Source organism: Leminorella grimontii (genome assembly GCF_039789245.1).
GTDB classification, from domain to species: Bacteria; Pseudomonadota; Gammaproteobacteria; order Enterobacterales; family Enterobacteriaceae; genus Leminorella; species Leminorella grimontii.
Genome location: NZ_CP146357.1, coordinates 2,159,158 through 2,271,228 on the forward strand (window position 1 = coordinate 2,159,158; position 112,071 = coordinate 2,271,228).

A 112,071-nucleotide genomic window follows, 5' to 3' on the forward strand; every position below is an offset into this window, starting at 1 on the left:
ATTCGATATCCATTGGCCGACCGTAGTGCTTCTCGATAATCATCGCCTGACGGGCGAGCTGGTGGATCTCGTCCTCTTCCAGGCTGTAGCGATTGCACTTGGCCTCTTCGACGTCCTCGGTCCGCACCTGCTTGCCGTGCTCGCGGCTGTCGGCGTAAACCATGCGGATCTTTTTAGAACCCAGCGTGCGCCGAACGATGGCCGGACGGTCGTTCATCAGCGTTGGCTTGTGTACGTAAAACTCGTCCGGGTTTACCGCGCCCTGAACCACCATTTCACCCAGACCGTAGGCCGAGGTGATAAACACCACCTGATCGAAACCGGACTCCGTATCCAGCGTAAACATTACGCCCGCAGAGGCCAAATCAGAACGCACCATGCGCTGCACGCCGGCGGAAAGCGCCACGCCTCGATGATCGTACCCCTGATGTACGCGGTAAGAGATAGCGCGATCGTTAAACAGCGAAGCGAACACGTGCTTAATCGCCACCATCACGGCGTCAATGCCCTGTACGTTTAGGAACGTCTCCTGCTGCCCGGCAAAGGAGGCATCGGGCATATCTTCCGCCGTTGCGGAGGAGCGCACGGCAAAAGAGGCGCCCTCATTTCCCTCGGAAAGGGTCTGGTAGGCGCTGCGAATAGCCTGCTCAAGCTCGGGCTGAAAAGGCGTATCGACAATCCAGCTGCGGATCTTGGAACCTGCATCGGCCAGCGCTTTGACGTCGTCTACGTTAATGCTATCAAGCAGCTGATAAATACGCTGATTCACGCCGCTTTGCTCAAGAAAGTCGTTAAACGCCTGGGCCGTCGTGGCGAACCCGTTAGGAACAGAAACGCCCAGTTCACTCAGATTAGCGATCATTTCACCTAAAGAGGCGTTTTTACCTCCAACACGATCAACATCATGCATTCCCAATTGGTTATACCAAACAACATATTGTTGACAGCTATCGATAGCAGGCATTAGCAGTGTCCCATTAGTTTAATCAGGATGGATTAATAACAAGAAGATCCATAGAAGCAACAAATTTGCCCCTACCCTTAAAAGCTTACACAGCAATTCGTGACTTATGAAATGGTTAATCGTTTCGGCGCGTTAACTAAGTTTTCCTGTCCGAATCAACGCGTTAATTTGTTCGCAATCGCTCTTCATATGCTCGATTTCAACAATTAAATGGGGAAAAGTTAAAGCGTGTTGACGAAAGAAATAGAGAATGATTTGATTGCTACCTATTAACGACACGGCCAGTGGGAGCGATTTTTTTATGGAACGCACGGTTTTCTTTATTTCCGACGGTACCGCCATTACGGCCGAAGTCTTGGGGCACGCGGTGCTCTCTCAGTTTCCCGTCGACTTTAATCAATACACCATACCGTTCGTCGAAAATACGCTTAAAGCGCAGGAAGTCTGCCAGCAAATCGACGGCGTTTACGAAAAAACCGGACAAAGGCCCATCGTATTTTATTCCATCGTATCGCCTGACATTCGCGCGATCATAGAAAAAAGCCACGGCTACTGTCAGAACATCGTCCACACGCTGGTGACGCCCCTTGAACAGGAGCTGGGCGTCGCGCCAATACCCGCCGCGCATCGCATACACGGTCTAACGGCAAGCAACCTGACAAAATACGACGCCAGAATTGCCGCTATCGACTACGCGCTGGCCCACGATGACGGCATCTCTTTACGCAACCTTGAAGACGCTCAGGTCATTCTGCTCGGCGTATCCCGCTGCGGAAAAACGCCCACCAGCCTCTATCTGGCGATGCAGTTCGGCATCCGGGCGGCCAACTATCCGTTTACTTCCGACGACATGGACAACCTGCTGCTTCCCCCCGCGCTGAAGCCTTTCCACAGCAAGCTGTTTGGGCTGACCATTTCGCCGGAGCGCCTGTCCGCCATTCGTCAGGAGCGCCGTGAAAACAGCCGATATGCGTCGCTGCGCCAGTGCCGTATTGAGGTCACCGAAGTCGAAGCCCTCTATCGAAAGCACAACATCCGCTTTCTCAACAGCACCAACTATTCCGTAGAAGAGATCTCCACCAAGCTGTTGGACATTCTGGGTATGACCCGACGAATGTATTAAACCCGACGTTAAACACAGTGCTTTTTACCGCATGTTCCCTTTAGGCGTGCGGTTTCTCGCTTCATCACGCGTTTTTTACCGCTTGAAACGAATTCATTTCTTTCCCTATTTGCAAGGCGGTTGGTTTCCGTTATTGTGATGTCCATCACTTCCCGGCATATCGCCGAAGAGAAGAACCGCTTTTAGAGAAAAACCATGCACAAAACAGATGAACTCAGGACCTCGCTGGTTGACAGCCTGATGACGCCTGAGGAACTGGCGCTGCGCTATCCGATTAACGCGGACATCATCGCCAACGTAACCGCCTCCCGCCAACGGATTGAGCGCATTATTCACGGGGAGGATCCTCGCCTTTTAGTCATCGTCGGCCCCTGTTCCATACACGATACCGACGCCGCGCAGGAATACGCCCGGCGGCTGAGCGAGCTTAGAATTCGATATCAGGACCGGCTTGAAATCGTCATGCGCACCTATTTTGAAAAACCGCGCACCGTCGTTGGGTGGAAAGGCCTTATTTCCGACCCCAATCTGGACGGCTCATTTCAGGTCAATAAGGGACTCGCGCTGGCCCGTGCGCTGCTTATCCAGATAAATCAGCTTGGGCTGCCGACGGCGACCGAATTTTTAGATATGGTGATCGGGCAGTACATTGCCGACCTCATCAGTTGGGGAGCCATCGGCGCCCGAACGACGGAAAGCCAGGTGCACAGGGAGATGGCGTCAGCGCTCTCCTGCCCGGTCGGCTTTAAGAACGGTACCGACGGCAGCACGCGTATCGCTCTTGATGCTATCCGCGCCGCACGCTCAAGCCATATGTTCCTCTCACCGGACAAGCGTGGCCAAATGAGCATTTATCGCACCCGCGGCAACCCTTATGCCCACATTATTTTACGCGGCGGTAAAACCCCAAATTATCACGCGGCGGACATCGCCTCTGCCTGCGACAACCTGCGCCAGTTTGACCTTCCGGAGCATCTGGTGGTCGATTTCAGCCACGGCAACTGCCAAAAGCTGCACCGGCGTCAGTTGGACGTCTGTGATAACGTCTGTCAGCAAATTGACGCGGGTTCAAGAGCGATCGTGGGCGTAATGGCGGAAAGTTTCCTTGTAGAAGGAAGCCAGAAGCAGCAAAACGGACAGCCGTTGACCTACGGTCAGTCAATTACCGATCCGTGCCTGAGCTGGAGCGATACGGAAAAAATGCTGGGTACTCTGGCGCGCGCGGTAGAGAGCCGTTTCTAAATTAGCGAGCCTGTTCGCCCAACGCTGCGGCGCCTTCTTCAATCGGCGCCGCGCTTTTCTTAGCGAACAATATCTGACATCCAGCCGCTAAGTTCAGCTAATTCCTTCGCCTGTTCAGGGAAGTCCACTGCGACTTCATCGCAGCACTTCTTAAGCGCTTCGCTTTGATACTGGCAGCCCTGTAGCCTTTCGGCCAGTGCTTCCAAAGGCGCCGGATTTAAGCTGTCGGTAAACAGCTGTGTTCTGCTGATGCGTCCTTTTTCTACGTCGAAGTGCAGCTCAACGCCGCCCCAGACAAAGCGCTGGTCCAACAGGTGGGTAAACGCGGGGGCCTGTCCGAAATTCCACTGCCAGCTGCTTTGACGCTCGAAGGTTTCCACAAAACCCGGCAGATCGGGCAGCGCGTCAGGTGAAATGACTTCCGCTTCGGTCCGTTCGCCGTAGTGGCTGAAAAAAGACTCCGTGACAGCGTCACATACTTGCCGATGAGTGATCCCCGGCAGCAGCTCGCTCAAGTTAGTGACTCTTCCCCTTACGGACGCAATTCCCTTCGCCTGTAGCTTCTTTTTATCCGGATTGAGGTAGTTAGCCAAGCGGCTCAAATCAGCGCTTAACAGCAGCGTTCCGTGGTGAAAGCCCCGGTCCATTGTCTCCCTGTAGGCCGAACCGGACACCTTTCTTTCGCCTTCTTCCGTTTCCACCACCAGATCGTTACGCCCGGAGGCCGTCGCCTTTACGCCAAGCGAGTTGAGCGCATTGACCACAATCGCGGTAGAAACGCTTTTATCGTATTCGGGCTTGCCGGCCATGAAGGTGAAGCAGGTGTTGCCAAGATCGTGGAAGACCGCGCCGCCGCCGCTGCTGCGCCGCGCAAGCTTAACGTTATCCTCCTCCATCCGGCGCGTGTTGCACTCCTTCCACGGATTTTGCGCCCGCCCGATAACCACCGTATCGGCATTGCGCCACAGGAATAATACCCGCTGTGTCGCGGGCATCTGGCGAAAAATGCACTCTTCAACGGCAAGGTTAAACCAAGGGTCATAAGAGTCGGAAATCAACAGGCGCAGTGAGGACGACATACGGGTATCCTTTAACCAAAATAGATAGATATCCTGTTATTTTATCACAAATCTTTCGTCCTCAGGACCGGGGCATGAATTCCCGGCCATAAAGATACGCCTTTGCCCGGTAATCTATTCGGCAACAAACACGCGCAGGCGGTGCCCGTCGGGATCACAGGCGGTGAAGGTATAGCCGAAGTCCATAAGCACCGGAGCTTGTAGGATCTTGACGCCCTTTTCCTTCCACTGTCGGTAGTAGAGATCGACGTCCTGACGCGACTCAAGGCCAAAGGCCAGTTCGCCGCTGGCAGTAATTTCCCCGGCGCGGGGCTCTACCGTATGCTTTGACCAAAGCCCGAACAAAACGCCGGACTCAAAGCGAAACATGCCAAACGTGGGGGATGCCTCCAGCGGCTGACGCCCCAGCAGTTTCTCATAAAACGCGCAGCTTGCTTGCGGGCTATCCACGTACAAAATTAGCATATTGGCGTCTAACATATTTATCTCCTTGATGTACTGATTGCAGGCCGTATCAGTGGCCCGGTGAGTTCAAGGAGGAGAATACTGAGGTGAAGTGACAGTTTGTGTCAGTAGTCGGCTAATCTTGCGTGATGCCGTTATGGCGATACCACTCTTTTAACAGCGTCTGGCGGCGCCGCGGATACCGTTCATCCAGAATGCGCAGTTCTCTCAGACGATCGACCCGAAAGTTTCGCACCTCGTTACGCAGCTCGCACCACGCAAGCAGCAGGCGGACGTCGTCAAAAAAACCTATTGCAAACGGCCAAACGGTTCGTCGCGTTGCGCGACCTGACTTATCCGTATAGCTCATCTCTATTTTACGTTCATTCTCAACGGCAGCGCGCAGGCGGGTAATCATCTCCTGGCAGTGAAGCGTTCGGTCGGAAGGCCCAATGAGCAAAGGCGCGCTCTCAAGCCGATAGCGAAGCGGCGGCGAAACGACGGCGGCAATCTTGGCCAGCGCCTGCGTCGCAGCAGTGGCCAGCTCGTCATCAACGCGCTTTTTCACCCAGCGGGCGCCGAGAGTCAGCGCCTCAACTTCCTGTGGCGTAAACATCAGGGGAGGAAGCAGAAAACCGTCTTTCAAGACGTAGCCTACGCCCGCCTCGCCTTCTATCGCCGCCCCCTGAGCCTGCAGGCTTCGAATATCGCGATACAGCGTTCTCAGACTAACGTTGAGGCTAGCCGCCAGCGCTTTGCCGCTCATAGGATAACGGTGGCTACGAAGAAGCTGCAGCAGGGACAGCAGGCGTTCAGAGCGGGACATAAGCCCTTCCTACAGTCGTCGAGACTGCCAATAGGCGCTCTTCCAATAGGGGCTGTCCAGAGAGGACGTCATCACGCCCTTGCTGGTGGATGCGTGAAGGAAAGTGCCATCGGCATCGTAAATGCCGACGTGAAGACCGTTTTCACCCCGGCCGGTTTTAAAGAAAACGAGGTCGCCCGGCATCAGCTCATCGCGGGAAACGGGCGAACCAATGCTCGCCTGCTGCTTTGTCGTACGGGGAAGATTGATATTGAATCTGTCCTGAAAGGTCAAAAGAACGAAACCAGAGCAGTCCACGCCGCTGCGCGACAAGCCGCCGTAATGATAAGGCGCGCCACGCCATTCTCGATGCTGTTCTTTAAGCTGGGCCAAAACGTAGATGGGATCGGAGAGCTTACCGCTCGGCGGCGGCGCTTTGTGGCTGGAACAGCCCGCGAGCACCAGCAAAGCCAGCACGAATAAATGACGTAAACGCATCGGGTTCTCTTCTCCACTGATTATTTCTACTACAGATGTTTAATTAGCCTAATTATCGAAAGAAAACAAGATATCTGTCCATTTTATCGAGTTATTACGCATTTTTTGGCAACAGGGCGCATTTGATCGCCTTTTCTCCCTCAAGGATCGTAAAGATCCTCCTTTCTGGGTTGGCGAAAATGAATAAAAGGCGAACGATGCCTCATGCTAACGCGCCCTCACCTCGCTTAACGAAATAAAACGCTTTTGGGAAGCCAGCTTTTCGCTCTAGCGCTTATTTACTGCGATATTTCCGAGTGCATCTCCATAGTCAGTTTAGCGGTTGAGCATCTCCTCTTTCCTTTTCACTTTTTCTTCTCCCCTCTGTCGTGATACAACAGGCGTAAATAACGTCAATCGCCTTCCCCACAGACCGAGGTGTTCTTATGATCGATTTGCGCAGTGATACCGTAACCCGCCCCAGTAAGGCTATGCGACAGGCCATGGCGGACGCCGCCGTGGGTGATGACGTTTACGGTGACGACCCTAGCGTCAACCAGCTTGAACAGGAAGCCGCTGCGATGTCCGGCAAAGAAGCCTCGCTGTTTTTACCTACCGGTACGCAGGCCAACCTTGTGGCGCTGTTAACGCACTGTCAGCGCGGCGATGAGTATATCGTCGGGCAAAGAGCCCATAATTACATGTTTGAGGCCGGAGGCGCCGCCGTACTGGGCAGCATTCAGCCCCAGCCTATCGATATCGCCCCGGACGGTACGCTGCCGCTGGAAACGGTCGCCAGCGTCATAAAGCCGGACGACTTCCACTTCGCGCAGGCTCGCCTGCTCTGTCTGGAAAACACGCACAACGGCAAGGCGCTTCCGTTGGATTACCTGCATCAGGCGTGGGCGTTTACCCGCAAGAAAAAGCTGGCGCTTCACGTCGACGGCGCGCGTATTTTTAACGCCGCGGTGGCGATGAACGTGCCTTTAACCACCTTGACGCAGTACTGCGATACGCTGACGATTTGCCTGTCTAAAGGGCTTGGCGCGCCGGTGGGTTCGCTTCTCTGCGGCAGCACCGAGTACATCAAGCGCGCGCGCCGCTGGAGAAAAATGGTCGGCGGTGGGATGCGTCAGGCCGGCATCCTCGCTCAGGGCGCGCTTTATGCCCTGCACCATAACGTCGAACGCCTTAGGGAAGACCACGACAACGCCCGCTGGCTCGCGCAGCGCCTTGAGGAAATGGGCGTCGAGGTTATTGGCTCCGGCGCACAAACCAACATGCTGTTCGTCCGCATCCCCGCCAATGAGGCTAACCAGCTCGGCCCCTGGATGAAGCAGCGCGGCGTTCTGATTAACGCCGGCCCGGTCACGCGCATCGTGACTCACCTCGACGTATCGAAAGAGGACCTGCAGCGCGTCGCCGAACTGTGGGGCGAGTTTAAGCGGCTGATGGCCGTTCCCGGCTCTGGCTCAGGCCAGGCTTCCAGGGCGATTTACGAGGGGTAAGGTCAGAAAGCCCGCAGTTTGCCGCTGCGGGCGATTCCCTCAGCCTTTATGGTCACGAGTACAACAGCCGCGAAGAGCCACATTGAACTGAACTATAGCGTCTGTAGCCAACGGCCACTCTGATACTGTCTCTGAATTTTTAACGGCCATTCGCCAGAGGTAGGGAAAAAAGTCGTCTTCTAGCGCTTTCTTTCCTACCCAGCAGCGGTGCACAAGCAGCTCTCTGGCTTCATCAATCGTTATTTTCTGTTCCTTTAGGTCTTCTAATAGTTCGCGGGACGCTGTATCCGCCAAATCCATCCGGCCATCAACGTTATAGAAGGTAAAATCCCCACTTTGATAATTACGGGAGAATGCTGTCTTCCAGCGAGAGTTACTGCCCCAACCGTGAGAGCAATCGTGAGCAGGACGGTTTATGCGCTGATTAGTAAAATAAAGGACGCTTTTATCCGCTATTCCATTAAGAATGCCGTACTCCGGAGGGCAATAAACGTCTACGGCGCAACGGGAAAAAATAAGCTCGCCCAAACGTAATCCCGGCCAGTAACTTCTCCCTAGGGTAATTCCTTCACTAAAGCTATTAAAATTGCCGACGCTAATGATTTCACATAGAGCGGGAGTAAAGGCCTCCGGTCTGTCATAAGGTTCGAATCCCAGCTCTTGAAAGAAGTGCAGGTATTCCTCACGCGAGAGATTAAGCGGAAGCAACAGGTGGTCGTTAACGACTGAAAGCGCAAACAATCTCATAAGATCGTCGCTATTCACGATACCAGGTCGAGAGTCCTCCAAGCGGCGCAGGTACTCAAAAGATGCCATTATCGCTTTCAGTCTGGGTATTGCTGGTCGTAGCACGTCTTGAAATAAGGCGTTTCCCGAATACGCCATGATTTCATCATGAAGGGCGCGAAAACACATATCCGTTTTTATCATCGATGTACCTATCCCTGATTTCGTATCCCATCACATTGAATATTATTCTAAAAAATGCGGCGATTTTTTATGAAAGATTCGCGGTAGTTTTTAAGACAAAATTCCTTTTCCCGCCCTGGTCATCCTACTCAAAGCGCCTTGATGATGAAAGGGGGTTTATGTCAAAGCCGCTTGCAAAAACAAGCGGCCTTTTCCTCATAAACACGATAGTCGTCAGGCAGGCATAACCACACCGTGCATCATCGCCCTGACGGCCTCTTCCCCCTGCGTAGCGTAGGCATAATGGACGCGCATAGCGCTGTACGTCGAATAGAGGCGATTTCGTAGCGCATTAAAGGCCGCGGCGTCGTTCGGCGCTATTTGGTAATCCTGCTTCGCGATCTTTTCTATGACCGGCAGCGTCTGTTTAATCGCCGGTACTGACAGCACAAAGTCGTGATCCCCTAGGTGGCAAATATATCCCTCTTGGCGAGCGATATTCGCCAGCGTCACGCCGTCGCCCTTTCTCACCACCAGCCCGTAGGAAACGGGGTCTGTACCCGCAATAATCGCGGCGGCGTCCAGCCATGCGGCAATTTGCGCCTCGTCGTTTTCCGCCGTTGGCGCCTGATGGGCGCACGCCGTCGCAACGACCAGCTCGGCAGGCATTTTTCGATATATCAGCTCTGCGACGGATAAAATATGGTGCTCCCCGGTCCCGGCCAGCGTCTGCTCCTGGCGGCTGGAGTGGTCTTCCTGCCACTGAAAAACGTACGGCTTATGGAGATCGTGTAAAAGCTGTGCGGACAGCGCAATGTCCCGCTCTACCTGATAGTTATAGACGTCAACGTACGTATCAACGATGCCATTAGTTATAAACACGTTGGCCGCAACGTGCGTCGCCAGCCCGCCCGGATAGGCGTGGTGGCTTTGATAACCGCTCCCCGGCGCGCTGAAAAACGCCTCACCGTCCTTGCGCTTTGTGGGCATTGGGGGAAGAAAGCTTTTCTCGTCAGCCTTTGTGTATCCTTTGGCGCTAAGCGTCTGCCAAACCTCCCGGCGGCTATCGGCATCCAGCCGTATGACGGACAATGGCTGCGGTTGGCTATAGATAGTTGCAATCGTTCGGCGCAAATCACCGTTCTTTACCGTGCCGATCTGCTGTTCCAGATAGCTTCGCGCGTGCTGAACCAGAGAAGATCCGGTCGCCATCTCTTCTGGCGAAAGCGCCTTACAGGCGTTAAGTGAAATAGGGTTAATCGCCTGAGTTATGCGGCGAGACGTCCCCTGGGCCCATGCAGGAGCCTGAGAAAACAGCATTGCCGCCGTCGCTACGGTCGCGCTTTTAATAAATAGCCGCCGGTTATAGTCGCTTTTCATCGCTCATTCCTTATTGATTAAGTTTATTTTTTTAAAGGCAAAGAGAGATTAACTGCGGTTTATAACGGTAGCGTGAAAGCTCGGTGACGGTTTTATGACGAATAAAAAGCGGGACGCTCAAACCGGTTTTCGATTAAAATGCACACCCATTTATTTAGTGAACAGCACAACCAAGCAACAAGTTAAGGCAAAAACGGCCGTTAACGTGGAGATTTCCCTATGTCTAAATCGATAATCACGTCAGATGGCCTAAAGATCGTTATTATGCTGGCCATGCTGGTTATCATTTTAGCCGGCGTTAAGGTTGCGGCCGCTATCGTTGTCCCGCTCATTCTGTCGCTGTTTATCGCCGTCGTGCTTAATCCGGTCGTCCGCGGCCTGGAAAAGTTGCACATTCCGCGCGTGCTTGCGGTTTTTTTGCTGTTGACCATTCTCGTTGTTACGGTTTTTCTGCTGACGTCCTATCTTGGGGCCGCGCTCAATGAGCTGGCGAGAACGCTTCCGCTGTATCGCGCCTCGCTCTTTGCACCGCTGCAGAAGCTTGCGCTTTGGTTACAGGACGCAGGAATTGCCGTGTCGGCAGAGGACCTCACCAAGTACTTCGATCCCGGTGCGGCGATGTCTGTGCTGACCAAAACGGTGGCTCAGCTATCCAATGCGATGACGTCGGTCGTTTTATTACTGCTCACCGTCGTTTTCATGCTGCTGGAGGTGCCACAGCTTCCCGGCAAGCTACGGCAGGTGATGTCGCGCCCTGCGGAAGGCATGAACGCCATTGCCCAAGCCGTTAACGACGTGACGCACTATCTGGCGTTAAAAACCGCCATTAGCCTGCTTACCGGCCTGGTCGTATGGGGCATGCTGGTTTTGCTTGAGGTTCGCTTTGCGTTTATCTGGGGCCTGCTGGCCTTCTTGCTTAACTTTATTCCCACTATCGGTTCTATACTGGCCGCCATTCCTCCCGTCCTGCAAACGCTGGTATTTATCGGCCCTTATGAAGCGCTGCTCGTCACGGGCGGTTATCTCGCCGTAAATCTGGTATTGGGGAATATCCTTGAGCCAAGGGTGATGGGCCGGGGTTTAGGGCTTTCAACGCTGGTCGTATTCCTTTCCCTCATCTTTTGGGGCTGGCTGTTGGGGCCGGTCGGCATGCTGCTTTCGGTACCCTTAACTATCGTCTTGAAGATAACGTTGGAACAAACCAACGGTGGGCATAATATTGCCGTACTCTTAAGCGACTTGCCTGACAGCGCTCAAAATGAAGGTTCTGATTTCGGCATTAGTCAAAAGAAACGTTAACATTAGAATATATAAATAACACACATTAGGCGCTATACGCGTTCACGGACGTAGCATGAGTAACATTGCGGTAGGAAAACTCCTCATTAACGATGAAGAGACGATAGTAAAAATGCCGGACAGCGAAATTCGCATGCCGATAGGCGCCAAGCGGCTTTCTCATTTCCAGCTTCAGCATGAGCCTGCGCTGGCCGCTGAGCTGGAACTTGGCATTGAAATCGTTGAAGACGTTATTATGCCGGAAAGAAAAAAGCTGGCCGGTGAGATAGCGTTAACGACCGACAGCGCGGTTATCAGGCGCATCCCTACCCTGACCGCGATAAATTCCACACGGGAAAACTACGTCAGCGTTGAACAGGTTGAGGACGTTTTCAACCAGCTTGCGGATATCGTTAACGGCAGCCCGGCATTGAGAAAAGCAATTCCCTATGACGCTGAATTTACCGCTACTCTGTTGATTGTCAGAGAGCTGCTCCACCATTGGAACGTTGACCATATCCGCCTGACAGAAAAAGATAAATAAAAAAGCCCCGCACTAATGCGAGGCCGGGACGAGCATTGCGTATTCGCTTAGCGAAGCAGCTCTGCTTGTGCTTCTTTCAGCTCTTCAAGCGCTTCGTCCAGCTTTTTTTGCTTTTTAGCGACCTTATCGCTTCGACCATCGGCCTGGGCTTCCTGCAGCTCCTGTTTACGCTCGGCTACCTTCGCCTTTTTCTCGGCGATATCCTGCTCGCGCTGCGCTTTCAACGTGGCATCGTTACAGCCGTCTTTAATTTCCTGCAGGGCCTTTTCCAACCCAGCGACCCGATGAGCATTATTATACTTTTTAGCCTGTTCAATCTGCTGTTCAACCTCATGCTGCTTGGCGGCGCATCCGGTCAGCCCCTCAGCCGCCAGCGCGGAGGTGGAAACAGAAAAAGCGAATGCACAGGCTGCCAGCGCCATAACTTTGAAATTCATAATTCTCCCTTATTTATATCAATATCATCAGACTTCGATATGGAGTCTAACGCAAAGATCTTAACTAAAACTTAAAACAAAATACACACATTAAGCGTTGCACCTTCACGGGAAAAACAGAGAGCAATAATCAACAAATAAAATCATTAACGTGTTTCACCATTTTCCATTCGGCTCATGTATTGATAACAAAACGTCGTAAACAATAGCAAAATGATACTGCCGATAAGCGTAAGGTCAATTAATGAAGAAATCGATTCACAGCGATTTAGAACGGCGTTCAGACATATAGTCATAACGTACCGCTGAACAATACGGTCAAAACGACCGCGTTATTTACCTGTAAAGTAAAGAGTACGAGTGCAAACCCGCCTTTACTTAAAGCATTTTTTAAGCTTTAAACTTTATTTTATGAAGGCTTGATGAATCCGTTTATGTGATTAAAATCACACTTAGAGATTAGATACCGATAACCCACTTACATAAAAGGAGGAATCATCATGGCAAAGCTCATTAAGTCAACGTTCGCACGTATTTCCGATACCGTTGTGGAGCTGTCAACGCCTCACTTTTTTTAAGCTTTTTTCATAGGTAAAAGCGAATATAGACAATCTTAAGGGACGGGAAGCTATTCCTATCCCTTAATGCTTTTTGGAATAGCTCAAATACGTCCCTTTGTTTATTCTGAATATTGTGTAGACTTAGCCAATAAAAGAAGGCATCTGCATCAATTGGAAAGGACAACCGTGACGGACTCAAACGCTCAGACTAAACGTTTTCATAAACCTATTCTTTTTATTCTCGCGGCCGTTATTGTTGGGGGGATCGCATTTTATATTGCAACGCCCTCCTCTCCGCCCAGCTGTTCGAAACCATCACTAAATGAAACGCTGTCCAAGATGTATTTGCGGGCCAATATAGAAGACGCTATCTCAAACCCCGGCAGAGCGCTTTCGTCTGATAATAGGCCTATATTTTATAAGTTAAAAAATCAGGCAGAGGTCTCGTACGATAGCACCACAAGAACGCGCTATTGCACGGCAACGGCGATGTTTATCTTAAGGGACGAGAGCCAAAAGAGAGAAACCGTCGACTACGATATCGGATATATCATCAGCCCGAAAGGCGACGACTTTCAGATCCAGATGAAAGATAAGGACTATATTACTCACACATATGGTAAAAAGAGCGAAAAATCGGCCTCTCCCATTGGTGAACAAAAAATTAAAGACGCATTGATGGCCAGCGTCAAAAAACTGGACGGCGCGTCGCGCGCGATGCCTAAAAAGATAAAATCAATGTCGGAAAGCGTTGAATGGACAGCCCTGAACGGTGAATGCGTAAAGCAGGCCGACGGCTATACTTGCCCACTCATCGTTGGCTTTTACGATAACTTATTGAACGCACTGGGAAGGAACTCCAACCTTAAGCTGTATATCGATCTTCCCCTGATACAAGAAGACGGCGTCTGGAAAACGACCGACGCGTTTAACGATATTTTTCTAAAATCAATAGTCAGAGCCCGTATGATAAATATGTATGGTGAAGAGGCCGTAAAAAAGGCGGAGCAGCAGGAACAATCGCCGACAGCTAGTGGAGAAAAATAGCGCCGTTATTACGCTGGGGAGTGTTAGAAATTCTGTGTCATTCCAGTAATATACAATCAAAAAGGAATGACACATGTCCCAACCCTTCGATTTCGACAAAGCACTTAAAGCACTCCAGTCCGGTCAGGCACTAACCGGCAAGGATGGTGTTTTAACACCGTTAATCAAACAGTTAACCGAAGCAGCCCTGGCTGCTGAACTTGACTCCCATCTGGCTCAGGACGTCGAAGCTAACCGTAAAAACGGTTCCAGTAAAAAGACCATCAAAGCTCCGACCGGCAGCTTCGAATTGTCGACTCCGCGCGATCGCAATAGCACTTTTGAGCCTCAGTTAGTCAAAAAGCATCAGACCACGCTGTCCGACGAGATTGAGCGTAAGATCATTCGCCTTTTTGCGCTGGGGATGAGCTACCAGGATATCAGTCGGGAAATTGAAGATTTATATGCTTTCAGCGTGTCCACAGCCACTATCAGCGCCGTTACGGATAAAGTTGTCCCTGAATTAAAACAGTGGCAGCAGCGCCCGCTGGAGAAGGTTTATCCCTTCGTCTGGCTGGATGCCATTCACTATAAAATCCGCGAGGATGGCCGTTATCAGAGCAAAGCGGTTTATACCGTGCTGGCACTGAATCTGGAAGGCAAAAAAGATGTTCTGGGCCTGTATCTGTCGGAAAGCGAGGGCGCTAACTTCTGGCTGTCGGTATTAAGCGACCTGCAAAACCGCGGAGTGGAAGACATTCTGATTGCCTGTGTGGACGGGCTGACCGGGTTCCCGGACGCGATAAAAAGCATTTATCCGCAGACAGAGGTTCAGTTATGTATCATTCATCAGATACGTAATTCGATTAAATATGTTGCGTCAAAACACCATAAAGCGTTCATGGCTGACCTGAAGCCGGTTTACCGTGCTGTGTCGAAAGAGGCGGCGGAAACAGCGCTGGATGAGCTGGAGGCAAAATGGGGTCAGCAGTATCCGGTAGTGCTCCAGTCGTGGCGACGCAAGTGGGAAAATCTGTCAGCATACTTCCGCTATCCAACTGATATCCGTAAGGTTATTTACACCACAAATGCAATCGAATCAGTGCATCGTCAGTTCAGGAAACTGACCAAAACCAAAGGTGCTTTCCCGAATGAAAACAGCCTGCTGAAGCTGCTTTATCTGGGGCTGATGAATGCACAGGAAAAATGGACAATGCCCATCCGGAGCTGGAATTTGACATTGTCACAGTTAGCCATTTATTTTGACGGGCGGCTGAATAAAGTAATGACGTTGTAGTATTTTTAACGTGACACAGAATTCTGAACACTCTCTTACGCTGACGGATGCGGTATGCCGTTAAAAAGCATTCCGCTCTGTCAGCCCTCTTCCTCGTAATGATGCTTAAATAACCAAGAGATAATTCCGAGCCTTAGAATCGCTTGACGCTCTGTCAGAATTTCACTATGTTATGCACCTGTCGCAAGACACCGCAGATCCCTAAGCCGGTATAGCTCAGTTGGTAGAGCAGCGCATTCGTAATGCGAAGGTCGTAGGTTCGACTCCTATTACCGGCACCATTGACTTCCTCTTCAATCTCTCTAAATCAATTCAATGCATATCCAAATTCGTTTAGAGAACTAATCCGCTTTGTTTTTTACCGCCGTTGAAGCATACTTCATAATTACCTACGCTCGATAAAAGGTTAGCGCCATGATGGATATCGACGCGCTGTTTAAAAGGCGTAAGCTCAACGCAGCACGGTTGCCGCCCTTTGGATTCGTCAAGAATAAGAACGGCTATACCTATTCCACCCATCTGATTGACGGTCAGTTTGACATGACGGTTACCGTCACAAAAGAGGGGCTCGTATCGACGGAGCTGGTAGATACCTCGACGGGTGAAAGCTACGTTCTTCATCGTATTTCCAGCGCGACCGGAGCCTTCGTCGGTCGAGTTCGGGAGGAACATGACCAAGTCCTCGTGGCGATAGCCAATGCCTGTTTTGAGCCAGACGTATTTAAAAGCGAAGGCGCAAAACGGATTATCAAGTATATCCGTGAAAAATATCAGGATGAGTTAGAGTTTCTGTGGCCCCGTTTTCCCGACAACGCAATATTCAGGCGGCAGGACAGCGCAAAGTGGTATGCAGCCCTGCTGACGGTACAGAAAGGAAAGCTAGGATTAAGTGGAGACGGCGTCATTGAGATTATCGACTTACACATGAAGCCGGAAGACGTCGAAAAGCGCGTAGATAACAAACGCTACTTTCCCGGGTTTCATATGAACAAAAAGCACTGGGTCACTATTTGCCTTGATGATTCCGTTCCTCTGGAAGAAATCTTTTGCCGAATTGATGAAAGCTATGCGCTGGCAGTGAAGTAATATTCTTCGCGTTTAACGCCCGTGTAGATCTTCTTAAAGTAGCGGTTGCGTCTTTAACCACTTCTGTTTACCCGCTTCCAGCAGTTCAAACCCAATGCCAAACACTGACGACAGGCGCTCAGGCGTCATAACCTCGGAAGGTGCGCCTTCCGCGATGAGGCGGCCTTCGTTTAACAGCCAGACGTCATCAGCATGGCTTAGGGCGTGGTTTAGATGATGAACGCTGACGATGGCCGTTCCTCCGCTCTGGCAAAACTGGCGTAGAAGCCTGTCCAGCGCATCCTGCTGGGCAACGTCGAGGCTACTCATTGGCTCATCCAAAAGCAAAAGTCGACCATCGGGATTCAGGCCGGGCCAAACCTGTAAAAAAACGGCCGCCAGGCGCACGCGCTGCCACTCACCGCCTGAAAGGCGGGTCAGCAGCCTGTCGAGTTTATCGCTGAGCTCCAGACGCTCGGCAAGCCATGCCGTAACGCTTTCTATGCGCTCGGCCTCAGCGCCTTCCGGTAGATGCAGCTCAAGATACTGGAAGACCCGCATCATCGCTCTGCTGTCCTGCTGTTGCGCTAAATAGGCCCGCCTGTGCGCCAGTTCGCGGGCCGAAAGCTTAGCGACGTTTTCACCGCAGAGCAGGACATCGCCGCGATGGGGCAATAACCCCGCAGCGGCGGCCAACAGGGTGCTTTTCCCTGCGCCGTTAGGACCAATGATATGCACCAGCCTTCCGGGCGCAGCCGTTACGTTAACACCAGTAAGCCTGCGGTCAATTGAGAGATTAGTCAGCGTTAGCATGGCGTATCAACATCCAGATAAACAGCGGCGCGCCGATGGTTGAAGTAATCACGCCAATGGGCAGTTCCGCTGACGGTAAGGCGATGCGGGAAATTAAATCCGCCGCCAGCAGCAGTGCGGCGCCGGAAACGGCACAGCCCGGCAGCAGGAATCGATGATCGGTAATCCCAATCAGGCGAAGCATATGGGGAATAATCAGCCCGATAAAGCCAATGATGCCCGACAGCGCGACGCTTACGCCCACTGTCCAGGCGATCGCCAGCACAAAGCCGTTGCGCCAAAGCGCCAGCGGCGCGCCCAGCTGACGGGCCTGCGTTTCCCCTAATGAGAGCAGGTTAAGTCGGCTTCCCTGTGCCGCCAGAATCAACAGAATGGGCAACAGCGCCAATAACAGCCAACGCTGCTGCCAGCCGACGCCGCTAAAGCTGCCCATCAACCAATACAGCAGCTGGCGCAGGTCCATGCTGGTACTAAAATAGACTGCCCAGGTCATTACCGCACTACAGGCTATGCCCAACGCGAAGCCTATCAACAGTAATCTTGAGCCGGAAAGAAAGCGTTTTCGCGCAAGCAGCAGCAGGACCAGCGTTAGCGCTAGCGCGCCGACGATCGCATTAATGCTTAGCAGCCAGACGGGCAGCAGGCTACCGCCGATAAGGATCGTCAGCACCAGGGCCACGCCGGCGCCGTTAGCAACGCCCAAAAGCCCAGGCTCAGAAAGCGGATTGTCAAACAGGGACTGCATGACCGCGCCGGACATAGCAAGCCCGGCGCCGACCATCATCACCGCCAGCGTTCGCGGCAGCCGCAGTTGCCAAACGAACAGATCTGCCTGCGGGTCATTAAACCAGCGGCTTGGCGGCAACCAAACGTCCCCTACCGACAGGCTGACGATCGCAACAATAGACAGCAGCAACAGCAGCAGCAGGAACGTCTTCTTGTCCTGATAGCGCTGCCGCTGTCGTAGCGTGGAAAAGTGCGAATTCATCGTCCCTATCGATTCCAAATTTAGTTAACGAGAAGAGCAACTATATTAAAGAAAAAGGCCGCATAAAAGCGGCCTTTTTGGCTTGGTTATCTTTATTCTTTTGGTGTCGCGTTCTCAACCCGGCTCTTTAATTTCTGTCCCGGACGGAAAGTTACAACCCGGCGTGCGGTGATTGGAATATCCTCGCCCGTTTTGGGATTACGCCCAGGGCGTTGACTCTTATCACGCAGATCAAAATTACCGAACCCGGAAAGTTTGACTTGTTCACCATTTTCCAAAGCCCTTCGAACCTCTTCAAAGAAAAGTTCGACGAGATCTTTGGCATCGCGTTTGCTCAGATTAAGCTTTTCGCATAAGTGTTCAGACATTTCTGCTTTAGTAAGCGCCATAGGTTCAATCTCTCAAGGATGCTTGGAATCGCTGTTTTAATGCCTCTACGCATTGATTAACGGTAGCGGCGATTTCCTCTTCTTCTAGAGTACGTGCGGTATCTTGCAGCGTCAGGCTGATTGCGAGGCTCTTGTAGCCCTCCGCAACTCCCTTGCCGCGATATACGTCAAATAAGTTTACGCCAACCACCTGATTTACGCCAACTTTTTTACACAAATCTAATACATTGGCAGCAGGTACGTTTTCAGCGACAACAATGGCGATATCACGACGGTTCGCCGGGAAGCGTGAAACCTCGCGAGCCTGCGGCACACGGCGGTTTGCAAGCCGATCCCACAACACTTCAAACACCACGGTACGACCGTTCAAAGAGAGCTTTTTTTCCAGTTCAGGATGCACAACGCCGATGTATCCAATGTGTTTTCCATCGAGATAAATCGCTGCGCTTTGTCCTGGATGCAATGCCGGATTGCTTTCCGCTCTGAACTCAATCTCGGACAGTTTACCGGTAAGCGCCAGTACAGCCTCAAGATCGCCTTTTAAATCATAGAAGTCAACCGCGTCCCGCGCAAGGTTCCAGTGTTCATCATAGCGAGACCCCGTAATAACGCCGGCCAGCATCGGCTCCTGGCGAACGCCAAATTCCGCTGACTCATCAGGCACAAAGCGTAAACCGCTCTCAAACAGGCGAACGCGGCTCTGTTGACGGTTCTGGTTGTAAACCACAGCCCCCAGCAACCCACTCCAGAGAGAGAGACGCATAGCGGACATTTCAACCGAAATCGGGCTTGGTAGAATGAGGGCATCCTGTTCCGGGTGCAGCAAACGCTGAACCTTAGGGTCGACAAAGCTATAGGTAATGGCTTCCTGATAGCCGCGATCGACCAGCATTTCTTTTACGCGCCGTAAAGAAAGCTCCGCTTCACAGTGTTCCGCCATCACCAGATCGGCACGTAGCGGCACGTTAGGGATACTGTTATAGCCATAAACGCGAGCGACCTCTTCGATCAGGTCTTCTTCGATGGCCATATCAAAACGCCAGCTCGGCGCGACTGCAGTCCAGCTGTCGCCTTGATGAACGACATGGCAGCCCAGGCGAGTCAGAATATCCGTCACCTGCTCATCATCAACGTGATGTCCAATCAGTGAATCGAGCTTGTGGCGACGCAGGACGATAGTCGCAGGCTTAGGCAGCTTGTCTTGAGCTACGGCGCTGATAACCGGCCCCGGCTGACCGCCGCAGATCTCTACCAGCAGCTTGGTTGCTCGCTCCATTGCGCGCTCTTGCATTGCTGAATCAACGCCGCGCTCATAACGGTGAGACGCGTCCGTATGCAGGCCGAAACGGCGAGCGCGGCCCGCTATTGATAGCGGGTTAAAGAAGGCGCTTTCCAGCAGGACGTCCTGCGTTTCTTCATTTACGCCTGAGTGTTCACCACCGAAAATACCGCCCATCGCCAGCGGCTTCTGATGGTCGGCAATAACGAGAATGTCATCGCTCAGCGTTACCTTGTTGCCGTCCAGCAGCACCAATTCTTCGCCCGGCGTTGCCATGCGCACGTTGATTCCGCCCTCAATGCGGCTAAGGTCGAATGCATGCATTGGCTGCCCGAGCTCCAGCAGCACGTAGTTAGTTACGTCAACGACCGGGTCGATGGAGCGAATTCCGCAGCGGCGAAGCTTTTCTTTCATCCACAGCGGCGTAGCGGCCTTAACGTTGATGCCCTTCACTACGCGACCAAGATAGCGCGGACAGGCGTCCGTCGCCTCTATGTGAATCGGAAGCGTATCGGATACCGTCGCCGCAACGGCAGACGTATCGGGTTCATTTAGCGGCAGGCGGTTGATTACCGCCACGTCGCGAGCAACGCCAATAATCCCCAGGCAGTCGGCGCGGTTTGGCGTAACGCTGATTTCAATCGTCGCGTCGTCAAGCTTCAGGTATTCACGAACGTCCTGCCCCAGCGGCGCGTCTTCCGGCAGCTCGATAATGCCGCTGTGATCGTCGCTGATGCCAAGTTCGGAAAATGAACAAAGCATGCCTTCTGAAGGCTCTCCGCGCAGCTTGGCCGCCTTGATTTTAAAATCGCCGGGCAGTACCGCACCCACGGTGGCGCAGGCGACGGTCAGGCCTTTACGGCAATTTGGAGCGCCGCATACGATGTCCAACAGCTCACCGCGGCCCACGTCCACTTTCGTTACGCGCAGCTTGTCGGCATTAGGATGCTGAGCGCATTCAACCACCCGGCCCACGACGACGCCGGTGAACTCGCCGGCAACCGGCTCGATGCCGTCGACTTCCAGGCCGGCCATAGTAATTTGTTCTGACAGTTCTTCACGACTGAGCGCGGGGTTGACCCATTCACGCAACCAGGACTCACTGAATTTCATGTTTTGGCTCCCGCTGTTATTGGAATTGTTTTAAGAAACGAAGATCGTTTTCAAAAAAGGCGCGCAAATCTGTGACGCCGTAACGAAGCATGGTCAAGCGCTCCATACCCATGCCAAAGGCAAAGCCGGAATAAATTTCCGGATCGATACCTACGCCGCGCAGCACGTTCGGATGCACCATGCCGCAGCCCAGCACTTCCAGCCACTTGCCGTTTTTACCCATCACGTCCACTTCGGCGGAAGGCTCAGTGAACGGGAAGTAGGAAGGACGGAAGCGAACCTGAAGGTCTTCCTCAAAGAAGTTCTTCAGGAAGTCATGCAGCGTGCCTTTCAAATTGGTAAAGCTAATATCTTTATCAACGATCAGCCCTTCCATCTGATGGAACATCGGGGTATGGGTCTGGTCATAGTCGTTACGGTAAACGCGGCCCGGCGCAATAATGCGGATCGGCGGCTGCTTTTCATTCATTGTGCGGATCTGTACGCCTGAGGTTTGCGTGCGCAGCAGGCGCTTGGCGTCAAACCAGAAGGTATCGTGATCGGCGCGCGCCGGATGATGGCCGGGAATATTCAGGGCATCGAAGTTATGGTAATCATCTTCCACCTCCGGTCCGTTGGCGACGGAGAACCCTAGCTCGCCAAAGAAGTCGGTAATGCGGTCAATCGTGCGGGTAACAGGATGCAGCCCACCGTTTTCCATACGGCGGCCCGGTAGAGATACGTCGATAGTCTCTTCGGACAGGCGTGCATTCAGCGCAGCGGCTTCAAGCGTCTCTTTACGGGCGTTCAGCGCTTCCTGAACATCCTGCTTGGCCTGGTTGATAACCTGACCAGCCGCCGGGCGTTCCTCGGCGGGAACGTCGCGCAGCGACATCATTTGCAGCGTCAGGTGCCCTTTTTTGCCTAAATACTCCACGCGCACCAAATCCAACGCGGCAACGTCATTGGCTTGCGCTATAGCGGCCTTGGCATTGGCTACCAGTTCAGCGAGATGTGGCATTCTATTCCTCTTCTTCCTGCTCTGAAGTTCTGATAATAGGGTCATAAAACCCGGCGATATACTTAAATGAATTGATCTTTTTTAACTATGCATAACAAAAAAGCCTCCAGACGGAGGCTTTCGGCGCTAGTTTTCGTTTCTTCTCTTACGCGCAAAGCCTCCTGATGTCAGGCGCTAAAGTAAAAGAAGAAACGGAAAATAGCAGGATTCATACTTGCGTTACCTTATAATTTTTTGACGCTTAAACGTTGGTGGAAAACTGTACAATACTATGAATCAATATGGATTTCACGTATTTAAATGAAATAAAAAGTAAAAGAGGGAGCTATGCCCCCTCTTTCATCCGGCTTACGCCAGAACTGATTTTGCTTTTTCAACCAAAGCAGCGAAAGCCACTTTATCGAATACGGCGATATCAGCCAGAATCTTACGGTCGATTTCAACAGAAGCCTTTTTCAGGCCATTGATGAAACGGCTGTAAGACAAGCCATTTTGACGAGCAGCGGCGTTGATACGTGCAATCCACAGCTGACGGAACTGACGCTTGCGCTGACGACGGTCGCGGTAAGCGTACTGGCCTGCTTTGATTACTGCCTGGAAGGCAACACGGTAAACGCGCGAACGGGCACCGTAGTAACCTTTCGCCTGCTTCATGATTTTCTTGTGACGTGCACGTGCAATTACACCACGTTTTACGCGAGCCATATGCTCTCTCCTATCGTCTTAAATTCTGAATTAAAAAGTTATGCGTATGGCAGACACGCCACGACCAGACCCAGATCTCCTTTAGAGACCATGCCTTTTGGACGCAGATGACGTTTACGCTTGGTAGCTTTCTTAGTCAGAATGTGACGTAGGTTGGCATGCTTACGCTTAAAACCGCCAGAAGCAGTCTTTTTAAAGCGCTTAGCTGCGCCACGCACTGTTTTGATCTTTGGCATTTTTTATATCCACTTCGCATTGTTAATAAAACGAACCAGTTGGGCGAATAAAATCCGGGCGTTCGGAACGCCCGGACGTTATTACTTGCAAGCCTTACTGTTTCTTCTTCGGGGCGAGCACCATGATCATCTGGCGTCCTTCAATCCTACTTGGATAGGATTCAACAACGGCCAGTTCTGCAAGATCGTCACGAACGCGGTTAAGCACTTCCATGCCGATCTGCTGGTGAGCCATTTCACGACCGCGGAAGCGGAGCGTAATCTTGGCTTTATCACCCTCTTCCAGAAAGCGAACCAGGCTGCGGAGTTTTACCTGATAGTCGCCATCATCGGTACCAGGTCGGAATTTGATTTCCTTGACCTGAACAACTTTTTGTTTCTTCTTCTGCTCTTTCGTAGCCTTGCTCTTTTCATAGAGGAACTTGCCGTAGTCCATAATCCGGCAAACGGGCGGCTCAGCATTCGGGCTGATCTCAACCAGATCGACACCCGCTTCCTCTGCTTTTTGCAGCGCTTCATTCAGACTAACAATCCCTATCTGCTCGCCGTCTATACCTGTCAGTCGAACTTCACGGGCGCGAATCTCTGTGTTTATGCGATTAGGACGCGCTGTTTGAACTCTTTTTCCGCCTTTAATACTTTATTCCTCCAGTTGGTTAAGACTACGACTGCGAATTTCTTGTTGCAGTTTTTCAATAACGTAATCAACGTCAAGGCTACCCAAATCCTTGCCGCGGCGGGTGCGAACGGCAACTTTGCCGGCCTCCACCTCTTTATCGCCGCAAACTAACATGTAAGGGACGCGCCTTAGAGTGTGCTCGCGGATTTTAAAGCCTATTTTCTCATTTCTCAAGTCCGCTTTCGCACGAATACCCGCTGCCTGCAATTTTTTTGCTAAATCGCTGACATAATCGGCCTGATCGTCGGTGATATTCATCACCACGACCTGCTGCGGAGCCAGCCAGGTTGGGAAGAAACCGGCGCACTCTTCGGTCAGTATACCGATAAAGCGCTCCAGCGAGCCAAGAATCGCACGGTGAATCATCACCGGTACGTGACGCTCGTTGTCTTCGCCAACGAAAGAGGCGCTCAGGCGGCCCGGCAGCGAGAAGTCTAACTGCACGGTACCACACTGCCAAGCGCGATCGAGGCTATCGTGCAGCGTAAATTCAATTTTCGGACCGTAAAACGCTCCTTCGCCCGGCTGATATTCAAACTCAAGGCCGTTCGCCGTCAGCGCTTCTGCCAGATCGTGCTCCGCACGGTCCCACATTTCGTCGGAACCAATGCGCTTTTCAGGGCGAGTAGACAGCTTCACGCTAATATTGTCAAAGCCGAAGGTGCTGTAAAGATCGTACACCATCTTAATGCAGCTGGTGACTTCCTGACGCACCTGCTCTTCCGTACAGAAGATATGGGCATCGTCCTGCGTAAAGCCGCGAACGCGCATCAGGCCGTGCAGCGCGCCCGAAGGCTCGTTGCGGTGACAGCTGCCAAATTCCGCCATTCTCAGCGGCAGGTCGCGATAGGATTTTAGCCCCTGATTAAAAATTTGCACGTGACCAGGGCAGTTCATCGGCTTAATGCAGTATTCGCGATTTTCTGACGACGTGGTGAACATGGCTTCTTTATAGTTTTCCCAGTGCCCGGTTTTTTCCCACAGCACGCGGTCCATCATAAATGGCCCTTTCACTTCCTGATAGTCATATTCTTTAAGCTTCATACGCACGAAGGCTTCAAGCTCGCGGAAGATAGTCCATCCGTCGTTGTGCCAGAATACCATGCCCGGCGCTTCTTCCTGCATATGGTAAAGGTCAAGCTGTTTACCGATTTTGCGGTGATCGCGCTTGGCGGCCTCTTCCAGACGCTGTAAATAGGCGCTTAGCTGCTTTTTGTCAGCCCAAGCGGTGCCGTAAATGCGCTGCAGCATCTTGTTGTTGCTGTCGCCGCGCCAGTAGGCGCCGGAAACTTTCTGCAGCTTGAAATTATGGCAAAAGCGCATATTCGGCACGTGCGGCCCACGGCACATGTCGACATATTCTTCATGGTGGTAAAGCGCAGGAAACGCATCGCGGCTAATGTTTTCATCCAGAATGCGCTGCTTATAGATTTCCCCGCGGGCGGCGAAAGTGTCGTATGCCTCCTGCCAGCTCACCTTTTTCTTGATAACGTCGTAGTCTTTCTTGACCAGTTCCATCATGCGCAGCTCAAGCAGATCCAGATCTTCCTGATTTAGCGTTCTGTCGATATCAACGTCGTAATAAAAGCCGTTATCGATAGTCGGGCCAATCGCCATCTTGGTATCCGGCCACAGCTGCTTGATTGCATGGCCCAGCAGGTGCGCGCATGAATGGCGGATAATTTCCAGACCGTCATCATCTTTCGCCGTGATGATTTCAAGCCTAGCGTCGCTCTCAATCAAATCGCAGGCGTCGACTCGTTCACCGTTGATACGACCGGCGATGCAGGCCTTGGCTAAGCCTGGGCCGATATCGCGCGCAACATCCATTACGGATACGGCATGGTCGTACTGACGTTGACTTCCGTCAGGAAGAGTAATTACTGGCATGATAGTTCCTTATTACAGTGGTGACCCACACGACAGATCACGTGTAAAATAAATTAGTATTTAAATACAATAGATTATGCATCCATCTAACCAACATTTGTTAAATTGGTACACACTCTGGTACACAAATGAAAATCCTACTTTTCGGATACTCATTAATAGCCGAACATCTTAAACGAAAAGCTTATTTAATGCATTAATAGAGTTGGATCACATAGCTGAAAGCTGTAAAAATTTTTACCAAAATCCAGCTGTTGCACATTTTCCGGTAATATTTTTCTACGAAACGCCGGTACAAGACAGGCTGAAGAAACCCGAAACAATACGCAGAAATTGTATAACATGGAATTTTTACACCACATCGGCCAGAGAGAGAGAGAGAGAGAGAGAGAGAGAGAGAGAGAGAGAGAGAGAGGGGTTAACATAGAGATGACGAAACACCGCAAAGCATTTATCATCCGTTTATGGTTTTTGTAAGTGTAATTTTTTGATAAGAAATGGCCTAAAAATGAGCTACAATAAATTCAGGCTTGATATTAATGGGTTGAGAGCGTTTGCGATTCTCAGCGTTGTTTTTTATCATTTTAATGTACCCTATATTTCTGGTGGATTTACGGGCGTTGATGTTTTCTTTGTTATATCCGGTTTTTTAATGACTGGAATAATTTTAGAGCGGGTTGACCATAGGAGTATTTTAGATTTTTACATAGCTCGTTTTTTGAGAGTAGCCCCCGCTTTAATAACTGTGGTATTTATTGTGCTTATTTTTGGTTATTTTACCTTAAGTACAAATGAATTTGAGCTGTTAGCTAAAAATGCAATATCATCACTACTATTTTATTCAAATAACTACTATGCGGCACATTCTAGCTACTTCGACCCCTCATCAGAATTTAACTTTCTACTTCATACTTGGTCTCTATCCGTAGAGTGGCAGTTTTATATTACATATCCTATTATTATATTAGCGGCTAAAAAAACACGGATACCAGTTTGGACAATACTCTCAGTTCTTTTTACTATTTCCCTGTGTTTAGCTATTACGAAGGCAACCGGAACAAGAGAAGATATTTTCTATCTTCTTCCTACTCGCGCGTGGGAGATGCTCACCGGAGGTTTGGTTTACATATTATCCGTTCGGTGTAATACCCCCGATTGGATGAAGAATCGGGATGGTTATGGTATCGCCATAATTATGGTAGGCGTTATTACGCTAAACGGCAATGATTACTGGCCAAGTTACGCGACATTCATACCTGTATTAGGAACGGTAATCGTTTTGTTGGCGAACAAACAAAACTCGGTGTTCACATCAAACAAAGTTGCTCAATGGGTTGGAAAAGTATCTTATTCTGTTTATCTCTGGCATTGGCCTATCGTTGTTATAATGAAATATTATGATATTAAATTTAACGCCCTTAGTATCTCATTCGGCCTAATTGTATCTTTTCTGCTGGGGGGTATTTCTTTCAGGTTTATTGAAAATACATTAAGAAGTCGAGATAAAATAAAATTAAATATAATTATATTTTTATCAATATCAGTTTTAGCCGTATTAGTATCAACTACAAAAGGAATGAGCTTTAGATTTTCGGACACACTAAAGCTAGTTGTAGAATATCGAATGGACCATTCATCATGGAGGCCGGATACCTGTTTTCTCAATCCTGAGCAGAACTATTCTGTTTTCTCTCAATGTCCGGACAAAATGTCTGATAAATCTTTTGTTGTATGGGGGGATTCTCATGCAGCACATTTAATGCCGGGGTTGCGCAAAGTTTTTGGCGAAAAGCTAGATATTACACAACGAACAGCAAGTTTATGCGCCCCTCTTATTGGCAACCATCACCCTTTTAGACCTCACTGTAAAGATATAAATGATCGGATAAGCCAGGAAATTTACTCAAAAAAACCTCATACTGTGATGCTATCCGCGTTATGGGCGGATTCACCATCCTCAGTGCGAAAATATCTCCCTAACACTATTAAATTCTTAAAAAAATCTGGTGTCAAAAGGATCATTCTAGTTGGCCCTGTTCCCTTTTGGAAAAAAACACTCATTGATACACTTGAGGAAACAGGTATCAATAATAGCGGAACAATTTCATGGGAAATGACGGATAGTGAGCGTAACTTAAAAATTGATAATCAATACCTTAGCGATTTGGCAAAACAGGAAGAAATAGTGTTCATTTCTTCCCTTGATACCCTATGTGTTAACAACTATTGCAAAGCTATTGTCGGGCACGATACTTCCTATCCAGTTCAGTATGATAATTCACATATGACACCAGAGGGCTCAATCTGGTTTTTTAATGAATTGGCTAACAGCTTGATACTATCCCCGCCCTGAATGAGGGACGGGGCTCAGGATAATTTCTCGACATAACTAATGGATTATAACCTCTCTCTAAGGTTTTGTCGGCCACTCAATATCCGGCGCTTTTAAAATGTCCACCCGATTAAGTACGACACGATATTTACGCCATGCGGTATACAATGTGGCTTCTTCATCTGTTGCCATACCAAGCTCCACAGCATCTTTCAGCCGTTCAACCACGGCATCAGCCTCACGTAGTCGGAGTTGCTTTTCAAATCCAGCTGCATTCTGCATCTCATTGTGTGTTAACTCTGGTTCCGGCGCCGGCAGAAATTCTCCATCCTTATATAACCAACCAGGACCCGCAATATCGGTTTCTATAACCTGTACACCCGTGGTTTCAATCTGGCTTATGTCGTCAGCGACAATAATGTTTTCAACAATACCAGTGCTATTCACAATTGCGTATTTTAGCATTATGCGTATTCCCATATAATTACTTTACCATCGCCACCAGAAAACCCAGGTTGAGCTGGTGTATTTTGAGTTATATATACGCTATTTCCCCCTGCGCCATAATGCCTCCCTATATGTGTAAATGGCGGATAACATAGCAGAGCTGAACCGTACCCAAGCGAGACACAGCACGACACCGTAGGCGATGGGGTCATTGTTTTTATCATAATCCCGTTATTAACCGTAGGTTGCGGTGCTTCTGTTGCGTTCGTTGCGGAATTATAAATTAGAGAAGGGTCTATGTTAGATTGCCCCGCCGGAGCTCCGCCACCGCCAGGGCAGGTTAGATACGAACCGAATGATGTTGTTCCGCCATCATTTCCTCTTGAATTAATAACACCAGCACCGCCTGCTCCGATGGTGATATACGTAGCTGATACATTAGCGAATAGAGCTTTCGCATAAGCACCGTTAGTACCACATCCCGACATGGATACCTTGAGGGGATCGGTTCCCCCTACACCACCTGATGCCCCGCCACCGCCGATGGCTTCAACTATGATTTTTTTTGTACCGTTAGTTGGGATATATGTCCCCGATGTCTCAAAAAATTGAACGTTCAATAATCGGCCAACATAGCCTGTTTGGTCACCAAGCCCCAAGTTTGCAAGCGCCGTAGAGATTGCCGTTTCTCCGTCTGATTTAATATCACCAAACGGATTTGAACGACTCAGGTATTGAGCCGCAAACCCAGCTGTGAGCTTTGAAACGAATCCCGCCAGATCTCCATCATCATGAACATCAGAATCGGTCTTTTCCGTTACAAACTGGGCCAAAGCCGCCGCAATAAACGATGCCTGACGAATCGCTTTGTTTACTTGAGAGGATGAAGCCTTACCGGATGTGAATCCACTCAGCAGCGCCGGTAGTCCCTCCCAGTCCGATTGCGATGTCACATTCGCGCCAGCGCCCGTAGCAAACGGTTTAAAATCGTTAGTAGCCATTTATAATGTTTTCCCCCATGCGCCAGTGTCGAAACCAGCTATATACTCGTTTTCAATATCAAAACCGAAAAACTGACGCCCTTCGGACGGCGTCAAAATTTCCCCAGAAAATACGCCAGCAGCTTTCACAGTTAGATACCCTTGCCGTATTGCTGCCAGTAGTTCCAAATCTACGTCTTCGATTGTCGTATCAGGAAAAACCCAGATAGAAATCGTCATATCCTGATTGTCTACAATCTGCATTCGCAGGCCGGATCCAACCGTGGCGGTATCTAAAATGGCGGGCAGTGAGTCGTTTTGCCCGTTCCAGTTGTTGATCGCAATTTTAGCTTTCAGAATAATTCGGTAGGTTTCATCACTGAGTGAGGTATAACCAGCATCTGGGTCAAATGGTCCTTGCCATACGCCTTGGTCATAGCCAAGACCCTCCGTATCCCACGCAAAATAAATACCTGATATTGGTTCTTGAACATACCGCGTACGCCCAATCCACTGTCCAAGAATATCGAGCTGTACGCCAATGGCCGTATCTATATCGAAATCGGTGATGAACCCAGACATAGAGCCTGATACATCCGCCACTGGCCGAGTGCTGAGATCAATATGTTCAAAGAACAGCGGCTTCGTTGCGTGATAGTTAGTGATTAGGTCCGTGTACTTGCTCATGATGTGGCCACCACGGTGATGTTATCAGGTGAGCATTCGGCGGCTTCGTCATACGCAATAACGACATTAGCTGCGGCAACCTCACTCGCGCTTTTTCCTATTTTCAGTTCGAGAATGTCGTAAAACTTAGCGTTACCACCGCTCACAACGCCAAGGTTGGCGGGCGAGTAAACACGACTAAGCAGAACGTCATCACCTATCGTCAGTGAGTTGATATACGCAGACACCGCGACTTTGATCTGATCGCCGATTTCCGTTGTGTATCCTGTAAAGCCTTTCAGCAGGATATAAACATAAATCGGCACGACGCCAGGACGTGAAAAACTTATCGTATGAGGGTTACCATACAGATCTGCTACGACAACCGACGTAGAACCGTAAGTAGATACGCCCTGCCCTTTCTTCCCTCGGATAGTTTGCGCGATATCGTTAGCATCCCCGCCCTCCACGATTACGGATATAGAGTGAGGAGGCAGGCCATCGCTGTCAGTTACGCCAGAGTCGTTCTCATAGAGCTTATGGCGCGTAACGCCTGATACATTCGCTATCGCGCCGTCAATAGCATCAAACGGCGTCAGGGACGGCAGTGCTACGCTACGGCTTTGACGCAGCCGCAGCTCGGCATCCGTTTCCGCAGGCGAACCAATAGAGGCCGCAGACGGGTTAGTAACTGACACCCAACCCCGTGTTGGCGCATTAATGCCGGTGATAGAATTCGGCAGCGCGGCAACAGCTCCTGCTGTCGTACTGGTTGCCGTCACTATGGCGGTACCGTCAGGCCCTATAACTACCGAGCTGGGCAACGCCCAAATCACACCGTTATCATCTTTCGCTGACCCGTTGTTAATAACCGTTCCCGTAGTACCGGTTAGCAGCAAATCAACAGTTGAATTCGTCGCCCCCTTTCGAGAAATGCCGTTAATTTTGACATTACTTGTTAGTGCGCCAGATAGAGCCGTAGAAGGAGAAAAGGAGTTGTAAACGGCAATCGCAGTATTGTTCGCGTCATGTACAGCAAGCGCCACCAGCGCTACCATCTGGCCATCTTTGCTATCAGGTTCAAGATACGCATCCTGCCCGTAGATCTGTTTAAAGTAGCTGGTTATCGTACTTAAGATGGTTTGGTAACCCGGAGCGCTGATCCCAGTTGCCGTCACAGTGGCTGCCAAGCCAAGCGTATCGAGGTTTATGGTCATTATGCTGTTCCTGTTACTTTCGTCGTTCCGTATACCGTATCAATCTCAGCAGCAAATGTTACGCGGCGCCGACCGGTATCAACTGTTGTATCGAGTTTAATGATTGATTTAACACCGCGAGTTTCGAGAATGTATTTACGTATCAGCATGTCGTATACCTCTGGATTTTGTTTTCCGAGTACTGACTGTAACCACGGCATACCTTTTGTCGTATCGAGAAACCACTGTCCATACCACAGCTCAAAACGCGTCTTAATCGCTTGAACTACCGCTTCTGGCGAATTAATCAGCCATGTCTCATCGCCGGATCCGAACGTATAATCGCCGTTGGCGTCTTCCCGTCGGTATCGCATTAAATTGGCCCTCCTGACGTTCCGTCCCCCGGGTCTACGTCTGTATGACGGTGTTTCATCTGGCTAATACCACCTGCGGTTACGTCTTGAGTTACAGTTAACGGACCATTCATTTTCGCATCACCACCTGCGTCTCCTTGCCCCTGCACCAACGGTCCGTTAATAGTGACGGCCCCGTTTAGTACAATGGTTGGTGAGGTGATTTCCGTCCCACCGTCGGCAGTAGCTGTCAGCTTCCCTGGCGTTTTAACAGTGATGTCGTGACCCGCAGACACTTCAACAAAGGCCGCACCGTCGTCCGTTCTTAGCTGGGCAGCGGTAGTGCTGATACCGCCGATCTTTTTGACCTGAGACTGAGGTCCTACGATAGCGAACGCATCAGCGATATCATGCATCCGTTGGTCCACAGGGTCCTGAATCCCCCCACTCTGCCACCAGAAATCGATACAACGATCAGCAAAAACAACAAGGCATTCATCACCGGGTGCGATTGGAAATGTGAGCGTAACTCCACCACCGCGCTGGAACGATACCGGAACGTCCACCAGCAACGGCAGGTTCACAGGCTTTAAACCGTCACTACATCTAATCGCAGGTTGAACAACACAGGTAACTGCATCCGCATCAAACGATTGAACAATCCCCGGCATGGCCACCCGCAGTTGTGTCGATACCGCAGCCGTTAGTTGCTGCAGCATTTGTTGCTCTGTGCCGGTTTGGTTCTGTAGAGAAATAGGCATTACGTTTTCTCCGAGCAATAAAAAAGGCCTCCGAAGAGACCTTTCCTACAAACATATAATTCAAATAGCAGTTTTACTCATCGCAGCTGAGCTCATTAAGTCCGCAGACCCTTTAGCTATGCACATAAGGTCCATGTACCATGGCTGTCCCCGTGTGTCCCCGTGAAAATCTATGCTTCCAACGATGTAATCGCCATCCGTATTAATACTAGCTGGTTGGGATAACGTGCCGGTGGTGCTAATATTTCCATTATTCTCAGTCGTACCGATTGCGCCCGGTGCGCTGCCGATCTCTTCATTCGATAGTACAGTACGATAAACTGATTTTTGGTTGATGCGCACCAGACCGCCTAATCGAATATTGGGGTTGATGAGACATCGTACGTTCACACCGGCCCCGATAGTCTGCTGAGGCATACCGATAAGTCCGGTATTAGCACTCAGCTCCACGAGCTCATCCTCCAAATACTTATTCTCGGGCCGCATAACGATCTGGCCGTTTTCGTACCACCAATCCGCATTACATTGGCCTGCGATATGATTTATCACCGCTGGCGAGTTCTGAAATATCGGCCGACCACGAGGGAAAACCGTATCAGGCATATTCGGTGTTGCGCCTGCAGTAATTCCGTAAGGTTCATACGTTTTCATGGTAGTGGCAAAAAGGTCTTTATAAGTCCATCCGGCTGCCAGCGTCGTGATAGTGGCAGCGCTTAGATGTCCCTCCCAACCCTCTATGCATTGCAGCATGATCCAAGTATCGGTTGGGTTATCTTTACCTGTTACTGTAAAGCGAATATCACCGGAAAAGATAACGCCATAGCTCGCGTTATTAGCAATAACCTCGGCCTCTTCTTCTGTGGCATTTTCCTTTTGCGGCACACCGTCATACCCGGCGATCACCTCAACCCGGGTATATTCCTGCCCCATAATGCTGTTTACAGTATACGTAGACAGATTGTAGATTTTGAAATTGCCTACGGAGCTGGCAAACGATGTGTTAGGCATTTTCTGGATATCAAACACAACTTTAAAATCCGATAGGCTTATTCCGCCCCCTTCTTTATCAAAGAGCCTTAATTCAAAGTGTCGTAACCAGTTCTGAGACATAACTCACTCCGTGACCACATAAAGGTGACTGCGGCGGCCGAGATCTGTTTTTGTCGGATTTACCTGCCCATCTACGTCACACAGAACAATCAATCCAAAATTAAAATTCAAGTACGCATACTGCGCCAGTAAGTCCGCCCCCGTTATCAAGGGAATACCGTTGATGATTGGGACGGACCTACTATCCGAGATATCGAGGCACCAGAACGGATCCCGCCAAATAACCCGCATTTTGTACAACACGCCAACAAGTGTGATATTGAATTGCTGGTTGTTTGGCGTCAGCGGTATTTCTGAAATGTTCAAGTATGCCCCCTAGCTGAATATCCCGCCGATCGCGCTTCCTATTTTCGAGAAGATAGATTCATTCGCAGGTGTGGTAGATTTTGTTCCAGTGTCTTGCGTTGCTGAGGTGTCTGCGCCGTCCTTCATGTTATTTTGGCTGGCTACCTCGAAGTCGGCCGTTTGGGAAACGATGACCTCTCGAAGCGTTAGTGTTGCCATCAATACGTTTTCGCTTTTTTGGTCTGTCACCACTTCAACAGCCCGAATGAGCATATTCGTGTACTGTCGCTTCCCTGTCGTTACGTCCATTAGTTCCTTTGAACGCTGGAGTTCGATGATCTTTTCGTAGGTTTCCTTCGGCGACATGCCCAAACTAATGCCGATTGCCGACGTATCGATAAAATCAAGCAGGGAGCCACCCGCCGCGAAACCGACTTCCATGGTTACTTCCGACGGCCGGCGGTAGGCATGGTCCGCGACATAGGCGGTTCCCTCCGTTGTTAACTGCTCTACCGGATGCTCAGTGATTTCCAACACATCCGAATGGCGTTCGGAAATCACCACATCCGGCACCAGAACGCCTATTTTTCGGCTCTGCAAATTAAACAGTGTCGATAAGATATCCATCAGCCCACCTTTTTCTGCATCTGCTGCGCCGCGCGCGAATTGACGCCCTGCTGCCGCTGAGCAACCTCCATTCCCGCCTGTTTGGGGTCACTTACCCCCTGAATATAGATATTGGTTTCCTGATTAAAGGAACCGCCACCGCCAATGCTGGCTTGTGCAGCTCGGTTTATCAGTTCACCACTATAGGGATTTCGGCCATTCTCATGGTGTACGATGCCACTCATTAACGCCGACATGACCTTGGGGTCACGCAGGTTAAGCGCCGCATCGGGTGAGATCCCCAGTCTTTTTGACATGCCGGAGATGTACGCTTCGGTATTGTTCTCGCTGCCCGGCGCCCAAGTAGAAATAATATCCCGGAGAGTTTGCAGTCGTTTTCCCGTGGTTTTGCCGTCGAAGTACCGCAAGAGCTGGTTAGACATCGCTCGCAGGCCATCAAAGGCCGTTTCAAACTTGGCAAATCGCCCTCCGGGGCGTTCGAGCGAGGCACCGCGCTGGCCGATATAGTTAATGTTGCCCGGGTTGTTGTTACGTAGGCCGCGTTCTTTATACGTCGCCGCTACCGCGTTGTCTGCCGCCGGTGAATTTCCGTTGCTAATTTCCCCCGTAAACGCAGGCGCAGGCGAATCGTTAGCCGTGCTACCGACACCAAACCAGCCTTGGACCGTCTGCCCGATGCTACGCGGGTCAAACCCTAAAGTATTTTTCACCCAATCGGCGGCACTGTTAGCACTGTCTGTTACGCCGGGAGTGGCTGACGGCTGGCCACTGCCTTGATTCAGTAATCTCTTCCCAATCGCGGCCGCATCTGACCATCGTCCTTCATTTATGGCATTCAGCAGATCGGCGATCATGTTCAGCATTCTGCCAAACTCGCCCATTTGCGCGGTAAAGTTCTGAAAATCCCATTTCAGTGACCACGTTTTCGGGCCAATCCCCAGCAGTTCCATCAGCGACGTGGTTAGCGCTGTAATACCCTTTTGCAGGTCATCAATATTTTTCAGCGCTGAGTCAATTTCTGGTTTCCATTTTGACCAGTCAATGAAACTCTTACCGCCTTCTTTCCATGTCTGATAGTCGTCCCAAAGCAGACCAATCGCAGTAGCCAGCGCAATAATTATACCTATAGGAGATTTCAGAAACGCGCTGTTAAGCAGCCGCCACGCGACAACCAAAGCCCCGAACGCGATAATCAGCTTTTTGGTTCCCTTATCCAGTTTCCCCCACCAGTCCATCACGGCGCCGCCAGCCTGGATCATACGAAAAACCAACCGTCCGAGAATTTCCCCGAACCATAAGATCCCTTTCACGCCTTTAGTGATGGTCTGCTCTATCTTAGGGAAGTTTTCAAGGATCTGTCGACGGAGGCGATCCAGTGAGCCCGCTAACCCATCCGCCATATTGCTGCCGATCTTATCTCGCGCCATACCGGCCATCTGGCCAAAAGAGCGCAGAGAGGTCATGAACTTATTTGAGGATACAGCGGCGTGATCGGCGTTAAAGCCGATCGCTTTCGCCATCGCCGTATACTCGCCGGTAAACTTACCCATTCCGCGCCGCATGGCAATTAACGTATCCTCGTCAATACCAAGCATCTGGGCGTACTGATTAGCACGGTAATGCGGCATTGCACTTAAGCGTTGCCCAACACCGGTGAACATCGACGCCATGTCCTTCATGCGACCACGAGCATCACGGGTCTGAACGCCAAGCCGGTTTAAGAAGCCCTCCGCGCCGGGGTTGTTACGCATAAACCGAGACAGGTTTTCTAACGATCCGCGCGCAGAATCTGCACTCGCCCCCGCCTGCGATGCGGCATAGCCCAACGCCTTAATCCCATCCACCGACGCGCCAGTACGCTGAGACGCAAAATAGAGCTGGTCAAGCCCTTGCGCTATCTTGGCGGTGAACGCAACGACGGAGAGCGCGGCGCCCTCTACCGCAACTCCCATCTTCATGACCGTTTTAGTGGTCCCGACGATTGTGGCGTCAAACTTACGCGCACCGGCCTCATCGACTTGAAAACCGAGGGAAACGAGAAACGATTTAATAGTTTCAGCGTTCATTAGCCTGTCTCCATCTTTCTATTCTCGTCTCGTTATCGGCTTTCAAATCCAGCCAATCATTCATGCGCGCAACATCCGCCAGGTCGATAGACCCGTCCTTTAATGCAGAATATGGGATATACCCGGCGTCTACCGGGCGCATTAGAAAGTCCTCGCCGTCTGGCAGCGAGTCCAGCGTCAATCCGCTGACGGGGTGGCAATCTCGGGTTCGGGGAGTGCGCGCAAAAAATTTCCCAAGCTATCTCCCACGACGCGACCGACGATCTGCAGCATGCTGAGCAGGTCGATGTCGTCGAACATCAGTTCGCCCTGGGTAAACACAGGCACGAAACTCTTTTCATGCTTGCGCGATACAACTGCCAGACAAGGATGTAGGACCGCGTTGACGTTCTCGTCGGACATCTCCGCCAACGCCTCCGCGATTTTTGGCAGCACCACCGCAAGCGACGCGTACGGGTCACCGCCGGAACGAAACGTACTTATGGCGTTAAACTCCGACGCAAGCCCCGCAAGTACGGGCAAAAGTTTTCTGGAAACCTTTAATTGGTCAAAAACGCTCAGTTTAGCGGCGCGGTAGTCCACGCCGTTGATTTCAAATTCCATACTTAGAAGCTCCCTAAAATCTGGTCAATTTTTCCGCAGTCAAAAACCCATTGCATCGTCCCGCCATCTTTGGCGTTCTGGTTGTCTGCTTGCTTTTGAAAAGCAACGGTCCGCGCAGTAGTAATATCGCCTGAGGCTTTGTTACGGACGACGATGACGTTATTGCCCCACGTTGACGACGATAAACTCTGCGCGTTGTACATCAGCGACAGTTTTTTGTTCACCGGTGAGGTTTTCAAAAGCGTTATCGTGATGGTTCCGCTTTTACCGGCGTGTAGGCTATGCATCACTTCACCGTCGGCACCAACCGTCATCGTGTTTTTTGCCTCGGTCATCGCAATAGTGATGCCCTCTTCCGAGTTGGCAGACCCGTAACCCAGATCGACAACGCCGGTAGGGCCGACCAAAGACGCGGTAACGTCAATAAAGCTATAGGTAGACATGGTTTCTCCTTATTAACGCACTACGTTGACCAGCACATCGGCGAAATGAATCGCGCCGGCCAGTTTTGCAGCCACTTGGATAACTGGTGCTTTGCGGGCTTCACGGTCCGCCTGCGCTTGAGTGTCCAGCGGATTGGCGTACACGTAGTAACCTTTCGTCAGCGTATCCCCAGCTTCCAGCTCCCCGATATCGCCTCCGCTCCACACACCTGGGGCCACCAGACCGTTGCTAACGGCTTGGTCCATGGATTGTTCAACGTTGGTGACAAGGCGCGTAACGCCGGCTTCGGTTTGCGGGATTTTTGTGGTCGAGGTATACAGCAGATTCCACAGGTTGTTTTGCACGTAGTTCTGCAGCCAATCTAGGCCGTGGCGTTCATCGAAAAAATCACCGTTCGACATCATGCCCTCTTGAATAATTGCGGTGTCGTTGGCGTATCTAACGAACACATTGCAATTTTTCGCCTGTAGCGTATTGGCCTGCTGTGCCGTAATGATCTCCGCAGTAATTCCCGGCTCCTGTTTGAATTTCAGAGTGATCGTCGTGTTATTTCCGAGGAAATTAACGGTAAACGCGCGGCCAAAGGCGGATGCCGCTGCGTAATCTACCTGGCTATATTGAACGAACGTACGCCCGTATCCGGCAGCCTTTAAGCGGCTAGCGATATCGTCCGTGTTGGTTGCCTCCAGTACCGCAGCGGCTTTAGTACTAACGCCATATACGCGGGAATCGCTGGCGGAGCCAATTAGCGCCGACACGTCCATATGCTCCTGGTCTGTCATGGCAGGGTCAGCGATAACCAGCCCATACCAGTCTGCGGAGTAGTTCAACGCAACAACAACAGACGGTAACGGAGAACCTGTAGACGCATCCTCACCGGCAATAACCGTGGGGTTACGCGCGGAATCAATGCCCATCAGCGGGGCTAAATCTGTCCCCGTTCCCGCAGCGATAGGAATACCAATCGACGATGCAGCACCGGTAGTGCTCGATGCGATATTGAACTGACTGGAACCCGCGATCCACGTGACGACTGTCCCAGTCAATTTCGCCTGTACGGCTGCAGCCACACCGGCCAGATCAGTAGCCTCTGACAGGTCTATACCTGTTACCGTTTTAGTGGTTCCATTAATCGCGATTTTCAGCGCACCATCCTCCACGGAGGTGAATTTAGTCAGGGTTTGTTCAGATGACGACAGCACCGCGCCAAGCAGAGCGCCGGACGTTGCCGGTGTAGGTTCGCGTTTCATCCGGCCAATATACAGATCGCGAGGTTGTGGTGACTGCTGGAAATAAAGGTTGGCTGCCTTGTATTCTTCAGAAGAGATACCGAAATCTTCGGCCACGCTCTCTATATCGTTATAGAGGCGCATAATCTCCGGCGTGGTGATGACATCCGACGGCCCGAGAATAAGGAGCGCCCCAAAATTGCGCCCAGCTGCTGCTTTTACGGCGAGCGACACCTGCACGTTAACAACGCGCGAAACAGATAAGCCCTGCGGCATACTATTTTTCTCCAAAAAATTGAACAGAAGCATCGACAATAGTTTTGATGCCATATTCGCGAACAACCTTCCGGCGCAGCGTCACTAACAAGTCGTAACGGCGTACCCATTGGTTATTGATAAGCTCAGGAAATGGGGTGATCTCACCATGAGAGACAACAGATAAATTTAGGGTTTTCAGCTCGGCGTTATTTTGCTCGACCTCTATACCGTCTCGAAAACGTGCTGCGTACACCATGCCGCTAGGGCCATAAAACGACGCCATACAGACCAGATCTTCATGCCGCCACATTTGGGTGTTGTCGTCCTGTTGAACAAACGCCGGAGTGTCGTCACTCGACCATCCGACAACGCCAAACGCTCCCCAAGTGGTTTCCACAGGCAGCATTGGCGGTTGGTCTTTCTGCCAACGTGGGCGAGCCATACCCTCCGGAAGCCCCGAAACACTGCGCATCCATAGACTTAGCCGCCGGTCCAGCGCTTCATCGTAAGCTGGGTCTTCACCTAATGGATTTAACCACCCCGCCTCCGTACTGCTGTTATTGCTCAATAGGTTGCCCTCCATCAAACGGCAACAGTTCACAATGTGCCTGAACAAAACCGGCGCCGTAGGCCGTATAGGGGTCCACAAAAGTCACCCGATAATCGCGGTTCTGATAGGTCACGATATCCGCATCCCGCCCAGTTTGGCCCTGCGTCAGCCGTTCCGTGGTAACGATAAGGATCGCCCCGCTGATAACCTGCCCCGCTTGCATGCGGCGGTTCTCCAACGAGCGATCGACAGTCACAACACCAGAGAACTGCGTCTTCGTTAGTGTGTCCACACCAAAACCGTCAGCGTCTACTGTCTGCTGTCGGCGAGTAACCCATAAATTTGGATCGCAGAAGTCAGGGTCAAACAGAACATCTGTAACATCGAGCATTGGCATTATTTATCCCTCATTACATGCGTTATAGACCTGCGGTATTCTCCTGTGTCTATCAACGGCTTCACTAAATCCGTAGCCGGCGCATCCCCGTTTTTTCGCCGTTCCACTTCCGCCACCGCACCTTTTCGGCCTCTACGAGCGCGGGCTGCCACGGTACTGTCCGCTAAAGGGGTAAAATCTGTAGTCGTCATATAGCGTTTAACACCATTTGCCGCCAAGGTACCTGCTCGGTTCAAAGCCTGTTCCGCAGTTGCCTCTTTACCGTCCAACGCCGCAATCGCGGCGTTTTTTAGCTCAGGAACTGTTTGTCCTTCAACAGATTTAACCCCCGGCTGTAGATGTGGGCGGGGCGGAATATTCTGAGCCGGTGACCCATATTCATTGACATACCCGATCCCGGCGTTACCGAACGGAATGTCATCTCTATCAGAGTCCTCAGCGGGGATACCGACAAGTACTTCTTTTTTGGCAATGGCAGCTATCGCGTCCAAAATGGCTTGGGTGTTATCTGCAGTAATTGTCACACCGCTCATAGCTGGCGACCGCCGGCACCGAACATCGTAGCCAGCTGATAAAACTCCGCGCCGTATCGGGTATAGTTCCAAAAACCAGCATCAGGGTTTAAAGTCATGCTGTTGTCATAGCTGACGCTAACCTTATCCACTGAGTTTGAGGAAGCAACACCACTGGCAGATCCACCACTTCCCCCCGCAGCTGACGAACGCTGATCCTGTGCAAACCACGTCATATAGTGAGCAACGTACAGCTCAACCACGTAAGGGAATATGTCTGGGCCGTAGAGTTTTTCGCTCATCAGAACGTCGGCTAAATTCAAACGAAACTGGACCTGAGCATCGGGGTATTTAGTGGTATCCGCGAACTGCGGGAAATCGGTACGAAATTTACTTACTGTTGGCAGATCCGGATTTTTTGGCATCAGGAGCCTCCTTGGAATCACCGATTAATGATTCCGCGAGCTTTTGGTCATCGACCTGTTTTTTCAATGCTTCGATGGTTTCCAAATGCTCTTTAATCCGTTGGTCCCGCGCGTCAAGCTGCTTTTTCAGTTCGTCAATCTGTTTCTGCAGGCCATCATCAGCACCCGAGGTATCATCCTCGGTCGCCTCCGCATGCGCTTTTACGAACCAGTGTTCCGCCACCGCATCGGTGACTGAATGACGCCCCTTACCGAAATGCAAAACTGAGTTATCGATAAGTGTTAAGTCAAAAGGCGTATGAACGATAATTGAAACCAGTTTTTCTTTAGCCATGTTCTATCCTTTTGGCCCCGTTACGGGGCCATTCTGATTATCAGATACCGTCCACGTATGACAGCGTCTCTTTGTACACCGGCTCGATAGCACCCAATTTGCCGTAGTAGGTGACAATCTGGTACAGCCCGCGATACTGAACCGGTACGCTTTGCAGCGGAACCAGCGGATAGCGAACATACTTTTTGTCGTTGGTGTACGCGACCATGCGATCGGTACCGCCTACGCCCCGGCCTTTCAGCCATTTCACTGCACGGATATTCAGAGGAACACCATTCTGGTGGTAGCTGATAGTATTCGTGGTCAGGTAGGTCAGCAGGGACTGGTTACCGGCGGATGACACGATGATGCTGGACAGCAGAGCAAACTGCTCGGGCGGGATCAGCAAATCGCGTGGAACCATAGAGTAACCCGACGCGGCCCAAGCATCCGATAACACCTTGTTGATGCTGGCACGGATTTCATCCGGTGTAGAAGTTGCCCAGGTCTTCGCTGCGTTGTTTACTGGGATGCCGTTCAGAGTAGCTAGACCTTTCAGGTTCAGAGAAGTATCACCGACGTAGACCTGCTCGTCGTTGTCCATCTGCCACTTAAGCTGCATACCATCGTATTTCTGCGTATCGATCGGACGGCCAACCTGTTCAGCGGCTTTTAGTTCGATAACTGTCCAGCCCAGCTCCATCCCCCATAGGTTCAGCGGGTTGCCGTCTTTGCCGATATCGACGTTCACACCGGCGATGGCGGTAGAGTCTTTACCAACCCAGTTTTTACCGTTCGGGTTAGCCCCCGTACCCGCTGCCCCAAAGGTAGTATTGGTCCAGCTGGAGATATCATCGGCGATGGAAACGTCTTCGCGCAGCTGCACATCGCGCGTCCAGGTGTACCCCACCAGCGGCAGGTTCAGCGTCTGATCAAGACGCTCCAGCTCACCTACAAGAAAGGCACCAGAGCCGTCTACCGTCGCCTGGTCAAAAGTAATCATTGGCATGTTGTTTATTCCTTAAATCTTCCAGGAGATTTCAGCGTTGCCGTCGGCATCGCCGGCGCCAGTAAATTCTGCGTTGGTGAGCGCAACGGTTTTACCGCTGATGCTCGTCGCGGAGAAACCGCCCAGCGGTACGCTGATACTCGAATCGAGAGAAACCACGACGTACACTGGCGCGCCTTTCTTGATGGCGGTCGCATCATTGCCCAGGTTGACCGTCATGTAGCCGCGCTTCAGCGCATCGCCCGGGAAGTTTTTATCGGTACCGACTTGGCGAACCATATCCGGTGTTGAAGTGGTCGGGTACGGGCGGACATAAATGCCCTTCACCTTGTCGGCGGTATCGCCATCTTCTAGCGGAACGAAGTAGCCGTCAGTGTCATATTTACCCGCCAGTCCATAAGCCGGAAAGGCGTCCGCGGATTTTAGGATGACCGGCTCGGTGGTCAGATCCTGAGGGCGAGAGATCGCCCCGGCGATGCCTACAGGCATCCGATAAAGAAATGCAGTCATCGTGAATTACCCTTTTTTAGCCCAAAAGTCGGCGTTAGTTTTGTTCAGATCTGAAATATTAGGAGTGCTGAGGTTGGTGCGGGATGCATCGCCTGTTGGCGTACGCGTATTGCGGCCTTTTGCCAGCTCAGAAACAGCGTTGAAGGCCATCTCTACGGACTGCTTGGGCAGCTTGCGAATATCAGCATCACCGACAACCTGACGGACCAGCTTTTTGTCCGCAGTGGAAAGCACCTCGCGCTTAAACGCGGTAGGCTTCATTTTACGGGTCAGGTCGATTCCCGGTAGAATGACCTCAGCACGGTACGCAGAGTCGCCAGTAATAACGGCTTCCTCTTCGTCATCTTCACCATCCCCCGTCGGTTCTTTTTTATCATCAGGGTTATCCGCGTCCCCTGTCGGACGAGCATCCAGTTTAGCCAATAGCGCTTTCAGCAACGTTTTAATGTCGTCGTCACCGTCAGCAGTCTTAGCGCCTACCATCTCTGGGTCTTTATCAGGAAGCGGATGCTGTGGTGACAGATTGATATTGAGGTTTACACCTTGCGGCAAGTCTCCCCCCTCATCGCCCATCACCGACGCAGGTGCCGATTCCACAAGCTCATTCATGGTATCAGCGTCGCCAGTTTTAATAGCGGTACGCATACGCGTCCACCAGCTTTTCTTTTGATTTGCCATTGTGTCTCTGTCTCCAATTGCACAACGATTTCCGGCTCTGCCTTTAGGGACAAGAGCCACATGGTTTCCGGTAATATCGACCTGCTCGGCTTTACCTGGCTCGGTCTGCTCGTACTCAGCGTCGTAGCCGCACGACACTTCGCGCAGACCATCTTCGATTAGCTGAATGGCGCTTTCGTCTTTGACGATAAGGTCAGCCAGCATCAAATCAGATTGGTCCCCGGTCCCGCGCCGAACGTTCTGAGGATGCCCGACCGCAAGCTCTTTCCAGTTCTTGGGATTCACCAGCCGCACATTCCCGTTTTCATCTTCAGGATGTAGGATCGTGATGCTCATCCCTTCAAATGAGGCGAGCGTAGCCGGATGGAATACCTGCTCAGGTGAACGCGTTACGACTATCTCGCCAAATTTATCAGGGATGAGATTTGGCAGGTCCGCAGCACCATAAAGCTGCTTCCCCGTTCGACCTATCGGCACGTCTTTGCACAGCAAAGAGCCATCCGCCAAGCGGTATCGGGTTTCTCCGAGCCTGGTCTCAAAATAATATTTCATGGGTTATGCAGCCCTTTTCATTGCAAAGGGAACGCGAGCGAACACGATCTCTTTGTAGCAGCGACAGTTGGGCAGTTCGCCAGCATGGCCGGTCATACCGTCCAGAGTTGGAGGCTTACCCCACTCAACGAATTTTCCTTCCATCTCTGCATGTGAATGTCTGACGTCGCCGTCATCCGCGGTACGCCAGATATATCCCGGAGAGCCTAGAGCAACCGCTCGGGACATATCCAGCGCGCCAGTAGCCCTCCCCAGCTCGGTTCGGGCAATTAAATCCGCTCTGGACTTCGCCACATCACCAGACGCCATAATCTCTTCGGCAAAAGACTTAGATCGCGCACCGGTAACAACTGCGTCAATCGCCTTGTTCTGAATGTCGTATACCCTGTCGGCTGCCTCAAGAGGCAGCGACTTGATGTACTTGACTTGCTCCGCAACGATGGACCGCATCACCTGACCTACCGGCGCGTTGTCCACCAGATTGCGCAGTTCACGGCTGATATTCTTGCTGTGCTGCCGCCAGACTTTGTCGTTCTGCCGCGCTAAATCCGCTGTAAATGACTCCGCCACCTTAGTTGCCCAGGGCGTTATGATTTCGCTATAACGCTCCAGGGCTTCCATAATTTCTGTGACACTATCATTTGAACCATCGTAACGGCCATTTATGATGTCGCCGACTGCCTGCGCTATCTTGCGTAGGTTGGTTCGATATCGGATCTCCGCTTGGCGACTCTGGCTTCGGGTTTTCAAGTTCGCCGAGGGCTGGAGGCGCTTCATCTTCGGCATTCTCGATGTCCTCGTCGGTAATTGATGCGCCGATGCCGGTTACATCGGAGTTCTCGCGTAGGTCGGTCATAGCGGCTTTTGTTGTCATCAGACCGGCATCCAGCGCGTTAACAATCGCCGTTGTGGTATTCACTGCCACCGTTGAGCGGTCCACATCTGACATCTGCCAGAGCGGATTAAACTCAAATGTGAAATCATCAGGAAGAGGCTGACCTAGCTCCGAACGGTAGATAATATCCATCACTCGACGTATCGGCTGCCGTAGTCGGCGTTCTTGCAACGAACTTACCTTGTCGTAGTAGTTGGCAAGGTCGGCATCCCCCGTGGAAAATCCCTTCGGAGACTGCCCGAACAAGCGCACCAGCGGAATGCCTACGGCGCCGCTAATCTGTTCGGCAAACTGGGCGAGAATGTCGTCCAGCCCCGCAAAGCTGTACTGGTGGGTTTCGAAGGTGTCGCTATTGTCTTTGAGGGTCATACCCTCATTGCTCTGAAACTGCCGGATCAGGTCGATTTGCTTCAACAGCGCATCATAAGCCGGGCCGCCGAAAGCGATTAGCTCTCGAAGCTTATCCACACCATATGTGCGTAAATGCGCTTTATAGACCAATTGGCCCGCGCCCATCGTTGCGCTATCAAAAATGGTAAGCCTGTCCCAGATACGCTCTACAACTGACATACCCCATTCGTTTTCAGTCATCTTCTGCTGGAATGGTAGCGTGACACCATCAAAGCGAATTAGGCGGCTGTAGTGAATGCGCCAGGCTGGAATGCCTGTTGCTGTGGTCACCACGTCGTAAAACTCAGGTTTGCCCAAATCCGGCCCCATTTCTTTAATCCGGCGGGTAAGCACCGGATTAATCATCCAGCGGTCTAGGGGCAGAATGCCCTTAAACTTGCCTTTGCCGATGGTTTCCATCCGGAGTGGTGTCATCGGTGCCTGACCTTCGATCATGATGAAGCCCACCGCACCGCCGTAGAGACGTGACCACTTAAGCACATCATTGAGCGCGTCCCACAGCTGCAGGTCGTCAAACTGAGACTCAATAATGCCGCGGTCTTTCGCATCAATCTCCGATGTGATGCGGATACCTTTGCGGGTCATGTCGTCTGGAATTGCGTCGACGGCTTCACCAATAATCCACGATGAACGATACGACCACTCCACCAGTAGCCGATTGCGACTGGTAAAATTCGGTCGATACGTAGACGCTGCATGTTGGTTAGGCGATTGCATCCCCACCCGGGCGGCAAAGTTTTCATAGCTGTCAGCGGTAACAACTGCTTTCCGCTGGCCACCTTGCTTTTGTTTTGCCATTAAGCCTGTCTCCCGAGCCTTTCCCAGATATTCAGTGCCGCATTCATCGGCGCGTAATTGATCATCACTGAATCAGCATTATTCGGTGATTTCGTACCGTCAGGCTGTTTATCAATAACCATCTTACCGACGCCATTAATGGAGAACGTCGGCTGAGACAGCTCAGTGACCAGTTTGTCCAGGCAGGAAATACTGCTGGATAATGAAATGATTTCGTCGGGGTTGTAGGGTTTCCCCTCTACCACCGCGCGATAGGCATTGCGGAACCGCTTGCGCAAATGCCACCAGCTCTGCGCTTTGGCATTTGCAAAGAAATCCTTGTTCAGTCGTGCCGGTCGGGCGTTATCGCCTGGAACGGCTTCACCTTCAGGGTCAAATACCGCACCGCTACCGCGAAACGGAGTAGCGAGAATAGCCGGGCGGCGATTCGCTCTGCGCTGTTCGTTGATAACCCTAGCGTCACCGCGGGCACCAGCTCCCAAGCCATCCTCATCAAAGCGCAGCTCTTCTACGGCTGCCGTGTCGCAAAGCCCGAAAGCGTGCTCAACGGTTGAGAAGATATCGCTACCCTTACCAGACCATTCCTGGACATCCTCCAGGAGGAAGCCATATCGTGCTGAATATGAGTTTTTGTCCCGGCCTTCGTCGGCAATATCCAGCGCGCCCTGACGTCTGCCTGTCGGCTTGATACCGAGTTTTATATGCGCATCGATGGCGGCCTGTACCCAGTCGGACGGGATCAGAACGCCTTCTGCTGATGCGCTGTAGTTCAGGTCCAGTTCCTGCGCTACCACAACTGGATTGTCGATTTTCTCGCATTCCTTGCGATACCACTCTTCATCCTTGCGCGGGTCATTTCGCCAGTGGAATGTGAATACTGGTAGCTTTCCGCCATGACGTTTCTGAGCGAACGGGTTCGCCATGCCGTTTACAGAACTCAGGTCGATACGGCAACGGGTGGTTTGCGACAGCGCTGCATCAATTAGCAGCGGGCGCTGGAGGAATGCAGCCTCATCCACCAGATAGAGCGTGGTACGGTCACCTCGTCCGATATTGTCGCCAGCCTCGCCTTTGATGACCGCGCCGGTTTCGGGGAACTCGACGCGCATGTAAGGTGCGTGCTTCTTCTCGTCCCACGAACCGCGAAACTCTACGGGCAGCGTTTCCACGAACTTTCTCGCCTTCCAGAAAAGCGCCTTTGGGTCGCCGGTGCTGTCGACGTATTCCTCTTTACGGGAGCCGAAACCGATGACCATTTCCCTATTGAATAGACACAACGAGCAAGACATCCCGATCGCAGTCCAACTAAGCCCCATTTCACGAGATTTTTCTGTTATCCCATTTTCCTGATTGTGCCAACGTTCCATAATCCAGTGGATCCACTCTTCCTGCTTTGGGAAGAGTAAGAACGGTATAGTAACCGGCAGCCCGTAATCGAGGTTGCGCGGGTCTGTGGTCATGCCCCAGTCGATAATGAACTGGGCGGGATTGGTACGATAAAACTGCTTCAGGGTCATCAGCATGATGGGGTCTTTGCGGATCCTCTCCAGCCGCTCCATCCGCCATTCGAAAACCTGCACGTAGTCAGGTTTTTTGAAATCAAAAGGAAACGGTAAAGGCATAGCTAACCCATCATTTTTTTGTACGCCTCCGCAGCTTGCTCTGGCGTTAAGTTGGTTGTTTCTGTCCGAACGGGACCACCGTCAGCGCCGGTGACCTCGTTTTTAACGTTGTCTTTAAACGCCTGAATAGAGACATGACGCCCCAACAGCTCAAGGTTTTTAACCTTGTCGGGCCACTTAATCTTTTTGAGAATAACGTCCAAATCATCCTTGGAGGCAAGATTGATTAAATCAACGCCCTGGATAGTTCGGCGCCACGTTTCTGGCCACTCGTTAATTGACTTAATCGTCATGTCGTCGTTAAGAATGTCGATCACGTCCATCTGGTCTATTTCAACCAAACGCTTTAGCACGTAATTCGCGTCAATGCCCAGTTGGTCGATACGCTCCTGCTTTAGCTCGTTGATACGAGCCTTCACTTCTGGTTTGTTGGCAAGCACCGGGCCGGTGATGTGCGCACGCTGTGCAGCATATCCGGACCGTATGGCCGCTTGGGTAGCATTCAGATCGACAAGAAACTCTCGACAAAACATTTCGTGTTTCGCTTTCAGCTTCTTAGTCATAGTGTTACCTAATAAGAAAGCCGCCTAAGCGACTTATTCAAATAAAATTCGAGACATTACGCATTTCATGACGTCGCTACTTGAACACCCGCAGTTAGGGGGTATTATTGCCCCCGTCGTCGACCAACGTCTCCGACGACAAATGTGTAGCGCGGCCCCTCTTCGGAGGGGCTATTTTTTCTGTTCTAATTGCGTAATTCCCTGTAATTGGCGGTTGCATTGCTCAAGCGCCGCCAGTAGCTCGGCGACGTATCCAGGGTAGTCACCATAGGTTTTTACTCGATACTCTGGCGCCAAACAAGGCCGCAGCAGGCTATCTGGTAGCGGCAGCGGCGTTGACGGCATCGACTCGCTTGCACAACCGCTGAGTAACAGCGTCAGGCACGCGCTGGCCAGCACACGGTACTGCGCGCTGCGCTTCATCGAGTTCTGCTTGTAAGCTTGCAACCGCCCTTTCACTTTCGTCCTTCTTCTTCGCCACATCGCCCAGCACCTCTTGGATCTGACCATACTGTCGGCGGAGTTGGTCATTGTTCTGCCGTTCGGCTTTGAGCGCTGCTTCTGATGACTCCAGCTTCGCGCCAAGCGTCTTCAGTTGCCCAGCGCCCCACCAAATCACAACACCCATCAAAAATATCAGGACGCCCGGCGCGGCATGTTTCAGTAATGCGTTCATGATAGAAAAAGGTCTCGTTCTGCCGCGCGGCGACGTGTTAGGCCGGGAAGCTCTTTTCCACCAGCCTTATTCCATCGAGAGAATTCATCGGCGGCGCTGGAATAATCCCGAGCGTTGAGCTTACGCAGTAGCGTCGACGTACTCAGCGCCCGCGACCCGCAGTTGTAAGCAAAAGACACCAGAGCATCAAATTGCCCTTGCGTCAGTGGAACGCGCACTAGTCGGTTAACGTCCGCTTCGAAACTCACTAGGTCCCCTCGCAGGTAGCACTCTGCTTGCGTAGCCGTGATTTCATCGCCACGCTTTACGCCTTTCGTATGCCCGTAGCCGATGGTCCATACTCCCGCAGGGCAGAGGTAAGCTTTAAGCTCGCACCCTTCAAACGTTTTGATGAGGTCGATCCCTTTTTGGCTAGTTATCATGCACGGCCTCCTGGAGCTTTATTGATAAAAAGCTTTTCAAGAACTTTGATGAATTCAACGCCAAACCACCCTGACAAGCCCGCCACGCCGCCTGAGAACTCCGGGTTCCATTGGTAATAGCTACCTGCCAAAACGACCATAGCACCGCAGAAAACGGCGACGATCGCTTTTAAAAAAAGCGTGGACCATCTGAACTTCTCCCCCTGCAGGATTTGGTTCGAATAGCTTGCGATAGCGCCGAGAACCGCCATTACCGCAGCGAGTAACGCTGTATCGTTTTTCCAAGGCATACGCATACATCACCCCCTGCGGAGTGTCCGTTTGTAGTTGATTAAGGATTTTGCCCGCCGCGTTAGCGTTTGGCAGGAGCCGTATACGAAAACGCCCCGGCAGAGGCCGAGGCGCTAAAATTGTCGATTTTTGGGACTATTTAACATAATGGTACTTACTCGCACCACGAAAAACAGGTTGGGATGAAATTAGAGGGATAAGGCCTGTTTTTACCAGTTTTCTAACCCAATATTGGGCAAAATAAAGCGCAACATTTAGTTAACAAAAGCCCACTATGGCACTTGGTTGAAAACGGAACGTATACGCCCTGTTTTATACACTTTTCCCACATTCCCAAAAGCAAAAAGACCCCCAAATATTTGGAGGTCTGTTGCGAGGTCATAACTTCGATTTCTAACAGAGTAATACACTTTTTGCGACACGCACTAATACTTTTTAAGGTTTTTTTATTTCTACTTCGGACTCCATCTGCAAACGCACTCCCAGCATGCACAAACACCCCGCAATGAAGCCCTCTGCAATGCTCACGCGTCTACGTACCTCCATTTCGGATATTCGGATCCTGCGCCCTATTTCGCGCTTTGAGAGCTGGCAAACGTAATGCAGCATGATCACGTCCAGCTCTTCGGGCTTGCGCACCTGCTGCAGGCGACAGACACAGCCATCGACGATCAGTCCATCATCGTCACAGCATGACAAGCGGCTTGATGATCCTGACGGCACCAGGCCCTTAAAGCCTGCCGCAATTGGCGACCAGCTCACTGCGGTATTGTCTTGAGCCGCCCACCCACCCCATCGTTCTAAAACTTGTTGAATATCACGCATAGTTCTGACCTCTACATTTTGATACTGAAAAATTTTCCAACTGTGACCGCGTTCTCCACCGGGTGTGTTGCCAAGGCACCCCAAAACGCAATTAGCCATCTGAAAACCGCAAAAAATTACTATTTTGCTACTAGACCACCTATGACAACCTAGACCACTAACTTCCTAACCTTTCCCTGAACGACTTATATATATATATGGGGTTGTTATAACTTGGTGGTCTAGGTGGTCTAGGTTGTCTTTCGCTTTTAAAAACATACAGCTACGACTAGACCACCTAAAAATACAGGTGGTCTAGGTGGTACTAGTTTTCACCCATACGCGCACTTGCTTACCGTTAACAAAGCGTCTATCCCGCAAATAACCGCAATTTTGCAAAACATTGCTAATTCTCATTTCTTCACGCTTGCCGATGTTGCGAGGGTCCAAACCAATCGCTTCCCGCAAAACGTCGCTAGATAGTAAAAACTCGCAATTTCGCGGAATGTCGTTGGTTATCAAGTCGGGTGTCTCAAGCCATTTTTCGACTGTCTCCAGCCATGCGTCTTTGATCATGTACTGTTCGTGGACGGCCACGCCGAGGCGTTCCGCGTCGCGGAATTGGATACCGCCGAGGCGTTTAAACGTCTCTCGGGCCTCCGCCCATAGCTGTAACAGGTCGCTTTTTATCGCTTGTACGTTGACTTTGGATACTTCGACGGGCAGCCAGCGCCGGTTACCGGTCTTGTCAGCGAGGAATTCGTCTTCGTTAGTGGTACCGATGAAGGCCAGGCGGCGCGGGAACTGCGTAGCGAACTCCCGGTACTTAGGGATCCAGTTCTCATGCGTCCGCGTCACGAATGCCTTAATGCTTTCCAACTCTTTGGTATTGAGGCCGCGCAGTTCGCCAATCTCCGCCACCAGCCGGCCGCGCATCTTACGTGCAAGGTCGTCGTCTTTCTCCGCGAAGGATATCTCGGTGAAGAACGCCGGATCGGGGCTCAATGCTTCAACCCCGGAGGATTTTCCGCAACCTTGAGGACCGACGAGGATCGGGACCATATCGGCCTTGATACCAGGTTCCAGCACTCTGCCCGCCAGCGCCGTCCACATGTACAGGGACACCGCGCGGGTGTACTGCGTGTCGGCGGTACCGAAGTGGGTATGGTAGAAGGATTCGATACGCGGTACGCCGTCCCACTCCAACCCATTCAGCCAGGTGGTCGCAGAGTCGAATGGATGCTCGTCAGCCACCAGCAGCACAACATCGCGTATCAGCTCGCGCCCTACAGGCTTAAAACCCCGCTTTTCCATCGTGATGCGCAGGCGCGCATAGTCCGCATCGGTGAACGCCTGCCACTCTCCGGCGCCCGCAGGGGAAAACATGATTTCGTCACGGAACTGGTCAAAGCGAATATCGATATCGACAAAGTCAGAGCGCGCGACGGCCTTGGCCGCGTTGCTGATTGTCGCTTCGATACGTCCCCATTTGTCACGCTCGAACGCCGGCAGCGGCGCTGGCTCTGCAACGTCGGTACCGCTTGTCAGATCTTCGAAATCGTCATTGCGGACCCCGATGGCGTTAAGGAAATCGCCATCGTTACGATGCGCGCAGCTGGCATGAAGGCATTTGAAATGCCCAAGGTCAAACCCGGCGGTTCCTGCAGGAAAATAGACGGTGCTGGTCGGGTCGCCGCTGGTGCTGTGGCCGTCCTCAAACGGGCAGCGGACATACCGCTCGCCGTTCGCGCCGTCCAACAGAGTCCAGCCGTTCGCGTCCAGATACTCCGCCGTCTCATCCGTGGCGCCGGGCGTGAACGTTGACCGGTCACGCATCTTCGAGCTGCCGGCCTCCGTGGTCACTGTTACTGGCAGCTGGTCCGCCAGCGCCTGCCACAGCGTATCGAGTTGTTCAGCAGATACCGCCGGCGGCTCATCAGGCAGACCGCCGTCCCACTGAATACGGGCGCCGCTGCTGTGCGTACCGCAGGCAACGAATTGCTGACCGTTGGCCAGCAGCTCGATGATACCGAGCTCGCCTTCCAGCCGATGGATGCGCTTACGGAAATCGCCGTCAACGGCCAGCAGATACAGGCATTTATTACTGTTGGCACGCCAGCGCCGCGGCGGCAGTTCGCCCAACTGCTGCACCAGCAGACTGCGGATTGTGGATTGCACGTCGGCATCTTCGCTGTCGCAGTCCAGCGCCAGCCAACCAAAGCCAGTGCGCACGCAGATCCCGTAGTCTGGTTCGTTCGACCAGCGGGCAAAATCGTGCTCGGTGACAACATGCTCGGTCCACTGAGCAATGCCGGTGACCTGGCGGTCACGGTTGTAGCGGCTCGGCGTCTTGCCCAGCGCTTTAAGTTTACTGTCAGGAGAAATGGCCGCGCCCGGGTTGCACACGACTGGCAGCAGCTGGTCAGTACGCCCCAGCACCAGGTCGAAGTGGAACCACTCGTCAGGCATCGCCCCCCAGGGTTTATTGTCTGGCATGGGCTACGCCTTCTTCGCGTCAACTATTCGTTCTGAGTAAAGCTTTTCCAACGCTCTTACGGTAGATAAACGCGGGTCGGTATGGACACCCGTAAGTAGGCGACAAATTGAGGACTGTGCTACGCCCGCAGCGTCAGCTATTTGGTTTTGAGTAAACCCTGCATCAATCAGGGACTGTACTATGTCTTTGGGGGTTAGCTCATGCATGGATTATCACTCCGTTAGCAGGTTATTACACGAATCTATCCGAAAACGCATTGATAATCAACCCAGAAATGCTTTATAAATCCGCGTTAGAATATGCAATAACGCATATTCATGGAACTAAAAAGGATAAAAAAGTATGTCATCCAACCACGACTTATTTAGAAAAAACATGAAGTATTTGATGCAAAAGGAAGGGATTAGCAGCGTTACTGAGCTATCAAGACGAATTAAGATGCAACAGTCTACACTTCAACGAATGCTATCTGGTGAAGTAAAGGACCCCAAATACATGACACTAAAGCAGATAGCTAATTTCTTCAGGGTCTCCCCGATAGACTTAGCCGAATGTGACCTACAGGAAACTAAACCCCAAACGGTAGTTGACGTTGATGGCGATCCCTACGATGTTGTGTTCAAAGAAGTGCCTGTACTAGGAAACGCCCAGCTGGGTAATGGTGGCTTTTGGACGGATATGCAATACCCCGTTGGCAGTGGTGACGGGTATCTTCGTTGGCCCTCATACGATAAAGACGTATATGCGTTAAAATGTGTTGGGGATTCGATGGTCCCCCGGATAAAAGAGGGTGAATTTGTGATTATAGAACCTAACCATGAATACATCCCCGGGGATGAAGTTTTAGTCATTACTGAAAGTGGTGAAGTCATGGTAAAAACGTTTCTCTTCGAAAGAGATGGTTTCTACCACCTACTTCCAGTCAATGAAAATCACGCACCTATTCGCTTACACAAAGAGCAAGTCTCCAAGATTCAATACATAGCAGGAATCGCTAAATCGTCGTTATGGCGTCCATAACAAAATCAAATAGTTAAAAATAGGCCGCGTCATGCGGTCTTTCTTTTTTGTAAAATAAAGCATTTTCGGGTTGACCAAGCTATGCGATTTGACATATAAATGCGTTATCGCTTAATTAATGCATTTCTGGGTTATCATGGCAGTGCATTAATTCGCATAAAAGCACCTTCCCATAGGTGGAGACAGCGAGCAGGAATTGTTCGTATAGATGGGATAGCCGGACGGTGGGCGATAAACGGTAGCCGGGCTCAGGGCGAGATCGGGAAGGTCTTCGACGAACAGGGCGACTAATGCGATGGGTAGCACCATTTGGATTAGCAATCTGAGTAACAACCTTAGTTCCCTTTGGAGTGCGGTGAATTGCAGTCCGTCGAGACAAGCCGAAGATCAGCACCGGCCGCCGCACTGCCAAAGCGAACTGAAAAACGAGGAAAAGAGCATGAGAACAGCAGTAGAAGTACTCCGTCTCAATATTAAATTCTGGGTTGAACAGTGCGGCTGCAACCCGGCGCAATTGGCCGCAAAGATTGAAAATTGGCAAGATTTTGCGTTCAGCCTTGCCGAGATTGCAGAAGCCAAACAAACCATTCACAACGCACATTAAGGGTTGAACTATGGATAGCATAAGCGCCTTCATTCGGGGCGAGCAAAACAGGCATAAGGAACTGATGGTTTTCGATTGGGTGTTAGCCGCCCAACTCATTAAGGAAAAGAAACCTTCCATAGTATCTGCAGGTCTTTCTGGAGACTGGGAATATACCGGCGGGGAAATATACCGAAACGGTAAACCGGTTCCCGAAGATGAAACCTACACCTACCTTTCATCTACTTGGGCAACCCCAGAAATAGATATTGATGGAGAGATTCAACTGTGCTTCAAAATGGCTTCCGAACTACCTAACTGGGGAGCGGATACCTATTGGCCACCTGAAGCGTTAGAAATAATTAACAGTGTAGTTTCATAACCCGTTTTCCTTCCCTAAGGCGTTTGCCCCCTTCCTGTGGGGCCCTTTTTTACCACTTCCCTTTCCAAGTACGAAAGCATACCCATAAAAGCCGCTTCCGCGCCCTCGGGCGGCGGGTGTGCTCCCCTACCTGATAAAGGAGCATCCCTTAATGAAACCTGAAAATTTATATCGGCTAACCGGTAAAGACGTACTGCAACACCGGCGCCGTCCGTTCGACCTCATCACCGTTATGGCCTTTGCTACCGCTGCTGGGCTGGTTATCACCATTCTACTTGTTGCAATAAGGACACTGTAATGCAAATCACCACATATAAAGGCTTTACTCAGGAGTTAACCTGCCGCGGGTTCCAGTTTGAAATTGGAAAAACCTTCGAGCACAAAGGCCAAGTTGAAGCCTGCTCGTCAGGGTTCCATTCATGCGAATACCCGCTCGACTGTTTCGGCTATTACCCACCGGCAGACAGTCGGTACGCCGAAACCGTGGCAGCTGGTGATGTAGATCGTGAGGATGGCGGAGACACCAAGATTGCCAGCGCCTCTATCACGATTAAGGCTGAGATCTCCATGCCGGACTTTGTGCAGCGTGCTATCGACTGGATATGGAATAAGGTCGACAGGTCACTCGAACAACAGGTAATGACCGGCGACTACTCCGCCGCAAGCAACACCGGCTACCGCTCCGCCGCAAGCAACACCGGCAACCGCTCCGCCGCAAGCAACACCGGCGACTACTCCGCCGCAAGCAACACCGGCAACCGCTCCGCCGCAAGCAACACCGGCTACCGCTCCGCCGCAGAGGTATCTGGATTGCACTCTGTTGCCTGCTCGCTGGGTATAGAAGGAAAGGCTCGCGCCTCCGAAGGCAGCGCCATCGTAGTTTGCTACCGCGATGACGAGACGGGGGAACTGCTGCATATCAGGGCAAGCAAGGTAGGCGAAAACGGGATTAAACCTAATGTCTGGTACCGCCTTGATAAAGACGGCCAATTTGTAGAAATCGAGGAATAACTCATGAGCTTAGAATCCGCATTAGAACGCAACACCCAAGCTATTGAGGCACACAGCGCCCTGCTTGCTAAATGGTTGGAACAGCAGCAGACCGGGTCAGTAGAAACCACCTTTAAGGTCCCCGCTCTGGAAGATATCACCGACGCAGAAACCATCTCTGCGCGTAAAGGCCCCTTTTACGTACGGCATAGCGACGGAAAGGTTATTGAACTCAATACTGAAGGCGCACTTGAAGAACAGCTCGCCAGCGGTGCGGTAGAAATCCACAAGATCGAGTATATGCAGCTGCAAAGGGATGCCGAAGAACGGGCTAAGCAGCCGGATATCGAAAAACTGGATTTGGATACCATCACCGCGCTGGCGGTGCTGTTTGGCGATAAGGCCCAGCACTTAACGTCCGATATGCTGGCTGACGCTGAAAAAGCCCTCGCCGCTACTTCGCCGCTAGATACAGCGGTTGATATGGATGCGCTACGCATGGCGCTTTCCGGCGTGCCAAGTTTCAAAGCGCTGTATAAGTCCATTCAGCTGCAGATCTGCTGCCAGCTGTGCCAGCACTGGGAGGCGCTGCCGGACATCACGTCACGTCGTGAATATGCAGAGGCAGTTCTGAAGGCTGATGCAAGCGAACGCCCGAATATCAAGCCGAAAAAGTCGAAAACTGTAAAAACCGAGCCTACGCAGGACACCGCCAGCAGTGCCGATGAAGCTACACCTCCCGCAAATGAAGCCGAGTCCCCCCGAAAAACAGTAGAACGGCTTATTCTACAGCTTGCCCGGGGCGGATATCGCTCAGAAGCTGTGGCCATACTCGACAAGTTCGGTGTCAAGAAGGTAAGCGAAGCACCGGACGATCTTATGCCTGAAATCGCCCGATTAGCCGAGGCAGCGTTAGGGGGTGAAAATGTCTGAGCATGCGCGATTATCTCCATCGGCTGCACATAGGTGGATGACATGTTCCGCCAGCTTGGCGATGGAGACAGGTCTCCCAGATGAGGAATCCCCTTTCGCTATCGAGGGCACCGCAGCGCACGCGCTCGCGGAATGCGTACTGCGTAACAGGCTAAACCCCAAAATAGCAGAAACAGAAATCACCGGCGGCCAGAACACTGGCGATTATCTAGGTACGTACCCCCTCGGTAAACCCGATACACCGCAAGTCAACGACGAAATGGTCGAGGCCGTCGGCCAGTATGTCGATACCGTTTGGGCACTGGCTCAGGGCAACGAGCTGCTGGTAGAACAGCGCGTAGACTTCTCTGCCGTTGTCGACGTTGAGGGCCAATTCGGTACCGCTGACGCCCTGATTATCAACGGTCCGGAACTGCAGGTGCATGACCTGAAATACGGGCGCGGCGTTAAGGTCTATGCGGAAAACAACCCGCAATTGCAGCTATACGCACTGGGGGCGCTGGCGGAACTGGAATTGCTGTACGACTTCGAAACCGTCCGACTCTTCATCCACCAACCTCGTCTTGATCACGTATCAGAGTGGCCGATTAGCGTTGGCGACCTGCGGCAATTTGGCGAGCGAGCTCGCGAAGCAGCTGCTGAAGCGCTTATCACCGCGCAAATAGCGGAGTGTGAAGGTGTAGAAACGCTACCGCGAACCAGCTTCAACCCGGGTGAAAAGCAGTGCCGGTTCTGTAAAGCCTCTGGCGGCCGGTGCGCGGCTGAGGCCCAGTTAGCGCTGGACACCGTGAAAGGCGATTTTGTCGACCTCACACAGCCGCTGGAACCCCAGCTCATCGAAGCCCCCAAGCGCATAGTAGTACTAACCCCCGAAGCGCTGGCGGATCTGTATAGTCGTATCGACCAAGTAGAGGCGTTCTGTAAGTCCGTTCGTTCCCGTGTTGATAGCGAGCTAAACGCCGGGCATGCCGTCCCCGGTTACAAGCTCGTTACAGGTAACCAAGGTAACCGAGCCTGGCGTGATGAAACCGTCGCCGAAGGAACGCTAAAAGCGTTTCGACTCGGTAAAGCGGTTCCCATCTATAACGAAAAGCTGATCAGCCCGACACAAGCCGAAAAGCTCTACAAAGCTGGTTCTATCAGCGAACGCCGCTGGACGAAGCTGAAGGCGCTAATACATAGGCCCGATGGCAAACCAACCGTAGTTCCTGAAACCGACTCGCGCCCTGCGCTCAATATTAACCCCGCAAACGACTTTGACGACGTGTCTGACGACGCGCTCGCCGCTGACCTCATTTAATAGAAGGAGCAACACCCATGAAATTCAAATTGCATAACGTCCGTCTGGCCTTTCCCGCTTTGTTCGAAGCCAAAACTGTTAATGGTGAAGGTGAGCCGCGCTTCTCCGCCGTCTTCCTGATCGACCCTAAACACCCGCAGTTAACCGAACTGCGCAACATCCTTAAGCAAGTTGCTAAAGAGAAATGGGGCGAGAAGTGGGAAACCATTTATAGCCAGCTGGAGAAGAAGCTCAACCTCTGCCTACATGACGGTGATGAAAAAGCAGAGTATGAAGGTTTCCCCGGTAATTTCTTCCTGAATGCGGCCAACAAGGCGCGTCCTGCCGTTCTCGACCGCGATTGCTCGCAGCTGGTTCAGGCCGACGGCCGACCGTATGCCGGTTGTTATGTCAACGCGGTGATCGACATCTGGGCGCAGGACAATAACTTCGGCAAGCGTGTCAACGCATCGCTGGGCGGTGTCCAGTTCCTGCGCGACGGTGATGCGTTCGCAGGTGGCGGAGTGGCCAGCGCAGAAGACTTCGACGACCTTAGCGAAGGTGCCGACGCTACGGACCTTGTTTAAACTGGAAACTACTTGGAAACATTGGAGAAAGTGAATTGATCGCTAAAAGCGATCAAAACAGATTGCATTGATCTATCAAATCTATTGGGAACAAATCGACCACACGCCCATGCTTATATTTCGATCAATTTTCGATCAAAATCAAAGAGGTACGTATGGTCGATTCTTCTTTAGATAGCCAGGATTTAATAAACCACATCAAGGTATTTCTGGAAGCTGCACAACTGCTAAGCGGCTACGCTCACGGCAAGGAATTGGCGTGGGATTTGATAGCGTTCGCACAGGAAGAAATAGACCGCCAATCACAACAATCTAAATAACCCTACCCCCGGCGCTGACCGGGGTAACTTTTCCCTTCGATATCTCAGATGACTAAAGCCTGTCATGTAACCGCAGGACCGCTGAAAAATGGAAAATAGAATCCTCTGGCTCGATCTCGAAACCTTCTCCGAGGTACCCATAAAAAATGGTACCCACGCGTATGCAGAGGGCGCCGAGATCATGCTTTTTGCCTGGGCTATTGATAACGACCCAGTACGGGTGTGGGACCTTACTTCAGGTGAAAAAATCCCCCTGGAATTGCGTCTTGCGCTCAAAAACCCAGATGTAGAAGTCTGGGCGCACAACTCGCACTTTGACCGTACTGTCCTGCGACATGCCATGCCCGACATGGCACCGCCAATTGAGCGTTGGCGCGACACAATGGTACAGGCGCTGGCGCATGGGCTCCCCGGTGCGCTGGGAGCGCTTTGCGAAGTGCTGGACGTGCCTCTCGATAAAGCAAAGGATAAGGAAGGCAAGGCGTTAATCCAGCTTTTCTGTAAGCCTCGCCCGAAAAATAGCAAGCTGCGCCGTGCTACCGGCAAAACGCACCCAGAGGAATGGCGGCGCTTTGTAGCCTATGCCGGACTAGATATCGAGGCAATGCGCGAGGTGTATAAGCGTCTGCCTAAGTGGAATTATCGAGGGACAGAGCTGGCGCTCTGGCACCGAGACCAGCAGATAAACGACCGCGGCGTCTGCATGGATGTACAGCTCGCGCAGGCGGCGATCGAGGCAGTAGAACAGGAACAGGCACGGCTAGCGAAGCGCACACAGGTAATGACCGACGGCGAGGTGCAGGCGGCTACGCAGCGTGATGCGTTGATTAAGCACATAGTGGAATCCTACGGCGTGGAGCTGCCGGACATGCAGCGCAGCACGCTGGAGCGACGCATAGCGGATCCTGATTTGCCATTCGCGGTGAAAGAGCTGCTACGCATCAGGCTTCAGTCCAGCACCACCAGCACCAGTAAGTACAAATCACTGATGAAGGGTGTAAGCCGTGACGGGCGCCTGCGCGGCACACTGCAGTTTTGCGGCGCATCGCGAACCGGACGCTGGGCAGGGCGATTATTTCAGCCCCAGAACCTGCCCCGCCCTTCTCTTGAACAGAAACAGATAGACGAAGGGATCGAAGCGCTGAAAGCCGGGTGCGCCGATCTGCTGTTTGATAACGTCATGGAACTGACCAGTTCGGCGCTGCGCGGCTGCATTATGGCCCCCGCAGGCAAAAAGCTGGTGGTTAGCGACCTGTCGAACATCGAAGGACGTAAACTGGCCTGGCTTGCCGGCGAGCAATGGAAGCTGGACGCGTTCAGGGATTATGACACGCTGCTCTTGGATCAGAACGGCGCACCAATATGGGATGCTGCTGCAAAGGACTTTAAACGTCGGGGCCCGGACCTCTACAAACTGGCCTACGCCCGCGCCTTCAATATCTCGCCAGATGACGTTGATAAATACCAGCGCCAAATCGGTAAGGTGATGGAGCTCGGCCTCGGCTTCGGCGGTGGCGTTGCGGCGTTCCTGACCTTCGCCCTAGTCTATGGTCTTGACCTCGACGAGCTGGCAAACGCCGCGCTGCCGAACATCCCCCGCGATGTTATCCGCGAGGCGAAAAGCTGGTATGACGAGTCAGTCAAACGTAAGGCGACCTACGGTCTGTCAGAGCGAGTCTTCATTGCCTGCGACTCGCTTAAACGCCTGTGGCGCCGGGCGCATCCAGCAACCTGCAATTTCTGGTATGAACTCGAACGTACAGTCCGCACAGCCATTGCCACACCGAAAAAGACGCTGTACTGCGGTTATCTGAAAATTCGCCGTGATGGCGCATGGCTGCGCATACAGCTGCCATCCGGGCGCGTACTCTGCTACCCGTCTCCATCCATTGAGAAGGGAAACATCACCTACCAGGGCGTTAATTCCTATTCGCGTAAATGGCAAAGGCTCAAGACCTATGGCGGAAAGCTGGTGGAAAACGTCACTCAGGCAGCCGCGCGCGACGTCCTCGCAGGAAACATGCCGCTGATCGAGGATGCGGGTTACAGCATAGTGCTGACGGTACACGATGAAATTATAAGTGAGGCCCCTTATTCACCCGAATACTCAGCGGAGCATCTCAGCCAGTTACTGGCAACCGTTCCTGATTGGGCCCCAGGTATTCCACTAAACGCCGGGGGGTTCGAGTCTTACAGATACAGGAAAGACTAATTATGAGTCCGAACAAGCAGTATTTAAACGAATGTTTCCATATCAACCACGGAATCTAAAACTATGTCATTTAAATATCTGGACAACCCAGTTTATTACCGGGTTGCACGAGAAGCCGCGCAAATCGAACGCGAAGGGGATTATCGCCGTGCTGCAAAGGTATGGCGTAAAGCGGGCAAAGAAGCTCGCAACGCCAGTAACCGTGGATGGTGCGAAAACCGCGCTGATTTCTGCTTAATGCAAATTGGACGAGAAAAACTAAAGGAGTTAAGTGAATGAATTTACCCCCAATGAGGGTCGTTATTATCACTTTAGTTCTTATCACGCTTTGCCAGTTGCTTACTGAAGTTGCAGAGGGTCTCTAAAGATGTCCTACGAACGTGAAAGTCCTATCGAAAAACACTTAGTTGCTGAAGTGAAAAAGGCTGGCGGGGTGGCTTATAAGTTCGTCTCGCCTGGCCGCCGTTCGGTACCGGATCGCATTGTCCTGCTCCCCGGCGGCCGCCTTGTTTTCGTTGAATGTAAAGCGCCAGGTAAACAGCCACGCGCCGACCAGCTGCGCGAGCACGAACGGCTGCGCACGTTGGGTTTTACCGTGGTGGTACTGGATAGCAAAAATCTGGAGGGGATATTGTGCGAGGAGCCTATTACAACGAAATAGACCCTAACGCGGCAAAATGGCTGCGTAACCTTATTGCTGCAGGTCATATCGCCCCGGGTGAAGTTGACGAGAGGAGTATCGAAGATGTCGCACCAGACGACTTGCGCGGATTTACACAATGCCATTTCTTCGCCGGGATCGGCGTCTGGTCATATGCTTTGCGTCTGGCCGGATGGCCGGATAACAAACCGGTTTGGACAGGAAGTTGCCCATGCCAGCCTTTCAGCTCGGCTGGTAAAGGCGCTGGGTTTAATGACGAGCGGCACCTATGGCCAGCACTATTCCACCTCATCCGCGAGCGACGCCCTAAGTTGGTATTTGGCGAACAAGTTGCGGGAGTCAATGCCTGGTTCGACCTTGTACAAACTGACGTGGAAGCAGTGGACTACGCCTTTGGGCTTGTCCCGTTTCCGGCTGCGGGCGTCGGCGCCCCGCACATCAGAGACAGAGCTTATTGGGTGGCCGACGCCAGCAGCGAGCGATCCACTTGGTGGCGGAAGCGTATCAATAGCATTAAGGAAAATACTTGGAGAGAAGCGTCCGTCCGGCAACACGTTGCAAAGTTCCCTTCGAGACTTTGCGCATCTAGCGGGCTGGAACACGCCGACATGCAACACATTCAATCAACCGGAGACGAAACGCGGACTCAGCACACCTCATGGTCAGGCAAAACTTGCGGGTTGGTCGACGCCGACAACCCGCGACTACAAAGGCGGGGCCGAATGCCCCAAGGTCCCAATCAATTCACTTTTGGGTCGACAGGTATGGTTGGCGGGCCCGATCCGGCTGACACCATCTGGTCAAATGCTGACTGGTTGTTCTGCCGGGATGGAAAGTGGCGGCCAGTTGAATCCGGCGCATTCCCGTTGGCTCATGGGATTACCTCCCGAGTGGGACGCGTGCGCGCCTACGGGAACGCGATAGTTGCACCTGCTGCTGCTGCTTTTATTCGAGCATTTACGGAATGTGCGGGCCATGACTTGATTTAGCCCAACATACGTATCTTTTCTTTTTGAGTCTTCCCTATGATTAACGTCGTCAGCTTTTCAGGTGGCAGAACATCTGCGTACCTCGCGCATCTTATGCGTCAGCGGGATCCTGATACTCGCTTCGTATTCATGGACACCGGCGCGGAACACCCCGCAACGTACCAATTCATTCGCGATGCAGTACAACACTGGGGTATTGAGCTGGTTTGTCTGCGTGTTGTGGTCAATCCAGAACTGGGAAAAGCAAACGGGTACCGTATTATTGGCCTTGATGAAATTGGTCCTGGTCTAGCACCTTGGATCGACATGCTGAAAAAGTATGGTACCCCGTATATTGGTGGTGAGTTCTGTACTGACCGTATGAAACTGGGACCGTTCAAGAAGTATTGCGACGAGTACATTGGAAAAAAAAAAATACCAAACATGGATTGGTATCCGCGGCGACGAGCCGAAGCGCCTGACGCCGAGAGCACGCACCAGTTACCTGGCGGATATATCTGATATCAGCAAGCAGGGTGTCATCGACTGGTGGAGCGAACAACCTTTCGACCTGCAGATCCCCGAGCATCTGGGCAACTGCGTTTTCTGTATAAAAAAGTCTATTCAGAAAATAGCACTGGCCGCGAAAGACGAGCCGGAATTAGCCAGGCAGTTCAACGATATTTTAACCGCCGATTATGTACGAAAAATGCCAAACAGGTGCGGCACTGACTTGGTTATGTATCGCGGGAAGAATACTTTTGAGGAGGTGATAGCCATGTTTTCCGGGGATACGCGAGAATCGTTAGCCGCCAGGATGCCATCACAGAACCCACAGAGGGCCGCCCAGAAAGCGGCCTTTTTCTTATCCAATGCTACAAAACCCGCTTGGTGGTACGAGGAAGGATATGACCTCATCTAAAATTTTCACGCCTCGCCCTTATCAAGACCTAATTATCAACCATGAAATCGACATTCTTCGCAGTAACGTCTGGGCCGGGATGGGTATGGGCAAAACGGTAGCGACACTTACCGGACTTGAAGACCTCTTTACCGCCGGCGCCGAAACCCAACCGGCGATTGTACTCGCTCCTTTGCGCGTTGCTGCCAGCACATGGCCGGACGAAGCTGTGAAGTGGGGACACCTGCGCAATATTGAAGTGCAGCCGATTGTCGGTACCGCCAAAGCGCGCGCGGCGGCGCTGGCGAACAGCAACGCAAGCGTGTTCACCATCAACTATGACAATCTCGTCTGGCTGGTGGAAGAGCTCGGCGGCCGCTGGCCCTTCGGTACCGTGATCGCGGACGAAAGCACCCGGCTGAAATCCTTCCGGCTACGTGGTGGAGGGAAGCGCGCGTCAGCACTCGGCAAAGTAGCCCATAAGCACGTACGCCGCTGGGTAAACCTCACCGGAACACCGGCGCCGAATGGCCTAGTGGACCTGTGGGGACAAGCGTGGTTTGTTGACCAAGGGCAGCGCCTCGGGCGTACCTACGGCGCGTTTACCTCCCGCTGGTTCAACTCTATACAGTTCCCCGGCCAGAGCTGGACGAAACTGGAACCGTTCGCCCACTCGCAGGACGAGATACAGCGCGCGCTGGCCGACGTCACTATCTCGCTGAACGCTGCTGACTGGTTCGATATAAACGAGCCCATCCATAACGTGATCTGCGTGGACATGCCACCGAAGGCCCGACAGCAGTATCGCGAAATGGAAAAGGAGATGTTCCTCGAACTCAATGGTGAGGACATCGAAGCGCCGAACGCCGCAGCAAAGACGGTTAAGTGCCTGCAAATCGCCAGTGGCGCGATATACACCGATGACGCGGGGAACTGGTCAGAACTGCACGACGCGAAGCTGCAGGCGCTGGACAGCATACTGACCGAAGCAGCTGGCGCACCGGTACTTGTCGCCTACCACTGGAAACACGACCTTGAGCGTTTGCTCAAAGCGTTCCCCCGCGGTCGTCACCTTGATCAGGATCCGCAGACATTACGCGACTGGAACGCCGGGAAAATCCCTGTCCTATTCGCTCACCCTGCCAGTGCCGGCCACGGCCTGAACATGCAGGACGGCGGCAACATATTGGTGTTTTTCTCGCACTGGTGGGATCTCGAACAGTACCAACAAATTATCGAACGCATCGGGCCAACCCGGCAGATCCAAGCTGGCCACAACCGCCCGGTGTTCATTCACCACATTATTGCCGTTGGCACCATGGACGAACAGGTAATGGAACAGCGTAACTCAAAACGAACAGTGCAGGACATCCTGCTCGATGCCATGAAAAAGCGAGGTTTCTAATATGAACGTGACTGTATCAACCCCTCCTGTATTGATTAACAGGGAAGAAGTTCAAAGATTGCTAGGCGGGATATCAAGAACGACGTTTTATAGAAAACGTAAAATATGGGAACAGAACGGGACTCCGTTCCCAAAAGAAATAACCGAATTGCATCCGCCAAAAGGTGGCGCCCTATTCCGGTATCCTGAAGTTATTCAATTTTGCAAAGAACGAGGGTTAATTGCGGATGCACAAGCCTGAACATGTCCAGCCCATAAATCCGCCGCCTTCTGCTGCTCTTCCACGTAGTCATGCTGGTCATACACAGCCAGCATGCCTGTGAGTTTATGTCCTAATATCTTTTCGGATACGTGTGGCGCGACGCCCAGTTTAGCCATCTGAGTTTTACATGTCCGCCTCAAATCGTGCATCGTCCAGGTATCTCCCCCCATCAATTCCCCCACCTGCTCCGCCATCGAAATTAGAACGCCGGCGGCCATAGGGCGATCCTTGTGAAGTTTCGCAGGGGGGAATACGACCTCCATATCCCCATACAGAGAGAAAGCAAGGCGCAAGAGGTTGACCGCTTCTACGGATAGCCCGCGAATAAACCTCTTCCTTGTCTTTGATATCTCCTTCCTAATATGCCAAACCCGGCGATCAAGGTCGAAATCGGCCTTTTTCGCCAACCTCAATTCAATCCCCCGACACCCTGTTAGCAACACTAAACGAATAAATATCTTATTCTGTAGACTCATCTTTGTTTCATCAACGGCCCGCCAAAATAAGCCAACTTCATGGTCGTCAAGATGCCGCTCGCCATCTTCCGGGCGTTTACCGACGTCATTAAGCTCAATCAGCATTATCGAGTTAGATAAAACTCGTTTGCGTCTAAGCGCGTAGCGCACTATCTGTTTCATTTTTACCAAGACGCTGCCAGCCTGAACGGGGGAGCCACCATCGCTGATCCCTCTAAATATCTTCTCCCAATCAGTGGGGTCCATGTCATTAACGGTAAGCCGACCGTATTTATCAGTGACGTGGAGCGCGAGCATTCGCTGCCAGTATTCGTACTTAACAAGCACCATGGCCGCAGGACTGTTCAGCCACTCCGTGACAATATCGTTTATTGTGGCAGCTCCGGTGACCTTTTCCTTCTTCATTATTCGCTGTATTGCCGGGTCCTTTCCCTCCGCGAGCCACGCCTTACACTCTTGCATCGCCTCTCTGGCGTCTTTAATCGACATAGAGCCATAGTTCCCCAGCTTTAACCTTAATGGCTTGTGGTTGAAGCGATATCGATACTGGAAAGTAATCCTCCCTTTGGGGCTAATTCTGGCGGACAGGCCGCCGCCGTCGGGTAATTCGGCGGGCCCGTCATATGGTTTACCGTGGATCTTTCTCAGTTTGGTGTCATTCAGAGGCATAGTGAGTCAACCGGAATTTGGTACACAGTTTGGTACACAAATTTTACGACACGAGGAGGAATAAAGCGAAATAAATTGAAACGGGCTATTTCATAAAACTTAGAGATAACGTGGGATAGCGGGAAGAATTGGCATTAACCGAAACGAATTGAAAGGGAGTAGAAAGCCTACACGACAGATCACGTGTAAACGATATGTTCAATTAAAATACAAGAGGCCGCGATGCCATCTGATCAACATTATCAAATTGGCGCACGGCCTGATATCCGAATGAAAAAAAGCGCTAATCGAACCTTAGCGCATCTTCCGATCGGCTATGTTAAACCAAAAGCAATGACTTTGCATTAAGTTCAGGGCGTTAATATGGCGGCTACGGCTGCAACGAGGGCTGGATGAGGTAGATCAATATAAGAATAACTAAACCAGATGAAGCCATATGGAGAGCGCATTTTCGCTCTCCATAGAAATTAGCCGCTTTATATAACCATGCTTGTAATTATTGCAGCCCCAGATAGAGATGTACCCACGATACCCGCAGCCATAACCACAAAACCCAGGCCTAAAGTAGGTACTCCCGCGATCGCCCCTAGCACAATTGTCGGTATAGAAACGGCCAGTCCAATTCCCCCCGCAACGGCAAGTAGCCCAAAACCACCGTCCACAGCTTCCATTTCGGTTAGCGTTAATTCTCTCATTGAAGATCTCCCATAATTATTTAAACAATCAAATAGTTACTTAATTAAGCGGGAGCCAAGCTACACGAATGGATAATAAATAACATTAGTCATTTATTTAATATTTAAACCAATACTAAGAAATACAAGCGCTCATTTATTTATTTCTTACTCTGCGTCAGACAAAAAAGAAAACGAAAACGGCGCAGCAGAAGGCCGCGCCGTCCAACACAGACAACGGTGGCTCAATTAGAATCTCTCGTCGCCAAACAGCGCTTCAACGGCACGCTCAGCCTCGTCAACGTTCTCCTTACCAAACAGGTTGGCGCGGTTAAGCAGGTAGTAAAGTTGATACAGCGGCTGCCTGTCGACAAAGTCGGTCGGCAGCGGCCAAACGCTCTGATAGCCGTCATAGATTTGGGGAGGAAGTTCAGGGTAGAGAGGCAGCATGGCAAGATCGCATTCTCTATCCCCCCAGTAGCAGGCTGGATCGAAAATAACCGAACCGGCAGCGCTCACGCCACAGTTGGCCGGCCAGAGATCGCCATGCAGCAGTGAAGGCTGAGGATGATGCCCTTTCAGGCGTTGGCTAACGATAGCGATAATCTTGTCTATATCGCCGAAGTTATACCCTTTCTCATTTGCCAGTTGAAGCTGCCAGCCAATGCGCTGTTCGGCAAAGAACGCGTTCCAGTGGCGCTGCCAGCGGTTAGGCTGAGGGGTGGTCGCCAAATCGCTGTCAAAATCAAAGCCGAACTGGGGCTGTTCGCTCCACTGGTGCAGCCTGGCCAGCTGCTGGCCCAGGCAGTATGCATAGTGGGCATCCAGCGGCTTAAGCGGCAGGTATTCCAAAAGAAGAAAGCTATAGTCCCTGTCGTAACCCACGCCGTAAACTTTCGGTACGCGGACCGTTCCGCTCTTCGCCAAGGCCGCCAGCTGGTCTGATTCGGCGGTGAAAATAGGCAAAATATCGCGCGTATCGTACTTAACAAAAACCTCAGTTACGCCGTTACTGACCCTGCGTGCGTGGTGGATATCCCCTCCCGGCAACTCCTCCTTTTCGATAATTGTATAAGTCTCGCCCAGATACTCACTCAATAAACGACCGACGGATTGCCACATGACATCACCTCAAGGTTATTATCAAGACGGTTTCAGGTTAACCTTTTGACTATAGCGAAACGTCGATCTAAAGCACAGCTTTGCGCTAAACATGCGGCCTGCGCGGCATATAGCGCCAGATAATCATAACCACCCGCATAGCGGGTGGTTTGCTCTTGCCCTATAAGGGCTTGTTACCGACTGCGCCTAAATGACGCCGCTTTCTCTTCGTTCAAGCTAAGTGTCTTTGCTACTTTGGCTTACCCCTTGAAGGGGTCTGTATACTCTTTGCTGCTCAATTTGTCTGAGACTAAATCTGATTTCTCTTGTTCTCTGATATATTTTTGGATTGTCGCTTCATTTAGCCCTACCGTACTTACATAGAAGCCTTCGCTCCAAAATTTTCTGTTGCCAAACTTATATTTTAGATTGGCATGTCTATCAAAAATCATCAGCGAACTTTTCCCTTTCAGATACCCCATAAAGCTTGAAACACTCAACTTCGGAGGAATACTTACCAACATATGAACATGATCCGGCATCAGGTGACCTTCTATTATTTCCACTCCTTTATACTTACAAAGGTCTCGTAATATCTCACCTACGCTTGAACGTATACTATTGAAAATCACTTTCCGTCTGAACTTCGGCGAAAAGACGATATGGTATTTGCACAGCCACTTTGTATGCGCTGAGCTTTGTGCTTTAATGCCCATAAACACCTTTCCTCATTTTAGTTACGGTTATTAGCTTGAACATCTATATCGTAACGGAAAGGTGTTTTTCTTGGTATAACCCTTTGATCCCACCCGCAAAGCAGGTGGTTTTATGTTTAAGACGCTAACGCGACTTAAACTGGCTAAAGCCATAATAAGAAACCGACGATAAACGTCGGTTCTCAATGCGTATAAAGTACGGAAAAACTAAAGCATATTGATGAGCCGTAAAATCACATAGATGAATGCGCCCCACAGCACCGGCGCCACGTAAAGCTCGGTTATCTGCGCAAAAATGGAGGTGTTTGGAATCGAAATCAGCTTCTGCAGCTCCTGCTTTGAACGGGCCTGTTCACCGTTCATTGCTTCAAGGATCGCTCGCTCCGTCACGCCTTCCTGCACGTTATAAACTCGCTTGGCTAACCTTGCGCCGGAGGCAGAGAGCGCTAGCCCAACGAAAATCAGCAAAAAGATAACGATAAACCAAACGGTGTTGGATGCAGTCCAGTTTTGAATATTCGGCACCGGCGAGTTAGTCCAAAAGTACTCAAGAAAAGAAGTATATTGGCGCACGATGTTGAACATCACCTGCAAGAAATCCATGATAGTCGCCGTCATTTCCTGCATCTGGCTTTTAGGCGCTACCAGGTACTTAAGTACGGATATCACCGTCGAAATCAGCGCAGGTATAAAAATAACAATCCCGACGATCCGCTTCACTAAAGCCAACGCTCTAGCCTTATGGTGAGTCATTCTGCCTCCATGTTGAAACACCGATTTTACTCTATTGATTTCAAAAAAATATGTTCCACAAGGGAACATTCTCACTCACCGACAAACCGCTAACCTGAAAACGCGACGTTCCATCGCTGCGCTTTGACGTCATTAAAAACAATACCCGACATCGGCGCTGTCGGGTATTTAAAAACGATTAGTGCGTAACGGCAATCAGGCTGTAAGTCACGATAACGAACAAAGCAAAAACGACCGTGCTTAAAGACCACTTTAATTCAGCAGACATCTTGGACTCCTTTTTTACTAATTGGGGGTAATGTTAACGTGAGTTTATCAGCCCTATTTCGGCTAAAGGTGCGAAAACCGCAAAAAACGTTGCGTTCTTTCCGCTACAGCCCTTTTACTTTTGAATTAAATGCGCCAAAATTCATCGCCAAGCATCACTGATAACGATAACGTAAGTTAGCGCCAGTGCGTATGATACAAATTCTACACCGTTTTGCTTTTAATGTGTAATTGAAAAGGCAAACGTTAACTTACCCGCTTACACTGTCATCTGAGCAACGAACGGTATAGGCACAGGAGAACCCGCTTTTATGGCAACCATTAAAGACGTAGCGAAACGCGCCGGCGTTTCAACGACGACGGTATCCCACGTCATCAATAAAACCCGTTTTGTTGCGGAAGATACTAAAACTGCCGTCTGGGCCGCCATAAAAGAACTCAGCTATTCGCCCAGCGCCGTCGCCCGCAGCCTGAAGGTTAACAGTACTAAAACGCTGGGGCTGTTGGCGACCAGCAGCGGTTCGCCCTACTTCGCCGAAGTCATTCAGGCCGTAGAGTCGGCCTGTTATAAAAAGGGCTATACGCTTATCCTTTGCAATACTCAAAACGATCTTGAAAAACAGCAGGCCTATCTGGCCATGCTGGCGCAAAAGCGCGTAGACGGCCTTTTAGTAATGTGTTCTGAGTATCATCCCCCCCTGCTTGAACTACTAAACGACTATCAGCATATTCCCATGATGGTGATGGACTGGGGTAAACACAGCGACTTTACCGACAATATCGAAGATAACGGCTTCCACGGCGGGTATCTGGCCGCACGCTATTTGATAGACCGAGGCCATCGAGATATCGCCACCATTACCGGCCAGCTAAATGAATTTACCGGACGGGAGCGACATAGCGGTTTCCTGCACGCGCTGAAAGAGGCCAACATCGACATCCCCGATGAGTGGATTGTTGAGGCGGACTTCCAGCCGCAGGAAGGGTATGACGGTATGATGAAGCTGTTAAAAGCCCAAAAGCGCCCAACGGCGCTATTTTGCGGTGGAGACGTCATCGCCATGGGTGCGCTGTGCGCCGCTGGCGAAATGGGGTTACGGGTTCCCGACGATATCTCCGTCATCGGTTACGACGACATTCGCAATACGCGTTTTTACAACCCGCCCTTGACGACGATTCAACAGCCAAAAGAAAACCTGGCGGAGATGGCGCTGGACATGCTGCTCGATCGCATAATCAACAAGCGCGAAACCTACCACTCGATTGAACTGCACCCCGAGCTGGTTGAGCGCAATTCCGTTGCCGATGGTCCCTATCTGAAGAAATAGTCCGCAGGCCCGCCTCTCTGGCGGGCTTTTCGTTTGCCCCTCCGCCATTCTCTTCCTATAGTTAAACCTGAGAAGCAGTCAGGTTCAGGACGCCCTTTTACCGCATCGGATGTAATAACAGGCGCTAAAGCGCCGCCGATGCCAACACGGTGATAGTCCTATGAGGTTAGTTAAGCGTACAGCAACCATTAGTTTATTCGTCGCGCTGATGACGGGCTGTTCTCTGTTGCCCGGCGTTCGGATGAATAATCTGGAATACAGCGTTACTCCCAAAGCTAACGAAGGAGAGCCAATCCTTGTCGACTTTGTTGCCGTTGAAGGTGGCAGGTTAACCGCTCAATTGGAACACTATACGTCTGAACAATGGTTTAAAGAAAAAAGCGACCTTCTGAAAAAAAACGCCAAGGGACTCATCGTCTGGCCAATCGTTGTTCGGCCCGGAACGTCGGTAACGCTTAGAAACGTTCCCCTTTACGGTAAACCCGCAGATAACGTATTTCTGTTCGCCAACTATAAAAGCAAAGGAGCCCATCGCCTTGAGCTTGAGCGTTCACGTCTGATTAAGCTGGAGTTTCGCGACGGCGACGTATACGCGGTTAATTGATTTATCTCTTCATCCCCAAGGCCTCCATTCTACGAGGCCTTCTCTTTGTTTTTCATCCCTATATTTCGATTTTCGAAAAATCATTATTCGCAAATTGGCGATTCTCTTTATTGTCAAAAGTAATTATATTCAAGTCAATTGTAACCAAATATTATTATTTTCATATTTAAAAACATCCAGCAACAACCAATTACAAAGAGTCACTCAAATATCTTGAGAAAGATTGAATAGATAAGACGGATTTACGTTCAAGTAACTGGAGAATGTTATGAAATTTAAATATGCGTTAACCTCCCTTGCGCTGTCGGCAGCTTTATTATCAGCTTTGCCCTCTACGGCACTGGCTATTGGTGGAGCGAGCGGAGCAAAGCTGGACTATCAGGTTCAAGGTCAAATAGGCGAAGTCGTCATGAACCCATACGATATTGCGCCACTGACGGCAATTATCCGCAACGGCGGTTACGTACTAAGAGACGCATCGGTTCGTATTGTGCCTAAGGCGAACGGTCAGGAAATCAAATATCAGGTAAACAATAAATACCTTCTGACCTACGGTGGGATCCCCGTTTTCGGCCTTTATCCCGATTACGTCAACACGATTGAAGTTGAATATATCCGCCTCTACGGCGAAAAAAGTGAAAAAATTAAAGAAAGCTACACCGTCTATGCTCCTCCTGCCTATACGGAATCAGCTGGAACCAAAGAGGAACAGGCTTCATTTTTCACCGTAAACGTTAAAAAAGTCGCCCCTGAATTTAAAGACCGACTCTATCTGCTCAACAATCTACAGGACAAGTCAGGAAACGGCACCCGCACCGTATGGAATAACCCCGTTGGCGGCGCGCTTGAGTGGAATTTCTACCCTGTCAACGCCATTATCGACACTTCCGGCGATATCCGCTGGTATATGTTCGCCAATCCTATTTACGATCTGAAATCTATCTATAAAGCCGGCGTAATGATGGGCTTTAAGCAAAACGACGACGGTGCGCTAAGCTGGGGCTACGGCCAGCGCTACGTGAAGTATGACATCATGGGAAGAGAAATCTTTAATCGCCGGTTGCCCGACAACTACAACGACTTCTCCCACTCGATGGATAACGCCGCCAACGGCCATTACTTCCTGCGCGTAGCCAGCTCCAACCATAAGCGCGCCGACGGTAAGAACGTTCGCACCGTGCGCGACGTGATTGCCGAAGTCGATCAAAACGGCGTAGTGGTGGACGAATGGCGGCTGTTTGACATCCTTGACCCCTATCGCGACGTTGTGATGAAAACCCTCGATCAGGGCGCCGTTTGCCTGAATATCGATGCAAGCCAGGCCGGCCATACCTTAAGCGCGGAAGATCTGGCCGCATTGGACTCCTCTGACAAGTTCGGTGATATTGTCGGCAGCGGGCCGGGCCGCAACTGGGCTCACGTCAACAGCGTTGACTATGACAGCGAAGACGACTCCATTATCATTAGCTCCCGCCACCAGAGCGCCATTATAAAGATTGGCCGCGACAAGAAGGTGAAATGGATCCTCAGCGCGCCCGAAGGATGGAAAGCGCCCTTTGATTCAGCCGTGTTGACCCCCGTTGACGCCAAGGGGCAGAAAATCAAATGTGAAAACAGCGTCTGTGAAGGCGGCTTCGACTGGACCTGGACTCAGCATACGGCCTTTAAAATCGACAGCATGAGTAAAGGCGACTCCATCTACGTTTCCGCCTTTGACAACGGTGACGGACGCGGCATGGAACAGCCTGCGATGCCCAGCATGAAGTACAGCCGAGCGGTCATTTATAAGATTGACCAAAAGAATAAAACGGTACAGCAGGTGTGGGAATACGGTAAAGAACGCGGCAATGAGTGGTTCAGCCCCGTCACTTCAATCACCGAATACCAGCAGGATAAAAACTCCGTTTTCGTCTACTCGGCAACCGCTGGCGGCTCGTTTGACCTTGCCGTTGGCGCCTTCACCAGCCTGCCTAATCCCTATATTGAAGAGTTCAAGTGGGGAGAAACCGAACCTTCCGTTGAAATTCAGCTACACGGAACGCGGGGCTATCAGGCAATGCCGTTTAGCCTGACAAAAGCCTTTAGCAAATAGAGCCTAAGCGCATAAAAAAGCCCGAACGTCTGTTCGGGCTTTCCATTTTTATTCAACGTTACTTGTAACTACCGGCCCGCAGGGCCTCAATACGCTTATCCAACGGCGGGTGGGACATAAACAGCTCGCTGAAGGTCTTCGCCTTACCGTTAATACAAAACGCCATCATGCTGGATTCTTCCTGCGGCTCATAGCTGGTCTTTAGCCGCTGTAGCGCCGCAATCATCTTCTCGCGGCCAACCAGGTTAGCCGAACCGGCGTCCGCCTTGAACTCACGGTGGCGAGAGAACCACATGGTAATGATGCTGGCCAGAATGCCAAACACCAGCTCAAGCACCATGGAAACGGCGAAGTAGACCATCGTATTCCCCGAAGAGGAGCTCTCTCCGTCTCGGTTCATAAAGCCCGACGCCACCTGAGCGATAAGGCGAGAAGCGAATATAACGAAGGTGTTCACAACGCCCTGAATCAGCGTCATTGTGACCATGTCACCGTTAGCGATATGGCTAATTTCGTGGGCCAGCACGGCTTCCGCTTCGTCCCGGCTCATGTTCTGCAGCAGCCCGGAACTTACGGCTACCAGAGAAGCGTCTCTGCGCGCGCCGGTCGCAAAGGCGTTAATGTCGGGAGCGTGATAAATGGCAACCTGAGGCATCGCAATGCCGACCTGCTCAGACTGGCGTCTAACCGTCTCAACCAGCCACCGCTCCACTTCATTGCTCGGCTGGTCAATGACCTGACCGCCGACGGTGCGCAACGCCATCCATTTTGACATCATCAGCGAAACCAACGCGCCGCCAAAGCCAAACAGGCCGGCCATAATCATCAGCCCCTGTACGCTGCGGCCCTGAATGCCCGTCAGGCTCAGGATAATGCCGAAAATAAACATAACCGCGAGGTTTGTTAGTAAAAAGAGCGCGATACGCATCATAGGTTTATTGCTTCCTCAAAGAAGTAAAAAAATGTTTCTTACCCATAGATCTTATGGGCTCTGAAGCAAATTTCAAGCGCCAACGCGCGCCACTTAACAATTCGGTCATAACTTTACAATAGTCTACATTTTTCATCACAGGCTTTAACAGCCGGGACAAAAAAGGCGCCCGAAGGCGCCTGTAATAACCGATAACTCGATCGGACTATTTTTTCACTGCCGCCGCGTTGGCTTTTTCCAGTGACGCCAGATCCAAGGCGATTTGAACCGTCTCATCCAGATAAGGATCGGGCTCTTTATAGTCCTTAGGCAGGTCTTCCAGCGACTTCAGCTTTTTCTTGCCTTCGTGAGTCAGGCGTTCGTTGATGCGCGTCAGGCGAGTAGCATCCTCTTCTGCGCTATCCTTCTCACGCTTGGCCAGATTCAGAGAAATCGAGCCACGCTTGTCCTTATTGGCCTTATAGCGAGCGAGATCCTGCATGATGTACTGGAACTCGGGATTCGTAGCAATGCGCGCATCGTGATCCTTAATCAAGGTCGGTACATACTGAGCCTCGTTACCCTGCATCGTATAGGCGGCTTTAGCTACGCTATCCCACGGCAGTGCGTTATCTTCGAAGCTCTCCCCGGTTTCAGCGGGATCGACGCCGGTGGGCATCACGATATCTGGCGTTACGCCCTTACGCTGGGTGCTTCCGCCGTTAATACGATAGAACTTTTGAATCGTATACTGAACCGAGCCCAGGTCCGGCCAGTCAGGGCGAAGCATCTGATCGTAAATCCGGTTCAGCGCGCGATGCTGCTGCACGGTGCCCTTGCCGAACGTCGGTTCGCCGACAATCAGCGCACGGCCATAGTCCTGCATTGCGGCAGCGAAAATTTCCGACGCGGAAGCGCTGAAGCGATCGACCAACACCACCAGCGGCCCTTTATAATAAACGATGCCGTCGGTATCGCTGTCCTCACGGACCTTGCCATTATTATCGCGAACCTGAACGACAGGACCGCTGGGAATGAACAGCCCGGAAAGAGAAACCGCTTCAGTCAAGGCGCCGCCGCCGTTGCCGCGCAGGTCGATAATAATGCTGTCAACGTTCTGATGCGTCAGCTTTTGCAGCTGAGTCTTAACGTCTTCAGTCAGGCCGACGTAGAACCCGGGAATATCCAGTACGCCAACTTTTTTCTTGCCTACCGTTTTCAGCGTCATTTTAACCGCGCGATCTTCAAGACGAATTCGCTCTCGGGTGATAGTGACAACCTTAGTCTTAGCGCCCTTTCCTGCCGGTAAAATCTCCAGGCGAACCTTACTGCCCTTGGGCCCTTTGATCAGCGCGACAACGTCGTCCAGACGCCAGCCGATGACGTCAACAATAGGTTTGTCCTGTTGGCCTACGCCGACAATCTTATCGCCAACGGCAATCGCTTTACTTTTGGCCGCCGGCCCGCCGGGCACCAGCGAGTTAATCTGGGTGTAGTCGTCTTCCATCATCAGTACGGCGCCAATCCCTTCAAGAGACAGGCTCATCTCTGTATTGAACTGTTCCGTATTGCGAGGGGAAAGATAGCTGGTATGGGGATCGATTTCCCGAGCGAAAGCGTTCATGAAGGTTTGGAAAACGTCTTCACTCTTGGCCTGCGTCAGCCGCTTAATAGCGGACTGATAGCGCTTGGTCAAAATTTCTTTAATTTCAGGCCATTTTTTGCCGGTAAGCGTCAGGTTCAGCGCGTCGTATTTGACCTTTTGGTTCCAAAGCTTATCCAGCTCGGCTTCACTAGTAGGCCACGGAGCCTTGCTGCGATCGACCTCAATGGCGTCATCGCCATCAAACGTCATCGGCTTATCCAGCAGCGACAGCGCGTAATTCAAGCGTTCAAGGCGACGTTTCTGAGCATAGTTATAAAGCGCATAGGCGGTATCAAGCTGGCCCGACTTCAGCTCGTCATCCAGCGACTTTTTCTTATCGGCAAACTTTTCAATATCCGATGCCAAAAGCACGTTGTGGCTAAAGTCCAACATGTTCAGATAGCGATCGAAGATCTTCTCTGAAAAAGCGTCGTCGAGCGTAAACTGACGATAGTGTGAACGCGTAAAACGAGCGGTCACGCGCTCACTCACCGCCGCATGCTGGACTTCCTGCTGGAGATCCGGAATTTGCTCAATGCGGAAAGTCGCCTCTTTCGCATAACTTAATCCTGCTAGAAATAAGCTTGCAATGGCCGTTAGTCGGACTAAGTTATTCATGCGTTGGCTGACCTCTACCTCAGAACTGTAAGTGTTCGGCGCGAACTAACATAGCTAACCCGGAAGCCAGCTGAACGCGTACGCCGTCTTTCGCGATTTCAAGAACGGTTGCATCCATGGCGCTCTTACCGGCAAGAACCTGCACCGGCTGACCGATTTTCAATAAACCGATATCGCCGACGGGCGTTGTGCGCGGCTGTGGCTTGGCGGGAGCCTTCGGCTGAGGGGCGCGGGGCGCGGCAGGCTTTGCCTCTGCGCCTTTCTTCACCGCAGGGCGAGAACGACGTACCGGAGCATCGCTTTTTTCTTTGCCTTCTTTTTCTTTGCGCTGTGCCGCGCGCTGAGCCTGAACGCGCGCTTTAGCCTCTTCCAGCTGCTTGCGCGCATGCTCCACGTGCTGAGCTTCCAATGCGCCGCAGTCCGTACCGTCCAGATCGACGCGCTGAGCGTCGGCCTTCAGACCGTGTAGATAGCGCCAGCTGGAAGTGTACAGGCGTAGAGCGGTACGCAGTTGGGTTTTACTAAACAGCGTTTCTTCCGGCAGACGGGCTATCACGTCTTGGAAAATGCCGATCTTAAGCGGCCGAGCCTCACCTTCAAGCGTAAAACAACGCGGGAATTTCTCAGCCAGATAGGCAATAACTTCTTTACTACTGTTCAACTTGGGTTGATTTTCCATGAAATTTCCTGATGACAACAAACTAGCCCGAACATGCAGGCGCAAATCAGGCGCCATTATAATCGCAGTGCGGGTAAAAGCCACGCTCTCCGCACTTCAAGTTTAACTACACCACAACAAATCGCCATTTAACATTGAGACAAATGCCGTGAAAGGCATCGGACTATCCCCTTCAGCCCTTCTTCATCTTCGCCGTCAAAACGACTAAATACGGTACTGTCTATATCCAGTACGCCAATCAGCGCGTCGCCGCAGTACAGCGGCAACACAATCTCCGCATTGCTTGCGCTATCGCAGGCAATGTGGCCTTCAAACTGATGAACGTTGTCTACTCGTTGAATACGCGCAGTTAGCACTGCCGTGCCGCATACGCCCTTTCCGACCGGAATTCTGGTACAGGCAACCTTTCCTTGAAAAGGCCCCAGAACCAGTTCTGGGCCGTTTAGTAAATAAAAACCGACCCAGTTGACCTCGTCCAGACGTTCAAACAGCAGAGCGCTGGCGTTTGCCAGCGAGGCTATTCGATCGGGTTCGCCGCTTAGCAACGAAGCGAGCGTATTTTCCAACTCGGTATAGAACGCTTTTTTATTCATTTTATCAATAGATACCGCTAAATATACCGCACCCTGTTATCGATCTTTAGACTCACGTCAACCGCCGGCCAGCTTTACTTTGAAACCTTTACATTCTAGCAAGACTTTTAGCTCATCGCGCTTATCGCCTTGAATTTCAATCTGCCCCGTTTTTACCGCACCGCCGCACCCGCACTTTTTCTTCAATTCAGCGGCCAGCTTTTGCAGTTGGTCATCATCCAGATCCAAGCCGGTAATGATGCAAACGCCCTTTCCCTTCCGGCCGCTAGTTTGGCGCTGAATGCGCACAACGCCATCGCCCTTGGGGCGCTCCGCCGTCTCTTCCTGCGGCTTAATGCGCCCCGTGTCTGTACTATAAACTAAGCGGCTGTCGCTCATAGCGGCCTCAGACTGGTCAAAATATCGCGAAGCGCCCGAGCCGGATCGGCAGATTGGGTAATTGGGCGCCCGATAACCATATAGTCGACGCCGGCGGCCATCGCCTGCGGCGGCGTCATTACGCGACGCTGATCGCCAAGCTCGCTACCGACGGGGCGAATGCCCGGCGTCACTAGCTTAAACGATGAGCCGAGCAGCGATTTTAAGTGTGTAGCCTCATGGGCTGAGCATACGACGCCGTCAAGGCCGTTATCTTTGGCTAGACGGGCCAATCGCTCCGCGTGATCTTGTAGAGAACCCTGAATGCCGATTGCTTTCAGCTCGCTTTCTTCCATGCTGGTAAGCACCGTTACGGCGATAAGGGCTGGCGCATCGCTTCCATACGGCAACAGCGCGCTTTTAGCCGCTTCCAACATTCTCGCTCCGCCGCAGGCGTGTACGTCAACCATCCATACGCCCAGCTCGGCGGCGGCAGAGACGCTTCTGGCGACCGTATTGGGAATATCGTGAAACTTTAAGTCAAGGAAAACGTCAAATTCACGCTGCTGCAGCGAGCGAACCAGCTCAGGCCCGCACAGGGAAAACATCTCTTTTCCTATTTTTAAACGACAGTCCGCCGGGTCAATTTTATCGACCAGCTCAAGAGCTTCGCGCTGAGTGTCAAAATCCAGCGCAACAATAACGGGAGAAGTCGACGTCGACATAGTGTTTTCCTGTTCTCTTCTTTTCGGTTAAATCAGTTTGTTTTTACATCAATAGACTGCATTATTGGCCGTCCAAACCGCGGATCGGCTTTACCGTCGACCAGGCCTTACACGACGGGCAGTGCCAGTAAAGCGAGTTGGCGGTCAGTCCGCACTTTTCACAGCAATAGCGCGGGCGAGAACGGATCTGTTCGCCCACCATTTCCTGTAACACTATCAGGCTCTCTTTTGCGCGCCCTTCTTCCGCTTCCGCCAGCTGATAATTCATCAGGCGATAAAAGCCCCGCATCGTCGGGTGAATTTGAAGCTGATGGTTGACGTACGCCTGAGCGGCGTCTCGCCCCTCGCGCAGTTCCAGCATATCCGCCAGCATAAGCTCTGCGGCTGACCCCGTTTGCTCCGCCACGCAGCGCTTAAGATAGGCGACCCAGAGGTCTTGCTGCCCCAGACGCTGATAGCATTCGTAGAGCATAGGCAGGGTTTCGCTGACGAAGTCTTTATCCTGCTCGATAACTTTTTCCAGCTCGACTATTGCTTTAGCGTCGTCGCTGCGGGCGATCCAAATCCGGCCGGACATAATCGATACGCGGGCGCAGTTTTTATCGGCCGCAGAAGCCTTTTTCAAAAGCCCCATCGCCTTATCCAGATCGTCGGATCCCATCGCCTGCAGCGCGAGCTCGCAGTAAAAGTGGGCAATCTCGACTCGGTATGCGTCTTTGCCGGCCTTTACCAGCTTTTCGGCCACGTCGATAGCCTGCTGCCAGTCACTGGTCGTTTGGTAAATAGTTAAAAGCTGCTTTAACGCCGGTAGGCGAAAGTCCTCTTCGTCGACTAACTGGGAAAACATGCGTTCAGCCCGATCGTATAAACCGGCCGCCATGTAGTCCCAGCCTAGCTGCTGCGTAGCCAAAAGCCGCTGCTCAAACGACAGTGAGGCGCTTTCGATTAACGATTGGTGAATTCGGATGGCTCGGTCAACCTCGCCCCGGGAGCGAAACAGGTTGCCTAAAGTAAGATGAGCTTCAAAGGCGCCGCTGTCTTCCTTCAGCATGTCGACAAACAGATCGACGGCCTTGTCCTGCTGGTTAGAAAGCAGGAAGTTTACGCCGTCCACATAGCCGCGAGACAGCTTATTCGCTTCCTGCTGGCGCTCCTGCTGTATGCCCCTACGCCCCATATACCAGCCATAGGCTGCGGCCACGGGCAATAACAAAAACAGCAGTTCAAGCATACAGCGCTATTCCTTTTCGGCGATCTGCTGCATAACGGGAGCGGCTTCAACGGGCGCCGTCGTCTCGTTTTGTAAGCGCTTGATCTGGCGCATCGCACGTCCAAGACGTAAGCGTAAACGCAAATAGAATATGCCTGTGACCAGCCAGCCGAGAATAAAGCCTCCGCCGAACAAAACGGCCAACAGCGTAGATAGCGCGTAGTCGCCCTTCGCAATCAAAAAGTTGAAAGTTACAACCTGCTCGTTGTGGGCTCCCAACGTGACGGCGATAACCAGAATAACGACGGCGATTAATCCAATCAGTAAATATTTCACATTGCTATCCAAAACATAGAGATAAACGGATGAATTATACCAAGAATGCTTGGCCGTGTCCTTTAACTTAGCATTTCTGCGCGCTGAACGAAAAATGCGCGCAGCACAGGAGCCTGATTTTCACTGATATTGCTTTAAAATACTAGGCCGTATCCCTTATTTATGCACGATGCCGACGCAAAACGTCGGCGATTTTCAACGGTGCATTATTCATCCCGCCGGGCCTTAGCAAATATCTTCCGCTCGGCGACCCAGCAGGCGCTCAACGCCAGCAGGCCGCTTAATAACGTTGAAACAATTAAGTCTATAGGCCAGTGCATCCCCAACAGGAGCCGACTTCCCGCAACGGAAACGGCCCACGCCATCAAAACGCCGGCGTCTAGATAGCGGCGACGCGGCAGCAGCAAACCGATGCCCATCAGCGCCCAAGAAGCCGTAAACAGCGTGTGCCCAGAGGGAAATGAATATCCTGTTTCTCTTTGCCAATGGTCGGACAGCCACAGGGGCACTCTCGCCTCTTGGCCTAGCCGTTGTTCAATCATTTTCGCTCGCGCTTTTCGACCCTGCTCGTAAAAGGCGCGATCGTCAATATGGTACTCATTCTCCATCCAGAGCACATAAGGCCTTGGTTCTGCTACCGTTTCTTTAACCACGGATTTTATCGCCTGTCCTCCTACGATAACCGCAGCCAGCAGCGCAACGACGGCAATTGCCTGACGCCCGGGCAAAGACAGTCGCCATATAAACCAAACCGCAAGAATAACGCTGGTTATCGCCCCCCAAGGCGAACTGGCCGTCTCTGTGAGCCAAAATAAAGGAAGGAGAAATGCGTTTCCCTCTCCCGGATACCAGCGCCAGCCGACGCAAAGCGTCGCCAGCGGTAAAATCAGTAAAAGCAAAACGCCAACGGCAAGGCGCCCGGTCAAACGGCTCAGCATACAACAACGTCTTCCTGTACTTATAACGGCTGACTATAATTCCATAAAAATGTCCGAAACGATAAAACTATCGCGCATTATTTATTAACTAACTGGCAACAATGCGCCGTAATTGGTTTATAATATGGCGTTTCATGCCGTAGTGACGCATCCGTCAATCTAAGCGCAAACAGCAAAAGCAGAGTCAATCGTCATTGGAGAACATCATGCAGTTAAAGAAAGTGGCTGAAGCCAAACTACCGACCCCTTGGGGAGACTTTCTGATGGTCGGGTTTGAAGAGTTGGCCACCGGGCATGACCACGTTGCGCTAGTGTTTGGCGACATCAGCGATGATAATCCCGTATTGGCGCGTATTCATTCCGAGTGTCTGACGGGGGATGCGCTGTTCAGCCTTCGCTGCGACTGTGGCTTCCAGCTTGAAGCCGCTATGCAGCACATTGCTGAAGAAGGCCGAGGCATACTGCTCTACCATCGTCAGGAAGGCCGTAATATTGGCCTTTTGAATAAAATTCGCGCCTATGCGCTTCAGGACAAGGGTGCAGACACCGTTGAGGCTAACCATCAGTTGGGTTTTGCTGCGGACGAGCGTGACTTTACGCTGTGCGCTGACATGTTCAAGCTGCTAGACGTCAGCTCTGTCAGGCTGTTGACCAATAATCCAAAGAAAGTTGAAATTATGACTCAGGCCGGCATCAACATCGTTGAACGCGTTCCATTACTGGTAGGACGTAACCCTAAAAACGAAAAGTATCTTGACACTAAGGCCGCAAAAATGGGCCACCTGCTGTCCAAATAGTCCGTATTACCTCCTCGCCAGACGCGCTTTGCATCCGGCGAGGAGTCTGAAGAGCCCGCTACCGAACCGGCAGTTCGATATCGCTAAACAGCGCCTCTACCTCTTCCGGCGATCTTAATGCGACAGCTTTATCCACGATGTCTCTGGTTAAATGGGGGGCAAATCCCTCGATAAAGCTGTACATATAGCTACGCAGGAACGTCGTGCGGCGAAAGCCTATCTTAGTCGTGCTCGGAGCAAAGATATGGCTGGCGTCGATCGCTACCAGGTCGGGATCTTCCAATGCGTCCACCGCCATATTCGCCAACACCCCAACCCCCAGTCCTAGCCGCACATAGGTTTTAATCACATCAGCATCCGTTGCGGTAAACACGATTTTCGGCGTCAGCCCTGCGCGATTAAAAGCGATGTCCAGCTCAGAACGCCCGGTAAAACCGAAGGTATAGGTCACCAGCGGATATGAAGCCAATTCCTCAATAGGAATATGCGACTTTGAAGCAAGCGGATGATCGTCTTTTACGACGATGGCGCGGTTCCAGTGATAGCAAGGCAGCATGACGAGATCTTCATACAGGTGCAGCGCTTCCGTCGCAATAGCGAAATCCGCGTTGCCCTTTGATACCGCTTCGGCTATCTGGGTCGGCGATCCTTGATGCATGTGCAAAGAAACTTTGGGATAGCGATCGATAAAGGCCTTAATCGCCTTAGGCAGCGCATAGCGAGCCTGAGTGTGCGTAGTGGCGACATACAGCGACCCGCGATCGGGATAGGTATGTTCACCAGCGACGGACTTGATAGCGTCAATCTTGGACAGTATCTCCCGCGCGATGCGTACAACTTCCTGCCCGGCAGGCGTCACTTCCGTTAGGTGTTTACCGCTGCGAGTAAAGACCTGAATGCCAAGCTCATCTTCCAGCATTCTTACCTGCTTACTGATCCCCGGTTGAGAGGTATAAAGCCGCTCCGCGGTAGATGAGACATTCAGGTTATGATTGACCACTTCAACGATATAGCGAAGTTGCTGCAGTTTCATACGTTACACCACTACTCAATAACTATCATGGTTAATATAAAATCGCATCCGTGCTGTTTATCGCGCCAAGCCGTGAGCTACCTTCAACTACGCAACCCGGCTCTGCTTTCATTCCGCGCCTCTCCCTGCGATTTAACGGAATAAAAACGCCCTGTAGTTAAATGAACATACAGGGCGCTAGATAGCAAGTAATTATTCTTCCTGCTCAGAGTATTACTTTTTTACTTCTCGCCACTGGCCGTCGGTATAGAACAATGACCATCCGGTCGCCTTACCGTCTTTCTCTGATGAAATATATTGCTGCTTGGTCTTACGGCTAAAGCGCACGATAGACGCGTTGCCTTCGGGATCCGCTGCCGGCGCATCGGCCAGATAGCGCAATTTTTCCGGCAGTCGGTCTTTAAAGCGCTGCAGTTCAGCTACCGTAGGCGCCCTCGTTTCCCTCGATTTCGGGAAAGTATTAGCAGCCAGAAAAACCCCTGCCGCGCCGTCTCGCAGGACAAAATAGGCGTCAGACTTTTCACACGGCAGCTCTGGCAATGGAACTGGATCTTCTTTTGGCGGCGCGATGTCGCCGTTGCGCAGGATCTTGCGCGTATTCTTACAGTCAGGGTTGGTACATCCCATGTATTTACCAAAACGCCCCATCTTCAGATGCATCTCGGAACCACACTTATCGCACTCAATCACCGGACCGTCGTAACCTTTAATGCGAAATTCACCTTCTTCGATTTCATAACCGTCGCAGGACGGATTATTACCACAGACGTGCAGCTTGCGGTTCTGATCGATAAGATAGCTGTCCATCGCCGTTCCACATTTGCTACAGCGGCGGCGCGCGCGCAGCGCATTGGTTTCCGCATCATCGCCTTCCAGAATGTTCAAGACCTCAGATTCTGGGATCAGGTTGATAGTTTGCTTACAGCGCTCTTTGGGCGGCAGCGCATAGCCGGAGCAGCCGAGGAATACGCCGGTGCTGGCGGTTCTTATCCCCATTTTCCGTCCGCAGGTCGGGCAATCGATAGAGGTCAAGATCACCTGATTAGGACGCATCCCTCCTACTTCCGGATCCTGCTCGGCTTTATCAAGCTGCTGGCTGAAGTCAGAGAAGAAGTTGTTGAGCACGCCCTTCCAGTTGGCTTTATTGGTCGCCACGCTGTCGAGGTTATCTTCCATTCTGGCGGTAAAGTCGTAGTCCATCAGATCGCGGAAGTTTTCCTCCAGGCGATCGGTAACGATTTCACCCATTTTTTCGGCATAGAAGCGACGATTCTCAGTATGAACATAGCCTCTGTCCTGAATGGTGGAAATAATCGACGCATAGGTTGAAGGACGGCCGATGCCGCGCTTTTCCAACTCTTTAACCAAAGACGCTTCGCTAAAGCGCGCGGGCGGCTTGGTAAAGTGTTGGCTTGGCAGCAGCTGCACTAAATCCAGCGTCGCGCCGACCTCTACCGTAGGCAGCGTTTTATCTTCATCGTTTTTGCGCAGCGCAGGGAGTACGCGAGTCCAGCCGTCAAAGCGCAGCGTTCTGCCTTTAGCCTTCAGGAGATAGTCTCCAGCTTTAACCGTCAACGTCGTAGAGTCATACTTCGCCGGCGTCATCTGGCAGGCAACAAACTGACGCCAAATGAGCTGATACAGGCGCTGAGCATCCGCTTCCATATCTTTTAGCGACTCAGCCAGGACGTTCACGTCAGAAGGACGGATAGCTTCGTGCGCTTCCTGAGCGTTTTCTTTACTGCTGTAATGGTTTGGCTGCGCCGGCAGGTACTTATCGCCAAAGCTTTCGCCAATGTAACCTCTGACCATGTTGAGCGCATCCTGACTCAGGTTGGTTGAGTCGGTACGCATATAGGTGATATAGCCCGCTTCATACAGACGCTGCGCCATCATCATGGTTTTCTTTACGCCAAAGTTCAGCCGGGTACTGGCCGCCTGCTGCAGCGTAGACGTAATAAACGGCGCGGAGGGCTTGCTGGTAGTTGGCTTATCTTCTCGCTCTAAAACCTCATAGCGCGCCTTTTCCAACAGCGCGACCGCTGCCTGAGTCTCTTGCTGATTAACGGGTTTAAACGCCCCGTCCTGATAGTGCGTTACCTGCATTTGCAGCGGAGCGTCGCTTCCGTGATCGAGGTCTGCGTGCAGCTCCCAGTACTCTTGCGGCACAAAGGCCTTGATTTCACGCTCGCGCTCGACCACCAGGCGAACGGCGACGGACTGAACCCGACCGGCAGAAAGGCCGCGGGCAATCTTTTTCCACAGCAGCGGAGAAACCATATAGCCCACCACGCGATCCATAAAGCGGCGCGCCTGTTGAGCGTTAACGCGATCCATATTGAGTTCGCCAGGCTCTTTAAATGCCTCGCGGATTGCGTTTTTGGTGATTTCATTGAAGACCACGCGACGATACCGGTCGTCGTTACCGCCGATGACCTCCCGCAGGTGCCATGCAATGGCTTCCCCTTCGCGGTCAAGGTCGGTTGCCAGATAAATAGTATCGGCTTTTTCGGCTAAGGCTTTCAGCTCTGCGACAACTTTCTCTTTGCCGGGAAGAATTTCATAGTGAGCGGCCCAGTCGTGATATGGATCAACGCCCATACGGCTAACCAACGCCTGCTGCGCATCTTTTTTGACCTTGGCGCCTTTTGTCGAAGCGCTGCTTTTCGTTCCCGAACCGCTCGTCGGCAAATCCCGGATGTGACCAACGCTGGATTTCACCACGTAGTCACTGCCCAGATATTTATTAATTGTTTTGGCCTTAGCCGGGGATTCCACAATAACGAGCGATTTACCCATAACGTTGTTTACCTAAATTGGCCCTTCTCAATAAAATACAACATAGCGAATTTTGCAGAACATCACAAAAACGCCGCGTTTAATGTTGAGGTCAAAATGCGAAACGTCAAGCCCTCGCTTTCTTCCTCGTTCGTATGTAGCCGTAAACGCTCGATTTTCTCAACGCTTTACGCTGCGTTCGTTTGTTCCGAAAGCCCATAACTCTACCTGATAAAAAGCACTACGCAACAAAATTAGCGAGAATAACCGTTTTTTATCGATAAAAACGAGCGGCTCCAAGGAGAAAAAACGCTATCCTGCATAAGTTCTGACGCATTGCTCTGGCAGGGTCTGAGCGATAAAATGCGTGAATGGTTTAAGTACGTAATTTGAGTACATTGGAGTAAATAATGAAAACCGAGACTACGCCTATATCGCGCCAAGCGCTATTAAAAGAAGCGAATCAACTTATCCGCGACCATGAAGACTTCATTCACGGAATGGAAGCTACCGACGTAGAGCAAAAAGGCAGCGTTCTCGTTTTTCGGGGAGAGTACTTCCTGGACAAAGACGGGCTGCCGACCGCCAAAACGACGGCCGTATTCAATATGTTCAAACATCTGGCCCACGTGTTTTCAAACAAATATCATTTGGAATAACGTTTGACGGGTAACGATTGATATAAAAACTGTGCTTAATGCAGTTTTACAATAGTAAAAAAGCAGAGAGAACCTCTCTCTGCTTTCTGAAAAGCCTTCTGGCTTAAGTGGAGAGCCTTGGGTACTTAAGCGAAAAGCTTCAAGAATTTTGTAGCTGCGTCACTGCCGACAACAGCGCCTACCGCGGCGCCAAAGGCAGAAAATACGAAGCTGCTAAAACCGTCCCACCCTTTACTTTGCCCAATAGCTGAAGCACAGGCCGCGCCGTCCAGTGCGCCTTCAATGCAGCCACCGTTAACGGCTTCCATTTCATTTTTATTTAATTCACGCATCTTCACACCTCAATATCATTTAAATATTTGCAATAAGAAACAATAACGTACAAACAGAATTCATCTGAAATATACCATGCTAATTTTTATAAAATTAAGGGGAATTTACTAAAATTATCTTTTACTAATCGCTCTGTAATCAAGACAGAGATTGGAATTAAATACGGACTCACCGCGTTATAGACATCACTAAAAAACGCCTAAGTTAACTTCACATTATGTCTAAAAAACGTCGGCGCATTCCGCATTCATCAGGCCCTAACCATTAATGCAGGAACGCGCCGACTGAGAGTTTCAATTAAAGAGTGGGCTTTTGTCCACGCTGCCACCAGCGCAACAGAAGACGATCGCAGCTTTCCGCCGCGCTTCCCGTCAGCCGGTCAATCAGGCGCTTTCGCTGGGCATAGCGCACGCCAATGACGTCGCGTTTGTTTAACTGGGCAATGAGCAGATCGTCACTGGTACCTATTTCGTCAATCAGCCCCTTTTCTTTAGCCTGAACGCCAAACCAATGCTCTCCCGTCGCTACGGCGTCAATATCCAGCGACGGACGCTGTTCGCTGACGAACGCCTTAAACAGCCGGTGGGTCTCGTTCAGCTCTTCGCGAAATTTCTCTCGCCCCGCTTCCGTATTCTCACCCAATAGCGTCAGCGTACGCTTGAATTCACCGGCGGTATGCAGCTCAACGTCAATCGCATTCTTCTTCAGCAGTCGGTGAAAGTTCGGAATTTGCGCAACCACGCCGATAGACCCCACAATGGCAAACGGCGCGGCAACGATGCGATCGGCAACGCAGGCCATCATATAGCCGCCGCTGGCCGCAACTTTATCCACGGCAACCGTTAACCGAACGCCGGCCTTACGCAGCCTATCAAGCTGAGATGCAGCCAAGCCATAGCCATGCACTACGCCGCCCGGGCTTTCGAGCTTAAGTAAAACTTCATCTTCCGCCTTAGCGACCGCCAGTACGGCCGTTATCTCCTCCCTAAGAGCCTCAACCTCATGGGCATCCATGCTGCCTTTAAACTCCAGCACGAACAAACAGGGCTTTTGCTTGCTTTGTTCGCCGCTTTTAGCCGCCTGCTTGGCCAGTTTTGCTTCCGCTTTATCCTTTTTCTTTTGCGCCTTGTTCCACAGCTTTTGTTCCGCCTGCGGCATGCGGGCCACCTGCATCTCCTCCTGCATGTGGCGATACTGCTCGCCTAAATCGACCAGCGTCAGTTCGCCTCGACGGCTGCTTTTACGCTGAGTTGCGCTAAGAATAAACAGCGCAGCGGCGGCGACTACGACGACAAACGTCGCAATCTTCGCCAAAAATAAACCATATTGAGAAATCCACTCCACGGCATTTTTCCTATCGGGTTAATAAAACCGGGTAACGATGTACGCATTCAACGCGGTAAAAGTATAGCCTCTTTCACCGTGACAGACTGATATCGTTGCCTATTTCAGCTATGATTAACATCATAATGCAGCCACCCCACGTCCCTTAAGTAATTCGAGTTGCATGACAAAACGCCCACGGCGTTTTGAACGGCGCTTGCGCTGGCCCTGAAAAGGTGAGATCTGTGAATAGCCAAATATACAAAGCCAACGCACATGCAGCTTGAATTATGACGGGTATAAACCGGATAAATATACCGTAAGGAGAGAGTATGCACTACCAGGCACCGCGCGATTTGCTCAATGAAAAGATCATTATGGTTACCGGCGCCAGCGACGGTATCGGCAAAGAGGCCGCGCTAAGCTATGCGCGGCACGGCGCCCGGCTCATTCTGCTTGGCCGCAATGAAGATAAGCTAAAGCAGGTACAGCAGACGATCTCCGCAGAGGGTGGAAAGCCTTCCATTATTTTTCCTTACGACCTTTTAACCGCACAGCCCAAGCACTACGCCATGCTGCAAGAAGAGCTTATGAAAGAAGTGGACCATCTGGATGGCCTGCTGCACAGCGCCGGCCTTTTAGGCGAAATCGCACCGATTGCCGAACAGGATACTGAAGCCTGGCATCAGGTCATGCAGGTTAACGTTAACGCCGGCTTTATGCTGACCCAGGTTCTGCTTCCCCTGCTGCTTAAATCGCCCCGCGCGTCGCTTATTTTCACCTCTTCCAGCGTAGGGCGCAAAGGCCGACGCGGCTGGGGCGTCTATTCGGTGTCTAAATTCGCTACCGAAGGTCTGATGCAGGTGCTGGCCGATGAATATCAGGGGACAACGCTTCGCGTTAACTGTATTAATCCGGGAGGAACGCGAACGGCCATGCGCGCTCACGCGTTTCCTGACGAAGACCCAAACCTGTTGAAAACGCCGGCCGACATTATGCCGACCTATCTATACCTGATGGGCGACGATAGCCTACACGAGAATGGCGCCAGCCTTGACGCGCAGCCGGGAAGAGCCCCCGGCCCCGCAAAATAGAAATAAAAAGCGGAGAAGAACAGAAATAAAAAAACCGCCTCACAGTGAGGCGGTTTTAACGTATTGCGTAGGAAAAACTACTTGTTCATCAGCTTCTGCAGACAGCCGATAAACAGATCCGCCGCGGTTTTAAGCTGCTTCTCGTCGAAGTCAAATCCTGCCTGGTGGTGACCCGCAGTCAAATCGGCGCCGACGATGAAGTAGATGGACTTCCCGCCGTTACGCTGCACGCGCTTGGCCAGAATGGTAGCGTCTTCGCTGCCGCCGAACGAACGTTCAGGCACAACGGTCAGCTCAGCGTGCTGCTTAACGACGCCGGTCAGCAGGTCGACCAGCTCTTTGTCGTTAACCAGATCTACCGCTTCACCCATTACTTCGCTTTCAAGGCGCAGCTCAAAGCTGTGTGCTGCTCCTTCGGCCATGCGCTGAACCTGCTCGGCCATGAAGGTGTTGATGGCTTCGTCTTCACCGCGAACTTCAACCTGCAGTTCACCGTATGCCGGAACAACGTTACGGCCTTCGCCCGCTTTAATAACGCCGACGTTGATACGAGACATTCCCTTACCGTGGCGGGAAATGCCCAGCATCTGCGTAGCCGCATGGCAAGCGCCTGCCAGAGCGTTGCGGCCCAGGTGAGGCTCTGCGCCAGCGTGAGCCGGAGCGCCGTAAAAACGGAAGTCGAACTTGGTGGTGCACAGGAAGTTGTTCGGGTTTACCACGATTTCACCGGTCTTGGCGATGAAGCCCAGGTGCATACCGAGGAAATAGTCCGCATCGTCAACGATGCCGCTTGCCGCCATCGCGCTTGCGCCGCGCACGCCCTCTTCAGCCGGTTGGAACAGCAGCTTGACTTTACCAGACAGGCTGCTGCCGTTTTCCACCAGCCACTTGGCAATGCCCAGACCAATAGACATATGGCCGTCGTGGCCGCAGGCGTGCATCAGGCCCGCGCTCTTTGATGCAAAACCATCCTTGTTCGGGACGTGTTCGGCGGTAGCGCATTCCTGCACGTTCACGCAGTCAATATCAAAACGTAAAGCAACCGTCGGTCCAGGCTTTCCGCTGTCATACACGGCCATACAGCCGGTCAATTCTTCCATTTCAGCCAAAAGCGCTTCATCAACGCCGCGCTCTTTCGCCAGCGCCAAGCCTTTCTCAACGACTTCAGCCTTGCGGCCGCGAACAAATTCGCGGTTGATCACTTTAGGGCCTGCAAACACTTCCAGCCCCATTGCGCGCAGCTCTTTGATCAGGCGCGCTGTGGTCGTGAACTCAGACCAACCGATTTCAGGAAAGCGGTGAAGCTCTCTGCGCCACGTTACTAACTGTTCTAAATCAACTGTCGACATTACTTATATCCTTCTTTGTTGCTTAACTTGCGGTCTACTCGGTCGCACGATTACAGCATTACCAGAGCGACAAAAATCACCGCAACGATCATGCCCGGAGCCGTACGCTTGATAAGTTCTACCGGGTTAGCCGCGGCCAGGCCCGCACATACGATAGTCACACCCGCGATAGGAGACATCGTGCGTCCCAGTGCGCCGCCCATTGCAGCCGCCATGCCCAGGTCAGGGATGGTGTAACCGAATGCCGCCGCGTGGCGCGTTACCGTCTCGTTAAAGGCCAGAGCAGCCGCGTCGCCGGAACCGGTAATAATCCCCATCAGGAACGGACCGATTGTTCCGCCCCAGCGGGCCAATTCAGGATGGTGAGTCAGGAAATAAATGAAGCTGTCAATCAGGCCAGACGCATTCAGGCCGGCAGCAAATACGCCTGCTGCGATGATGATGCCCAGAACGTCGCCGTAGGCGTTACCCATACCGTTAAAGAACTGCTTGGTCATGTTCGTTGGGCTGCAACGAGTAATAACCAGCGCATAAATGGCGCCGATAACCATCGCCGCCGGAACGGTCATCTTCACGCTGCCAAACCAGTTCGTGGTGCCCGCAATCAACAGCAGGATTAGCGGAATAAACGGTGCGGTAGCATAAAGATAGTTAGCGCCGCCCTCGTCTTTCGCATCCGCCTTGCCAGCGCCCGCTTCGCCTTCAACAGGCTGAATGCGGAACTCTTTGCGAACCAGCGCGACGATAGAAAGAGATACTGCGCCAATAGCGCCGATAGCAATGCTGAACGGCGCATGGTGTTTGATAAGGTCAATAACTTCCATCTTGGTGAAGCCGTCCGTTCCCACCATGATTTCGTTATACAGGTTGGAAACGAAGGCGTTGTGAGACATACCCGGGCTAAGGAAAGAACCGATGGTACCGCTCAGCACCGCTGCGCCGGCGATAGCCGGGTGGATGCGCGCGCCGATAAGCAGAGGGATCATCGTTGCCCCTACCGCTGCCGCACAGCCGGCCGCAGAAGGAATAGCGATGTTGATGAAGTAGGTCACAACAACGGTCGCTGGGATTAAGAAGAAGCCCAAACGCGTCATCATGCCGGTCAATGCTTTCACCAGGTGCATATCGCACTTGGTAAACTTCATCACGTAGGCAAAACCCATACTCGCACAGATTGCTTGTATCAGGCTGGCGGACGTCATGCTCTTGGCGAACGCGTCAAGGCCGGCCATTGGATTTAGCGCCAGCAGGCCCATAACCAGACCGGAGCCAATCAGCACCATTCGCGTTTCATACTGCTTTATCAACAGGTAAACGGTGATTGCAACAACCACCAAGGCTATGATTTGTGTAATCATGTTATTCTCACTATTTAACTCATCAAAACGGCAATAACCTTGCCGCGTCCACACCTATATTACAAATATAATTATGCAATAAAAAGTTAATGCTCCCAATAGCAATAAAACTGTCAATGACGATTAAACTATAATCTCAAAAGGCTTGTTTTGCACGGGCTCACTATAGCAATTGATACTTCGATATCGTTGATGGATGTCAAAAAAGGCGGGTGTTAGTACCGAAACAGTTAGATGCATCACAAAGATGGAAAATAAACGCCTTTCTTTCAAATAAGCGTGTTGACGAATAATAAACATCATTACTCCATTTAAATAAAAATTACTTACCTCATTATTTCATTAACGCCATCCCTGATAACAAAAAAGCAACAATACGCATTGGATACATACATTCTTAATTCTTACATGCGGTAACAGTACAAAAAATATATCTTCTCTCATAACGATATTATGCGTTTCTATTCGGCAAAAACCCTGCAGTTAGCAGGGTTTTATTATTGCTCTTAATATTTAGCCGCTGTGTAAAAAATGAGTGATAAACACAAATTACAACACATTTAGCCATTATCATTCATTTACATCACCCCTTCAGGCGCTTCTTCCCAGGCTGTCTTTCGCGATGGCCTGAAAGTCGTTAAAGCTCTTACTGTTCAACAGCCGCTTGGTGGCCTTCTCTCGCACGAAGGTAACGAACAGATCGTAAATAGCCATCGCCTCTTCATATTCCGCCTTGCTGATGGCCAGCAGGAAAACGACGTTGGCTACTTCCTTTTTCTCGTTGTTCCACTCTATGCCGTTAGGCGCAAGGATTGTCACAACCACGGTTTTATTGGCCAGAAGCCCCAAAGAATGGGGAAGCGCAATCCCCTCACCCAGCAAAGTAGAAACGATAGACTCTCGTTCAACCAGCGATGGATAGAATTCTTTGGTGACATAGCCATCCGCCTCCAGCTTTTGGCACACCTTCTTAAACAGCGCTTCTTGCGTCATCTTGCCTTTGACTATCATAAAGTGCCGTTCATCAAAGAAGCGCTCCAGAATATAAGGCTTCGTGCGATCAACCATCGCCAGGCGGCCAATCTGCTCAATCTGATACGGCGTTGGAAAAGGCGCGATCTTTACGATGGGCTTGTTTTTTTCAACCAGCCTTACGGTCGTAATCACAAAATCTTCGGCTACGCCGTCAAGCTCCTCGTAGTCCCGAAGAGAGATAACCCGCTGTACCTTCATTTGGGGGAATTCCCGTACAATCTTGGCCTCAATCATTCGGATAGTCGAATTGCCCGCGTCCGTCACCAATAACGCATGGGGGTGCCGGGTATAGCCGACGCTGTAATTGCGCTCAAGGCCTACGCCGATATGCACCGCCAGATAGCCCAGTTCGTCTTCGCTGATGGCGTAAGGAATTTGATGCTCTACGTTCGCCATGGCGCTTAGGGTTACGTCGTAAGCAAACGGATAGTACTGCTTAATATCGGACAGCAGAGGGTTTTTGGTATTGAGCTGATAGCGGACGCGCGTCAGCATCGCCGCCAGATGGGAGGAAAGGTCGGCTTTTAGCTTCTTATCGTGGCGCAGGTCGTAGTTATAGGAGTCATTAATATAGCTGAGGATATAGTCTACCAGCTCGTCGCTATAGCGTTCGCTGTCCTGAGCGCTTTCAACGTCTCCGCTGGGTATGCGCTGAGCGGAAATTTGAACGCTGAGGTAGGCTTCTTCCGAGCCGGAAAGCTCACCGCCGAGGAAATAGTCAAACCCTTTGGCGATTTCCGCCGCGGCGTTCGTTATCACGTCATCTACGCCTTCGGCGGCATAGTGAATAATTTCATGGCCTCGGGTTATACGCAGAATAGAAACGGCGCAGTTGAAGATTAGATACTGGCGCCCTTCATTCGTCAGGCGAATATCAAAACGGCTCACGCTGTTTTCCAACACCTTTTCGATATAGCCGAGATCGATATTGGTCAGAATGTCCTGTTTAAAGCTGTTTAGCGAGCGTTCGTTATCGCTGGAAAACTGCTGCCACAAAATGTCGGTAATGCAGGCGCGAATGGCCTGCTCGGCGCCAACCAGCTTGATACCCTGCCGCGGTATGGTGTCCAGGACTATCTGATACTTCTCCAATAGTTCTCTGACGGTCGACATGTCGTGCTGAAGCGTCCCTCGGCTGACAAACCACTCTTCGGCAATGTCGTCGAGTTTGATAGGCAAAGGCGCAAGTAAAAACTTTAGCAGCAGCGCATCGACTCGCTCTTTCGACGAGCGGGGTATCGCCTTGACCTGATGTTTTTGCATCGGCAGCGCGCCATAGCGCAGCGGATCGGTGACAGAAAGCCGGTATCCCTGGCCTCGCTCATAAACGACGTTCGCCCCATATTCGGACAGCACGTCGTTGAGTGCCGATACGTCGGTGCGTATCGTTCTGGTTGAAACGTTGAAGCGCTTTGCCAGTTCGTCCTGCGGCAGCGTCTCCGATCGGATAGCGTCAAACAAATAGGCAAGGCGTTGATAAGGAAATAGCGCCACGAACCACCCTTTTAACCCAATAGATATTATATAAATAGAATAATTGTGTTAAACGAAAGCCCTTCTGAACGAAAGGCTTTCAGACATCAACAAAAGCGTTGCACGTCAGACAACAAGCTTTTTGACAATGGCCAACAGCGTTTTTACGTCTTCAGGGCGGGTATTGCCCGTCGCCGAATCAATAATAGAACTATAGACATGGGGTATCACTTTTTCCACGCCTGCGTCCAACGCAATCTTCAGAATTTCTTCGAAATTATTCAGATCGATGCCGCCGGTCGGCTCCAGGTAGAAACGGTGTTCCGCGCAGGCTTTGGCGACGTAGGCGTACTCCTCCTTATGGGCTAAGCCGCGCATATTAAAGAACTTGATTGAGCTTGCGCCCATGTCTTTAAGCATGGCGATAGCCGTCTCTACCGGGACTATCGCATCAGGATAGGTCGAACTCAGCGGGCCGGTGGAAATTTTCACCAGTCCTACTTTTCCGGTAGGCGAAACCAGCGCATTGACCACGATCTCATTCTGCCCGAGCAGCGCGCGGCTAATGGGAGCGCCGGTAAATACCTGATTTACGTGCTGCGGCTGAATAACTCTGGAGATTTGCGACACCATCTCGGACTGGTTAGGATCGCCCGCGCCCAGCCCTACGGAAATGGCATTTTCAATATCGTTCGCGTACTTGGTCATATCCTCAATGGCGCTGGCCAAGTCGGGATAATTCTTCGACAGGACGCCGACCACCACGTGCTTCTGTGCTGCGGCATACACCTCGCGGGCATTTTCCCTTGAGCCTGCCAGAACGTTAAGGCAGACGCGATCGCGATAATAGTTTGGGGTCAATTTCATCAGTTATGCTCCGGTAACCTGTTGGCGAATGGCGCTGGCGATAACGGTAAGCTGCTGCGCTGACACGCTGCGCACGTCGGCTTCAACGATGCCCGCATTCGCTTTATATTCACGGAAGTAAATGGCCGTAGTCCCCTGCTTAAGCGCCTTCATGATGTCTACGGTCTTTTTGCCGATTGTTTTTTCATCGAAGGAAATTTCAGTTCGAGCGATATCGCGGCCGGCGCCGTCCCAAACCACTTTGGCGGAAATGCCCTTGATGCCGTTAAGCTCGGCAATAAACGGCGCCATCTTTTCCACCATTTCCTGACCGGTTTCTTTGCTTGCCGTCAGATAAAGCTCAATTGCCAGCGTCAGGCCGAGAATGCCCTCCTTACCGACCTTCATCGCGCGGCCGATTCCGTTACCCTGTAACTTAACCCACTCAACGCACTGTTTCTTACCGATAACCAGCCCGCTGGTCGGTCCTTCAATCGCTTTCGCACCGCTGTAAATAACCAGATCTGCGCCCATGTTGTAGTACGCGTGCAGATCCTCTTCCGCTGCTGCGTCAACGATAAGCGGCAGGCCGTGCTTTTTAGCGACTTCGGCCGCTTCGGCCACCGACAGCATGCTTTTTTGTACCGTATGGTGGGACTTAATGTAGAGAATAGCCGCAGTCTGAGCGGTAATTTTTGCTTCCAGCTGGCCTGCGCTGCACTCGTTGGCGAAGCCCGCTTCAACCACTTTGCCGCCGCCCAGAGAAATCATCGTATCGACCGGCGCGCCGAAGTTGACGTTATGCCCTTTTGGCACGACGATTTCGCGAGGCACCTGCTTGTCCGAACTGTGAAGGTTTAAAAGCAGGTCAGCGTCGTCTTTCACAATCACGGCGGCAACCGACTGAGCGATACCCGCAGAGGCGCAGGAAACGACAACCGCATTCTCGACGCCCAGCAGGTTGGCAATGTAAGCGCCGGTCTTATTGACCAGATCCTTCATTTCAAAATACTGGTTCAGGCCGAAGTGAACCTCGTCCGCCACTTCCGGTTTAGGCGTAGATACGCCAAGCGCCGTCATGCGTCCGGAGGCGTTAATCACTTCGCGTAAATGATACTTCTCATAAATTGATGGCATAGTCGGACTCACCTTCTTTGGTTGCAATACTTTCTCCGGCGACGACCGCCGCCAGAGGAATAAATCGATGTGTACCGGTTCTTACCTGACCTTCTGCATCAGAGAGCTCAATGCGCTCTTCCTTAATATCGAAGACGGTAACGTCGGCGTCGCCGCCGACGGTCAGGCGCCCTTTCCCTTTCAGGCGCAGCAGGTCGGCGGCCTTGACGGTCACGCAGTCGACGATTTGCTTGGGGCTAAATCCCATACACAGGAATTTGGTCATGACCGCCGCCAGGCTAAACACCGGGCCGTTGACGCGGTTTTTGTGATAAATGTCGGAGCTGATAATGTCCGGATAGGTGCCTATCCTCATCGCCTGTTCGGCGACGGAGAAGCTGAAGCTCTCACCGCCGTGGCCGACGTCTAATATGACGCCCCGCGCCAGAGCGCGTTTGATGGACGCCTTAAGCTGCCCCTGTTCGTCCAGAATGCGGTTTGGCTTACCGTTAAAGCAGTGGGTGATAATGTCGCCCTTGCTCAGCAGGTCGGCAATCTCGTCCAGATTCGGCGGATTGTTGCCGATGTGCACCATTAGCGGCAGCCCGTTTTCCTTTTGCATCTCTTTGGCGGCGAGCAGCGGCTTAATGCCGTTTTCACCGACGACGCTTTTACTCATGCGCGCCTTGATGCCGACAACGAAATCCGGATGGCGCTTCACCGCCTTTTGCAGCGCATCGTTATCTATCTTGCTCATGTCCGACAGTTCGTTCTGGGCGATAATGCCGATACGAGCGATGTTTAAAAAAGAATAGACGTTGGTCTTGGCCTTTTGGGCCTGTAGAAAGAAGCTGTCCACGTCGTCGGCGCCGACGCTGCCTGCGTCAATGACGGTCGTCACTCCGCAGGCGGCGCCGGCCAAGTCCGGCTCATCAAAATAGATGGGCGAAGACGGGCAGCAGTGAGTGTGAGCGTCGATCCAGCCAGCGCTGATAAAGTATTTTCCGCTTAGGTCGATCTCTTTTTTTGCCGTTTGTCCCTTGGCTGCCTCGGGCCCTACGGCGCGGATTTTTCCCTCGTGGATGACGACGTCAACAACGTCGCCCTCTACGCGCTTTGCCTGCCTGATAATTAAATCATTCATGATGTCTGCTCACCTCGTCTTTCAATTTATGCCGCAACCAGCGGGAAGAAATAGCCAAACACCATCGCGCCGAGAATTGCGCCGCCGGCGACCGGCTTCTTCCAGATGTAGAAAATCAGCGAACCAATCAAAGAGCCGATACCGATAGGAATCGACGCCGCCATCGCCGCCAGGATAATCAACGGACCGAGGAAGCGGCCGGAGGTGTTGCCCGCCCCCATCATGACGTCCGCGCCGAAGGTTGAGTTACCCTGACCGATGGTGAACTTACGCGCCAAAATAATAATCGCGCCCACCGCGATGCCCAGCACCAAACCTACCACCAGCGAGATGTAGAAATTGGTGACCAGATAGTCAAAGCCGCCCGCCAGCAGCAGCGCAGGAACCCCCAGTCCGATACCGGTCTGGATCGCGCCGCCAATATCAAGTATCCCCACCAGGGAACCTTCAATGATGCGCGCAAACAGGAAGCTCGCGCCGAACGCCGCTACCGCGCCGTAAACGCCGGTATCAATACCGGAGCGCAGCATGGCGACGAACGCCACTTCGTTAAACGCGCCGAAGCCGTGAACCACGTACATGTGCGTCCCGGCGAAGACGCCCGCAGACAGTAGTCCAACAAAGAGAGGGAACGTCCACTCCGCGTACCAAAAGTCGTTTTTTAATTCTGTATTCATTATTCAATCCCGCGTTTAGTAGAATTACTTACCGCTCAATACGTTATGAACATGTTGTAACCAGTCCGGCACGCCCAGCGTGAACGACTGCAGCAGCTTGATATCAAAGCCGCGGAAGAAGCCACTGAGGACGAACAGCAGAATTACGGCGATCATCATGGTGCGAGTGACCTTGTTCCAGCCGTTGTCGTCTACGCCCTTACCGATAAGAATGCCCAGAACCAGCCCGGGGATGGCGTTGCCCATAATCAGCTGAGCGCAGCCACCGAACAGCGTCGCCCAGAAGCCGGAGCGACGACCCGCATCCATCGCCGCCAGCCAGAAAATCACGGGCATTACGGTGTTTACCAGCAGGTTAGCGGCGGGAACCAGCACGTTGGTTGCCGTCGTCTGCAAGGACGGAGGCACGGCGGACGCAGTGGTATTAAGGAAAGCCACCACGACTGCGCCGATCACGCCGCAGGCGATAGCCATTTTTTTCGGATTGTGCAGCGTTTCTGCGACGTTACGATTTTTAATCATCAGCGCCGCCGCGCCCCAGTTAGGGATAATGCGGTGATCGACGTCCTGCGTGAACGCACCGGCCGCGACCGATGACGCCCAGGCGTTGAAGAAGAAGCCGAGGCCGAAGGAGAAGTGAGAAGCAGGATCGCCTTCGCAGGAGTTAAGTTCCCCTAGCGTACGAAACGCGCCCATTCCCTGTATGGTCGGCGCGTGGAACATGCGCGCTGCGCCTGCTCCCAGGCCGAAGCCGCAAAGACCGCCGATAATCAGAGACTTAATCAGGATCTCAAACACAGAAACAGTGGTAGATGCATCCATTGGTTTTTCCTCAAAAGCATTCCGACAGGCAGCTACGCCGACTCGAAATGAATCTCTTGTACATTGAGTAGGGTTACGTCTAAAGCCACGTCTAAAACAACGGAGTAAAGTTCACGTTTGCGCGGTAAAAAGAAAAACAGAAACTTCTCGTGCGACGTTTTCACCGTTGCCTGTACAACCTCTACGTTTACGGGCTCAATACGAAGGATGATATTGCTGCTCTCTTTTAAAACCGTACGCTGTACGGCGCTTAGCGCGTCGGCAATCGCTTTTTGTTTTGTGTCTCCGCGACCGCTGACGCGAACCGATGTTTCAAGACGTTCTTTCATTACGCTTCGCCGTATTTTTTGATATAGGCCTTCACCAGGCGCTCGCCCAGCTCTTCTTTATCCATAAAGCCAAAGCCGAGCACCGTACAGCCGTCTGCGATAGCGGTCTCGCCCTCTTCAATAGAGCGCATGCCGTGACGCACCTTATAGCCATACTTGTTTTGGGCCGTGATCGCGCCCGCGCCGCCGCTGCCGCAGAAAGAGATGCCGATATCTCCATTCTCCGCCTTCATGACGTCGCCAAGCTTCATGTCCGCCGCCACGCCGGGAACAACGACTGCCCTACCGCCTGCGGCTTCTACTCCAGCAGCGACCTTTTGGCCTTTACCTAAACGATCGCCAATAACGACAACAACTTGTTTCATGTTTTTCTCTCCAGTAGGGGTGGTTATGCGTTTGAACGCGCAATTTCAAAGTGGACGGACAGTAAGTAAGCCTCTTCAATCGGCAGCCCCGGCAGCATGTCTACCGCCCGTTCAGCCAACCGCATTGACTCGTCGGAAATTTCTTCAAACAGCGACCGATCCACTTCCGGCAAAGGCTCACCCGTTTTAGCCCGCGTCACCATTGCCTTGACGTGAGAAGCCAGCATCTGGCCCTGTACGTCGGTGGTATAGGCGCCTTCTTCTTTCAGCCAGCCGTCGATAATCGCTAAAAGCGTTTGCGTAACCTCTTCCGGCTTAAGGTTGTCTTCAACCATGTTGAAACGAATATTACTCATGCAATACATCTCTAGATTCAAAGGTAAATATAGTCACGAAAAGGATGGGTCCAGCATCGACACATCCGAGGATTTATCTGCAGATGGCTATTTATAAGGCCCTTCATCGATGCAATGACCATTAAATTCCGTATAGGCCGCATATAATGCGAGATGCCCATCTGCCTTTTCCAATGGCGTCACAGTACACGCGTTAATGCCACGTTAGGAGACCGAGTTTTTCCGCTTTAAAGTGGAAATAAACTGGAAATGTGGGCATAGATCACAAAGTGAAGCGGAAATGGGTTAACGAGAGGAATAAGAAAAGTGGCAGCGTTGAGCCGAGGGCTTAGCCTAAACAGGGATAAGTAACAAAATGAAATAAAAGATAAAATACCGTTTTTTGGACATAAAAAAGGCGCCTTCCAGACGCCTTTTTTATCTCGCTTATCGCCGAGAAGTGCTTCCGCGCCGAGAGGCAGGACGCTGGCTGTGCTTCTTCACCGCTCTGCGGATCTGATTAGCCTTTGTGCGACGACGATCGCGTTCTGGAGCAAGCTTGGTTTCCGTTTCCGGCTTCAGTCCAACCATTTCGCGCAGATAGTTGACCGATTCCAGCTCCAGTTCAATCCATCCCCCGCGCGGCAGGCCTTTCGGCAGATCAAGATCGCCATAGCGTACGCGGATAAGGCGGCTGACCTGTACGTCAACCGCTTCCCACAGGCGGCGAACTTCGCGGTTACGCCCTTCGGTCAGCGTCACGTTATACCATTGGTTCATGCCCTCACCGCCCTGATAGCTAATGCTGCGAAACGCGGCAACGCCGTCTTCAAGCTGAACGCCCTCTTTCAGGCTTTTTATCTTCTCGTCATCAACCTGACCGAATACGCGAACCGCGTATTCGCGCTCAACCTCGCGGCTGGGATGCATCAGGCGGTTTGCCAGTTCACCATCGGTGGTAAACAGAAGCAGGCCTGAGGTGTTGACGTCCAGTCGCCCTACGGCAATCCAGCGAGCGCCGCGCATTTTAGGCAGGCGTTCGAATACCGTTGGCCGGCCTTCCGGATCTTTACGGGTACAAAGTTCGCCTTCAGGTTTGTAGTAGGCCAGCACGCGGCAAATAGTCTCTTCCGTTTCGCGAATAGAAACGACGTGGCCGTCAATACGCACCTTCATCCCCGGCGTCACGGTAACGCGATCGCCCAACGTGGCGATTTTGCCGTCAACGCTGATGCGCCCGGCCTGAATCATCGCCTCAAGTTCTCTGCGGGAACCGTGGCCAGAGTTGGCCAATACCTTTTGTAGCTTTTCGCTCATCGAGCAACCTCTGTTGTCGCCTTCACAGGCGTCTGTGTGCTTTTAAAAAACGTCTAATTTGATAACGGGAAGAAACAGCTTCTTTATCAAAGAATTACATGAAAAATAGAAAAATATCCGTCACTTGGCGAATATACTACACGATTTTTAGATGAATTGATTCATTTGACCGCATTCATCTTCACGTAAAAACACGCTTTACTTTAATTCGCCCAAAATACGCGCGGCGAGCATATCGACCTCTTCGCCTCTTTCATCGTTGGTCGGCGTCGTCGCCAAACGAATCAGCGACGTCCGGTAGCGCCGCTGGACCTCCGGCGGAGAGTGCAAAACTATGCGGTTAAGCACGTTATATATCCACATCGCATCGTCGGAATGAAGAACATTGATTATATGGGGAACGAGCGCGGCCGGATAAGCCGAAAGCAGGTGAGAAACGCCCTCCGCGACCGGCCAATTCATATCCTGCAGCCATTCCAGCAGCGGCGGCAGCTGTTCGGCAGTCAAGGGCAATTTCGCAAGCGCGGGCAGTTTGTCGACATCCGCCTTATGCTCCGGAAGCTGACTCATGCCCTTTTCTTCCAACGTTAAAGAAACGGCGTCGGATCGCCCGCGCCTTCACGCACCACCACCGGAGACTCCTCCGTCAGGTCGATAACCGTCGTCGGCTGTTGTCCCAGGTAGCCGCCGTTAATAATCAGGTCGACGTGCTTTGACAGCGTATCGCGGATTTCTTCCGGATCTGATTCGGCAAATGCGTTGCCGGGCAGCATCAGCGTCGTTGACATCATCGGCTCGTTCAGTTCGGCCAACAGCGCCAGCGCGATGGGGTTCGACGGAACCCTTAAGCCGATAGTCTTGCGCTTTTCATTCATCAGGCGTCTGGGTACTTCTTTTGTTGCCTTGAGGATAAACGTGTAGTTGCCCGGCGTGTTGTTCTTTATCAGGCGAAATGCCGCGTTGTCTACGTGCGCATAGGTAGACAGCTCAGACAGATCGCGACACATCAGGGTAAAGTTGTGGTTGCTGTCCAGCTGTCGAATGCGGCAAATGCGCTCCATGGAATGCTTGTCTTCCAGCATGCAGCCTAGCGCATAGCCCGAATCGGTCGGATAAACGATCACACAACCCTTGCGTAAAATGTCTACCGCCTGGCCTATCAGCCGAGCCTGCGGGTTATCTTGGTGTATATAAAAAAACTGTGACATAAAAACTCCTTAAGCCCGCCGCTCTTCGGCTATGCGCCAGATTGAGCGGCGAACGACGATAAATTAACGCGGCCAGTCCTGCCAAATGGGCGTAACGCCCGCAGGCAGCCAAAGCTTTCTCCCTAGCTCCACCCAAGCGCAGGGATAGTGGAAGTCTGACCCTTGGGAAGCCAACAGGCCGTATTCCCGCGCATAGGCGGCCAACTGCGCGCGTTCGTTTTGCGGCTGCTGGCACTGCGCCACCTCCAGCGCATCCCCTCCCGCGCTTTTAAAGTCAACGATAAGGCGCTTTAACCACTTGGCGGAAAGGCCGTATCGCCCCGGATGCGCCAGCACCGCTTGCCCGCCCGACGCGTGGACAGCCAGAATAGCCTCTTCCATTGAGCACCACGGCGGCGGCACATAGCCGGGTTTCCCTTTAACCATATAGTTTTTGAAAACCTGAGCCATATCCGAAGCAAATCCAGCTTCCATTATATAGCGCGCGAAATGAGCCCGGGTAATGCCCGCTTCGCCCGCATGACGACGAGCGCCCGCTAAGGCATCGGGAATTCGGCCCTTTTCCAACCGCCGACCAATCTCCTGCGCCCGCTCGGCGCGCTTTTGCGACTGAGCGGCTAAAAGCCGGACCATTTCCTCGGCTTTTGGTGAAATATTCAACCCGACGATGTGAATGTCAAAGCTTTCCCACGCGGTGGATATTTCTACACCGTTAATCAGACGAAGCGGCAGGTTCAACTCTGCAATCGCCCGAGCGGCGGCCTCAAGCGCATCCGTCGTATCGTGATCGGTGATGGCAAGCGCCCCTACGCGCATCTCGCAGGCCCGCAGAACCAGCTCTTGCGGCGTTAATTTACCGTCAGACATCTGCGTATGGCTGTGGAGATCGTAAAGCAAGAACGCCGACTCCCCGCATCCTTTTAATTCAGTTAGTTCAGAAGACATTAAAACTCGGTTAATCCGCAACGTACGGATAGTTTATCGGGGCTGTGCGCTCAAACGGTTCTGGAGAATGGCGGCAAAGCGGTTAAACACGGTAGCCCTCAGCCATAGCGAATAATCATAGCGCCTAACGTCACTTTGCACTAACAGTTAATTCCTATGGTCTTTTTAGACTTACGCTATCGTTTGCCTGCGAAAGACGAAGATAAAAAGTGAGATTCCATACCGGTATTTTCCATTTACCTCATATATAATCACGCCAGTTCCCACTACAAGGCGACTTATACCATGGATTATCAACTGGATTTAGACTGGAACGACTTTCTTGAACGCTACTGGCAAAAACGCCCGGTCGTTCTTAAAAACGTGATAAAGAACTTTATCGATCCCATCTCCCCCGATGAACTGGCGGGGCTCGCGATGGAAAATGAAGTGGACAGTCGCCTGGTTAGCCGCCCTAACGGGCACTGGCAGGCCAGCAACGGACCGTTTGAAAGCTACGACCATTTGGGAGAAAAGGACTGGTCGCTGCTGGTTCAGGCCGTTAACCATTGGCATATGCCCTCTGCGGCGCTGGTGCGCCCCTTCCGCAACCTCCCCGACTGGCGCTTTGACGATCTGATGGTGTCTTTCTCCGTGCCGGGCGGCGGCGTTGGTCCGCATATCGACCAGTACGACGTTTTCATTATCCAGGGCATGGGAAGCCGCCGCTGGCGAGTCGGCGACAGGCTGCCGCTGAAGCAGTACTGCCCGCACCCTGCGCTGCTGCACGTTGAGCCGTTTGACCCCATCATCGATGAAGACCTCGAGCCCGGCGACATTCTCTACATTCCGCCCGGATTCCCGCACGACGGCTTTACCCACGAAACGGCGATGAACTACTCCGTCGGCTATCGCGGCCCCAACGGGCGCGACCTTATCAGCAACTTTGCCGACTACGTGCTGGAACACGACCTCGGTGGCGAACACTATAGCGATCCGGACCTGACGCTTCGCACCAATCCTTCAGAAGTTCAGGAACACGAGCTGGCGCGCATTCGCGATATGATGATCGGGTTAATTAATCAGCCTGAGGCCTTTAACGCCTGGTTCGGCCAATTCGTGACGACATCACGCCACGAGCTGGACATCGCCCCCGCAGAGCCTCCCTATCGCTCCGATGAGATCTACGACTCGTTGGTTCAGGGCGAGCAGCTGATTCGCCTGAGCGGGCTGCGGGTTTTACGCATCGGCGATCGATGCTACGCCAACGGCGAGCTTATCGATACTGACCGCATTGAAGCAGCCGACGCTCTGTGTCGTTATCCGCTTATCGGGCAGAAAGAGCTGGGCGATGCGCTGGAAGATCCGGCCTTCGTCGCCGAACTTGCGCGCCTGGTCAACAACGGATACTGGTACTTCAACGACTATTAGTCGACTTAGCCGCTCAAAAAGAAAGGCCCATCGTTACGGTGTAACGATGGGCCTTTTCTTATCTCTCTTGCTATATTAACGGGCGCGCTCCGCCGTGATTTCCGCAATGCGCATAATGACGGAAGTCGCCTTCTCCATCCCTTCAACGGTAATGAATTCGTGCTTACTGTGGGAATTATAGCCGCCGGTAAATATGTTCGGGCACGGCAGGCCGCGCTGCGAAAGAATCGCGCCGTCCGTTCCGCCGCGAATCGGCACGAGCTGTGGTTCAATGCCGTTATCCAACATGGCCTGATGAGCAATCTCCACCACGTGAGGATGCTTGGCGACCTCTTCGCGCATGTTGTAGTACAAATCCTTAATCGTCACTTCTATATGGCAATCGCGGTGAAGCCCTTCTCCCACAGCTTTTGCTGCCTCAATCATAGTACGCTTGCGCTTTTCAAAACCGTCTCGCTCAAAGTCGCGAATGCTATAGCTCATTTCCGCATAGTCTACGCTGCCGCGAATGGCGTTAAGGTGATAAAAGCCTTCATAGCCTTCGGTATTCTCCGGCGTTTCATCTGCCGGCAGCATCTGCTGAAAGCGCGCCGCCAGCGTTAAGGCGCTAATCATTACGCCCTTGGCGCGCCCAATGTGCACGCCGTTACCGACGATTTTTACGGTCGCCTGAGCGGCGTTGAAGTTTTCACATTCCAGTTCGCCTACTCCGCCGCCGTCTACGGTATACCCCCACTGCGCGCCAAGCTGCTGGATGTCAAAATGCTTCATGCTTTTTCCCACTTCCTCATCCGGCGTAAACGCAATTCGAACGTCGCCGTGCGGGCGGTCGCTTCCCTTCAGGCGCGCGATCGCGGTCAAGATTTCCGCGATGCCGGCCTTGTCGTCAGCGCCCAATAGCGTTTTCCCATCGGTGGTGATAAGCGTCTGACCGTGAAGTTGGTGCAGCACCGGGAACATGACCGGCGACAGCACCTCATCGCCGATGCCCAGCGCAATATCGCCTCCGCGATAGTTATCGACGATTTGCGGCCTGACGCCCTTGCCGGAAACGTCCGGAGAGGTGTCCATGTGGGCTAAAAAGCCAATAGTAGGAACGGACCAGCCGACGTTAGACGGCAGCGTCGCCGTCAAACAACCGTAAGGACTGAGCTCTACGTCGCTCAGTCCCATCTCTATAAGCTCACGCGCAAGGGACTCCGCCAGCATGGTTTGGCCTTCCGTGCTGGGCGCCAGGCGAGCGTTTGGCCTTGACTGCGTATCGAACGAAACATAGTGAAAGAATCGATCCAGTAACCGTTCCATTTTTTTCTCCCCGAATATGCTTTAAACATTATGCGTATCCTAAGAGCTAAAATATTGCGTTAAGTCAGCTTGAGCCTAATTTACTCGCACTCATTAGGAGTATCATTAATAAGAAAACGGGCTTTCTTCTCTCATTTTTACCTTTCCGTAAGCGACGATAATTCCCGTCTAAACATATGGCTATAAAAAAAGCCTCTTTTGGCCAAATAAGCTTTCATTTATTACCCAGTCGGTCTATTATCCGCGCTTCGAAAATTTCGAAGGGTGCCGCTAGTTTTGAATTACACAAGGAAGCCCGTTTTGGCTTAAACCGTCTATAATTGTGGAGTACGGTTTTGTGTTCTTTCATGCAGTCTTTTGCAGCGGTGGGGTTCTATCTGCTTACTAACCATATGGGATAGAGTGACAGAAAAAAATGACTGAAAACTCCTCTCTTTCACCTGTCGTCGAACTTAAGAACCTGCGTAAGGGCTTCGACGGGCGCGATATCATCAACCAATTCAACCTAACGATTAACGACGGCGAATTCCTGACTATTCTCGGGCCATCAGGCTGTGGGAAAACGACGGTGCTGCGCCTTATCGCCGGGCTTGAAACCGTTGATGACGGACAAATCATGCTGACCGGGCAAGACATTACCCATCAGCCCGCCGAACAACGGCACGTGAATACGGTTTTCCAAAGCTACGCGCTGTTCCCCCACATGACCATATTTGACAACGTCGCTTTCGGCCTGCGCATGCAGAAAACGTCGTCGGCTGAAATTACGCCGCGCGTAATGGAAGCATTGAAGATGGTACAGCTGGACGCCTTCGCCCAGCGTAAACCCCATCAGCTGTCCGGCGGCCAGCAGCAGCGCGTCGCTATCGCCCGCGCCGTGGTCAACAAGCCCAAAGTGCTGCTGCTGGATGAATCGCTCTCTGCGCTCGATTACAAGCTGCGCAAACAGATGCAAAACGAGCTTCAGGCGCTGCAGCGTACGCTCGGCATTACCTTCGTCTTCGTTACCCACGATCAGGAAGAAGCGCTAACGATGTCCGATCGCATCGTCGTTATGCGCAACGGCCGCATCGAGCAAGACGGCACGCCGCGGGAAATTTATGAAGAACCGAAGAACATGTTTGTCGCTCGCTTTATCGGCGAAATCAACGTGTTTGACGCCATCGTTCTGCATCGCATCGACGATAAGCGCGTTCTGGCCAACGTTGAAGGCCGTGAATGCGGCATTCTGACAGACCTTGAAGTCAATCCGGGCGACAAAGTCAAAGTGCTGCTGCGCCCTGAAGACCTGTCGGTCGTAGCGGTAAAAGAAGGCGAAAGCGTTGATGGAATTATCGGCCACATTCGCGAGCACAACTATAAGGGAATGACGCTGGACTCTATCGTTGAGCTGGAAAACGGCAAAATGGTGATGATTAGCGAGTTCTTTAACGAAGACGATCCGGACGTCGACCACTCGATAAATCACAAGGTCGCCATAACCTGGACCGAACGTTGGGAGGTGGTACTGCCAGATGATGACAGCGCTCAATAAGCCTTCACAGCGCAAGCTGTTTCAGAAGCTCTCTATTACGCTTATCGTCTCATGGTTAGTGCTGTTCGTTTTCCTGCCTAACCTGATGATTATCGGCACGAGCTTTCTGACCCGTGACGACGCCAACCTGCTGGCGATGGTCTTTACGCTGGACAACTACACCCGGCTGTTTGACCCGATGTATGCGCAGGTGCTGCTGCATTCGTTAAACATGGCGCTTATCGCCACGTTTTTCTGTCTGCTTGTCGGCTACCCGTTCGCCTACATCATCGCCAATATGCCCAAGCGGATACAGCCCGTCATGCTGTTTCTGCTGATTGTCCCCTTCTGGACCAACTCGCTTATTCGCACCTACGGGCTGAAGATCTTCATCAGCACCAAAGGCGTGTTAAATCAGATCCTGCTGGGCATCGGGCTTATCGACGAGCCTCTGCGCATCATGTACTCGCAGGAAGCGGTCATTATCGGTCTGGTCTATATTCTGCTGCCCTTTATGGTACTGCCGCTCTACTCCAGCATCGAAAAACTGGACAAGTCCTACATTGAAGCGGCGCGCGATCTGGGCGCGGGCAAGGTGCAAACCTTTACGCGCGTTATCATTCCGCTCACTACGCCGGGCATCATTGCCGGCTGCCTGCTGGTGCTGCTGCCGGCAATGGGCATGTTCTATATCGCTGACCTGCTGGGCGGCGCCAAGAACCTGCTGGTCGGCAACGTGATTAAAAACCAGTTTCTTCGGCTGCGCGACTGGCCGTTCGGCGCTGCGACCAGCATTGTCTTAACGGTGCTGATGGGGCTGATGCTGTTCGTTTACTACCGCGTAGGCAAGCTACTTAACCGAAAGGATGAACTGGAATGATTGGACGCCTTTTCCGGGGCGGCTTTATGACCGCCGTTTACGCCTTTTTGTATATCCCGATCGTTATTTTGATCGTCAACTCGTTCAACGTCGCTAAATACGGCGTCACCTGGCGCGGTTTCACCACCCAGTGGTACGAGATCCTGATGAATAACGACAGCCTGCTGCAGGCGGCGGGCCACTCCGTGGTCATAGCCTCTCTGTCGGCGACGTTCGCCACCCTTATCGGCTCGCTCACGGCAGTGGCGCTTTACCGCTATCAGTTTCGCGGTAAGCCCTTCGTTGGGGGCATGCTGTTCGTGGTCATGATGTCGCCGGACATCGTTATGGCTATCTCGCTGCTGGCGCTCTACATGCTGCTTGGCCTGTCGCTGGGCTTTTGGACGCTGATGCTGGCGCATATCACCTTCTGCCTGCCTTTTGTGACGATCACCGTCTACTCTCGCTTGAAGGGCTTTGACGTCAGAATGCTGGAGGCCGCGCGCGATCTGGGCGCGGGCGAATTTACCATTATGCGTAAAATCGTTTTGCCTCTCGCCATGCCCGCCGTCGTCGCCGGCTGGCTTCTAAGCTTCACGCTGTCGATGGACGACGTGGTCGTGTCGTCCTTTGTCACTGGCCCGTCCTACGAAATTTTACCGCTGAAGATTTACTCGATGGTAAAAGTGGGCATGTCGCCGGAAGTAAACGCATTGGCGACCATCATGCTGGTCTTCTCGCTGATACTGGTGTTGGTTAGCCAGCTTATTCAGCGCGATCGCAGCGGAAAATAGTGTTTATCGCCGACGTCACGTTCGTCGGCGACGTTTTTTATCCGATGTTGGAGATACGGCCTACATGAAAAAGTGGTCTCGTCTGTTAGCGGCAGGTACGCTGCTGCTCTCTTTCGGCGCGGCGCCAGTCCAAGCCGAAGAAAATGTCGTTTACTTCTACAACTGGTCGGAATACGTTCCGCCCGGCCTGATGGACGACTTTACCAAAGAAACCGGCATCAAGGTGATCAACTCGTCGTTTGAATCCATTGATACCATGTACACCAAGCTTAAGACCTATAAAGACGGCGCTTATGATCTGGTAGTCCCTTCCGCCTACTTTATCGCCAAGATGCGCGACGAAGGCATGCTGCAAAAAATCGATACCAGCAAGCTTAAAAACTTCAAGAATATCGACCCTGCCCTGCAGTCAAAGCCGTTTGACCCCACCAACGAGTGGTCAATCCCCTATACCTGGGGCGCAACCGGCATCGCGGTCAATACTGACGTTATCGATCCGAAAACCGTCACCGGCTGGGCGGACCTCTGGGAGCCTCGCTTCAAGGACCGCATCCTGATCCTCGATGACGCTCGCGAAGTGTTCCCCATCGCCATGCTTAAGCTGGGCTATCCGATAAACAGTCAGGATCCCAAGCAGATTAAAGAAGGCTATGAAGAGCTGCGCAAGCTGATGGATAACGTCGTAGTATTCAACTCCGACGCGCCCGCCAACCCTTATATCGAGGGGGATATTGATATCGGCATGCTGTGGAACGGCTCATCGTACATGGCGCGTCAGGAAGGCGTTCACCTTCAGTACATCTGGCCCAAAGAGGGAGGCGTTTTCTGGATGGACAGCATGGCGATTCCATCTAACGCCAAGAACGTCGAAGGCGCGCTCAAGCTTATCGACTACCTTCTTCGTCCGGAAGTCGCAGCCAGGATAGCCAATGAAATCGGCTACCCAACGCCGAATATCGAAGCGAGAAAGCTGCTTCCCAAGTCGCTGACCGAAGACAAGTCCCTCTATCCCGATCCGGAAGTGCTTGAAAAGGGACAGTGGCTGGGCTCCGTCGGTGAAGCCGGACTGCTGTACGAGACGCTGTTTCAAAACCTGAAAGCCGGCGGCTAATACTTCACTCATGCCGTAATTTCTGCAAACCCTGCCTCTCGGCGGGGTTTATTTTTTCTTCCCTCCGGCAACGGCCTTCTAATAAGATGGGGTCACGCAGGCCATCAGATGAGGAGAGAATAAAATGAGCGCCAAGAGGCCAATTATTATTGATACCGACCCTGGCATTGACGACGCCGTAGCGCTGGGGATTGCGCTGTTTGCTAGAGAGCTGGACGTCAAGCTTATCACCACGGTCTCCGGTAACGTCGGCATTGAGCACGTGACCAACAACGCACTTAAGCTACTCACGTTTTGGACGCTAAGCACCCCCGTCGCCAAAGGCGCCGCCCGGCCGCTCCTTCGCGAGGTCAGAGACGCAAGCGAAGTACACGGCGTTACCGGAATGGAGGGCTATGAATTTCCAGAGCCCAATAGGGGAAATTTGCTAAACATCACCGCCGTTCAGGCAATGTATCAAACGCTAAAAGAATCAGAAGAAAAAATCACGATTGTCGCGATTGGGCCGCTGACGAACGTCGCCCTGCTGTTAAGGGAATACCCTGAGATAAAGGGAAAAATAGGCGAAATCGTCCTCATGGGCGGCGCGCTGGGACGAGGCAATTTTGGCGTACTTTCCGAGTTTAATATCGCCGTCGATCCGGAAGCGGCAAAAATCGTTTTTGAAAGCGGTCTGGCTATCGCCATGACGCCCCTTGACGTTGGCCTGAAAGCGCTGGTTTACCCGCAGGACAGCGAAGAAATCAAGCAAATGAATCAAACGGGCGACATGATGTACAGCCTGTTTAAGAAATATCGCGGCGGAAGCTTTAATACCGGATTAAAAATGTACGACAGCTGCGCTATCGCCTACCTTTTAAAACCAGAAATGTTTACCGTTCAAAACGTTTTTGTCGCCGTCGAGACGAAAGGCGAGTACACCTCGGGCGCGACGGTTATCGACCTGAAAGCTTCTCTCGGCAAAGCCGCAAACTGCAAGGTCTGCGTAGATATCGACGAGGAACTGTTCAAGGCCTGGTTTTTAGCCGCCTTGAAGC

At 51.9% G+C, this 112,071-nt stretch carries 123 protein-coding genes, 1 tRNA gene and 1 other annotated feature (2 of these 125 cut by a window edge); of the genes, 38 read left to right on the top strand and 86 right to left on the bottom strand.

Annotated features, from left to right (window positions below; genetic code table 11):
* Nucleotides 1–964, bottom strand: the start of a protein-coding gene (gene ppsA, locus V8L73_RS10050; protein WP_347254767.1) for a phosphoenolpyruvate synthase. The gene continues 1,427 nt to the left of window position 1, outside the view; 964 of the gene's 2,391 nt are visible here — the first part of the coding sequence; its start codon is at nt 962–964; the stop codon falls past the left edge of the window.
* Nucleotides 965–1,265: 301 nt separating this feature from the next.
* On the opposite strand from ppsA, the gene ppsR reads away from it, so the two are divergent.
* Nucleotides 1,266–2,087, top strand: coding sequence for a posphoenolpyruvate synthetase regulatory kinase/phosphorylase PpsR (gene ppsR, locus V8L73_RS10055; protein ID WP_027273103.1), 822 nt, complete (start codon nt 1,266–1,268; stop codon nt 2,085–2,087).
* 195 nt (nt 2,088–2,282) lie between these two features.
* Nucleotides 2,283–3,329: a 3-deoxy-7-phosphoheptulonate synthase gene (locus V8L73_RS10060; RefSeq protein ID WP_261830903.1), complete on the top strand. Its 1,047-nt coding sequence runs from the start codon at nt 2,283–2,285 to the stop codon at nt 3,327–3,329.
* A gap of 59 nt (nt 3,330–3,388) precedes the next feature.
* Here V8L73_RS10060 and lplA read toward each other — a convergent pair whose 3' ends face one another.
* The 4 genes from lplA to V8L73_RS10080 form a co-directional block, all read right to left on the bottom strand.
* Nucleotides 3,389–4,408, bottom strand: a complete 1,020-nt coding sequence (gene lplA / locus V8L73_RS10065; RefSeq protein ID WP_261830902.1) for a lipoate--protein ligase LplA — start codon at nt 4,406–4,408, stop codon at nt 3,389–3,391.
* Nucleotides 4,409–4,522: 114 nt separating this feature from the next.
* Nucleotides 4,523–4,888, bottom strand: a complete 366-nt coding sequence (locus V8L73_RS10070) for a VOC family protein (RefSeq protein WP_347254768.1) — start codon at nt 4,886–4,888, stop codon at nt 4,523–4,525.
* Nucleotides 4,889–4,988: 100 nt separating this feature from the next.
* The gene (locus V8L73_RS10075) at nt 4,989–5,678 is read right to left on the bottom strand and encodes a YafY family protein (RefSeq protein WP_347254769.1); all 690 of its coding nucleotides are present in this window, start codon (nt 5,676–5,678) and stop codon (nt 4,989–4,991) included.
* 9 nt (nt 5,679–5,687) lie between these two features.
* Nucleotides 5,688–6,155 (bottom strand): C40 family peptidase, encoded by a 468-nt coding sequence (locus V8L73_RS10080; RefSeq protein ID WP_027273098.1) that lies wholly within the window; start codon nt 6,153–6,155, stop codon nt 5,688–5,690.
* Between the two features lie 425 nt (nt 6,156–6,580).
* On the opposite strand from V8L73_RS10080, the gene ltaE reads away from it, so the two are divergent.
* Nucleotides 6,581–7,642 carry a low-specificity L-threonine aldolase gene (gene ltaE, locus V8L73_RS10085; RefSeq protein WP_347254770.1) on the top strand — a complete coding sequence of 354 codons (1,062 nt, stop codon included), beginning with the start codon at nt 6,581–6,583 and terminating at the stop codon, nt 7,640–7,642.
* A gap of 39 nt (nt 7,643–7,681) precedes the next feature.
* Here the strand turns inward: ltaE and V8L73_RS10090 are convergent, their stop codons facing one another.
* Together V8L73_RS10090 and V8L73_RS10095 are read right to left on the bottom strand one after the other, a co-directional pair.
* A complete protein-coding gene (locus V8L73_RS10090; protein WP_347254771.1) occupies nt 7,682–8,572 on the bottom strand; it encodes a hypothetical protein in 891 nt (296 codons plus the stop codon).
* Between the two features lie 213 nt (nt 8,573–8,785).
* Nucleotides 8,786–9,931, bottom strand: a complete 1,146-nt coding sequence (locus V8L73_RS10095) for a Tat pathway signal sequence (protein ID WP_347252888.1) — start codon at nt 9,929–9,931, stop codon at nt 8,786–8,788.
* 219 nt (nt 9,932–10,150) lie between these two features.
* Here V8L73_RS10095 and V8L73_RS10100 point away from each other — a divergent pair, with 219 nt between their 5' ends.
* Both V8L73_RS10100 and V8L73_RS10105 read left to right on the top strand, forming a co-directional pair.
* Nucleotides 10,151–11,230, top strand: coding sequence for an AI-2E family transporter (locus V8L73_RS10100; RefSeq protein WP_347252889.1), 1,080 nt, complete (start codon nt 10,151–10,153; stop codon nt 11,228–11,230).
* A gap of 55 nt (nt 11,231–11,285) precedes the next feature.
* Nucleotides 11,286–11,753 carry a hypothetical protein gene (locus V8L73_RS10105; RefSeq protein ID WP_051155534.1) on the top strand — a complete coding sequence of 156 codons (468 nt, stop codon included), beginning with the start codon at nt 11,286–11,288 and terminating at the stop codon, nt 11,751–11,753.
* A gap of 47 nt (nt 11,754–11,800) precedes the next feature.
* Here the strand turns inward: V8L73_RS10105 and V8L73_RS10110 are convergent, their stop codons facing one another.
* Nucleotides 11,801–12,190 carry a DUF1090 domain-containing protein gene (locus tag V8L73_RS10110; RefSeq protein ID WP_261830894.1) on the bottom strand — a complete coding sequence of 130 codons (390 nt, stop codon included), beginning with the start codon at nt 12,188–12,190 and terminating at the stop codon, nt 11,801–11,803.
* Nucleotides 12,191–12,936: 746 nt separating this feature from the next.
* Here V8L73_RS10110 and V8L73_RS10115 point away from each other — a divergent pair.
* From V8L73_RS10115 to V8L73_RS10130, 4 genes are all read left to right on the top strand, one after another.
* Nucleotides 12,937–13,797 (top strand): hypothetical protein, encoded by an 861-nt coding sequence (locus V8L73_RS10115; RefSeq protein WP_347252890.1) that lies wholly within the window; start codon nt 12,937–12,939, stop codon nt 13,795–13,797.
* Nucleotides 13,798–13,870: 73 nt separating this feature from the next.
* Nucleotides 13,871–15,073 (top strand): IS256 family transposase, encoded by a 1,203-nt coding sequence (locus V8L73_RS10120; RefSeq protein WP_347252891.1) that lies wholly within the window; start codon nt 13,871–13,873, stop codon nt 15,071–15,073.
* A 205-nt stretch (nt 15,074–15,278) separates the two neighbouring features.
* Nucleotides 15,279–15,354, top strand: a tRNA-Thr gene (locus V8L73_RS10125).
* A gap of 133 nt (nt 15,355–15,487) precedes the next feature.
* The gene (locus V8L73_RS10130) at nt 15,488–16,159 is read left to right on the top strand and encodes an MmcQ/YjbR family DNA-binding protein (protein ID WP_347252892.1); all 672 of its coding nucleotides are present in this window, start codon (nt 15,488–15,490) and stop codon (nt 16,157–16,159) included.
* A gap of 33 nt (nt 16,160–16,192) precedes the next feature.
* On the opposite strand, the gene btuD is transcribed toward V8L73_RS10130, so the two are convergent.
* From btuD to thrS, 10 genes are all read right to left on the bottom strand, one after another.
* Nucleotides 16,193–16,951 carry a vitamin B12 ABC transporter ATP-binding protein BtuD gene (gene btuD, locus V8L73_RS10135; RefSeq protein ID WP_347252893.1) on the bottom strand — a complete coding sequence of 253 codons (759 nt, stop codon included), beginning with the start codon at nt 16,949–16,951 and terminating at the stop codon, nt 16,193–16,195.
* Nucleotides 16,935–17,939, bottom strand: coding sequence for a vitamin B12 ABC transporter permease BtuC (gene btuC / locus V8L73_RS10140; RefSeq protein WP_036023064.1), 1,005 nt, complete (start codon nt 17,937–17,939; stop codon nt 16,935–16,937). Before btuC ends, btuD begins: the two co-directional genes overlap by 17 nt.
* A 92-nt stretch (nt 17,940–18,031) precedes the next feature.
* Entirely contained in the window at nt 18,032–18,328 is a 297-nt protein-coding gene (gene ihfA / locus V8L73_RS10145; protein ID WP_071783237.1) for an integration host factor subunit alpha, read from the bottom strand.
* Nucleotides 18,329–18,332: 4 nt separating this feature from the next.
* A complete protein-coding gene (gene pheT, locus V8L73_RS10150; protein ID WP_347252894.1) occupies nt 18,333–20,720 on the bottom strand; it encodes a phenylalanine--tRNA ligase subunit beta in 2,388 nt (795 codons plus the stop codon).
* Nucleotides 20,721–20,736: 16 nt separating this feature from the next.
* Nucleotides 20,737–21,720, bottom strand: coding sequence for a phenylalanine--tRNA ligase subunit alpha (gene pheS, locus V8L73_RS10155; protein WP_027273089.1), 984 nt, complete (start codon nt 21,718–21,720; stop codon nt 20,737–20,739).
* Between the two features lie 93 nt (nt 21,721–21,813).
* Nucleotides 21,814–21,937: a sequence feature (Phe leader region), on the bottom strand.
* Nucleotides 21,888–21,932 carry a pheST operon leader peptide PheM gene (gene pheM, locus V8L73_RS10160; RefSeq protein ID WP_134389264.1) on the bottom strand — a complete coding sequence of 15 codons (45 nt, stop codon included), beginning with the start codon at nt 21,930–21,932 and terminating at the stop codon, nt 21,888–21,890. It overlaps the preceding feature by 45 nt.
* 131 nt (nt 21,938–22,068) lie before the next feature.
* Nucleotides 22,069–22,425 (bottom strand): 50S ribosomal protein L20, encoded by a 357-nt coding sequence (rplT, locus tag V8L73_RS10165; RefSeq protein WP_027273088.1) that lies wholly within the window; start codon nt 22,423–22,425, stop codon nt 22,069–22,071.
* A gap of 38 nt (nt 22,426–22,463) precedes the next feature.
* On the bottom strand, nt 22,464–22,661 hold the full coding sequence (gene rpmI, locus V8L73_RS10170; protein WP_034861980.1) for a 50S ribosomal protein L35: 198 nt from the start codon (nt 22,659–22,661) through the stop codon (nt 22,464–22,466).
* 94 nt (nt 22,662–22,755) lie between these two features.
* Nucleotides 22,756–23,298 carry a translation initiation factor IF-3 gene (gene infC / locus V8L73_RS10175; RefSeq protein ID WP_071783235.1) on the bottom strand — a complete coding sequence of 181 codons (543 nt, stop codon included), beginning with the start codon at nt 23,296–23,298 and terminating at the stop codon, nt 22,756–22,758.
* Between the two features lie 3 nt (nt 23,299–23,301).
* Nucleotides 23,302–25,230 (bottom strand): threonine--tRNA ligase, encoded by a 1,929-nt coding sequence (thrS, locus tag V8L73_RS10180; protein WP_347252895.1) that lies wholly within the window; start codon nt 25,228–25,230, stop codon nt 23,302–23,304.
* Between the two features lie 508 nt (nt 25,231–25,738).
* Between thrS and V8L73_RS10185 the strand changes: the two genes are divergently transcribed.
* On the top strand, nt 25,739–27,583 hold the full coding sequence (locus V8L73_RS10185; RefSeq protein WP_347252896.1) for an acyltransferase family protein: 1,845 nt from the start codon (nt 25,739–25,741) through the stop codon (nt 27,581–27,583).
* A gap of 57 nt (nt 27,584–27,640) precedes the next feature.
* On the opposite strand, the gene V8L73_RS10190 is transcribed toward V8L73_RS10185, so the two are convergent.
* The 33 genes from V8L73_RS10190 to V8L73_RS10345 form a co-directional block, all read right to left on the bottom strand.
* Nucleotides 27,641–28,027 (bottom strand): tail fiber assembly protein, encoded by a 387-nt coding sequence (locus V8L73_RS10190; RefSeq protein WP_347252897.1) that lies wholly within the window; start codon nt 28,025–28,027, stop codon nt 27,641–27,643.
* Entirely contained in the window at nt 28,027–29,010 is a 984-nt protein-coding gene (locus tag V8L73_RS19875) for a hypothetical protein (protein WP_422655581.1), read from the bottom strand. Before V8L73_RS19875 ends, V8L73_RS10190 begins: the two co-directional genes overlap by 1 nt.
* Nucleotides 29,011–29,676 (bottom strand): DUF2612 domain-containing protein, encoded by a 666-nt coding sequence (locus tag V8L73_RS10200; protein WP_347252898.1) that lies wholly within the window; start codon nt 29,674–29,676, stop codon nt 29,011–29,013.
* Complete coding sequence (locus V8L73_RS10205; RefSeq protein WP_347252899.1) at nt 29,673–30,872, bottom strand: baseplate J/gp47 family protein; 1,200 nt, start codon at nt 30,870–30,872, stop codon at nt 29,673–29,675. Before V8L73_RS10205 ends, V8L73_RS10200 begins: the two co-directional genes overlap by 4 nt.
* Entirely contained in the window at nt 30,872–31,225 is a 354-nt protein-coding gene (locus V8L73_RS10210) for a hypothetical protein (RefSeq protein ID WP_347252900.1), read from the bottom strand. Before V8L73_RS10210 ends, V8L73_RS10205 begins: the two co-directional genes overlap by 1 nt.
* Nucleotides 31,225–31,965 carry a Gp138 family membrane-puncturing spike protein gene (locus V8L73_RS10215; protein ID WP_347252901.1) on the bottom strand — a complete coding sequence of 247 codons (741 nt, stop codon included), beginning with the start codon at nt 31,963–31,965 and terminating at the stop codon, nt 31,225–31,227. Before V8L73_RS10215 ends, V8L73_RS10210 begins: the two co-directional genes overlap by 1 nt.
* 60 nt (nt 31,966–32,025) lie before the next feature.
* Entirely contained in the window at nt 32,026–33,075 is a 1,050-nt protein-coding gene (locus V8L73_RS10220; protein ID WP_347252902.1) for a baseplate hub protein, read from the bottom strand.
* A gap of 3 nt (nt 33,076–33,078) precedes the next feature.
* Nucleotides 33,079–33,381: a phage baseplate plug family protein gene (locus V8L73_RS10225; protein WP_347252903.1), complete on the bottom strand. Its 303-nt coding sequence runs from the start codon at nt 33,379–33,381 to the stop codon at nt 33,079–33,081.
* Between the two features lie 9 nt (nt 33,382–33,390).
* The gene (locus V8L73_RS10230; protein ID WP_347252904.1) at nt 33,391–33,987 is read right to left on the bottom strand and encodes a phage baseplate protein; all 597 of its coding nucleotides are present in this window, start codon (nt 33,985–33,987) and stop codon (nt 33,391–33,393) included.
* Nucleotides 33,987–36,053 (bottom strand): lytic transglycosylase, encoded by a 2,067-nt coding sequence (locus V8L73_RS10235; RefSeq protein WP_347252905.1) that lies wholly within the window; start codon nt 36,051–36,053, stop codon nt 33,987–33,989. Before V8L73_RS10235 ends, V8L73_RS10230 begins: the two co-directional genes overlap by 1 nt.
* Nucleotides 36,043–36,195 carry a DUF6889 family protein gene (locus V8L73_RS10240; protein ID WP_347252906.1) on the bottom strand — a complete coding sequence of 51 codons (153 nt, stop codon included), beginning with the start codon at nt 36,193–36,195 and terminating at the stop codon, nt 36,043–36,045. The genes V8L73_RS10235 and V8L73_RS10240 overlap by 11 nt, the downstream gene beginning before the upstream one ends.
* Nucleotides 36,196–36,230: 35 nt before the next feature.
* Nucleotides 36,231–36,656 (bottom strand): phage tail assembly chaperone, encoded by a 426-nt coding sequence (locus tag V8L73_RS10245; protein WP_347252907.1) that lies wholly within the window; start codon nt 36,654–36,656, stop codon nt 36,231–36,233.
* Nucleotides 36,657–36,658: 2 nt separating this feature from the next.
* Entirely contained in the window at nt 36,659–37,099 is a 441-nt protein-coding gene (locus V8L73_RS10250; RefSeq protein WP_347252908.1) for a DUF3277 family protein, read from the bottom strand.
* Between the two features lie 12 nt (nt 37,100–37,111).
* The gene (locus V8L73_RS10255; RefSeq protein ID WP_347254813.1) at nt 37,112–38,605 is read right to left on the bottom strand and encodes a DUF3383 domain-containing protein; all 1,494 of its coding nucleotides are present in this window, start codon (nt 38,603–38,605) and stop codon (nt 37,112–37,114) included.
* 1 nt (nt 38,606) lies between these two features.
* Nucleotides 38,607–39,155: a phage neck terminator protein gene (locus V8L73_RS10260; protein ID WP_347252909.1), complete on the bottom strand. Its 549-nt coding sequence runs from the start codon at nt 39,153–39,155 to the stop codon at nt 38,607–38,609.
* A complete protein-coding gene (locus tag V8L73_RS10265) occupies nt 39,145–39,534 on the bottom strand; it encodes a head-tail adaptor (protein WP_347252910.1) in 390 nt (129 codons plus the stop codon). The genes V8L73_RS10260 and V8L73_RS10265 overlap by 11 nt, the downstream gene beginning before the upstream one ends.
* A complete protein-coding gene (locus tag V8L73_RS10270; RefSeq protein WP_347252911.1) occupies nt 39,534–40,067 on the bottom strand; it encodes a hypothetical protein in 534 nt (177 codons plus the stop codon). The genes V8L73_RS10265 and V8L73_RS10270 overlap by 1 nt, the downstream gene beginning before the upstream one ends.
* Complete coding sequence (locus V8L73_RS10275) at nt 40,064–40,471, bottom strand: DUF4054 domain-containing protein (protein WP_347252912.1); 408 nt, start codon at nt 40,469–40,471, stop codon at nt 40,064–40,066. The genes V8L73_RS10270 and V8L73_RS10275 overlap by 4 nt, the downstream gene beginning before the upstream one ends.
* Nucleotides 40,437–40,805, bottom strand: coding sequence for an STY1053 family phage-associated protein (locus V8L73_RS10280; RefSeq protein ID WP_347252913.1), 369 nt, complete (start codon nt 40,803–40,805; stop codon nt 40,437–40,439). Before V8L73_RS10280 ends, V8L73_RS10275 begins: the two co-directional genes overlap by 35 nt.
* A gap of 40 nt (nt 40,806–40,845) precedes the next feature.
* Nucleotides 40,846–41,787 carry a DUF2184 domain-containing protein gene (locus V8L73_RS10285; RefSeq protein WP_347254814.1) on the bottom strand — a complete coding sequence of 314 codons (942 nt, stop codon included), beginning with the start codon at nt 41,785–41,787 and terminating at the stop codon, nt 40,846–40,848.
* Between the two features lie 18 nt (nt 41,788–41,805).
* Nucleotides 41,806–42,303: a structural cement protein Gp24 gene (locus V8L73_RS10290; protein WP_347252914.1), complete on the bottom strand. Its 498-nt coding sequence runs from the start codon at nt 42,301–42,303 to the stop codon at nt 41,806–41,808.
* 6 nt (nt 42,304–42,309) lie between these two features.
* The gene (locus V8L73_RS10295) at nt 42,310–43,533 is read right to left on the bottom strand and encodes a DUF2213 domain-containing protein (RefSeq protein ID WP_347252915.1); all 1,224 of its coding nucleotides are present in this window, start codon (nt 43,531–43,533) and stop codon (nt 42,310–42,312) included.
* A gap of 3 nt (nt 43,534–43,536) precedes the next feature.
* Nucleotides 43,537–44,154 carry a phage minor head protein gene (locus V8L73_RS10300; protein WP_347252916.1) on the bottom strand — a complete coding sequence of 206 codons (618 nt, stop codon included), beginning with the start codon at nt 44,152–44,154 and terminating at the stop codon, nt 43,537–43,539.
* A 16-nt stretch (nt 44,155–44,170) separates the two neighbouring features.
* On the bottom strand, nt 44,171–45,637 hold the full coding sequence (locus V8L73_RS10305; RefSeq protein ID WP_347252917.1) for a DUF1073 domain-containing protein: 1,467 nt from the start codon (nt 45,635–45,637) through the stop codon (nt 44,171–44,173).
* Complete coding sequence (locus tag V8L73_RS10310) at nt 45,637–47,259, bottom strand: TerL protein (protein ID WP_347252918.1); 1,623 nt, start codon at nt 47,257–47,259, stop codon at nt 45,637–45,639. The genes V8L73_RS10305 and V8L73_RS10310 overlap by 1 nt, the downstream gene beginning before the upstream one ends.
* A gap of 2 nt (nt 47,260–47,261) precedes the next feature.
* The gene (locus tag V8L73_RS10315) at nt 47,262–47,822 is read right to left on the bottom strand and encodes a terminase small subunit (RefSeq protein WP_347252919.1); all 561 of its coding nucleotides are present in this window, start codon (nt 47,820–47,822) and stop codon (nt 47,262–47,264) included.
* 171 nt (nt 47,823–47,993) lie between these two features.
* Nucleotides 47,994–48,245, bottom strand: coding sequence for an Rz1-like lysis system protein LysC (lysC, locus tag V8L73_RS19880; RefSeq protein WP_422655582.1), 252 nt, complete (start codon nt 48,243–48,245; stop codon nt 47,994–47,996).
* Nucleotides 48,136–48,498: a hypothetical protein gene (locus V8L73_RS10320; protein ID WP_347252920.1), complete on the bottom strand. Its 363-nt coding sequence runs from the start codon at nt 48,496–48,498 to the stop codon at nt 48,136–48,138. The genes lysC and V8L73_RS10320 overlap by 110 nt, the downstream gene beginning before the upstream one ends.
* Nucleotides 48,495–48,920, bottom strand: coding sequence for a lysozyme (locus tag V8L73_RS10325; protein WP_347252921.1), 426 nt, complete (start codon nt 48,918–48,920; stop codon nt 48,495–48,497). The genes V8L73_RS10320 and V8L73_RS10325 overlap by 4 nt, the downstream gene beginning before the upstream one ends.
* Entirely contained in the window at nt 48,917–49,216 is a 300-nt protein-coding gene (locus V8L73_RS10330; RefSeq protein ID WP_347252922.1) for a phage holin family protein, read from the bottom strand. The genes V8L73_RS10325 and V8L73_RS10330 overlap by 4 nt, the downstream gene beginning before the upstream one ends.
* A gap of 430 nt (nt 49,217–49,646) precedes the next feature.
* A complete protein-coding gene (locus tag V8L73_RS10335) occupies nt 49,647–50,036 on the bottom strand; it encodes an antiterminator Q family protein (RefSeq protein ID WP_347252923.1) in 390 nt (129 codons plus the stop codon).
* 294 nt (nt 50,037–50,330) lie between these two features.
* Nucleotides 50,331–52,511 (bottom strand): VapE domain-containing protein, encoded by a 2,181-nt coding sequence (locus V8L73_RS10340; RefSeq protein WP_347252924.1) that lies wholly within the window; start codon nt 52,509–52,511, stop codon nt 50,331–50,333.
* Between the two features lie 3 nt (nt 52,512–52,514).
* Nucleotides 52,515–52,718: a helix-turn-helix transcriptional regulator gene (locus tag V8L73_RS10345; RefSeq protein WP_347252925.1), complete on the bottom strand. Its 204-nt coding sequence runs from the start codon at nt 52,716–52,718 to the stop codon at nt 52,515–52,517.
* A 136-nt stretch (nt 52,719–52,854) separates the two neighbouring features.
* Here V8L73_RS10345 and V8L73_RS10350 point away from each other — a divergent pair, with 136 nt between their 5' ends.
* Nucleotides 52,855–53,532 carry a helix-turn-helix transcriptional regulator gene (locus tag V8L73_RS10350; protein WP_347252926.1) on the top strand — a complete coding sequence of 226 codons (678 nt, stop codon included), beginning with the start codon at nt 52,855–52,857 and terminating at the stop codon, nt 53,530–53,532.
* A 147-nt stretch (nt 53,533–53,679) separates the two neighbouring features.
* On the opposite strand, the gene V8L73_RS10355 is transcribed toward V8L73_RS10350, so the two are convergent.
* Complete coding sequence (locus V8L73_RS10355; protein ID WP_347252927.1) at nt 53,680–53,841, bottom strand: hypothetical protein; 162 nt, start codon at nt 53,839–53,841, stop codon at nt 53,680–53,682.
* Between the two features lie 130 nt (nt 53,842–53,971).
* Here V8L73_RS10355 and V8L73_RS10360 point away from each other — a divergent pair, with 130 nt between their 5' ends.
* From V8L73_RS10360 to V8L73_RS10430, 15 genes are all read left to right on the top strand, one after another.
* Nucleotides 53,972–54,136 (top strand): hypothetical protein, encoded by a 165-nt coding sequence (locus V8L73_RS10360; protein WP_347252928.1) that lies wholly within the window; start codon nt 53,972–53,974, stop codon nt 54,134–54,136.
* 10 nt (nt 54,137–54,146) lie between these two features.
* A complete protein-coding gene (locus V8L73_RS10365) occupies nt 54,147–54,497 on the top strand; it encodes a hypothetical protein (protein WP_347252929.1) in 351 nt (116 codons plus the stop codon).
* A 151-nt stretch (nt 54,498–54,648) separates the two neighbouring features.
* Nucleotides 54,649–54,795, top strand: a complete 147-nt coding sequence (locus V8L73_RS10370) for a hypothetical protein (RefSeq protein WP_347252930.1) — start codon at nt 54,649–54,651, stop codon at nt 54,793–54,795.
* The gene (locus V8L73_RS10375) at nt 54,795–55,508 is read left to right on the top strand and encodes a DUF7666 domain-containing protein (RefSeq protein WP_347252931.1); all 714 of its coding nucleotides are present in this window, start codon (nt 54,795–54,797) and stop codon (nt 55,506–55,508) included. Before V8L73_RS10370 ends, V8L73_RS10375 begins: the two co-directional genes overlap by 1 nt.
* Before the next feature lie 3 nt (nt 55,509–55,511).
* Complete coding sequence (locus V8L73_RS10380; protein ID WP_347252932.1) at nt 55,512–56,420, top strand: hypothetical protein; 909 nt, start codon at nt 55,512–55,514, stop codon at nt 56,418–56,420.
* Nucleotides 56,413–57,720 (top strand): DUF2800 domain-containing protein, encoded by a 1,308-nt coding sequence (locus tag V8L73_RS10385; RefSeq protein ID WP_347252933.1) that lies wholly within the window; start codon nt 56,413–56,415, stop codon nt 57,718–57,720. The genes V8L73_RS10380 and V8L73_RS10385 overlap by 8 nt, the downstream gene beginning before the upstream one ends.
* Nucleotides 57,721–57,737: 17 nt before the next feature.
* Nucleotides 57,738–58,286, top strand: a complete 549-nt coding sequence (locus V8L73_RS10390) for a DUF2815 family protein (protein ID WP_347252934.1) — start codon at nt 57,738–57,740, stop codon at nt 58,284–58,286.
* 155 nt (nt 58,287–58,441) lie between these two features.
* The gene (locus V8L73_RS10395) at nt 58,442–58,606 is read left to right on the top strand and encodes a hypothetical protein (RefSeq protein ID WP_347252935.1); all 165 of its coding nucleotides are present in this window, start codon (nt 58,442–58,444) and stop codon (nt 58,604–58,606) included.
* An 88-nt stretch (nt 58,607–58,694) separates the two neighbouring features.
* On the top strand, nt 58,695–60,818 hold the full coding sequence (locus V8L73_RS10400; RefSeq protein WP_347252936.1) for a DNA polymerase: 2,124 nt from the start codon (nt 58,695–58,697) through the stop codon (nt 60,816–60,818).
* A 63-nt stretch (nt 60,819–60,881) separates the two neighbouring features.
* Complete coding sequence (locus V8L73_RS10405; protein ID WP_347252937.1) at nt 60,882–61,097, top strand: ANR family transcriptional regulator; 216 nt, start codon at nt 60,882–60,884, stop codon at nt 61,095–61,097.
* Nucleotides 61,098–61,185: 88 nt separating this feature from the next.
* Nucleotides 61,186–61,479 carry a VRR-NUC domain-containing protein gene (locus V8L73_RS10410; RefSeq protein ID WP_347252938.1) on the top strand — a complete coding sequence of 98 codons (294 nt, stop codon included), beginning with the start codon at nt 61,186–61,188 and terminating at the stop codon, nt 61,477–61,479.
* Nucleotides 61,452–62,468, top strand: coding sequence for a DNA cytosine methyltransferase (locus V8L73_RS10415; RefSeq protein ID WP_347252939.1), 1,017 nt, complete (start codon nt 61,452–61,454; stop codon nt 62,466–62,468). The genes V8L73_RS10410 and V8L73_RS10415 overlap by 28 nt, the downstream gene beginning before the upstream one ends.
* Before the next feature lie 36 nt (nt 62,469–62,504).
* The gene (locus V8L73_RS10420) at nt 62,505–62,969 is read left to right on the top strand and encodes a phosphoadenosine phosphosulfate reductase family protein (protein WP_347252940.1); all 465 of its coding nucleotides are present in this window, start codon (nt 62,505–62,507) and stop codon (nt 62,967–62,969) included.
* Nucleotides 62,869–63,369 (top strand): hypothetical protein, encoded by a 501-nt coding sequence (locus V8L73_RS10425; protein WP_347252941.1) that lies wholly within the window; start codon nt 62,869–62,871, stop codon nt 63,367–63,369. The genes V8L73_RS10420 and V8L73_RS10425 overlap by 101 nt, the downstream gene beginning before the upstream one ends.
* Nucleotides 63,356–64,753 carry a DEAD/DEAH box helicase gene (locus tag V8L73_RS10430; protein ID WP_347252942.1) on the top strand — a complete coding sequence of 466 codons (1,398 nt, stop codon included), beginning with the start codon at nt 63,356–63,358 and terminating at the stop codon, nt 64,751–64,753. Before V8L73_RS10425 ends, V8L73_RS10430 begins: the two co-directional genes overlap by 14 nt.
* Before the next feature lie 195 nt (nt 64,754–64,948).
* On the opposite strand, the gene V8L73_RS10435 is transcribed toward V8L73_RS10430, so the two are convergent.
* The 5 genes from V8L73_RS10435 to V8L73_RS10455 all read right to left on the bottom strand — a co-directional run bounded on the left by V8L73_RS10435 (nt 64,949) and on the right by V8L73_RS10455 (nt 69,672).
* A complete protein-coding gene (locus tag V8L73_RS10435) occupies nt 64,949–66,160 on the bottom strand; it encodes a tyrosine-type recombinase/integrase (protein ID WP_347252943.1) in 1,212 nt (403 codons plus the stop codon).
* 923 nt (nt 66,161–67,083) lie between these two features.
* Entirely contained in the window at nt 67,084–67,956 is an 873-nt protein-coding gene (locus V8L73_RS10440; protein WP_027273084.1) for a fructosamine kinase family protein, read from the bottom strand.
* A 239-nt stretch (nt 67,957–68,195) separates the two neighbouring features.
* Nucleotides 68,196–68,651: an IS200/IS605 family transposase gene (tnpA, locus tag V8L73_RS10445; protein WP_347252944.1), complete on the bottom strand. Its 456-nt coding sequence runs from the start codon at nt 68,649–68,651 to the stop codon at nt 68,196–68,198.
* 207 nt (nt 68,652–68,858) lie between these two features.
* Entirely contained in the window at nt 68,859–69,404 is a 546-nt protein-coding gene (locus V8L73_RS10450) for a YniB family protein (RefSeq protein WP_027273083.1), read from the bottom strand.
* A gap of 178 nt (nt 69,405–69,582) precedes the next feature.
* Nucleotides 69,583–69,672, bottom strand: a complete 90-nt coding sequence (locus tag V8L73_RS10455) for a YnhF family membrane protein (RefSeq protein ID WP_134389056.1) — start codon at nt 69,670–69,672, stop codon at nt 69,583–69,585.
* A 310-nt stretch (nt 69,673–69,982) separates the two neighbouring features.
* Between V8L73_RS10455 and purR the strand changes: the two genes are divergently transcribed.
* From purR to V8L73_RS10470, 3 genes are all read left to right on the top strand, one after another.
* Nucleotides 69,983–70,999 carry an HTH-type transcriptional repressor PurR gene (gene purR / locus V8L73_RS10460; protein ID WP_347252945.1) on the top strand — a complete coding sequence of 339 codons (1,017 nt, stop codon included), beginning with the start codon at nt 69,983–69,985 and terminating at the stop codon, nt 70,997–70,999.
* 160 nt (nt 71,000–71,159) lie between these two features.
* The gene (locus tag V8L73_RS10465) at nt 71,160–71,603 is read left to right on the top strand and encodes a hypothetical protein (RefSeq protein ID WP_051155532.1); all 444 of its coding nucleotides are present in this window, start codon (nt 71,160–71,162) and stop codon (nt 71,601–71,603) included.
* A gap of 268 nt (nt 71,604–71,871) precedes the next feature.
* The gene (locus V8L73_RS10470) at nt 71,872–73,695 is read left to right on the top strand and encodes an aryl-sulfate sulfotransferase (RefSeq protein ID WP_347252946.1); all 1,824 of its coding nucleotides are present in this window, start codon (nt 71,872–71,874) and stop codon (nt 73,693–73,695) included.
* A gap of 58 nt (nt 73,696–73,753) precedes the next feature.
* Here the strand turns inward: V8L73_RS10470 and htpX are convergent, their stop codons facing one another.
* From htpX to pgpB, 9 genes are all read right to left on the bottom strand, one after another.
* The gene (gene htpX / locus V8L73_RS10475; protein ID WP_347252947.1) at nt 73,754–74,626 is read right to left on the bottom strand and encodes a protease HtpX; all 873 of its coding nucleotides are present in this window, start codon (nt 74,624–74,626) and stop codon (nt 73,754–73,756) included.
* A 205-nt stretch (nt 74,627–74,831) separates the two neighbouring features.
* Nucleotides 74,832–76,868 carry a carboxy terminal-processing peptidase gene (gene prc / locus V8L73_RS10480; protein WP_036023059.1) on the bottom strand — a complete coding sequence of 679 codons (2,037 nt, stop codon included), beginning with the start codon at nt 76,866–76,868 and terminating at the stop codon, nt 74,832–74,834.
* Nucleotides 76,869–76,887: 19 nt separating this feature from the next.
* Complete coding sequence (gene proQ, locus V8L73_RS10485; protein WP_261830884.1) at nt 76,888–77,547, bottom strand: RNA chaperone ProQ; 660 nt, start codon at nt 77,545–77,547, stop codon at nt 76,888–76,890.
* Nucleotides 77,548–77,675: 128 nt separating this feature from the next.
* Complete coding sequence (locus V8L73_RS10490; protein WP_347252948.1) at nt 77,676–78,140, bottom strand: GAF domain-containing protein; 465 nt, start codon at nt 78,138–78,140, stop codon at nt 77,676–77,678.
* 57 nt (nt 78,141–78,197) lie between these two features.
* Nucleotides 78,198–78,518 carry a stress response translation initiation inhibitor YciH gene (gene yciH, locus V8L73_RS10495; protein ID WP_027273077.1) on the bottom strand — a complete coding sequence of 107 codons (321 nt, stop codon included), beginning with the start codon at nt 78,516–78,518 and terminating at the stop codon, nt 78,198–78,200.
* On the bottom strand, nt 78,515–79,222 hold the full coding sequence (pyrF, locus tag V8L73_RS10500; RefSeq protein WP_347252949.1) for an orotidine-5'-phosphate decarboxylase: 708 nt from the start codon (nt 79,220–79,222) through the stop codon (nt 78,515–78,517). The genes yciH and pyrF overlap by 4 nt, the downstream gene beginning before the upstream one ends.
* Before the next feature lie 61 nt (nt 79,223–79,283).
* Nucleotides 79,284–80,453, bottom strand: a complete 1,170-nt coding sequence (gene lapB / locus V8L73_RS10505; protein ID WP_027273075.1) for a lipopolysaccharide assembly protein LapB — start codon at nt 80,451–80,453, stop codon at nt 79,284–79,286.
* A 6-nt stretch (nt 80,454–80,459) separates the two neighbouring features.
* The gene (locus tag V8L73_RS10510) at nt 80,460–80,768 is read right to left on the bottom strand and encodes a LapA family protein (protein WP_027273074.1); all 309 of its coding nucleotides are present in this window, start codon (nt 80,766–80,768) and stop codon (nt 80,460–80,462) included.
* Between the two features lie 206 nt (nt 80,769–80,974).
* A complete protein-coding gene (gene pgpB / locus V8L73_RS10515; protein ID WP_261830882.1) occupies nt 80,975–81,706 on the bottom strand; it encodes a phosphatidylglycerophosphatase B in 732 nt (243 codons plus the stop codon).
* 206 nt (nt 81,707–81,912) lie between these two features.
* On the opposite strand from pgpB, the gene ribA reads away from it, so the two are divergent.
* Entirely contained in the window at nt 81,913–82,503 is a 591-nt protein-coding gene (ribA, locus tag V8L73_RS10520; RefSeq protein WP_347252950.1) for a GTP cyclohydrolase II, read from the top strand.
* A 58-nt stretch (nt 82,504–82,561) separates the two neighbouring features.
* Here the strand turns inward: ribA and cysB are convergent, their stop codons facing one another.
* Both cysB and topA read right to left on the bottom strand, forming a co-directional pair.
* The gene (cysB, locus tag V8L73_RS10525; protein ID WP_027273072.1) at nt 82,562–83,536 is read right to left on the bottom strand and encodes an HTH-type transcriptional regulator CysB; all 975 of its coding nucleotides are present in this window, start codon (nt 83,534–83,536) and stop codon (nt 82,562–82,564) included.
* 213 nt (nt 83,537–83,749) lie between these two features.
* Nucleotides 83,750–86,335, bottom strand: coding sequence for a type I DNA topoisomerase (gene topA, locus V8L73_RS10530; RefSeq protein ID WP_027273071.1), 2,586 nt, complete (start codon nt 86,333–86,335; stop codon nt 83,750–83,752).
* A 389-nt stretch (nt 86,336–86,724) separates the two neighbouring features.
* Between topA and V8L73_RS10535 the strand changes: the two genes are divergently transcribed.
* Complete coding sequence (locus tag V8L73_RS10535) at nt 86,725–86,973, top strand: YciN family protein (protein WP_027273070.1); 249 nt, start codon at nt 86,725–86,727, stop codon at nt 86,971–86,973.
* Nucleotides 86,974–87,098: 125 nt separating this feature from the next.
* Here the strand turns inward: V8L73_RS10535 and V8L73_RS10540 are convergent, their stop codons facing one another.
* Both V8L73_RS10540 and sohB read right to left on the bottom strand, forming a co-directional pair.
* Complete coding sequence (locus V8L73_RS10540) at nt 87,099–87,305, bottom strand: Blp family class II bacteriocin (RefSeq protein WP_027273069.1); 207 nt, start codon at nt 87,303–87,305, stop codon at nt 87,099–87,101.
* A gap of 298 nt (nt 87,306–87,603) precedes the next feature.
* Nucleotides 87,604–88,650 (bottom strand): protease SohB, encoded by a 1,047-nt coding sequence (gene sohB, locus V8L73_RS10545; RefSeq protein ID WP_347252951.1) that lies wholly within the window; start codon nt 88,648–88,650, stop codon nt 87,604–87,606.
* A gap of 311 nt (nt 88,651–88,961) precedes the next feature.
* Between sohB and V8L73_RS10550 the strand changes: the two genes are divergently transcribed.
* Nucleotides 88,962–89,723: a YciK family oxidoreductase gene (locus tag V8L73_RS10550; protein ID WP_347252952.1), complete on the top strand. Its 762-nt coding sequence runs from the start codon at nt 88,962–88,964 to the stop codon at nt 89,721–89,723.
* Nucleotides 89,724–89,800: 77 nt separating this feature from the next.
* On the opposite strand, the gene V8L73_RS10555 is transcribed toward V8L73_RS10550, so the two are convergent.
* The 15 genes from V8L73_RS10555 to rnm all read right to left on the bottom strand — a co-directional run bounded on the left by V8L73_RS10555 (nt 89,801) and on the right by rnm (nt 104,042).
* Complete coding sequence (locus V8L73_RS10555; RefSeq protein WP_027273066.1) at nt 89,801–91,072, bottom strand: amidohydrolase; 1,272 nt, start codon at nt 91,070–91,072, stop codon at nt 89,801–89,803.
* Nucleotides 91,073–91,122: 50 nt separating this feature from the next.
* Nucleotides 91,123–92,430 carry a C4-dicarboxylate transporter DcuC gene (gene dcuC / locus V8L73_RS10560; protein WP_027273065.1) on the bottom strand — a complete coding sequence of 436 codons (1,308 nt, stop codon included), beginning with the start codon at nt 92,428–92,430 and terminating at the stop codon, nt 91,123–91,125.
* Between the two features lie 591 nt (nt 92,431–93,021).
* Nucleotides 93,022–94,959, bottom strand: a complete 1,938-nt coding sequence (locus tag V8L73_RS10565) for a BglG family transcription antiterminator (protein ID WP_261830879.1) — start codon at nt 94,957–94,959, stop codon at nt 93,022–93,024.
* Between the two features lie 105 nt (nt 94,960–95,064).
* Complete coding sequence (gene dagF / locus V8L73_RS10570; RefSeq protein ID WP_347252953.1) at nt 95,065–95,805, bottom strand: 2-dehydro-3-deoxy-phosphogluconate aldolase; 741 nt, start codon at nt 95,803–95,805, stop codon at nt 95,065–95,067.
* A 3-nt stretch (nt 95,806–95,808) separates the two neighbouring features.
* Nucleotides 95,809–96,921: a DgaE family pyridoxal phosphate-dependent ammonia lyase gene (locus V8L73_RS10575; protein ID WP_347252954.1), complete on the bottom strand. Its 1,113-nt coding sequence runs from the start codon at nt 96,919–96,921 to the stop codon at nt 95,809–95,811.
* Entirely contained in the window at nt 96,905–98,044 is a 1,140-nt protein-coding gene (locus V8L73_RS10580; protein ID WP_347252955.1) for an amidohydrolase/deacetylase family metallohydrolase, read from the bottom strand. Before V8L73_RS10580 ends, V8L73_RS10575 begins: the two co-directional genes overlap by 17 nt.
* 26 nt (nt 98,045–98,070) lie before the next feature.
* A complete protein-coding gene (locus V8L73_RS10585) occupies nt 98,071–98,721 on the bottom strand; it encodes a DUF4310 family protein (RefSeq protein ID WP_027273060.1) in 651 nt (216 codons plus the stop codon).
* A gap of 24 nt (nt 98,722–98,745) precedes the next feature.
* Entirely contained in the window at nt 98,746–99,543 is a 798-nt protein-coding gene (locus V8L73_RS10590) for a DUF4311 domain-containing protein (RefSeq protein WP_027273059.1), read from the bottom strand.
* 32 nt (nt 99,544–99,575) lie between these two features.
* On the bottom strand, nt 99,576–99,872 hold the full coding sequence (locus tag V8L73_RS10595; protein ID WP_027273058.1) for a DUF4312 family protein: 297 nt from the start codon (nt 99,870–99,872) through the stop codon (nt 99,576–99,578).
* Entirely contained in the window at nt 99,872–100,237 is a 366-nt protein-coding gene (locus V8L73_RS10600; RefSeq protein ID WP_027273057.1) for an SFCGS family glycine-rich protein, read from the bottom strand. The genes V8L73_RS10595 and V8L73_RS10600 overlap by 1 nt, the downstream gene beginning before the upstream one ends.
* A gap of 23 nt (nt 100,238–100,260) precedes the next feature.
* Nucleotides 100,261–100,593 (bottom strand): hypothetical protein, encoded by a 333-nt coding sequence (locus V8L73_RS10605; protein WP_027273056.1) that lies wholly within the window; start codon nt 100,591–100,593, stop codon nt 100,261–100,263.
* Nucleotides 100,594–101,019: 426 nt separating this feature from the next.
* Complete coding sequence (gene rluB / locus V8L73_RS10610; protein WP_347252956.1) at nt 101,020–101,889, bottom strand: 23S rRNA pseudouridine(2605) synthase RluB; 870 nt, start codon at nt 101,887–101,889, stop codon at nt 101,020–101,022.
* A gap of 198 nt (nt 101,890–102,087) precedes the next feature.
* Nucleotides 102,088–102,459, bottom strand: coding sequence for a DUF5071 domain-containing protein (locus tag V8L73_RS10615; RefSeq protein ID WP_347252957.1), 372 nt, complete (start codon nt 102,457–102,459; stop codon nt 102,088–102,090).
* Between the two features lie 17 nt (nt 102,460–102,476).
* On the bottom strand, nt 102,477–103,097 hold the full coding sequence (locus tag V8L73_RS10620; protein ID WP_027273054.1) for an L-threonylcarbamoyladenylate synthase: 621 nt from the start codon (nt 103,095–103,097) through the stop codon (nt 102,477–102,479).
* Nucleotides 103,098–103,160: 63 nt separating this feature from the next.
* Complete coding sequence (gene rnm / locus V8L73_RS10625) at nt 103,161–104,042, bottom strand: RNase RNM (RefSeq protein WP_347252958.1); 882 nt, start codon at nt 104,040–104,042, stop codon at nt 103,161–103,163.
* 285 nt (nt 104,043–104,327) lie between these two features.
* Between rnm and V8L73_RS10630 the strand changes: the two genes are divergently transcribed.
* The gene (locus tag V8L73_RS10630; protein WP_347252959.1) at nt 104,328–105,452 is read left to right on the top strand and encodes a cupin domain-containing protein; all 1,125 of its coding nucleotides are present in this window, start codon (nt 104,328–104,330) and stop codon (nt 105,450–105,452) included.
* A 75-nt stretch (nt 105,453–105,527) separates the two neighbouring features.
* Here V8L73_RS10630 and pepT read toward each other — a convergent pair whose 3' ends face one another.
* A complete protein-coding gene (gene pepT, locus V8L73_RS10635; protein WP_261830873.1) occupies nt 105,528–106,757 on the bottom strand; it encodes a peptidase T in 1,230 nt (409 codons plus the stop codon).
* A 415-nt stretch (nt 106,758–107,172) separates the two neighbouring features.
* Here pepT and potA point away from each other — a divergent pair, with 415 nt between their 5' ends.
* The 5 genes from potA to rihC form a co-directional block, all read left to right on the top strand.
* Complete coding sequence (gene potA / locus V8L73_RS10640) at nt 107,173–108,291, top strand: spermidine/putrescine ABC transporter ATP-binding protein PotA (RefSeq protein ID WP_347252960.1); 1,119 nt, start codon at nt 107,173–107,175, stop codon at nt 108,289–108,291.
* Nucleotides 108,275–109,150 carry a spermidine/putrescine ABC transporter permease PotB gene (potB, locus tag V8L73_RS10645; RefSeq protein WP_036023216.1) on the top strand — a complete coding sequence of 292 codons (876 nt, stop codon included), beginning with the start codon at nt 108,275–108,277 and terminating at the stop codon, nt 109,148–109,150. Before potA ends, potB begins: the two co-directional genes overlap by 17 nt.
* Nucleotides 109,147–109,923, top strand: a complete 777-nt coding sequence (gene potC, locus V8L73_RS10650) for a spermidine/putrescine ABC transporter permease PotC (protein ID WP_261830872.1) — start codon at nt 109,147–109,149, stop codon at nt 109,921–109,923. Before potB ends, potC begins: the two co-directional genes overlap by 4 nt.
* Before the next feature lie 64 nt (nt 109,924–109,987).
* On the top strand, nt 109,988–111,034 hold the full coding sequence (locus V8L73_RS10655; RefSeq protein WP_261830871.1) for an extracellular solute-binding protein: 1,047 nt from the start codon (nt 109,988–109,990) through the stop codon (nt 111,032–111,034).
* 124 nt (nt 111,035–111,158) lie between these two features.
* Nucleotides 111,159–112,071, top strand: partial view of a ribonucleoside hydrolase RihC gene (rihC, locus tag V8L73_RS10660; protein WP_347252961.1) — the 5' portion only. 11 nt of this gene lie beyond the right edge of the window; the window shows 913 of its 924 coding nt (coding positions 1–913); it begins with the start codon at nt 111,159–111,161; the stop codon falls past the right edge of the window.

What these genes read in the sequence shown, in the direction of transcription:
- V8L73_RS10540 (WP_027273069.1), bottom strand. Translation starts at nt 87,305, where the DNA reads ATGCGTGAATTAAATAAAAATGAAATGGAAGCCGTTAACGGTGGCTGC.
- V8L73_RS10605 (WP_027273056.1), bottom strand. Translation starts at nt 100,593, where the DNA reads ATGAGTAATATTCGTTTCAACATGGTTGAAGACAACCTTAAGCCGGAA.
- pheT (WP_347252894.1), bottom strand. Translation starts at nt 20,720, where the DNA reads ATGAAATTCAGTGAGTCCTGGTTGCGTGAATGGGTCAACCCCGCGCTC.
- V8L73_RS10435 (WP_347252943.1), bottom strand. Translation starts at nt 66,160, where the DNA reads ATGCCTCTGAATGACACCAAACTGAGAAAGATCCACGGTAAACCATAT.
- V8L73_RS10280 (WP_347252913.1), bottom strand. Translation starts at nt 40,805, where the DNA reads ATGGCTAAAGAAAAACTGGTTTCAATTATCGTTCATACGCCTTTTGAC.
- V8L73_RS10655 (WP_261830871.1), top strand. Translation starts at nt 109,988, where the DNA reads ATGAAAAAGTGGTCTCGTCTGTTAGCGGCAGGTACGCTGCTGCTCTCT.
- V8L73_RS10130 (WP_347252892.1), top strand. Translation starts at nt 15,488, where the DNA reads ATGATGGATATCGACGCGCTGTTTAAAAGGCGTAAGCTCAACGCAGCA.
- V8L73_RS10060 (WP_261830903.1), top strand. Translation starts at nt 2,283, where the DNA reads ATGCACAAAACAGATGAACTCAGGACCTCGCTGGTTGACAGCCTGATG.
- V8L73_RS10305 (WP_347252917.1), bottom strand. Translation starts at nt 45,637, where the DNA reads ATGGCAAAACAAAAGCAAGGTGGCCAGCGGAAAGCAGTTGTTACCGCT.
- thrS (WP_347252895.1), bottom strand. Translation starts at nt 25,230, where the DNA reads ATGCCAGTAATTACTCTTCCTGACGGAAGTCAACGTCAGTACGACCAT.
- pepT (WP_261830873.1), bottom strand. Translation starts at nt 106,757, where the DNA reads ATGGAACGGTTACTGGATCGATTCTTTCACTATGTTTCGTTCGATACG.
- V8L73_RS10295 (WP_347252915.1), bottom strand. Translation starts at nt 43,533, where the DNA reads ATGAAATATTATTTTGAGACCAGGCTCGGAGAAACCCGATACCGCTTG.
- proQ (WP_261830884.1), bottom strand. Translation starts at nt 77,547, where the DNA reads ATGGAAAATCAACCCAAGTTGAACAGTAGTAAAGAAGTTATTGCCTAT.
- V8L73_RS10240 (WP_347252906.1), bottom strand. Translation starts at nt 36,195, where the DNA reads ATGCGCCCGGTAGACGCCGGGTATATCCCATATTCTGCATTAAAGGAC.
- V8L73_RS10290 (WP_347252914.1), bottom strand. Translation starts at nt 42,303, where the DNA reads ATGACTGCATTTCTTTATCGGATGCCTGTAGGCATCGCCGGGGCGATC.
- V8L73_RS10185 (WP_347252896.1), top strand. Translation starts at nt 25,739, where the DNA reads ATGAGCTACAATAAATTCAGGCTTGATATTAATGGGTTGAGAGCGTTT.
- V8L73_RS10380 (WP_347252932.1), top strand. Translation starts at nt 55,512, where the DNA reads ATGAGCTTAGAATCCGCATTAGAACGCAACACCCAAGCTATTGAGGCA.
- V8L73_RS10245 (WP_347252907.1), bottom strand. Translation starts at nt 36,656, where the DNA reads ATGGAATTTGAAATCAACGGCGTGGACTACCGCGCCGCTAAACTGAGC.
- potC (WP_261830872.1), top strand. Translation starts at nt 109,147, where the DNA reads ATGATTGGACGCCTTTTCCGGGGCGGCTTTATGACCGCCGTTTACGCC.
- V8L73_RS10360 (WP_347252928.1), top strand. Translation starts at nt 53,972, where the DNA reads ATGAGAACAGCAGTAGAAGTACTCCGTCTCAATATTAAATTCTGGGTT.
- V8L73_RS10105 (WP_051155534.1), top strand. Translation starts at nt 11,286, where the DNA reads ATGAGTAACATTGCGGTAGGAAAACTCCTCATTAACGATGAAGAGACG.
- V8L73_RS10575 (WP_347252954.1), bottom strand. Translation starts at nt 96,921, where the DNA reads ATGCCATCAATTTATGAGAAGTATCATTTACGCGAAGTGATTAACGCC.
- V8L73_RS10450 (WP_027273083.1), bottom strand. Translation starts at nt 69,404, where the DNA reads ATGACTCACCATAAGGCTAGAGCGTTGGCTTTAGTGAAGCGGATCGTC.
- V8L73_RS10340 (WP_347252924.1), bottom strand. Translation starts at nt 52,511, where the DNA reads ATGCCAGACAATAAACCCTGGGGGGCGATGCCTGACGAGTGGTTCCAC.
- V8L73_RS10200 (WP_347252898.1), bottom strand. Translation starts at nt 29,676, where the DNA reads ATGAGCAAGTACACGGACCTAATCACTAACTATCACGCAACGAAGCCG.
- V8L73_RS10080 (WP_027273098.1), bottom strand. Translation starts at nt 6,155, where the DNA reads ATGCGTTTACGTCATTTATTCGTGCTGGCTTTGCTGGTGCTCGCGGGC.
- rplT (WP_027273088.1), bottom strand. Translation starts at nt 22,425, where the DNA reads ATGGCTCGCGTAAAACGTGGTGTAATTGCACGTGCACGTCACAAGAAA.
- V8L73_RS10190 (WP_347252897.1), bottom strand. Translation starts at nt 28,027, where the DNA reads ATGCTAAAATACGCAATTGTGAATAGCACTGGTATTGTTGAAAACATT.
- V8L73_RS10220 (WP_347252902.1), bottom strand. Translation starts at nt 33,075, where the DNA reads ATGTCTCAGAACTGGTTACGACACTTTGAATTAAGGCTCTTTGATAAA.
- V8L73_RS10365 (WP_347252929.1), top strand. Translation starts at nt 54,147, where the DNA reads ATGGATAGCATAAGCGCCTTCATTCGGGGCGAGCAAAACAGGCATAAG.
- V8L73_RS10550 (WP_347252952.1), top strand. Translation starts at nt 88,962, where the DNA reads ATGCACTACCAGGCACCGCGCGATTTGCTCAATGAAAAGATCATTATG.
- V8L73_RS10205 (WP_347252899.1), bottom strand. Translation starts at nt 30,872, where the DNA reads ATGACCATAAACCTCGATACGCTTGGCTTGGCAGCCACTGTGACGGCA.
- purR (WP_347252945.1), top strand. Translation starts at nt 69,983, where the DNA reads ATGGCAACCATTAAAGACGTAGCGAAACGCGCCGGCGTTTCAACGACG.
- V8L73_RS10465 (WP_051155532.1), top strand. Translation starts at nt 71,160, where the DNA reads ATGAGGTTAGTTAAGCGTACAGCAACCATTAGTTTATTCGTCGCGCTG.
- V8L73_RS10285 (WP_347254814.1), bottom strand. Translation starts at nt 41,787, where the DNA reads ATGATTACTTTTGACCAGGCGACGGTAGACGGCTCTGGTGCCTTTCTT.
- V8L73_RS10270 (WP_347252911.1), bottom strand. Translation starts at nt 40,067, where the DNA reads ATGAGCGGTGTGACAATTACTGCAGATAACACCCAAGCCATTTTGGAC.
- V8L73_RS10315 (WP_347252919.1), bottom strand. Translation starts at nt 47,822, where the DNA reads ATGACTAAGAAGCTGAAAGCGAAACACGAAATGTTTTGTCGAGAGTTT.
- V8L73_RS10235 (WP_347252905.1), bottom strand. Translation starts at nt 36,053, where the DNA reads ATGAACGCTGAAACTATTAAATCGTTTCTCGTTTCCCTCGGTTTTCAA.
- V8L73_RS10455 (WP_134389056.1), bottom strand. Translation starts at nt 69,672, where the DNA reads ATGTCTGCTGAATTAAAGTGGTCTTTAAGCACGGTCGTTTTTGCTTTG.
- V8L73_RS10330 (WP_347252922.1), bottom strand. Translation starts at nt 49,216, where the DNA reads ATGCGTATGCCTTGGAAAAACGATACAGCGTTACTCGCTGCGGTAATG.
- V8L73_RS10490 (WP_347252948.1), bottom strand. Translation starts at nt 78,140, where the DNA reads ATGAATAAAAAAGCGTTCTATACCGAGTTGGAAAATACGCTCGCTTCG.
- yciH (WP_027273077.1), bottom strand. Translation starts at nt 78,518, where the DNA reads ATGAGCGACAGCCGCTTAGTTTATAGTACAGACACGGGGCGCATTAAG.
- dagF (WP_347252953.1), bottom strand. Translation starts at nt 95,805, where the DNA reads ATGAAATTGACCCCAAACTATTATCGCGATCGCGTCTGCCTTAACGTT.
- V8L73_RS10410 (WP_347252938.1), top strand. Translation starts at nt 61,186, where the DNA reads ATGTCCTACGAACGTGAAAGTCCTATCGAAAAACACTTAGTTGCTGAA.
- V8L73_RS10595 (WP_027273058.1), bottom strand. Translation starts at nt 99,872, where the DNA reads ATGAAAGAACGTCTTGAAACATCGGTTCGCGTCAGCGGTCGCGGAGAC.
- pgpB (WP_261830882.1), bottom strand. Translation starts at nt 81,706, where the DNA reads ATGCTGAGCCGTTTGACCGGGCGCCTTGCCGTTGGCGTTTTGCTTTTA.
- potA (WP_347252960.1), top strand. Translation starts at nt 107,173, where the DNA reads ATGACTGAAAACTCCTCTCTTTCACCTGTCGTCGAACTTAAGAACCTG.
- btuC (WP_036023064.1), bottom strand. Translation starts at nt 17,939, where the DNA reads ATGAATTCGCACTTTTCCACGCTACGACAGCGGCAGCGCTATCAGGAC.
- V8L73_RS10375 (WP_347252931.1), top strand. Translation starts at nt 54,795, where the DNA reads ATGCAAATCACCACATATAAAGGCTTTACTCAGGAGTTAACCTGCCGC.
- cysB (WP_027273072.1), bottom strand. Translation starts at nt 83,536, where the DNA reads ATGAAACTGCAGCAACTTCGCTATATCGTTGAAGTGGTCAATCATAAC.
- V8L73_RS10350 (WP_347252926.1), top strand. Translation starts at nt 52,855, where the DNA reads ATGTCATCCAACCACGACTTATTTAGAAAAAACATGAAGTATTTGATG.
- V8L73_RS10100 (WP_347252889.1), top strand. Translation starts at nt 10,151, where the DNA reads ATGTCTAAATCGATAATCACGTCAGATGGCCTAAAGATCGTTATTATG.
- rpmI (WP_034861980.1), bottom strand. Translation starts at nt 22,661, where the DNA reads ATGCCAAAGATCAAAACAGTGCGTGGCGCAGCTAAGCGCTTTAAAAAG.
- V8L73_RS10470 (WP_347252946.1), top strand. Translation starts at nt 71,872, where the DNA reads ATGAAATTTAAATATGCGTTAACCTCCCTTGCGCTGTCGGCAGCTTTA.
- pheS (WP_027273089.1), bottom strand. Translation starts at nt 21,720, where the DNA reads ATGCCACATCTCGCTGAACTGGTAGCCAATGCCAAGGCCGCTATAGCG.
- V8L73_RS10320 (WP_347252920.1), bottom strand. Translation starts at nt 48,498, where the DNA reads ATGAACGCATTACTGAAACATGCCGCGCCGGGCGTCCTGATATTTTTG.
- htpX (WP_347252947.1), bottom strand. Translation starts at nt 74,626, where the DNA reads ATGATGCGTATCGCGCTCTTTTTACTAACAAACCTCGCGGTTATGTTT.
- V8L73_RS10395 (WP_347252935.1), top strand. Translation starts at nt 58,442, where the DNA reads ATGGTCGATTCTTCTTTAGATAGCCAGGATTTAATAAACCACATCAAG.
- V8L73_RS10405 (WP_347252937.1), top strand. Translation starts at nt 60,882, where the DNA reads ATGTCATTTAAATATCTGGACAACCCAGTTTATTACCGGGTTGCACGA.
- V8L73_RS10075 (WP_347254769.1), bottom strand. Translation starts at nt 5,678, where the DNA reads ATGTCCCGCTCTGAACGCCTGCTGTCCCTGCTGCAGCTTCTTCGTAGC.
- V8L73_RS10370 (WP_347252930.1), top strand. Translation starts at nt 54,649, where the DNA reads ATGAAACCTGAAAATTTATATCGGCTAACCGGTAAAGACGTACTGCAA.
- prc (WP_036023059.1), bottom strand. Translation starts at nt 76,868, where the DNA reads ATGAATAACTTAGTCCGACTAACGGCCATTGCAAGCTTATTTCTAGCA.
- topA (WP_027273071.1), bottom strand. Translation starts at nt 86,335, where the DNA reads ATGGGTAAATCGCTCGTTATTGTGGAATCCCCGGCTAAGGCCAAAACA.
- pyrF (WP_347252949.1), bottom strand. Translation starts at nt 79,222, where the DNA reads ATGTCGACGTCGACTTCTCCCGTTATTGTTGCGCTGGATTTTGACACT.
- V8L73_RS10335 (WP_347252923.1), bottom strand. Translation starts at nt 50,036, where the DNA reads ATGCGTGATATTCAACAAGTTTTAGAACGATGGGGTGGGTGGGCGGCT.
- V8L73_RS10110 (WP_261830894.1), bottom strand. Translation starts at nt 12,190, where the DNA reads ATGAATTTCAAAGTTATGGCGCTGGCAGCCTGTGCATTCGCTTTTTCT.
- V8L73_RS19875 (WP_422655581.1), bottom strand. Translation starts at nt 29,010, where the DNA reads ATGGCTACTAACGATTTTAAACCGTTTGCTACGGGCGCTGGCGCGAAT.
- V8L73_RS10255 (WP_347254813.1), bottom strand. Translation starts at nt 38,605, where the DNA reads ATGCCGCAGGGCTTATCTGTTTCGCGCGTTGTTAACGTGCAGGTGTCG.
- V8L73_RS10600 (WP_027273057.1), bottom strand. Translation starts at nt 100,237, where the DNA reads ATGAAACAAGTTGTTGTCGTTATTGGCGATCGTTTAGGTAAAGGCCAA.
- V8L73_RS10585 (WP_027273060.1), bottom strand. Translation starts at nt 98,721, where the DNA reads ATGAATACAGAATTAAAAAACGACTTTTGGTACGCGGAGTGGACGTTC.
- V8L73_RS10555 (WP_027273066.1), bottom strand. Translation starts at nt 91,072, where the DNA reads ATGTCGACAGTTGATTTAGAACAGTTAGTAACGTGGCGCAGAGAGCTT.
- ppsR (WP_027273103.1), top strand. Translation starts at nt 1,266, where the DNA reads ATGGAACGCACGGTTTTCTTTATTTCCGACGGTACCGCCATTACGGCC.
- V8L73_RS10615 (WP_347252957.1), bottom strand. Translation starts at nt 102,459, where the DNA reads ATGAGTCAGCTTCCGGAGCATAAGGCGGATGTCGACAAACTGCCCGCG.
- V8L73_RS10265 (WP_347252910.1), bottom strand. Translation starts at nt 39,534, where the DNA reads ATGCCAATGCTCGATGTTACAGATGTTCTGTTTGACCCTGACTTCTGC.
- ltaE (WP_347254770.1), top strand. Translation starts at nt 6,581, where the DNA reads ATGATCGATTTGCGCAGTGATACCGTAACCCGCCCCAGTAAGGCTATG.
- ribA (WP_347252950.1), top strand. Translation starts at nt 81,913, where the DNA reads ATGCAGTTAAAGAAAGTGGCTGAAGCCAAACTACCGACCCCTTGGGGA.
- V8L73_RS10070 (WP_347254768.1), bottom strand. Translation starts at nt 4,888, where the DNA reads ATGTTAGACGCCAATATGCTAATTTTGTACGTGGATAGCCCGCAAGCA.
- V8L73_RS10230 (WP_347252904.1), bottom strand. Translation starts at nt 33,987, where the DNA reads ATGGATATCTTATCGACACTGTTTAATTTGCAGAGCCGAAAAATAGGC.
- V8L73_RS10590 (WP_027273059.1), bottom strand. Translation starts at nt 99,543, where the DNA reads ATGGATGCATCTACCACTGTTTCTGTGTTTGAGATCCTGATTAAGTCT.
- V8L73_RS10310 (WP_347252918.1), bottom strand. Translation starts at nt 47,259, where the DNA reads ATGCCTTTACCGTTTCCTTTTGATTTCAAAAAACCTGACTACGTGCAG.
- lysC (WP_422655582.1), bottom strand. Translation starts at nt 48,245, where the DNA reads ATGAAGCGCAGCGCGCAGTACCGTGTGCTGGCCAGCGCGTGCCTGACG.
- V8L73_RS10400 (WP_347252936.1), top strand. Translation starts at nt 58,695, where the DNA reads ATGGAAAATAGAATCCTCTGGCTCGATCTCGAAACCTTCTCCGAGGTA.
- ihfA (WP_071783237.1), bottom strand. Translation starts at nt 18,328, where the DNA reads ATGGCGCTTACTAAAGCAGAAATGTCTGAACACTTATGCGAAAAGCTT.
- V8L73_RS10345 (WP_347252925.1), bottom strand. Translation starts at nt 52,718, where the DNA reads ATGCATGAGCTAACCCCCAAAGACATAGTACAGTCCCTGATTGATGCA.
- V8L73_RS10630 (WP_347252959.1), top strand. Translation starts at nt 104,328, where the DNA reads ATGGATTATCAACTGGATTTAGACTGGAACGACTTTCTTGAACGCTAC.
- V8L73_RS10535 (WP_027273070.1), top strand. Translation starts at nt 86,725, where the DNA reads ATGAAAACCGAGACTACGCCTATATCGCGCCAAGCGCTATTAAAAGAA.
- tnpA (WP_347252944.1), bottom strand. Translation starts at nt 68,651, where the DNA reads ATGGGCATTAAAGCACAAAGCTCAGCGCATACAAAGTGGCTGTGCAAA.
- rluB (WP_347252956.1), bottom strand. Translation starts at nt 101,889, where the DNA reads ATGAGCGAAAAGCTACAAAAGGTATTGGCCAACTCTGGCCACGGTTCC.
- V8L73_RS10250 (WP_347252908.1), bottom strand. Translation starts at nt 37,099, where the DNA reads ATGTCTACCTATAGCTTTATTGACGTTACCGCGTCTTTGGTCGGCCCT.
- V8L73_RS10580 (WP_347252955.1), bottom strand. Translation starts at nt 98,044, where the DNA reads ATGAATGATTTAATTATCAGGCAGGCAAAGCGCGTAGAGGGCGACGTT.
- V8L73_RS10120 (WP_347252891.1), top strand. Translation starts at nt 13,871, where the DNA reads ATGTCCCAACCCTTCGATTTCGACAAAGCACTTAAAGCACTCCAGTCC.
- V8L73_RS10355 (WP_347252927.1), bottom strand. Translation starts at nt 53,841, where the DNA reads ATGGTGCTACCCATCGCATTAGTCGCCCTGTTCGTCGAAGACCTTCCC.
- V8L73_RS10210 (WP_347252900.1), bottom strand. Translation starts at nt 31,225, where the DNA reads ATGCGATACCGACGGGAAGACGCCAACGGCGATTATACGTTCGGATCC.
- V8L73_RS10390 (WP_347252934.1), top strand. Translation starts at nt 57,738, where the DNA reads ATGAAATTCAAATTGCATAACGTCCGTCTGGCCTTTCCCGCTTTGTTC.
- V8L73_RS10430 (WP_347252942.1), top strand. Translation starts at nt 63,356, where the DNA reads ATGACCTCATCTAAAATTTTCACGCCTCGCCCTTATCAAGACCTAATT.
- rnm (WP_347252958.1), bottom strand. Translation starts at nt 104,042, where the DNA reads ATGTCTTCTGAACTAACTGAATTAAAAGGATGCGGGGAGTCGGCGTTC.
- V8L73_RS10300 (WP_347252916.1), bottom strand. Translation starts at nt 44,154, where the DNA reads ATGGAAGCCCTGGAGCGTTATAGCGAAATCATAACGCCCTGGGCAACT.
- V8L73_RS10215 (WP_347252901.1), bottom strand. Translation starts at nt 31,965, where the DNA reads ATGCCTATTTCTCTACAGAACCAAACCGGCACAGAGCAACAAATGCTG.
- V8L73_RS10090 (WP_347254771.1), bottom strand. Translation starts at nt 8,572, where the DNA reads ATGATAAAAACGGATATGTGTTTTCGCGCCCTTCATGATGAAATCATG.
- lplA (WP_261830902.1), bottom strand. Translation starts at nt 4,408, where the DNA reads ATGTCGTCCTCACTGCGCCTGTTGATTTCCGACTCTTATGACCCTTGG.
- V8L73_RS10420 (WP_347252940.1), top strand. Translation starts at nt 62,505, where the DNA reads ATGATTAACGTCGTCAGCTTTTCAGGTGGCAGAACATCTGCGTACCTC.
- V8L73_RS10620 (WP_027273054.1), bottom strand. Translation starts at nt 103,097, where the DNA reads ATGTCACAGTTTTTTTATATACACCAAGATAACCCGCAGGCTCGGCTG.
- V8L73_RS10385 (WP_347252933.1), top strand. Translation starts at nt 56,413, where the DNA reads ATGTCTGAGCATGCGCGATTATCTCCATCGGCTGCACATAGGTGGATG.
- V8L73_RS10325 (WP_347252921.1), bottom strand. Translation starts at nt 48,920, where the DNA reads ATGATAACTAGCCAAAAAGGGATCGACCTCATCAAAACGTTTGAAGGG.
- dcuC (WP_027273065.1), bottom strand. Translation starts at nt 92,430, where the DNA reads ATGATTACACAAATCATAGCCTTGGTGGTTGTTGCAATCACCGTTTAC.
- btuD (WP_347252893.1), bottom strand. Translation starts at nt 16,951, where the DNA reads ATGCTAACGCTGACTAATCTCTCAATTGACCGCAGGCTTACTGGTGTT.
- potB (WP_036023216.1), top strand. Translation starts at nt 108,275, where the DNA reads ATGACAGCGCTCAATAAGCCTTCACAGCGCAAGCTGTTTCAGAAGCTC.
- V8L73_RS10095 (WP_347252888.1), bottom strand. Translation starts at nt 9,931, where the DNA reads ATGAAAAGCGACTATAACCGGCGGCTATTTATTAAAAGCGCGACCGTA.
- V8L73_RS10275 (WP_347252912.1), bottom strand. Translation starts at nt 40,471, where the DNA reads ATGCCAAAAAATCCGGATCTGCCAACAGTAAGTAAATTTCGTACCGAT.
- V8L73_RS10440 (WP_027273084.1), bottom strand. Translation starts at nt 67,956, where the DNA reads ATGTGGCAATCCGTCGGTCGTTTATTGAGTGAGTATCTGGGCGAGACT.
- lapB (WP_027273075.1), bottom strand. Translation starts at nt 80,453, where the DNA reads ATGCTTGAACTGCTGTTTTTGTTATTGCCCGTGGCCGCAGCCTATGGC.